General features: G+C 66.3%; 119 protein-coding genes, 1 tRNA gene and 1 riboswitch (1 of these 121 cut by a window edge). Of the genes, 93 read left to right on the top strand and 27 right to left on the bottom strand.

Annotation, left to right across the window (positions count from 1 at the left end):
* From rplB to dsbD, 27 genes are all read left to right on the top strand, one after another.
* Window positions 1–559, top strand: the 3' portion of a protein-coding gene (gene rplB, locus LIG30_RS20715; protein WP_038714995.1) for a 50S ribosomal protein L2. Its footprint begins 269 nt before the window's first position; 559 of the gene's 828 nt are visible here — the last part of the coding sequence; the start codon falls outside the window, past its left edge; it ends in the stop codon at window positions 557–559.
* A gap of 10 nt (window positions 560–569) precedes the next feature.
* Window positions 570–845 carry a 30S ribosomal protein S19 gene (gene rpsS / locus LIG30_RS20710; RefSeq protein WP_004199273.1) on the top strand — a complete coding sequence of 92 codons (276 nt, stop codon included), beginning with the start codon at window positions 570–572 and terminating at the stop codon, window positions 843–845.
* Window positions 846–857: 12 nt separating this feature from the next.
* The gene (rplV, locus tag LIG30_RS20705) at window positions 858–1,187 is read left to right on the top strand and encodes a 50S ribosomal protein L22 (protein ID WP_004199272.1); all 330 of its coding nucleotides are present in this window, start codon (window positions 858–860) and stop codon (window positions 1,185–1,187) included.
* A gap of 11 nt (window positions 1,188–1,198) precedes the next feature.
* The gene (gene rpsC / locus LIG30_RS20700; protein WP_038714993.1) at window positions 1,199–1,999 is read left to right on the top strand and encodes a 30S ribosomal protein S3; all 801 of its coding nucleotides are present in this window, start codon (window positions 1,199–1,201) and stop codon (window positions 1,997–1,999) included.
* Window positions 2,000–2,001: 2 nt separating this feature from the next.
* On the top strand, window positions 2,002–2,418 hold the full coding sequence (gene rplP, locus LIG30_RS20695; RefSeq protein WP_038714990.1) for a 50S ribosomal protein L16: 417 nt from the start codon (window positions 2,002–2,004) through the stop codon (window positions 2,416–2,418).
* A gap of 9 nt (window positions 2,419–2,427) precedes the next feature.
* Entirely contained in the window at window positions 2,428–2,622 is a 195-nt protein-coding gene (gene rpmC / locus LIG30_RS20690; RefSeq protein WP_038714989.1) for a 50S ribosomal protein L29, read from the top strand.
* Window positions 2,619–2,891, top strand: a complete 273-nt coding sequence (rpsQ, locus tag LIG30_RS20685) for a 30S ribosomal protein S17 (protein WP_038714988.1) — start codon at window positions 2,619–2,621, stop codon at window positions 2,889–2,891. Before rpmC ends, rpsQ begins: the two co-directional genes overlap by 4 nt.
* A 307-nt stretch (window positions 2,892–3,198) precedes the next feature.
* A complete protein-coding gene (rplN, locus tag LIG30_RS20680) occupies window positions 3,199–3,567 on the top strand; it encodes a 50S ribosomal protein L14 (protein ID WP_038714987.1) in 369 nt (122 codons plus the stop codon).
* A 9-nt stretch (window positions 3,568–3,576) separates the two neighbouring features.
* Window positions 3,577–3,888 (top strand): 50S ribosomal protein L24, encoded by a 312-nt coding sequence (gene rplX, locus LIG30_RS20675; protein WP_038714985.1) that lies wholly within the window; start codon window positions 3,577–3,579, stop codon window positions 3,886–3,888.
* Between the two features lie 17 nt (window positions 3,889–3,905).
* Window positions 3,906–4,445 carry a 50S ribosomal protein L5 gene (rplE, locus tag LIG30_RS20670; protein WP_038714983.1) on the top strand — a complete coding sequence of 180 codons (540 nt, stop codon included), beginning with the start codon at window positions 3,906–3,908 and terminating at the stop codon, window positions 4,443–4,445.
* Window positions 4,446–4,452: 7 nt separating this feature from the next.
* Window positions 4,453–4,758, top strand: coding sequence for a 30S ribosomal protein S14 (gene rpsN, locus LIG30_RS20665; RefSeq protein WP_038714982.1), 306 nt, complete (start codon window positions 4,453–4,455; stop codon window positions 4,756–4,758).
* 14 nt (window positions 4,759–4,772) lie between these two features.
* Complete coding sequence (gene rpsH / locus LIG30_RS20660; protein WP_011350677.1) at window positions 4,773–5,168, top strand: 30S ribosomal protein S8; 396 nt, start codon at window positions 4,773–4,775, stop codon at window positions 5,166–5,168.
* Window positions 5,169–5,186: 18 nt separating this feature from the next.
* Window positions 5,187–5,717: a 50S ribosomal protein L6 gene (gene rplF, locus LIG30_RS20655; protein WP_038714980.1), complete on the top strand. Its 531-nt coding sequence runs from the start codon at window positions 5,187–5,189 to the stop codon at window positions 5,715–5,717.
* Window positions 5,718–5,729: 12 nt separating this feature from the next.
* The gene (rplR, locus tag LIG30_RS20650; protein ID WP_038714979.1) at window positions 5,730–6,095 is read left to right on the top strand and encodes a 50S ribosomal protein L18; all 366 of its coding nucleotides are present in this window, start codon (window positions 5,730–5,732) and stop codon (window positions 6,093–6,095) included.
* A gap of 14 nt (window positions 6,096–6,109) precedes the next feature.
* A complete protein-coding gene (gene rpsE, locus LIG30_RS20645) occupies window positions 6,110–6,628 on the top strand; it encodes a 30S ribosomal protein S5 (RefSeq protein WP_008343875.1) in 519 nt (172 codons plus the stop codon).
* 15 nt (window positions 6,629–6,643) lie between these two features.
* Entirely contained in the window at window positions 6,644–6,826 is a 183-nt protein-coding gene (gene rpmD / locus LIG30_RS20640) for a 50S ribosomal protein L30 (RefSeq protein WP_010106952.1), read from the top strand.
* A gap of 28 nt (window positions 6,827–6,854) precedes the next feature.
* The gene (gene rplO, locus LIG30_RS20635) at window positions 6,855–7,289 is read left to right on the top strand and encodes a 50S ribosomal protein L15 (RefSeq protein WP_038714976.1); all 435 of its coding nucleotides are present in this window, start codon (window positions 6,855–6,857) and stop codon (window positions 7,287–7,289) included.
* Window positions 7,290–7,333: 44 nt separating this feature from the next.
* Window positions 7,334–8,680 carry a preprotein translocase subunit SecY gene (gene secY / locus LIG30_RS20630; protein WP_038714974.1) on the top strand — a complete coding sequence of 449 codons (1,347 nt, stop codon included), beginning with the start codon at window positions 7,334–7,336 and terminating at the stop codon, window positions 8,678–8,680.
* A 9-nt stretch (window positions 8,681–8,689) separates the two neighbouring features.
* Window positions 8,690–8,908 (top strand): translation initiation factor IF-1, encoded by a 219-nt coding sequence (infA, locus tag LIG30_RS20625; RefSeq protein ID WP_004521905.1) that lies wholly within the window; start codon window positions 8,690–8,692, stop codon window positions 8,906–8,908.
* A 20-nt stretch (window positions 8,909–8,928) separates the two neighbouring features.
* A complete protein-coding gene (gene rpmJ / locus LIG30_RS20620; protein WP_004199844.1) occupies window positions 8,929–9,045 on the top strand; it encodes a 50S ribosomal protein L36 in 117 nt (38 codons plus the stop codon).
* A 38-nt stretch (window positions 9,046–9,083) separates the two neighbouring features.
* Window positions 9,084–9,449, top strand: coding sequence for a 30S ribosomal protein S13 (gene rpsM, locus LIG30_RS20615; protein WP_038714973.1), 366 nt, complete (start codon window positions 9,084–9,086; stop codon window positions 9,447–9,449).
* A 28-nt stretch (window positions 9,450–9,477) separates the two neighbouring features.
* Complete coding sequence (gene rpsK, locus LIG30_RS20610) at window positions 9,478–9,879, top strand: 30S ribosomal protein S11 (RefSeq protein WP_010092939.1); 402 nt, start codon at window positions 9,478–9,480, stop codon at window positions 9,877–9,879.
* Window positions 9,880–10,032: 153 nt separating this feature from the next.
* Window positions 10,033–10,656 (top strand): 30S ribosomal protein S4, encoded by a 624-nt coding sequence (gene rpsD / locus LIG30_RS20605; RefSeq protein WP_038714972.1) that lies wholly within the window; start codon window positions 10,033–10,035, stop codon window positions 10,654–10,656.
* A 124-nt stretch (window positions 10,657–10,780) separates the two neighbouring features.
* Entirely contained in the window at window positions 10,781–11,758 is a 978-nt protein-coding gene (locus LIG30_RS20600) for a DNA-directed RNA polymerase subunit alpha (RefSeq protein ID WP_038714970.1), read from the top strand.
* A 137-nt stretch (window positions 11,759–11,895) separates the two neighbouring features.
* The gene (gene rplQ / locus LIG30_RS20595; RefSeq protein ID WP_038714969.1) at window positions 11,896–12,291 is read left to right on the top strand and encodes a 50S ribosomal protein L17; all 396 of its coding nucleotides are present in this window, start codon (window positions 11,896–11,898) and stop codon (window positions 12,289–12,291) included.
* A 158-nt stretch (window positions 12,292–12,449) separates the two neighbouring features.
* Entirely contained in the window at window positions 12,450–12,776 is a 327-nt protein-coding gene (cutA, locus tag LIG30_RS20590; protein ID WP_038714967.1) for a divalent-cation tolerance protein CutA, read from the top strand.
* Entirely contained in the window at window positions 12,769–14,604 is a 1,836-nt protein-coding gene (gene dsbD, locus LIG30_RS20585; protein ID WP_038714965.1) for a protein-disulfide reductase DsbD, read from the top strand. The genes cutA and dsbD overlap by 8 nt, the downstream gene beginning before the upstream one ends.
* A gap of 74 nt (window positions 14,605–14,678) precedes the next feature.
* Here the strand turns inward: dsbD and hemB are convergent, their stop codons facing one another.
* Together hemB and yihA are read right to left on the bottom strand one after the other, a co-directional pair.
* A complete protein-coding gene (hemB, locus tag LIG30_RS20580; protein WP_038714964.1) occupies window positions 14,679–15,677 on the bottom strand; it encodes a porphobilinogen synthase in 999 nt (332 codons plus the stop codon).
* 253 nt (window positions 15,678–15,930) lie between these two features.
* Window positions 15,931–16,590, bottom strand: a complete 660-nt coding sequence (yihA, locus tag LIG30_RS20575; protein WP_038714963.1) for a ribosome biogenesis GTP-binding protein YihA/YsxC — start codon at window positions 16,588–16,590, stop codon at window positions 15,931–15,933.
* Between the two features lie 206 nt (window positions 16,591–16,796).
* Between yihA and LIG30_RS20570 the strand changes: the two genes are divergently transcribed.
* From LIG30_RS20570 to msrQ, 5 genes are all read left to right on the top strand, one after another.
* Window positions 16,797–17,450 carry a c-type cytochrome gene (locus LIG30_RS20570; protein ID WP_038714962.1) on the top strand — a complete coding sequence of 218 codons (654 nt, stop codon included), beginning with the start codon at window positions 16,797–16,799 and terminating at the stop codon, window positions 17,448–17,450.
* 122 nt (window positions 17,451–17,572) lie between these two features.
* Window positions 17,573–19,783 carry a cytochrome c biogenesis protein ResB gene (locus LIG30_RS20565; protein ID WP_038714960.1) on the top strand — a complete coding sequence of 737 codons (2,211 nt, stop codon included), beginning with the start codon at window positions 17,573–17,575 and terminating at the stop codon, window positions 19,781–19,783.
* A 4-nt stretch (window positions 19,784–19,787) separates the two neighbouring features.
* Window positions 19,788–20,984: a c-type cytochrome biogenesis protein CcsB gene (gene ccsB, locus LIG30_RS20560; RefSeq protein WP_038714958.1), complete on the top strand. Its 1,197-nt coding sequence runs from the start codon at window positions 19,788–19,790 to the stop codon at window positions 20,982–20,984.
* 151 nt (window positions 20,985–21,135) lie between these two features.
* Window positions 21,136–22,131 (top strand): protein-methionine-sulfoxide reductase catalytic subunit MsrP, encoded by a 996-nt coding sequence (gene msrP / locus LIG30_RS20555; RefSeq protein ID WP_038714956.1) that lies wholly within the window; start codon window positions 21,136–21,138, stop codon window positions 22,129–22,131.
* 21 nt (window positions 22,132–22,152) lie between these two features.
* Window positions 22,153–22,830, top strand: a complete 678-nt coding sequence (gene msrQ / locus LIG30_RS20550) for a protein-methionine-sulfoxide reductase heme-binding subunit MsrQ (protein WP_038714955.1) — start codon at window positions 22,153–22,155, stop codon at window positions 22,828–22,830.
* A gap of 42 nt (window positions 22,831–22,872) precedes the next feature.
* Here msrQ and lptM read toward each other — a convergent pair whose 3' ends face one another.
* Window positions 22,873–23,145, bottom strand: coding sequence for an LPS translocon maturation chaperone LptM (lptM, locus tag LIG30_RS20545; protein WP_038714953.1), 273 nt, complete (start codon window positions 23,143–23,145; stop codon window positions 22,873–22,875).
* Window positions 23,146–23,181: 36 nt separating this feature from the next.
* Between lptM and cyaY the strand changes: the two genes are divergently transcribed.
* On the top strand, window positions 23,182–23,508 hold the full coding sequence (gene cyaY, locus LIG30_RS20540; protein WP_038714951.1) for an iron donor protein CyaY: 327 nt from the start codon (window positions 23,182–23,184) through the stop codon (window positions 23,506–23,508).
* A 79-nt stretch (window positions 23,509–23,587) separates the two neighbouring features.
* Here cyaY and LIG30_RS20535 read toward each other — a convergent pair whose 3' ends face one another.
* Window positions 23,588–25,996, bottom strand: coding sequence for a penicillin-binding protein 1A (locus LIG30_RS20535; protein ID WP_038714950.1), 2,409 nt, complete (start codon window positions 25,994–25,996; stop codon window positions 23,588–23,590).
* Window positions 25,997–26,224: 228 nt separating this feature from the next.
* Here LIG30_RS20535 and LIG30_RS20530 point away from each other — a divergent pair, with 228 nt between their 5' ends.
* From LIG30_RS20530 to ugpQ, 8 genes are all read left to right on the top strand, one after another.
* Entirely contained in the window at window positions 26,225–27,148 is a 924-nt protein-coding gene (locus LIG30_RS20530) for a hypothetical protein (protein WP_038714948.1), read from the top strand.
* Complete coding sequence (locus LIG30_RS20525) at window positions 27,145–27,840, top strand: fimbrial protein (RefSeq protein ID WP_442856874.1); 696 nt, start codon at window positions 27,145–27,147, stop codon at window positions 27,838–27,840. Before LIG30_RS20530 ends, LIG30_RS20525 begins: the two co-directional genes overlap by 4 nt.
* Entirely contained in the window at window positions 27,837–28,721 is an 885-nt protein-coding gene (locus tag LIG30_RS20520; protein ID WP_038714946.1) for a GspMb/PilO family protein, read from the top strand. Before LIG30_RS20525 ends, LIG30_RS20520 begins: the two co-directional genes overlap by 4 nt.
* Window positions 28,715–30,388, top strand: a complete 1,674-nt coding sequence (locus LIG30_RS20515; RefSeq protein ID WP_051995100.1) for a type IV pilus secretin PilQ — start codon at window positions 28,715–28,717, stop codon at window positions 30,386–30,388. Before LIG30_RS20520 ends, LIG30_RS20515 begins: the two co-directional genes overlap by 7 nt.
* A gap of 40 nt (window positions 30,389–30,428) precedes the next feature.
* Window positions 30,429–30,983 (top strand): shikimate kinase AroK, encoded by a 555-nt coding sequence (gene aroK, locus LIG30_RS20510; RefSeq protein ID WP_038714943.1) that lies wholly within the window; start codon window positions 30,429–30,431, stop codon window positions 30,981–30,983.
* On the top strand, window positions 30,980–32,059 hold the full coding sequence (gene aroB / locus LIG30_RS20505; protein ID WP_038714942.1) for a 3-dehydroquinate synthase: 1,080 nt from the start codon (window positions 30,980–30,982) through the stop codon (window positions 32,057–32,059). The genes aroK and aroB overlap by 4 nt, the downstream gene beginning before the upstream one ends.
* Before the next feature lie 40 nt (window positions 32,060–32,099).
* A complete protein-coding gene (locus LIG30_RS20500) occupies window positions 32,100–33,323 on the top strand; it encodes a deoxyguanosinetriphosphate triphosphohydrolase (protein WP_038715013.1) in 1,224 nt (407 codons plus the stop codon).
* A 67-nt stretch (window positions 33,324–33,390) separates the two neighbouring features.
* Window positions 33,391–34,155 (top strand): glycerophosphodiester phosphodiesterase, encoded by a 765-nt coding sequence (gene ugpQ, locus LIG30_RS20495; protein ID WP_038714940.1) that lies wholly within the window; start codon window positions 33,391–33,393, stop codon window positions 34,153–34,155.
* Between the two features lie 140 nt (window positions 34,156–34,295).
* Here the strand turns inward: ugpQ and LIG30_RS20490 are convergent, their stop codons facing one another.
* Complete coding sequence (locus LIG30_RS20490; RefSeq protein ID WP_038714939.1) at window positions 34,296–35,015, bottom strand: OmpW/AlkL family protein; 720 nt, start codon at window positions 35,013–35,015, stop codon at window positions 34,296–34,298.
* A gap of 190 nt (window positions 35,016–35,205) precedes the next feature.
* On the opposite strand from LIG30_RS20490, the gene LIG30_RS20485 reads away from it, so the two are divergent.
* The 5 genes from LIG30_RS20485 (at window position 35,206) to thpR (ending at window position 44,798) form a co-directional block, all read left to right on the top strand.
* Window positions 35,206–35,919 carry a transposase gene (locus tag LIG30_RS20485; protein ID WP_038714938.1) on the top strand — a complete coding sequence of 238 codons (714 nt, stop codon included), beginning with the start codon at window positions 35,206–35,208 and terminating at the stop codon, window positions 35,917–35,919.
* Between the two features lie 292 nt (window positions 35,920–36,211).
* The gene (locus LIG30_RS20480) at window positions 36,212–40,915 is read left to right on the top strand and encodes a glutamate synthase-related protein (RefSeq protein ID WP_038714936.1); all 4,704 of its coding nucleotides are present in this window, start codon (window positions 36,212–36,214) and stop codon (window positions 40,913–40,915) included.
* Window positions 40,916–41,000: 85 nt separating this feature from the next.
* Window positions 41,001–42,467 (top strand): glutamate synthase subunit beta, encoded by a 1,467-nt coding sequence (locus LIG30_RS20475; protein WP_038714934.1) that lies wholly within the window; start codon window positions 41,001–41,003, stop codon window positions 42,465–42,467.
* A 274-nt stretch (window positions 42,468–42,741) separates the two neighbouring features.
* Window positions 42,742–44,238, top strand: coding sequence for an alanine/glycine:cation symporter family protein (locus tag LIG30_RS20470; RefSeq protein WP_038714932.1), 1,497 nt, complete (start codon window positions 42,742–42,744; stop codon window positions 44,236–44,238).
* Window positions 44,235–44,798, top strand: coding sequence for an RNA 2',3'-cyclic phosphodiesterase (gene thpR / locus LIG30_RS20465; protein ID WP_038714930.1), 564 nt, complete (start codon window positions 44,235–44,237; stop codon window positions 44,796–44,798). Before LIG30_RS20470 ends, thpR begins: the two co-directional genes overlap by 4 nt.
* 105 nt (window positions 44,799–44,903) lie before the next feature.
* Here the strand turns inward: thpR and LIG30_RS20460 are convergent, their stop codons facing one another.
* Window positions 44,904–46,673 (bottom strand): ABC transporter ATP-binding protein/permease, encoded by a 1,770-nt coding sequence (locus LIG30_RS20460; protein WP_038714929.1) that lies wholly within the window; start codon window positions 46,671–46,673, stop codon window positions 44,904–44,906.
* A 273-nt stretch (window positions 46,674–46,946) separates the two neighbouring features.
* A riboswitch (TPP riboswitch) is annotated at window positions 46,947–47,064 on the top strand.
* A 214-nt stretch (window positions 47,065–47,278) separates the two neighbouring features.
* On the opposite strand from LIG30_RS20460, the gene LIG30_RS20455 reads away from it, so the two are divergent.
* From LIG30_RS20455 to tatC, 29 genes are all read left to right on the top strand, one after another.
* Window positions 47,279–48,415: an FAD-dependent oxidoreductase gene (locus LIG30_RS20455; protein WP_038715012.1), complete on the top strand. Its 1,137-nt coding sequence runs from the start codon at window positions 47,279–47,281 to the stop codon at window positions 48,413–48,415.
* Between the two features lie 33 nt (window positions 48,416–48,448).
* Complete coding sequence (gene thiS / locus LIG30_RS20450; protein WP_038714928.1) at window positions 48,449–48,646, top strand: sulfur carrier protein ThiS; 198 nt, start codon at window positions 48,449–48,451, stop codon at window positions 48,644–48,646.
* Between the two features lie 36 nt (window positions 48,647–48,682).
* A complete protein-coding gene (locus LIG30_RS20445) occupies window positions 48,683–49,498 on the top strand; it encodes a thiazole synthase (protein ID WP_038714927.1) in 816 nt (271 codons plus the stop codon).
* The gene (gene thiE / locus LIG30_RS25570; RefSeq protein WP_083494106.1) at window positions 49,495–50,604 is read left to right on the top strand and encodes a thiamine phosphate synthase; all 1,110 of its coding nucleotides are present in this window, start codon (window positions 49,495–49,497) and stop codon (window positions 50,602–50,604) included. Before LIG30_RS20445 ends, thiE begins: the two co-directional genes overlap by 4 nt.
* Window positions 50,605–50,701: 97 nt before the next feature.
* Complete coding sequence (locus tag LIG30_RS20435; protein ID WP_038714925.1) at window positions 50,702–51,520, top strand: ABC transporter ATP-binding protein; 819 nt, start codon at window positions 50,702–50,704, stop codon at window positions 51,518–51,520.
* Entirely contained in the window at window positions 51,517–52,284 is a 768-nt protein-coding gene (gene mlaE / locus LIG30_RS20430; protein WP_038714924.1) for a lipid asymmetry maintenance ABC transporter permease subunit MlaE, read from the top strand. The genes LIG30_RS20435 and mlaE overlap by 4 nt, the downstream gene beginning before the upstream one ends.
* Before the next feature lie 11 nt (window positions 52,285–52,295).
* The gene (mlaD, locus tag LIG30_RS20425) at window positions 52,296–52,805 is read left to right on the top strand and encodes an outer membrane lipid asymmetry maintenance protein MlaD (protein WP_038714922.1); all 510 of its coding nucleotides are present in this window, start codon (window positions 52,296–52,298) and stop codon (window positions 52,803–52,805) included.
* A gap of 32 nt (window positions 52,806–52,837) precedes the next feature.
* Complete coding sequence (locus LIG30_RS20420; protein WP_038714921.1) at window positions 52,838–53,749, top strand: MlaA family lipoprotein; 912 nt, start codon at window positions 52,838–52,840, stop codon at window positions 53,747–53,749.
* A 113-nt stretch (window positions 53,750–53,862) separates the two neighbouring features.
* Window positions 53,863–54,492 (top strand): MlaC/ttg2D family ABC transporter substrate-binding protein, encoded by a 630-nt coding sequence (locus LIG30_RS20415; RefSeq protein WP_038715010.1) that lies wholly within the window; start codon window positions 53,863–53,865, stop codon window positions 54,490–54,492.
* Entirely contained in the window at window positions 54,489–54,758 is a 270-nt protein-coding gene (locus tag LIG30_RS20410) for an STAS domain-containing protein (RefSeq protein ID WP_038714920.1), read from the top strand. The genes LIG30_RS20415 and LIG30_RS20410 overlap by 4 nt, the downstream gene beginning before the upstream one ends.
* Window positions 54,759–54,939: 181 nt before the next feature.
* Window positions 54,940–55,866 carry an ABC transporter ATP-binding protein gene (locus LIG30_RS20405; protein WP_038714919.1) on the top strand — a complete coding sequence of 309 codons (927 nt, stop codon included), beginning with the start codon at window positions 54,940–54,942 and terminating at the stop codon, window positions 55,864–55,866.
* A complete protein-coding gene (locus tag LIG30_RS20400; RefSeq protein ID WP_038714916.1) occupies window positions 55,863–56,618 on the top strand; it encodes an ABC transporter permease in 756 nt (251 codons plus the stop codon). Before LIG30_RS20405 ends, LIG30_RS20400 begins: the two co-directional genes overlap by 4 nt.
* Before the next feature lie 94 nt (window positions 56,619–56,712).
* Window positions 56,713–56,952, top strand: a complete 240-nt coding sequence (locus tag LIG30_RS20395; RefSeq protein WP_006406983.1) for a BolA family protein — start codon at window positions 56,713–56,715, stop codon at window positions 56,950–56,952.
* Between the two features lie 15 nt (window positions 56,953–56,967).
* Window positions 56,968–58,317 (top strand): UDP-N-acetylglucosamine 1-carboxyvinyltransferase, encoded by a 1,350-nt coding sequence (murA, locus tag LIG30_RS20390; RefSeq protein ID WP_038714914.1) that lies wholly within the window; start codon window positions 56,968–56,970, stop codon window positions 58,315–58,317.
* Complete coding sequence (gene hisG / locus LIG30_RS20385; protein ID WP_038714912.1) at window positions 58,314–58,967, top strand: ATP phosphoribosyltransferase; 654 nt, start codon at window positions 58,314–58,316, stop codon at window positions 58,965–58,967. Before murA ends, hisG begins: the two co-directional genes overlap by 4 nt.
* A gap of 25 nt (window positions 58,968–58,992) precedes the next feature.
* The gene (gene hisD, locus LIG30_RS20380; RefSeq protein WP_038714910.1) at window positions 58,993–60,327 is read left to right on the top strand and encodes a histidinol dehydrogenase; all 1,335 of its coding nucleotides are present in this window, start codon (window positions 58,993–58,995) and stop codon (window positions 60,325–60,327) included.
* Window positions 60,328–60,409: 82 nt separating this feature from the next.
* Window positions 60,410–61,492 carry a histidinol-phosphate transaminase gene (hisC, locus tag LIG30_RS20375; RefSeq protein WP_038715008.1) on the top strand — a complete coding sequence of 361 codons (1,083 nt, stop codon included), beginning with the start codon at window positions 60,410–60,412 and terminating at the stop codon, window positions 61,490–61,492.
* A gap of 60 nt (window positions 61,493–61,552) precedes the next feature.
* The gene (gene hisB / locus LIG30_RS20370) at window positions 61,553–62,140 is read left to right on the top strand and encodes an imidazoleglycerol-phosphate dehydratase HisB (RefSeq protein ID WP_038714908.1); all 588 of its coding nucleotides are present in this window, start codon (window positions 61,553–61,555) and stop codon (window positions 62,138–62,140) included.
* Window positions 62,141–62,195: 55 nt separating this feature from the next.
* Window positions 62,196–62,816, top strand: coding sequence for a YchE family NAAT transporter (locus LIG30_RS20365; RefSeq protein ID WP_038714907.1), 621 nt, complete (start codon window positions 62,196–62,198; stop codon window positions 62,814–62,816).
* Window positions 62,813–63,454, top strand: a complete 642-nt coding sequence (gene hisH, locus LIG30_RS20360; protein ID WP_038714905.1) for an imidazole glycerol phosphate synthase subunit HisH — start codon at window positions 62,813–62,815, stop codon at window positions 63,452–63,454. The genes LIG30_RS20365 and hisH overlap by 4 nt, the downstream gene beginning before the upstream one ends.
* A gap of 162 nt (window positions 63,455–63,616) precedes the next feature.
* The gene (gene hisA, locus LIG30_RS20355; protein WP_038714904.1) at window positions 63,617–64,372 is read left to right on the top strand and encodes a 1-(5-phosphoribosyl)-5-[(5-phosphoribosylamino)methylideneamino]imidazole-4-carboxamide isomerase; all 756 of its coding nucleotides are present in this window, start codon (window positions 63,617–63,619) and stop codon (window positions 64,370–64,372) included.
* Window positions 64,373–64,481: 109 nt separating this feature from the next.
* The gene (gene hisF / locus LIG30_RS20350; RefSeq protein ID WP_038714903.1) at window positions 64,482–65,255 is read left to right on the top strand and encodes an imidazole glycerol phosphate synthase subunit HisF; all 774 of its coding nucleotides are present in this window, start codon (window positions 64,482–64,484) and stop codon (window positions 65,253–65,255) included.
* On the top strand, window positions 65,255–65,665 hold the full coding sequence (gene hisI, locus LIG30_RS20345) for a phosphoribosyl-AMP cyclohydrolase (RefSeq protein WP_038714902.1): 411 nt from the start codon (window positions 65,255–65,257) through the stop codon (window positions 65,663–65,665). Before hisF ends, hisI begins: the two co-directional genes overlap by 1 nt.
* Window positions 65,662–66,027: a phosphoribosyl-ATP diphosphatase gene (locus LIG30_RS20340; protein ID WP_038714901.1), complete on the top strand. Its 366-nt coding sequence runs from the start codon at window positions 65,662–65,664 to the stop codon at window positions 66,025–66,027. Before hisI ends, LIG30_RS20340 begins: the two co-directional genes overlap by 4 nt.
* A gap of 70 nt (window positions 66,028–66,097) precedes the next feature.
* Entirely contained in the window at window positions 66,098–66,487 is a 390-nt protein-coding gene (locus LIG30_RS20335) for a DUF4870 family protein (protein ID WP_038714899.1), read from the top strand.
* Between the two features lie 27 nt (window positions 66,488–66,514).
* The gene (locus tag LIG30_RS20330) at window positions 66,515–66,880 is read left to right on the top strand and encodes a histidine triad nucleotide-binding protein (RefSeq protein WP_038714898.1); all 366 of its coding nucleotides are present in this window, start codon (window positions 66,515–66,517) and stop codon (window positions 66,878–66,880) included.
* A gap of 86 nt (window positions 66,881–66,966) precedes the next feature.
* The gene (gene tatA / locus LIG30_RS20325) at window positions 66,967–67,200 is read left to right on the top strand and encodes a Sec-independent protein translocase subunit TatA (RefSeq protein ID WP_038714897.1); all 234 of its coding nucleotides are present in this window, start codon (window positions 66,967–66,969) and stop codon (window positions 67,198–67,200) included.
* A 26-nt stretch (window positions 67,201–67,226) separates the two neighbouring features.
* A complete protein-coding gene (gene tatB / locus LIG30_RS20320; protein ID WP_038714896.1) occupies window positions 67,227–67,739 on the top strand; it encodes a Sec-independent protein translocase protein TatB in 513 nt (170 codons plus the stop codon).
* A 37-nt stretch (window positions 67,740–67,776) separates the two neighbouring features.
* Window positions 67,777–68,562 carry a twin-arginine translocase subunit TatC gene (tatC, locus tag LIG30_RS20315; protein WP_038714895.1) on the top strand — a complete coding sequence of 262 codons (786 nt, stop codon included), beginning with the start codon at window positions 67,777–67,779 and terminating at the stop codon, window positions 68,560–68,562.
* 201 nt (window positions 68,563–68,763) lie between these two features.
* On the opposite strand, the gene LIG30_RS20310 is transcribed toward tatC, so the two are convergent.
* Complete coding sequence (locus LIG30_RS20310; protein ID WP_038714894.1) at window positions 68,764–69,978, bottom strand: Do family serine endopeptidase; 1,215 nt, start codon at window positions 69,976–69,978, stop codon at window positions 68,764–68,766.
* Window positions 69,979–69,999: 21 nt separating this feature from the next.
* Here LIG30_RS20310 and LIG30_RS20305 point away from each other — a divergent pair, with 21 nt between their 5' ends.
* The 8 genes from LIG30_RS20305 to LIG30_RS20270 all read left to right on the top strand — a co-directional run bounded on the left by LIG30_RS20305 (window position 70,000) and on the right by LIG30_RS20270 (window position 76,648).
* Window positions 70,000–70,746, top strand: a complete 747-nt coding sequence (locus LIG30_RS20305) for a Nif3-like dinuclear metal center hexameric protein (protein WP_038714893.1) — start codon at window positions 70,000–70,002, stop codon at window positions 70,744–70,746.
* A 218-nt stretch (window positions 70,747–70,964) separates the two neighbouring features.
* The gene (gene petA / locus LIG30_RS20300; RefSeq protein ID WP_038714892.1) at window positions 70,965–71,585 is read left to right on the top strand and encodes a ubiquinol-cytochrome c reductase iron-sulfur subunit; all 621 of its coding nucleotides are present in this window, start codon (window positions 70,965–70,967) and stop codon (window positions 71,583–71,585) included.
* A complete protein-coding gene (locus LIG30_RS20295) occupies window positions 71,585–72,967 on the top strand; it encodes a cytochrome b (protein ID WP_038714891.1) in 1,383 nt (460 codons plus the stop codon). Before petA ends, LIG30_RS20295 begins: the two co-directional genes overlap by 1 nt.
* 21 nt (window positions 72,968–72,988) lie before the next feature.
* Entirely contained in the window at window positions 72,989–73,747 is a 759-nt protein-coding gene (locus LIG30_RS20290) for a cytochrome c1 (RefSeq protein ID WP_038714890.1), read from the top strand.
* Window positions 73,748–73,840: 93 nt separating this feature from the next.
* Window positions 73,841–74,452 carry a glutathione S-transferase N-terminal domain-containing protein gene (locus tag LIG30_RS20285; RefSeq protein ID WP_006400565.1) on the top strand — a complete coding sequence of 204 codons (612 nt, stop codon included), beginning with the start codon at window positions 73,841–73,843 and terminating at the stop codon, window positions 74,450–74,452.
* 59 nt (window positions 74,453–74,511) lie between these two features.
* Window positions 74,512–75,033, top strand: a complete 522-nt coding sequence (locus LIG30_RS20280; protein ID WP_038714889.1) for a ClpXP protease specificity-enhancing factor — start codon at window positions 74,512–74,514, stop codon at window positions 75,031–75,033.
* 19 nt (window positions 75,034–75,052) lie between these two features.
* A tRNA-Thr gene (locus LIG30_RS20275) sits at window positions 75,053–75,128 on the top strand.
* A 452-nt stretch (window positions 75,129–75,580) separates the two neighbouring features.
* Window positions 75,581–76,648 (top strand): diguanylate cyclase, encoded by a 1,068-nt coding sequence (locus tag LIG30_RS20270; protein ID WP_038714888.1) that lies wholly within the window; start codon window positions 75,581–75,583, stop codon window positions 76,646–76,648.
* Window positions 76,649–76,744: 96 nt separating this feature from the next.
* Here the strand turns inward: LIG30_RS20270 and LIG30_RS20265 are convergent, their stop codons facing one another.
* Together LIG30_RS20265 and LIG30_RS20260 are read right to left on the bottom strand one after the other, a co-directional pair.
* Window positions 76,745–77,545 (bottom strand): transporter substrate-binding domain-containing protein, encoded by an 801-nt coding sequence (locus LIG30_RS20265; RefSeq protein ID WP_038714887.1) that lies wholly within the window; start codon window positions 77,543–77,545, stop codon window positions 76,745–76,747.
* Between the two features lie 172 nt (window positions 77,546–77,717).
* Window positions 77,718–78,326, bottom strand: a complete 609-nt coding sequence (locus LIG30_RS20260; RefSeq protein WP_038714886.1) for a hypothetical protein — start codon at window positions 78,324–78,326, stop codon at window positions 77,718–77,720.
* Window positions 78,327–78,700: 374 nt separating this feature from the next.
* On the opposite strand from LIG30_RS20260, the gene LIG30_RS20255 reads away from it, so the two are divergent.
* From LIG30_RS20255 to LIG30_RS20245, 3 genes are all read left to right on the top strand, one after another.
* Window positions 78,701–79,195, top strand: coding sequence for an LEA type 2 family protein (locus LIG30_RS20255; protein WP_038714885.1), 495 nt, complete (start codon window positions 78,701–78,703; stop codon window positions 79,193–79,195).
* 127 nt (window positions 79,196–79,322) lie between these two features.
* Window positions 79,323–80,453, top strand: a complete 1,131-nt coding sequence (locus LIG30_RS20250; RefSeq protein ID WP_038714884.1) for a N5-glutamine methyltransferase family protein — start codon at window positions 79,323–79,325, stop codon at window positions 80,451–80,453.
* 93 nt (window positions 80,454–80,546) lie between these two features.
* Window positions 80,547–81,434 carry a class I SAM-dependent methyltransferase gene (locus tag LIG30_RS20245; protein ID WP_038715005.1) on the top strand — a complete coding sequence of 296 codons (888 nt, stop codon included), beginning with the start codon at window positions 80,547–80,549 and terminating at the stop codon, window positions 81,432–81,434.
* A gap of 76 nt (window positions 81,435–81,510) precedes the next feature.
* Here LIG30_RS20245 and LIG30_RS20240 read toward each other — a convergent pair whose 3' ends face one another.
* Together LIG30_RS20240 and LIG30_RS20235 are read right to left on the bottom strand one after the other, a co-directional pair.
* Window positions 81,511–82,083 carry a DUF1415 domain-containing protein gene (locus tag LIG30_RS20240; RefSeq protein ID WP_038714883.1) on the bottom strand — a complete coding sequence of 191 codons (573 nt, stop codon included), beginning with the start codon at window positions 82,081–82,083 and terminating at the stop codon, window positions 81,511–81,513.
* Between the two features lie 174 nt (window positions 82,084–82,257).
* Window positions 82,258–82,878 (bottom strand): TetR/AcrR family transcriptional regulator, encoded by a 621-nt coding sequence (locus LIG30_RS20235; RefSeq protein ID WP_038714881.1) that lies wholly within the window; start codon window positions 82,876–82,878, stop codon window positions 82,258–82,260.
* A gap of 178 nt (window positions 82,879–83,056) precedes the next feature.
* Between LIG30_RS20235 and LIG30_RS20230 the strand changes: the two genes are divergently transcribed.
* The 3 genes from LIG30_RS20230 (at window position 83,057) to LIG30_RS20220 (ending at window position 86,588) form a co-directional block, all read left to right on the top strand.
* Window positions 83,057–84,340, top strand: coding sequence for an MFS transporter (locus tag LIG30_RS20230; RefSeq protein ID WP_038715004.1), 1,284 nt, complete (start codon window positions 83,057–83,059; stop codon window positions 84,338–84,340).
* A gap of 151 nt (window positions 84,341–84,491) precedes the next feature.
* Window positions 84,492–85,097, top strand: coding sequence for a nitroreductase family protein (locus LIG30_RS20225; protein ID WP_038714879.1), 606 nt, complete (start codon window positions 84,492–84,494; stop codon window positions 85,095–85,097).
* Between the two features lie 240 nt (window positions 85,098–85,337).
* Complete coding sequence (locus LIG30_RS20220; protein WP_038714878.1) at window positions 85,338–86,588, top strand: Hsp70 family protein; 1,251 nt, start codon at window positions 85,338–85,340, stop codon at window positions 86,586–86,588.
* Between the two features lie 127 nt (window positions 86,589–86,715).
* On the opposite strand, the gene LIG30_RS20215 is transcribed toward LIG30_RS20220, so the two are convergent.
* Entirely contained in the window at window positions 86,716–86,919 is a 204-nt protein-coding gene (locus tag LIG30_RS20215; protein WP_038714877.1) for a cold-shock protein, read from the bottom strand.
* Window positions 86,920–87,353: 434 nt separating this feature from the next.
* Between LIG30_RS20215 and LIG30_RS20210 the strand changes: the two genes are divergently transcribed.
* Entirely contained in the window at window positions 87,354–88,958 is a 1,605-nt protein-coding gene (locus LIG30_RS20210) for an APC family permease (RefSeq protein ID WP_038714874.1), read from the top strand.
* A gap of 122 nt (window positions 88,959–89,080) precedes the next feature.
* On the opposite strand, the gene LIG30_RS20205 is transcribed toward LIG30_RS20210, so the two are convergent.
* From LIG30_RS20205 to LIG30_RS20175, 7 genes are all read right to left on the bottom strand, one after another.
* Window positions 89,081–89,872, bottom strand: a complete 792-nt coding sequence (locus LIG30_RS20205; RefSeq protein WP_038714872.1) for a DODA-type extradiol aromatic ring-opening family dioxygenase — start codon at window positions 89,870–89,872, stop codon at window positions 89,081–89,083.
* A gap of 220 nt (window positions 89,873–90,092) precedes the next feature.
* Window positions 90,093–90,689: a UbiX family flavin prenyltransferase gene (locus LIG30_RS20200; protein WP_038714870.1), complete on the bottom strand. Its 597-nt coding sequence runs from the start codon at window positions 90,687–90,689 to the stop codon at window positions 90,093–90,095.
* A gap of 14 nt (window positions 90,690–90,703) precedes the next feature.
* Window positions 90,704–91,012, bottom strand: a complete 309-nt coding sequence (grxD, locus tag LIG30_RS20195; RefSeq protein WP_038714869.1) for a Grx4 family monothiol glutaredoxin — start codon at window positions 91,010–91,012, stop codon at window positions 90,704–90,706.
* A 78-nt stretch (window positions 91,013–91,090) separates the two neighbouring features.
* On the bottom strand, window positions 91,091–91,933 hold the full coding sequence (gene prmC, locus LIG30_RS20190) for a peptide chain release factor N(5)-glutamine methyltransferase (RefSeq protein ID WP_038714867.1): 843 nt from the start codon (window positions 91,931–91,933) through the stop codon (window positions 91,091–91,093).
* An 8-nt stretch (window positions 91,934–91,941) separates the two neighbouring features.
* Entirely contained in the window at window positions 91,942–93,024 is a 1,083-nt protein-coding gene (gene prfA / locus LIG30_RS20185) for a peptide chain release factor 1 (protein WP_038714866.1), read from the bottom strand.
* Window positions 93,025–93,103: 79 nt separating this feature from the next.
* Window positions 93,104–94,402, bottom strand: coding sequence for a glutamyl-tRNA reductase (hemA, locus tag LIG30_RS20180; RefSeq protein WP_038714864.1), 1,299 nt, complete (start codon window positions 94,400–94,402; stop codon window positions 93,104–93,106).
* 26 nt (window positions 94,403–94,428) lie between these two features.
* On the bottom strand, window positions 94,429–95,187 hold the full coding sequence (locus LIG30_RS20175) for a response regulator transcription factor (RefSeq protein WP_038714863.1): 759 nt from the start codon (window positions 95,185–95,187) through the stop codon (window positions 94,429–94,431).
* Window positions 95,188–95,362: 175 nt separating this feature from the next.
* On the opposite strand from LIG30_RS20175, the gene LIG30_RS20170 reads away from it, so the two are divergent.
* Both LIG30_RS20170 and LIG30_RS20165 read left to right on the top strand, forming a co-directional pair.
* Window positions 95,363–95,617: a hypothetical protein gene (locus tag LIG30_RS20170; RefSeq protein WP_038714862.1), complete on the top strand. Its 255-nt coding sequence runs from the start codon at window positions 95,363–95,365 to the stop codon at window positions 95,615–95,617.
* Between the two features lie 18 nt (window positions 95,618–95,635).
* Entirely contained in the window at window positions 95,636–97,450 is a 1,815-nt protein-coding gene (locus LIG30_RS20165) for an aminopeptidase P family protein (RefSeq protein ID WP_038714860.1), read from the top strand.
* 169 nt (window positions 97,451–97,619) lie between these two features.
* Here LIG30_RS20165 and ettA read toward each other — a convergent pair whose 3' ends face one another.
* Window positions 97,620–99,287: an energy-dependent translational throttle protein EttA gene (gene ettA / locus LIG30_RS20160; protein ID WP_038714858.1), complete on the bottom strand. Its 1,668-nt coding sequence runs from the start codon at window positions 99,285–99,287 to the stop codon at window positions 97,620–97,622.
* Window positions 99,288–99,899: 612 nt separating this feature from the next.
* Between ettA and gabP the strand changes: the two genes are divergently transcribed.
* Entirely contained in the window at window positions 99,900–101,291 is a 1,392-nt protein-coding gene (gabP, locus tag LIG30_RS20155) for a GABA permease (RefSeq protein WP_038714857.1), read from the top strand.
* A 316-nt stretch (window positions 101,292–101,607) separates the two neighbouring features.
* Here gabP and LIG30_RS20150 read toward each other — a convergent pair whose 3' ends face one another.
* The 7 genes from LIG30_RS20150 to LIG30_RS20120 all read right to left on the bottom strand — a co-directional run bounded on the left by LIG30_RS20150 (window position 101,608) and on the right by LIG30_RS20120 (window position 109,153).
* Window positions 101,608–102,177 carry a hypothetical protein gene (locus tag LIG30_RS20150; RefSeq protein ID WP_038714855.1) on the bottom strand — a complete coding sequence of 190 codons (570 nt, stop codon included), beginning with the start codon at window positions 102,175–102,177 and terminating at the stop codon, window positions 101,608–101,610.
* A 13-nt stretch (window positions 102,178–102,190) separates the two neighbouring features.
* Window positions 102,191–104,812 (bottom strand): fimbria/pilus outer membrane usher protein, encoded by a 2,622-nt coding sequence (locus tag LIG30_RS20145; RefSeq protein WP_083494105.1) that lies wholly within the window; start codon window positions 104,810–104,812, stop codon window positions 102,191–102,193.
* Window positions 104,813–104,925: 113 nt separating this feature from the next.
* Window positions 104,926–105,777, bottom strand: a complete 852-nt coding sequence (locus LIG30_RS20140) for a fimbria/pilus chaperone family protein (protein WP_235510340.1) — start codon at window positions 105,775–105,777, stop codon at window positions 104,926–104,928.
* Between the two features lie 114 nt (window positions 105,778–105,891).
* Entirely contained in the window at window positions 105,892–106,521 is a 630-nt protein-coding gene (locus LIG30_RS20135; protein WP_160326714.1) for a DUF1120 domain-containing protein, read from the bottom strand.
* Window positions 106,522–106,962: 441 nt separating this feature from the next.
* Window positions 106,963–107,610, bottom strand: a complete 648-nt coding sequence (locus LIG30_RS20130) for a DUF1120 domain-containing protein (RefSeq protein ID WP_160326713.1) — start codon at window positions 107,608–107,610, stop codon at window positions 106,963–106,965.
* A 91-nt stretch (window positions 107,611–107,701) separates the two neighbouring features.
* Window positions 107,702–108,307 carry a hypothetical protein gene (locus LIG30_RS20125; RefSeq protein WP_152986169.1) on the bottom strand — a complete coding sequence of 202 codons (606 nt, stop codon included), beginning with the start codon at window positions 108,305–108,307 and terminating at the stop codon, window positions 107,702–107,704.
* A gap of 222 nt (window positions 108,308–108,529) precedes the next feature.
* The gene (locus tag LIG30_RS20120) at window positions 108,530–109,153 is read right to left on the bottom strand and encodes a DUF1120 domain-containing protein (RefSeq protein WP_038714847.1); all 624 of its coding nucleotides are present in this window, start codon (window positions 109,151–109,153) and stop codon (window positions 108,530–108,532) included.
* Window positions 109,154–109,468 lie beyond the last annotated feature (315 nt).

Raw genomic sequence — 109,468 nt, 5'->3', positions numbered from 1 at the left:
CATCGCGCTGGTGCTGTACGCAGACGGCGAGCGTCGCTACATCATCGCGCCGAAGGGTGTGACGGTTGGCCAGCAGCTGATGTCGGGTTCGGAAGCGCCGATCCGTGCAGGCAACACGCTGCCGATCCGCAACATCCCGGTCGGTACGACGATCCACTGCATCGAGATGCTGCCGGGCAAGGGCGCGCAAATGGCGCGTTCGGCCGGTACGTCGGCAATGCTGCTGGCGCGCGAAGGCGTCTACGCGCAGGTTCGCCTGCGTTCGGGCGAAATCCGCCGCGTGCACATCGAGTGCCGTGCAACGATCGGTGAAGTGGGCAACGAAGAGCACAGCCTGCGCCAGATCGGCAAGGCAGGCGCGAACCGCTGGCGCGGTATCCGCCCGACGGTGCGTGGCGTTGCAATGAACCCGGTCGATCACCCGCACGGTGGTGGTGAGGGCAAGACGGCTGCAGGTCGCGACCCGGTGAGCCCGTGGGGCACGCCGGCGAAGGGTTACCGCACCCGCAGCAACAAGCGCACGACGACGATGATCGTCCAGCGCCGTCACAAGCGTTAAGGAGTAGGCAATGGCACGTTCTGTAAAAAAAGGTCCGTTCTGCGACGCCCATTTGCTGAAGAAAGTTGAGGCGGCTGCAGCTTCGCGCGACAAAAAGCCGATCAAGACCTGGTCGCGTCGCTCGACGATTCTGCCGGATTTCATCGGCCTGACGATCGCTGTTCATAACGGCCGTCAACACGTTCCGGTGTACATCTCGGAAAACATGGTCGGCCACAAGCTTGGCGAGTTCGCACTGACCCGTACGTTCAAGGGTCACGCGGCCGACAAGAAGGCCAAGAAATAAGGGGCAATCAAGATGGAAGTGAAAGCAATTCATCGCGGTGCCCGCATCTCGGCGCAGAAAACGCGCCTTGTGGCTGACCAGATCCGCGGTTTGCCGGTCGACAAGGCGCTGAACGTTCTGACGTTCTCGCCGAAGAAGGCGGCTGGCATCGTGAAGAAGGTCGTGCTGTCGGCGATCGCGAATGCGGAGCACAACGAAGGCGCCGATATCGACGAGCTCAAGATCAAGAGCATCTATGTCGACAAGGCTGCATCGCTCAAGCGTTTTACCGCGCGCGCCAAGGGCCGCGGCAACCGCATTGAGAAGCAATCCTGTCACATCACTGTGACGGTCGGGAATTAAGGGGTCATACGATGGGACAGAAAATTCATCCGACTGGCTTCCGTTTGGCCGTCAGCCGCAATTGGGCGTCGCGTTGGTACGCGAACAACAACAATTTCGCGGCGATGTTGCAGGAAGACATCGGTGTTCGTGAATACCTGAAGAAGAAGCTGAAGAACGCTTCGGTGGGTCGCGTCATCATCGAGCGTCCGGCGAAGAACGCGCGCATCACGATTTTCAGCTCGCGTCCGGGTGTCGTCATCGGCAAGAAGGGTGAGGATATCGAACAGCTGAAGACGGAACTGCAACGCCGCATGGGCGTGCCGGTTCACGTCAACATCGAGGAAATCCGCAAGCCGGAAACCGATGCACAGCTGATCGCCGACTCGATCACGCAACAGCTCGAGCGCCGGATCATGTTCCGTCGCGCGATGAAGCGTGCGATGCAGAACGCGATGCGTCTGGGTGCCCAGGGCATCAAGATCATGAGCGCCGGCCGTCTGAACGGTATCGAAATCGCTCGTACCGAGTGGTATCGCGAAGGCCGCGTGCCGCTGCACACGCTGCGTGCCGACATCGACTACGCAACTTCGGAAGCGAAGACGACGTACGGGATCATCGGCGTCAAGGTGTGGGTGTACAAGGGTGACACGCTCGGCCGTAACGATGCGCCGGTGGTGGAAGAAGTAGCCGAAGACAAGCGTCCGCGTCGCAATGCGCGTCCGGGCGACCGTCGTCCGCGCCGTGACGGCGAAGGCGGCGCTCCGGGTGCTCGCCGTGGCGCACCGCGCCGTGGCGCCGGCAAGCCGGAAGACGGCAAGACTGGAGAATAACGATGCTGCAACCGAAACGCAGGAAGTATCGCAAAGAGCAGAAGGGTCGTAACACCGGCAAGGCGACGCGCGGCAACGCCGTGTCGTTCGGTGATTTCGGCCTGAAGGCGATCGGTCGCGGCCGTTTGACCGCGCGTCAAATTGAAGCGGCGCGTCGTGCAATGACGCGTCACATCAAGCGTGGCGGCCGTATCTGGATTCGCATTTTCCCGGACAAGCCGATCTCGCAAAAGCCGGCCGAAGTGCGGATGGGTAACGGTAAGGGTAACCCGGAGTACTACGTCGCCGAGATTCAGCCGGGCAAGATGCTCTATGAAATGGATGGCGTATCCGAAGAACTGGCACGCGAAGCGTTCCGTCTGGCCGCAGCGAAGCTGCCGCTGAAGACGGCGTTCATTGTGCGCCAGCTCGGCGCCTAAGGAGAAAACATGAAGGCTTCCGAACTTCTCCAGAAAGACCAGGCCGCGCTCAACCAAGAGCTGTCGGACCTGCTGAAGGCGCAATTCGGCCTGCGCATGCAACTCGCGACCCAGCAGCTCACGAACACGAGCCAGCTGAAGAAGGTTCGTCGCGACATCGCACGCGTGCGGACCGTCCTGACTCAGAAGGCGAACCAGAAATGAACGATAGCGTGAAAACCTCGCTGAAGCGGACGCTCGTCGGTAAGGTCGTCAGCAACAAGATGGACAAGACCGTCACCGTGCTGGTCGAGCACCGCGTCAAGCACCCGATCTACGGCAAGTATGTCGTGCGCTCGAAGAAGTACCACGCGCACGATGAAGCGAACACCTGCAACGAAGGTGATCTCGTCGAAATCCAGGAAACCCGTCCTGTTTCGAAGACGAAGGCCTGGGCGGTGTCGCGTCTCGTCGAGGCGGCCCGCGTGATCTAAGCGGGACAGGCAGTAACAGGCACTTCAGCAATGAAGTGCCTGAAATCGCAAAGTTTTTGCTTGCGTGACCGGGATTATTTGTTATAATTCCGGTCTTCCCTCTTTGTGGGAGCCCCGTCGCGGGCGAAGTTAATGGTGGGGGAAGCGGACGGGCGCCAGCCTGCTCCGAAAGATTCACCGAATTGCGATGGCGGGTTTCGTTTGCCGTCGCTGCTGTTCCAACCCAAGCAGCCGATAGGCTGACGGGACCAAGACTGACCGAGTGCGCCATGGTGGTGTATTCGGATTAAGTTGGGAAAGACAAACCATGATCCAGACCGAAACTCGGCTTGAAGTAGCCGACAACACGGGTGCGCGTGAAGTCATGTGCATCAAGGTGCTCGGCGGCTCGAAGCGTCGTTATGCCAGCATTGGCGACATCATCAAGGTGAGCGTCAAAGAGGCAACGCCGCGCGGGCGTGTGAAGAAAGGCGAAATCTACAATGCCGTGGTGGTTCGCACCGCCAAGGGCGTGCGTCGTCAAGACGGTTCGCTGATCAAGTTCGACGGCAACGCCGCTGTGCTTTTGAATAACAAGCTTGAGCCGATCGGCACCCGCATCTTCGGGCCGGTCACGCGTGAGCTGCGTAGCGAACGATTCATGAAGATCGTTTCGCTTGCGCCGGAAGTGCTGTAAGGAGTCGCGATGAACAAGATTCGCAAAGGTGACGAAGTCATCGTCATCGCCGGCAAGGACAAGGGCAAGCGCGGCGTCGTGCTGGCTGTTGGTGCCGACGATCGTGTGACGGTTGAAGGTATCAACCTCGTCAAGAAGCATGTGAAGCCCAACCCGATGAAGGGTACGACGGGCGGCGTGGAAGCGAAGACGATGCCCCTGCATATTTCGAACGTCGCGCTCGTCGACGCGAATGGCAAGGCGTCGCGTGTTGGCATCAAGGTCGAGGAAGGCAAGAAGGTTCGCTTCCTGAAGACGACCGGTGCCGTACTGAGCGCCTGACGCAGCGGAGTAAAAAAATGGCTCGTTTTCAAGAGTTTTACAAAGAGAAGGTTGTTCCCGGCCTGATCGAGAAGTTCGGCTACAAGTCGATCATGGAAGTGCCGCGTCTCACCAAGATCACCCTGAACATGGGCCTTGGCGAAGCCGTCGCTGACAAGAAAGTGATCGAGCACGCCGTCGGCGACCTGACGAAGATCGCAGGCCAGAAGCCTGTCGTGACGAAGGCTCGCAAGGCAATCGCAGGCTTCAAGATTCGCGAAGGCTATCCGGTCGGTGCGATGGTGACGCTGCGCGGCCAGGCGATGTACGAATTCCTGGATCGTTTCGTGACGGTTGCGCTGCCCCGCGTGCGCGACTTCCGCGGCGTGTCGGGTCGTGCATTCGACGGTCGTGGCAACTACAACATCGGTGTGAAAGAGCAGATCATTTTCCCCGAAATCGATTACGACAAGATCGACGCGCTGCGTGGGCTGAACATCAGCATCACGACGACTGCGAAGACCGACGAAGAAGCGAAGGCGCTGCTCGCCAGCTTCAAGTTCCCGTTCAGAAACTGAGGTTACCGTGGCTAAACTGGCACTGATCGAACGTGAAAAGAAGCGCGCTCGTCTCGCACAAAAGTACGCGCCGAAGCGCGTGGCACTGAAGGCGATCATCGACGACGCGAGCAAGTCCGAAGAAGAGCGTTATGCCGCTCGCCTCGAGCTGCAGCAACTGCCGCGTAACGCGAACCCGACCCGCAAGCGTAACCGCTGCGCGATCACGGGCCGTCCGCGTGGCACGTTCCGCAAGTTCGGCCTCGCGCGCAACAAGATTCGTGAAATCGCGTTCCGTGGCGAGATTCCTGGCCTGACCAAGGCGAGCTGGTAATAGGAGAAACGTAAATGAGCATGAGTGATCCTATCGCCGATATGCTGACTCGCATCCGCAACGGGCAGATGGTCGAGAAGGTATCGGTGTCGATGCCCTCGTCGAAAGTCAAGGTTGCAATCGCGCAGGTCCTGAAGGACGAAGGCTATATCGACGATTTCGCCGTGAAGGCGGAAGGCGCGAAGTCCGAACTGAATATCGCGCTGAAGTACTACGCCGGCCGCCCGGTCATCGAACGCATCGAACGCGTGTCGAAGCCTGGCCTGCGCGTGTACCGTGGCCGTAACGACATTCCGCAGGTCATGAATGGCCTCGGTGTGGCAATCGTGTCGACGCCGAAGGGCGTGATGACCGACCGCAAGGCGCGCGCTACGGGCGTCGGCGGCGAAGTCATCTGCTACGTCGCTTAACCGAAAGGAGAGAGGAACATGTCTCGAGTAGGTAAGAGCCCGATCGCGCTGCAAGGCGCGGAAGTCAAGCTGGCCGACGGTGCGATCACCGTCAAGGGCCCGCTGGGCACCATCACGCAAGCGGTCAATCCGCTCGTGAACGTGGCGAACAACGACGGCACGCTGAATCTGTCGCCGGTCGACGAAAGCCGCGAAGCAAATGCACTGTCGGGCACGATGCGCGCGATCATCGCGAATGCCGTGCACGGCGTGACCAAGGGTTTCGAGCGCAAGCTGACGCTGGTTGGCGTCGGTTATCGTGCGCAAGCGCAAGGCGACAAGCTGAACCTGTCGCTGGGTTTCTCGCACCCGGTGGTGCACCAGATGCCGGAAGGCGTCAAGGCTGAAACCCCGACGCAAACCGAAATCGTGATCAAGGGGATCAACAAGCAACAAGTCGGCCAAGTGGCAGCGGAAGTCCGCGGCTACCGTCCGCCGGAGCCCTACAAGGGCAAGGGCGTGCGCTATTCCGACGAGGTTGTGATCCTCAAAGAAACGAAGAAGAAGTAAGGGTGCGCAATCATGGATAAGACTCAATCTCGCCTGCGCCGCGCTCGCCAGACGCGTATCAAGATCGCTGAGCTGCAGGTCGCGCGTCTCGCCGTGCATCGCACGAACACGCACATCTACGCTCAAGTGTTCTCCGCATGCGGCACCAAGGTGCTGGCAAGCGCGTCGACGCTCGAAGCTGAAGTGCGCGCAGAGCTCGCCGACAAGTCGGGCAAGGGTGGCAACGTCGCCGCCGCGACGCTGATCGGCAAGCGTATCGCCGAGAAGGCAAAGGCCGCCGGCATCGAATCCGTCGCCTTCGACCGCTCGGGCTTCCGCTACCACGGCCGCGTGAAGGCGCTGGCTGAGGCAGCTCGTGAAGCTGGGCTCAAGTTCTAAGGAAGGAATTCGTCATGGCAAAGATGCAAGCGAAAGTTCAGGCTGACGAACGCGACGACGGCCTTCGTGAAAAGATGATTTCGGTCAACCGCGTGACCAAGGTCGTGAAGGGTGGCCGTATTCTCGGCTTCGCCGCACTGACCGTGGTTGGCGACGGCGATGGCCGCATCGGTATGGGCAAGGGCAAGGCGAAGGAAGTGCCGGTTGCCGTCCAGAAGGCAATGGAACAAGCGCGTCGCAACATGTTCAAGGTGCCGCTCAAGAACGGCACGCTGCAACACGAAGTGCACGGCAAGCACGGCGCATCGGCGGTCCTCCTCGCTCCGGCGAAGGACGGTACCGGCGTGATCGCCGGCGGCCCGATGCGCGCCGTGTTCGACGTGATGGGCGTTCAGAACGTCGTGGCGAAGAGCCACGGTTCGACGAACCCGTACAACCTCGTGCGTGCAACGCTGGACGGCCTGCGCAAGCAGTCGACCCCGGCCGACATCGCGGCGAAGCGCGGCAAGTCCGTCGAAGATATTTTGGGCTAAGCCCAGGTGGTCACCATGTCTGAAAAAACTGTCAAGGTTCAGCTCGTCAAGAGCCTGATTGGGACCCGCGAAACGCACCGTGCCACTGTGCGCGGTCTGGGTCTGCGTCGCCTCAATTCGGTCAGCGAGCTTCAGGATACGCCGGCGGTGCGCGGCATGATCAACAAGGTCTCGTACCTTGTTAAGGTCATCGGTTAAGCGGCCGACTACGGATCAAGGAGTTGATATGGAATTGAATAACCTGAAGCCGGCTGCAGGCGCCAAGCACGCAAAGCGTCGCGTGGGCCGCGGCATCGGTTCCGGCCTCGGTAAGACGGCCGGCCGTGGTCACAAGGGTCAGAAATCGCGTTCGGGCGGCTTCCACAAGGTTGGCTTCGAAGGCGGTCAGATGCCGCTGCAACGTCGTCTGCCGAAGCGCGGCTTCACGTCGCTGACGAAGGAATTCGTCGGTGAAGTGCGCCTGGGCGACCTCGAGAAGCTGCCGGTCGACGAAGTCGATCTGCTCGCCCTGAAGCAAGCCGGCCTGGTCGGTGAGCTGACGAAGAGCGCGAAGATCATCGCCACCGGCGAGATCAAGCGCAAGATCGTCGTGAAGGGTCTCGGCGCCACCAAGGGTGCGCGTGCTGCGATCGAAGCGGCTGGCGGTTCGTTTGCCGAGTGACACGCATCGCGCGTCGTCACTAGCATTTGCATCGGAGAAGGTACGTGGCTAACAGCCCGAGTCTTGCAAAACCCGGTCGAAGCACGGCGAAGTTCGGCGATCTGCGCCGGCGGGCAATGTTCTTGCTGCTGGCGCTGATCGTCTATCGCATCGGCGCGCACATTCCGGTGCCGGGCATCGATCCGGATCAACTGGCGAAGCTGTTCCAGAGCCAGGCGGGCGGCATCCTGGGCATGTTCAACATGTTCTCGGGTGGCGCACTTTCCCGCTTCACGATCTTCGCGCTGGGGATCATGCCGTACATCTCGGCGTCGATCATCATGCAGCTGATGGCGATCGTCTCGCCGCAGATGGAAGCGCTGAAGAAGGAAGGCCAGGCAGGCCAGCGGAAGATCACGCAGTACACGCGGTATTTCACCGTGGTGCTCGCGACCTTCCAGGCGTTCGGCATCGCTGCCGCATTGGAGAACCAGCCGGGTCTCGTCACCGATCCCGGCATGCTGTTCCGTCTGACCACGGTCGTTACGCTGGTCACGGGCACGATGTTCCTGATGTGGCTGGGTGAGCAAATCACCGAGCGGGGTCTGGGCAACGGCATCTCGATCATCATCTTCGGCGGGATCGCAGCAGGGTTCCCGAATGCCGTCGGTGGGTTGCTCGAGCTGGTGAAAACGGGTTCGATGGGGCCGTTCTCGGCGATCATCATCGTGGTTCTGATTGCCGCGGTGACTTACCTGGTCGTGTTCATCGAACGCGGTCAGCGCAAGATCCTCGTGAACTACGCGAAGCGCCAGGTCGGCAACAAGATCTACGGTGGCCAGTCGTCGCACCTGCCGCTGAAGCTGAACATGTCGGGCGTGATTCCGCCGATCTTCGCATCGTCGATCATTCTGTTCCCGGCAACGATCCTGAGCTGGTTCAGCTCGGGTGAGCGCAAGGGCTGGTTCTCCGACACGCTGCATAACGTGGCGGAAGCGCTGAAGCCGGGTCAGCCGGTCTATGTGCTGCTGTACACGCTGGCGATCGTGTTTTTCTGCTTCTTCTACACCGCACTGGTGTTCAACAGCAGGGAAACCGCGGACAACCTGAAGAAGAGCGGCGCGTTCGTGCCGGGCATCCGTCCGGGCGACCAGACCGCACGATATATCGACCGCATCCTCACGCGTCTGACGCTGGCCGGTGCGATCTACATCGTCTTCGTGTGTCTGCTGCCGGAATTCCTGGTGCTGCGCTGGAATGTGCCGTTTTATTTTGGTGGAACGTCGCTGCTGATCATTGTCGTCGTCACGATGGACTTCATGGCGCAGGTGCAGTCGTACGTTATGTCGCAACAGTATGAGTCGCTGCTCAAGAAGGCCAACTTCAAGGGCGGCAACGTCCCAATGCGTTGATAAGAGCTTATGGCCAAAGACGATGTAATCCAGATGCAGGGTGAGGTGATCGAAAACCTCCCGAATGCTACCTTCCGGGTGAAGCTGGAGAACGGCCATGTCGTATTGGGGCATATCTCCGGAAAGATGCGGATGCACTACATCCGCATCCTCCCGGGCGACAAGGTGACGGTTGAATTGACGCCTTACGATCTGTCTCGTGCGCGGATCGTGTTCCGGGCGAAGTGATTTGAAAAAAGGGTAATATCATGAAAGTGATGGCATCGGTTAAGCGCATTTGCCGCAATTGCAAGATCATCAAGCGCAAAGGCGTGGTTCGCGTGATCTGCAGCTCGGATCCGCGCCACAAGCAGCGCCAAGGCTGACCGCGCGTTTGTTTGCGCTTTTTGTTTGAGGAAAAACAATGGCTCGTATCGCAGGGGTTAACATCCCGAATCACCAGCATACCGAGATCGGCCTGACGGCAATCTTCGGTGTCGGCCGCACGCGCGCGCGCAGCATCTGCGTGGCTTCGGGTGTGGAATTCTCGAAGAAGGTCAAGGACCTGACCGACGCAGACCTCGAAAAGCTGCGTGAAGAAGTGGGCAAGTTTGTCGTCGAAGGCGATCTGCGCCGTGAAGTGACGATGAACATCAAGCGCCTGATGGACCTCGGCTGCTATCGTGGCGTGCGTCATCGTAAGGGTCTGCCCATGCGCGGTCAGCGTACGCGCACGAACGCCCGTACTCGCAAGGGTCCGCGTCGTGCAGCGCAAGCGCTGAAGAAGTAAGCGGAACTGACAGTTACAGGAAAACGTAATGGCTAAGGCTTCGAACACCGCGGCGCAACGCGTTCGCAAAAAGGTTAAGAAGAACGTCGCTGAAGGCGTGGTTCACGTCCACGCGTCGTTCAACAACACGATCATCACGATCACCGATCGCCAAGGCAACGCCCTGGCATGGGCGACGTCGGGCGGCCAGGGCTTCAAGGGCTCGCGCAAGTCGACGCCGTTCGCTGCCCAGGTTGCTGCCGAGTCGGCTGGCCGCGTGGCGATGGAATATGGCGTGAAGAATCTGGAAGTGCGGATCAAGGGTCCCGGCCCGGGTCGCGAGTCGGCAGTGCGCGCACTGCACGGCCTCGGCATCAAGATCACCGCGATTTCGGATGTGACGCCGGTTCCGCACAACGGCTGCCGTCCGCCGAAGCGTCGCCGCATCTGACGATGCGCTGGCACGTTCGTGCTGGCGCGTTGCCTGTCGCCGCATTGCGTCGACGGGCTGTGCTTTTTTGATTGACTAAGCCCACCGTTCGCCCCAAAGGGTGCGAACTAGCGCGGATTCCGATCCGCGTGACGATTGATAAAGGAATGCAAAGTGGCACGTTATATCGGCCCTAAAGCCAAGCTGTCCCGCCGTGAAGGCACTGACCTCTTCCTGAAGAGCGCGCGTCGCTCGCTCGCCGACAAGTGCAAGCTCGACAGCAAGCCGGGCCAGCATGGCCGTATCTCGGGCGCGCGTACGTCCGACTACGGCACGCAGCTGCGTGAAAAGCAGAAGGTCAAGCGTATCTACGGCGTGCTGGAGCGTCAGTTCCGCCGCTACTTCGCCGATGCCGACCGTCGCAAGGGCAACACGGGTGAAAACCTGCTGCAACTGCTCGAGTCGCGCCTCGACAACGTCGTGTACCGCATGGGCTTCGGCTCGACCCGCGCTGAAGCACGTCAGCTGGTGAGCCACAAGTCGATCACGGTGAACGGCGTCGTCTCGAACATCCCGTCGCTGCAAGTGAAGAGTGGCGACGTGGTCGCGATCCGCGAAAAGGCGAAGAAGCAAGCGCGTATCGTCGAAGCGCTGTCGCTGGCCGAGCAAGGCGGCATGCCGAGCTGGGTCGCGGTCGATGCGAAGAAGTTCGAAGGCACGTTCAAGCAAATGCCGGAGCGCGCTGACATCGCTGGCGACATCAACGAAAGCCTGATCGTCGAATTGTACTCGCGTTAATCCGATTGACGGCCGAGGCCCCCCGATTGCGTTCAGCAAGGGGGGGCCTCGGCTGTTTATTTTCAGGGTGTTACCGGTCAGCCTTATCGGTGTAACGAGCCGAGGGTATTGAAAAGGAAAACCTATGCAGACCAGTTTGTTGAAACCCAAGATCATCGCCGTGGAATCGCTGGGCGAGAACCACGCGAAGGTGGTCATGGAGCCGTTTGAACGCGGTTACGGCCACACCTTGGGCAATGCGCTCCGCCGCGTGCTGCTGTCGTCGATGGTGGGCTATGCGCCGACCGAGGTGACCATCGCGGGCGTCGTGCACGAATATTCGACGCTCGATGGTGTGCAAGAGGACGTCGTTAACCTGCTGCTGAACCTGAAGGGCGTGGTGTTCAAGCTGCACAACCGCGACGAAGTGACGGTGACCCTGCGCAAGGAAGGCGAAGGCGTCGTCACGGCCGGCGATATCGAGCTGTCCCACGATTGCGAAGTCATCAACCCGGATCACGTGATTGCGCATCTGTCGAAGGGCGGCAAGCTCGACGTGCAGATCAAGATCGAGAAGGGCCGCGGTTATGTGCCGGGCAACGTTCGCCGCTACGGTGAAGACACGGCCAAGATCATCGGCCGCATCGTGCTGGACGCGTCGTTCTCGCCGGTTCGCCGCGTGAGCTACGCCGTCGAAAGCGCGCGTGTCGAGCAGCGTACCGACCTCGACAAGCTCGTGATGAACATCGAGACGAGCGGCGTGATCACCCCGGAAGAAGCGATCCGCCAGTCGGCACGCATCCTGGTCGATCAGCTGTCCGTGTTCGCGGCGCTGGAAGGCACGGAAGCGGCTGCGGAAGCGCCGTCGCGTGCACCGCAGATCGATCCGATCCTGCTGCGTCCGGTCGACGATCTCGAGCTGACGGTTCGTTCCGCGAACTGCCTGAAGGCCGAGAACATCTATTACATCGGCGACCTGATCCAGCGCACGGAAAACGAGCTGCTGAAGACGCCGAACCTCGGTCGCAAGTCGCTCAACGAGATCAAGGAAGTGCTCGCTTCGCGCGGTCTCACGCTGGGCATGAAGCTCGAGAACTGGCCGCCGGCTGGTCTCGACAAGTAAGCCCGGTTGATGTTGTAACTGGTCAAGATGCGGATTTTCTTCTAAAATCCGCATCTTGCTTTTTTCGGTACCGGCCCGTGCACCCTGTCGGGTGCGATAGAAGAGCTGGATCAAAACTTTGAATCAAGGAAACTGAAATGCGCCATCGTCATGGTCTGCGGAAACTGAACCGCACGAGCAGCCACCGTCTGGCTATGCTCCGCAACATGTCCAACTCGCTGATCGAGCACGAAGTCATCAAGACGACGCTGCCGAAGGCGAAGGAACTCCGTAAAGTCGTCGAGCCGCTGATCACGCTCGGCAAGAAGCCGTCGCTCGCGAACCGCCGCCTGGCGTTCAACCGCCTGCGCGATCGTGACTCGGTCGCGAAGCTGTTCGACGTGCTCGGTCCGCGTTTCGCGAACCGTCCGGGCGGCTACCTGCGCATCCTGAAGTTCGGCTTCCGCGTCGGCGACAACGCACCGATGGCACTGGTCGAACTGCTGGATCGTCCGGAACTGGTCGAAGCGGAAAACGTCCAAGAAGCTGAATAAGCGTCTCGGCACGTAGCAAGAAAGGGCTAAGCGATTGCTTGGCCCTTTTTGTTTTGGTGCGCCGCGATGTGGTCGATTGTCGCAGCACGGCGCGTCGGCGCCGACATGCCGCGTGCGCTACGATACGGCGCAAGCGGCGTAACGAGCAGGAGGTGCGTATGGTGGTGGTGCTGATGTTGACGACGGTGCCGGATGCAGCGGCCGCGCAGTCGCTGGCCGACGGTGCGCTGACTGCGCGTCTCGCGGCGTGCGTGTCGGAACTCGGCGCGATCCGTTCGCGCTATCACTGGCAAGGCAAGGTCGAGACCGCCGACGAAATTCAGTTGCTGTTCAAGACCAGCCCGGTTCGCGCGCTCGAACTGGAGCGATTTATTCAGGCGCATCATCCGTACGACACGCCTGAAATCGTGTCATGGCAAGCCACCGCGTCGTCGTCATATGGCCAGTGGGTGACCGGCGAAACTCAACGTCTATTTCATGTTTAACCGTATGGATCTTCGCCTGCGTGCCGGCACGCGCTGGTTTTTCGCACTGCTGTTGCCGCTCGTGCTGATGCTGGGCGCGGTGTCGCTCGCGCGCGCAGCCGACGACTTTCTCGATCCGTCGGCCGCGTTCCGCTTCAGCGCGAGCGAAGCGCCGGGGCAGGTCGACATTCACTTCAAGGTCGCCGACGGCTATTACCTGTACCGCGAGCGCTTCGCGTTCGTGGTCAGGAGCGGGCAGGCGACGCTCGGCGAGCCGCAGCTTCCCGCCGGCCACGTGAAGTTCGACCAGACTTTCCAGAAGAACGTCGAGACGTATCGCGGCGACGTGTTGATCCACGTGCCCGTCAAGCAGGCGTCAGGGCCGTTCGAGTTGGCGGTGACGTCGCAAGGCTGCGCGGACGAGGGGATCTGCTATCCGCCCGCCGAGCACGTCGTGAAGGTGAGCGGGGACGCGCTGGGCGCGGCTGCGTCGGCGTCCCATGATGCCCCGGTCGGCAGCTGGTTCGAGCGTCTCACGAGTGCGGAATACGCGAAGTCGTTGCTCGAGGGCCAGGGCTTTTTCACGATCGTCGCGCTGTATTTCGTGGCAGGCATGGTGCTGAGCCTGCTGCCCTGCTCGTATCCGATGATCCCGATCGTATCGGCGATCATCATCGGCCAGGGCACGCGCGCAACGCATGCGCGTGGCTTCGCGTTGTCGCTGACCTACGTGATCGGCATGGCGCTCGTCTATACGGTGCTCGGCGTTGCCGCGGCGCTCGTCGGCCAGAGCCTCGGCGCATGGCTGCAGAATCCGTGGGTACTGGGCAGTTTCGGCGTGCTGCTGAGCGCGTTCGCGGTGTCGCTGATTTCCGGCAAGGACATCGCGCTGCCGCATCGCTGGCAAAACGGCGCGTCGCAAGCGACGACGGGCCGCAACGGCGGCCACTTCGCGGCGGTCGCCGCGATGGGCGCGCTGTCGGCGCTCGTCGTCGGCGCATGCATGACCGCACCGCTGTTCGCGGTGCTGGCGTTCATCGCGCATACCGGCAACGCGCTGCTGGGCGGCGCGGCGCTATTCGCGATGGGGCTCGGCCTCGGCGTGCCGCTGTTGATCGTCGGCGTCGGCGCGGGCACCCTGCTGCCGCGTGCCGGTACCTGGATGGACGGTGTGAAGGTGTTCTTCGGCATCGTGCTGCTCGCCGCCGCGCTGTGGATCGTCTGGCCGGTGCTCGGCGGTGCGTTCCAGATGATGCTCGGCGCATTGTGGCTGCTGGTCGCCGCCGCGGCGCTCGGGCTGTTTACGCCGCACTCCGGCGCGCAGTCGATCTGGCAACGGCTCGGGCGCGGGCTGGGCGCCGCGCTGGCGATCTGGGCGGCCGCGCTGCTCGTCGGCCTCGCGGCGGGTTCGACCGACCCGATCAAGCCGCTGGCGGTGCTGGCCGCACGGTCGGCCGCCGTCGCGGCCGGCGCGCCTGCCGCACCGGAAGGGCCGGCTTTCGCGCCGGTCGCGTCGATCGCGGAGCTCGACGCGCTCCTCAAGACGTCGCAGCAGCCCGTGATGCTCGATTTCTATGCCGACTGGTGCGTGAGCTGCAAGGAGATGGAGCATCTCACCTTCACCGACGCACGGGTGCAGGCGCGACTCGCGCAGCTCCACCTGGTGCGCGCCGACGTCACCGCGAACAGCGTGGACGATCAGGCGCTGCTCAAGCGATTCAGCCTGTTCGGCCCGCCCGGCATCATCTTCTTCGATCGCAGCGGCAAGGAAATCGCGCGCGTGGTCGGCTATCAGGCGGCGGAGGCTTTCCTGCGCAGTCTCGATCGCGCGGCGGCGCCGTCGGTGTAACCGGCACGCGTTCGCGGCGCGAAAAAAAGGCGAGGCGCCAATGGGCCTCGCCTTTTTGCCCGTGACGCCGGGAATCAGCGCTGCGCCTTCAGCAGACGGGCGGCGTCGAGCGCGAAGTACGTCAGCACGCCATCGGCGCCGGCACGCTTGAACGCGAGCAGCGACTCGAGCACCACCTTGTCGTGATCGAGCCAGCCGTTCATCGCCGCGGCCTTCAGCATCGCGTATTCGCCGCTCACCTGATACACGTAGGTCGGGAAGCGGAACTCGTCCTTCACGCGGCGCACGATGTCGAGGTACGGCATGCCCGGCTTGACCATCACCATGTCCGCGCCTTCCTCGATGTCGAGACGCACTTCGCGCAGCGCTTCGTCGGTGTTGGCCGGGTCCATCTGGTAGGTCATCTTGTTGCTCTTGCCCAGATTCGACGCGGAGCCGACTGCATCGCGGAACGGGCCGTAGAACGCCGACGCGAATTTCGCGGAATAAGCCATGATGCGCGTGTGGATATGGCCTTCGCTTTCGAGCATCTCGCGGATTGCGCCGATCCGGCCGTCCATCATGTCCGACGGCGCGACGATGTCGACGCCGGCCTCGGCCTGCGCGCGGCTCTGCTCGAGGAGGATTTCGACGGTTTCGTCGTTGATCACGTAGCCGGCCTCGTCGAGGACGCCGTCCTGCCCGTGGCTCGTGTACGGATCGAGCGCGACGTCGGTGAGCACGCCGAGCTCGGGGAAGCGCTTTTTCAGCTCGCGCACCGCGCGCGGGATCAGGCCGTCGGGATTGGCCGCCTCGCGGCCGTCAGGGGTCTTGAGCGACGGCTCGATCGCCGGGAACAGCGACAGGACGGGCACGCCCAGCTCGACGCACTGTTCGGCGACACCCATCAGGAGATCGACGGAAACGCGCTCGACGCCGGGCATCGACGGAACCGCCTGGCGTTCGTTCGTCCCGTCGACGACGAACACCGGATAGATCAGGTCGTCGGTCGTGAGATGGTTTTCGCGCATCAGGCGGCGCGAGAAGTCGTCGCGGCGCATCCGGCGCGGACGATGATGCGGATAGAAGCTCATGGCGATAGGGCAGAAATAAGGGCAATAAGGGAGCTTACAGAACCCTTAGGTTATTTTTCGAGGCATTGGTATATGATAGCGATCGAGCGGTGCGCGTTGCGCGACGCTCCCCGCTTCTCCTCCCTGAGCGGGTGCCTGTCGTTATTCGATAAGGCTGTTTGACCCGCCGTTTGACGGCGGGTTTTTTTATGCGCGGATCGAAGCGGCAGGCCCGTCAGGTGCGCGCCGCGGATGCCGGCGGCGCGTTGCCCGGTTATTTTGCTACAGCGTCGCCGTCTTCGCTGGCGACCGACGGACGCAGCCAGCTCTCGATCAGCGCGTGTGCATCGTCGAGGCCCGTGCGCTTGAGCGCCGAGAACAGCTGGACCGTCAGCGCGCCCCGGACGCCGGCGTCGCGGTACGCATCCAGCGCCTTTTGCGTGGTGCGCAGCGCGTTGATGCTTTCCTGTCGCGTCAATTTGTCGCATTTGGTCAGCAGCGTGTGGATCGGCTTGCCGGTCGGCGTGAACCACTCGATCATGCGGCGGTCCAGCTCGGTCAGCGGGCGGCGCGAGTCCATCATCAGGATCAGGCCGCACAACTGCGAGCGGGTCGCCAGGTAGGACGACAGGAGCGCCTCCCAGTGCGCCTTCGCGGCGCCCGGCACTTCCGCGTAGCCGTAGCCCGGCAGGTCGACCAGGTTCGCGACCGGCTCGGCCGCGGGGCCGACCGAGAAATAGTTGATGTGCTGCGTGCGGCCGGGCGTCTTCGACGCGAACGCGAGCCGCTTCTGGTTGCACAGCACGTTGATCGCCGTCGATTTGCCGGCATTCGAGCGGCCCGCGAAGGCGATTTCCGGCTGCACCGTGGGCGGCAGGTCGCGCAGGTGGTTGACGGTCGTGTAGAAGCGGGCTTGGTGGAGCAAAAAGGCCATGGGAACCGGGGGGGCGACGGGCGGCGCGAGCCGCTTGGTGGAGGCGGGGTAGCCCCGATAGGCGCAGGGGCTTTCAGCGCGATATTGTACAATACGCCCGTTTTACCGAAGGCCACGGGCGTTTGCGTCGCGCGCTTCTGCGGTAGACTGACCGCCGTCGTTTATTGCAGAACCTCAATTCCCACAAGACGAAACAGGGTGTGCGAATGAATCGACTGTGCAAGTCTCTGATGGTGCTTCAGGTTGCAGCAGGGTTCGCAGGTTTCGCAGCGACGGCAAAGGCGGCGGATGCGGCAAAGCCGGATCTGGATCGCGGCAAGGCGATCGCGGCGCAAGTGTGCGCTTCGTGCCACGGCGCGGACGGCAACAGCGCGTCGGGCGGGTTTCCGAAGCTGGCCGGCCAGCTTCCCGAATACCTGGTCAAGCAGTTGAACGATTTCAAGGCGCAGCCGGGCGCGAAGGGGGCGGCGCGCATCAACGCCGTGATGGTGGGATTCGCGAGTGCGTTGACCGAGCTGGACATGCGCAACGTGGCCGCGTATTACGCGTCGCAGGCCCCGCAGCTCGGCGCCGCGCACAACGCGGCGACCGTGCCGATCGGCCAGAAGATCTACCGTGGCGGCATCGGCGAAAAGGGCGTGCCCGCGTGCGCGAGCTGCCACGGGCCGACCGGCCAGGGCGTGCCCGCGCAGTATCCGCGTCTGTCGGGGCAATGGGCGGATTACACCGTCGCGCAGTTGAGCGCGTTCCAGCAAGGGGCCGGCGCGCGCAACAACAACGAGGCGATGCATCAGATCGCGTCGCGCCTGACGGACGGCGAGATCAAGGCCGTGGCCGATTACATCGCCGGCCTGCGCTGAGCGTCGATCGAGGATGGAGTTGACCGGGCGCCCGACGGGCGTCCGGCGTCAGAACAAGAAAAGGGTGGGGCGCCGCAGCGTTGCGGCCGCCTTGCCCTTTTTTGTTGTCAGTCGGAGTTTGAATGAGCGTTACCACGTCGGGGTTGCAGTCAAAGTCGGGCCGGAGTGCGGCAAAGCATGCGGTCGAGCTGTTGAGCTCGATGCGCTTCGCGATCGCGCTGCTCGTGGTGCTGTCGATTGCGAGCGTGATCGGCACCGTCCTGACCCAGGATGATCCGTATCCGAACTACGTGAACCAGTTTGGCCCGTTCTGGGCGGACATCTTCCGTTCGCTCGGCCTGTACAACGTGTACAGCGCGTGGTGGTTCATGCTGATCCTGATCTTCCTCGTCGTGTCGATCTCGCTGTGCGTGATCCGCAATGCGCCGAAGATGCTCGCGGACGCAAAGAGCTGGAAGGACAAGGTGCGCGAAGGCAGCCTGCGCGCGTTCCATCACAAGGCGGAATTCTCGGCCGGCGGGTCGCGCGCGGCCGTGGCCGCGACGCTCTCCGCGTTCGTCGCGAAGGCGGGCTACAAGCACGTCGTGCGCGAGACCGCCGGCGCGACGCTGATCTCCGCGAAGCGCGGCGCGATGACGAAGTTCGGCTATATCGCCGCGCACCTCGCGATCGTCGTGATCTGCATCGGCGGCTTGCTCGACAGCAACCTGCCGATCAAATTCCAGATGTGGATGTTCGGCAAGAGCGCGGTCAACACGAGCGCGACGATCAGCGACATCTCGGCGGACCATCGCCTGTCGGCGTCGAACCCGACGTTCCGCGGCTATGCGTGGGTGCCCGAGGGCCAGTTCGTGTCCACCGCGATCCTCAACCAGCCAAACGGCTCGCTGATCCAGGACCTGCCGTTCTCGATCCAGCTCAACAAGTTCATCGTCGACTATTACTCGACCGGGATGCCGAAGCTGTTCGCGAGCGACATCGTCGTGATCGACCGCGACACCGGCAAGCGGATTCCGGCACGGGTCGAAGTCAACAAGCCGTTCACGTACAAGGGCGTGTCGATTTACCAGTCGAGCTTTCAGGACGGCGGCTCGCTGATGGAGACGACCGCCTATCCGATGGCGGGTGACAGCGCGAAGGCGTTCCCGGTGCAGGGCACGATCGGCAATGCGGTGCCGCTGCAGATTCCGGGCGCCGACGGCACCACGATCGAATTCTCCGATTTCCGCGCGATCAACGTCGAGAACATGGCCGACGCGAACGGCAAGGCCGACGCGCGCGGCGTCGCGACGACGCACTCGCTCAAGGAAGCGTTCGACGAGCGGCTCGGCTCGGGCGCGAAGACGTCGAACCCGAAGCAACTGCACAACATCGGCCCGTCGGTGCAGTACAAGGTGCGCGGCAAGGACGGCCAGGCGCGCGAGTTCAACAACTACATGCTGCCCGTCGACATGGGCGGTGACCGTGTGTTCCTCGCGGGCGTGCGCGCCAGCCCGAACGATGCGTTCCGCTACATGCGGATTCCGGCCGACAGCCAGGATTCGCTCGGCGAGTGGATGCGCCTGCGGGCGGCGCTCCAGGACCCGGCCGTGCGCGCGCAGGCTGCGGTGCGCTTCGCGCAGCGTTCGCTGCCGGGCAACGACGCGTCGCTGCGCGACCGGCTGCAGGAAAGTGCGTCCAAGGTGCTGACCCTTTTCGCCGCCGGTGACGACAGCGTTGGCCGCGGCGCGGACGGGCAGCCGCTCGGCGGGTTCCAGGCGGTCGCGACGTTCATCGACCGGTCGGTGCCGAAGGCCGAGCAGGAGAAGGCGGCGAGCCTGCTGCTGCGGATGCTCGAAGGCTCGATGTGGGAAGTCTGGCAGATCGCCCGCGCGCGCGCCGGCGAGCCGCCCGCCCAGCAGGGCGCCGACACGATCCGTTTCGTGCAGACCTCGATCAACGCGATGTCGGACAGCTTCCTGTACGGCGCGCCGGTCTATTTGCAGCTCGATTCGTTCAAGCAGGTGCAGGCTTCGGTGTTCCAGCTGACGCGCGCGCCGGGCAAGAATCTGGTGTATCTTGGCAGCCTGCTGCTGGTCGCCGGCATCTTCGCGATGTTCTACGTGCGCGAGCGGCGTCTCTGGTTCTGGCTCAAGGATGGCGCCTCGGGTGTCGAGGTGGTGATGGCGATGTCATCGGCCCGCAAGACCTTCGATTTCGAGAAAGAATACGTGCAGACGCGCGACGCGGCGGGCGCCGCGCTGCACGCCGCACCCCGCGACGCCGCGCCCGCCGGTGCGGCATCGGCCACCCGCGCGCCGGCCGGCGGCGGTTCTGAGGATTCCTCCCGGTAACATCATGGATCTCACTCAAGTCTCCACTTCCCGTGCGCCGCAGTCGTCGGCTGCGGCCCCGGCGCTGGCGCCGCTGTTCGACGAGCGCCCGTTCCTGCTGCGCCTGTCGCCGCTCGACTGGCTGTTCGCGCTCGCGCTCGTGATCGGCGCCGGCTACGCGTTCGTGCACTACAACGCGCACATGAACTACTACGACAAGGCCGTGCTGATCGGCACCGTCCCGGCGCTCGTCACGCTCGGCTGGCGCTGGAAGCCGTCGCGCCTGCTGATGGCGGCCATCGCGGCGCTGTCGCTGCTGTCGATCCAGATCTACCAGGGCGATCTGGCGCGCGCGGATTCCACGTTCTTCCTCAAGTACTTCCTGTCGAGCCAGTCGGCGATCCTGTGGATGAGCGCGCTCTTCGTGCTCGCGACGCTGTTCTACTGGATCGGGCTGCTGAGCCGTTCCGCGACCGGCGGCGCGATCGGCCAGAAGCTCACCTGGGTCGCGGTGCTGATGGGCTTCACCGGGTTGATGGTGCGCTGGTACGAGTCGTACCTGATCGGCGCGGACGTCGGTCACATTCCGGTGTCGAACCTCTATGAAGTGTTCGTGCTGTTCAGCCTGATCACCGCGCTGCTCTACCTGTATTACGAAGGCCACTACGGCACGCGCGCGCTCGGCGCGTTCGTGCTGCTGGTCATCAGCGCCGCGGTCGGCTTCCTGATGTGGTACTCGATCGCGCGCGACGCGCAGCAGATCCAGCCGCTCGTGCCTGCGCTGCAAAGCTGGTGGATGAAGATCCACGTGCCGGCCAACTTCATCGGCTATGGCAGCTTCGCGCTGTCCGCGATGGTCGCGGTCGCGTACCTGATGAAGGAGCGCGGCGTGCTCGCCGATCGCCTGCCGGCGCTCGAGGTGCTCGACGACGTGATGTACAAGTCGATCGCGGTCGGTTTCGCGTTCTTCACGATCGCGACGATCCTCGGCGCGCTGTGGGCGGCCGAAGCGTGGGGCGGCTACTGGAGCTGGGACCCGAAGGAAACCTGGGCGCTGATCGTGTGGCTGAACTACGCGGCGTGGCTGCACATGCGGCTGATGAAGGGGCTGCGCGGCACGGCCGCCGCTTGGTGGGCGCTCACCGGCCTGATCGTCACGACGTTCGCGTTCCTCGGCGTCAACATGTTCCTGTCCGGGCTGCACAGCTACGGCAAACTGTAAGATCTTCGACGCGCGTTCGACTATAGACCGCCGGCGCACTGCGTGCCCGGCGGTTTTCTTTTGTAAACGGCGCGCGATCAGGGCCGAGAACGGTGCGGGACGGTTCGGGTCGAACGCTCATGGAGCACGAGGATGCAGGAGGCGCAACACCATGCTGATCAAACGGCCTTTCCGGATCGCGTTGAGCGGTGACGACATTGCCCGCAGCGAAATCACGCCGCGCGCGGTGTTCGAGAGCCGGCGGCGCGTGCTGCAGGCGGCGGGCATCGCGGCGGCCGGCGGCTTGCTGGGTGGCAGCGGCGCGGCATTCGCCGCATACGCGTCGCCCGACGCGCGCGCCGCGAAACTGGCGGCGAAGACCAACCCGAAATTCGCGGTCGTCGACAAGGTGACGCCGTTCAAGGACATCACGTCCTATAACAACTTCTACGAATTCGGCACCGACAAGGGCGATCCCGCCCGCTATGCCGGATCGCTTCGCCCGCACCCGTGGCGCGTGAGCGTCGAAGGCGAGGTGCTGCATCCGAAGGTGTTCGACATCGACGAGCTGCTCAGGCTCGCGCCTCTCGAGGAGCGGGTTTACCGCCTGCGTTGCGTCGAAGGGTGGTCGATGGTGATTCCGTGGATCGGCGTGCCGTTCGCCGAACTGATCAAGCGGGTGCAGCCGACCGGCAACGCGAAGTACGTGCAGTTCGTCACGCTCGCCGATCCATCGCAGATGCCGGGCCTGTCGACGCCGATTCTCGACTGGCCGTATTCGGAAGGATTGCGGATGGACGAGGCGATGCATCCGCTCACGCTCCTGGCGATGGGGGTCTACGGCCAGGTGCTGCCGAACCAGAACGGCGCGCCGGTGCGGATCGTCGTGCCGTGGAAATATGGCTTCAAGAGCGCGAAGTCGCTCGTCAGGATTCGCTTCGTCGAGAAGGCGCCGCCGACCAGCTGGAATACCTACGCGCCCGGCGAGTACGGCTTTTATTCGAACGTGAACCCGAATGTCGATCACCCGCGCTGGAGCCAGGCCACCGAGCGGCGCATCGGCGAGGACGGCTTCTTCACTCCGAAGCGCAAGACCCTGATGTTCAACGGCTACGGCGAGTGGGTCGCGTCGATGTACCAGGGCATGGATCTGAAAAAATACTTCTGACGCCGACCGGTGAGAGACGACATGCAACCTTCCACGCTCACGCCCGCTTCCGGCGCCGGCGCGGCCGGGCGCCGCACCGGCCTGGCCCGCCCGGGCGGCGCGCCCCGCTGGGTCGCGCCCGCCAAGGCGGCCGTATTTGCCGCCGGCCTGTATCCGCTCGCGCGACTCGTGCTGTTCGGGCTGACCGACCGGCTGGGCGCGAATCCGGTCGAATTCATCACACGCTCGACCGGCCTGTGGACGCTCGTGATGCTGTGCGTGACGCTCGCCGTCACGCCGCTGCGCCGCATGACAGGCATCAACATGCTGCTGCGGTTTCGCAGGATGCTCGGCCTGTTCGCTTTCTTCTATGCGACGCTGCACTTCACGACCTACTTCTGGTTCGACAAGTGGTTCGACCTGATGGCGATTCTGGCGGACGTCGGCAAGCGACCGTTCATTACGATGGGATTCGCCGCGTTCGTGCTGCTGATCCCGCTCGCCGCGACATCGCCGCGCGCAATGGTGCGCAAGCTCGGCCGGCATTGGGCGACGCTGCACCGCGCGATCTATGCGATCGCGCTGTTCGGGGTGCTGCACTTCTGGTGGATGAAGGCGGGCAAGCACGATCTCGCGCAGCCGAAGCTGTATGCCGTGATCGTCGCCGTGCTGCTCGGATGGCGGCTTGCCGCGTGGGGTTGGCGGCGCGTGCGCGGCTGACCGGGTGCGCCGGGCTCGAAGAACGGCCTGGGGCGACGGGCGTTACTGCTTGTGCGCCGGCGCGGAAGCTGGCGACGGTGCGCCGGTCGACAGCTCGGGCGCCAGCATGAGCGGCGTGCCCGACGTGTCGGGCGTGCTTTCCGACGATGCGGTTTCTGCGCCCGGCGTGACGTCCGACGGCGGCGGATCGACCTGCTCGAGCGGCTTGGGCGGCAACGGCGGCACGGTGGGCATGTACAACGGACCGCGCTGACCGCAGCCTGCAAGAATCGCCAAAGCCGCTACAATCGCGCTGATCCGGAAAACGCCTCGCATGATCGTCCCTGAACAATTTAATCGATAGAGTTTAGCATGTCCGATACCGAATACCTGACCCGTGCCGAGGCCGTGCTGGCGGCCGTCGAGCGTGCCGTCGACGTCGCGAACGATGGCGACGCCGACATCGATCTCGAACGCAACGGCAGCGTCCTGACGCTCACGTTCGAGAACGGCTCGAAGATCATCGTCAACCTGCAGCCGCCGATGAAGGAGGTGTGGATCGCCGCGAAGGCGGGCGGATTCCACTATCGCTACGTCGACGGTGCGTGGCGCGACACGCGTACCGGCGCCGAATTCTTCGCGGCGCTGACCGAGTATGCGACGCAGCAGGCCGGGATACCGGTCGCGTTCGGCGCCTGAGCGCGGCGCGCGTGCCGGATGACGGCGCATCAAACGAAAAAGCGGCCGGTTGGCCGCTTTTTCGTTGCCGGGCCACCAATCAGTGGCCCTGGAACAGGTTCATGATGTCCTGCTTCTCCTGCTCGTCGACGTGCGACGGAACCGGGTCCTCTTCGTTGCTCGGCGGCGCGGCCTGCGCGACGCCGACCGACGACACGAAGCCGTGTCCGGGTGTGAAATCGGTGAAGTAAAGCTCGCTGCCGAGCGTCTGGACGCCGTCCGGCATCATCGGCTTGAACTCCGGCACGTCTTTCAACGCTGCGCTCATGTAGTCGATCCACACCGGCACGGCGAGCCCGCCGCCGGTTTCGCGGTCGCCGAGGCTGCGCGGATTGTCGTAGCCGATCCACGCGATCGCGGCCAGCGTGTGCTGATAGCCGGCGAACCACGCGTCGCGCGACTCGTTCGTCGTGCCGGTCTTGCCGGCGAGGTCGCCGCGCTTGAGTACGTTGGTCTTCGCGCCGGTGCCGCGCTGCGCGACGCTTTGCAGCAGGCTGTTCATCACGAACGCATTGCGCGCGTCGATCGCGCGGGGCGCGTTTTTTTCCGCGACGAGCGGTTGCGCGCGCACGACGATGATCCCGTTCGGATCGGTCACTTCCGCGATCAGGTACGGATTGACGCGGTACCCGCCGTTCGCGAACACCGAATATGCACCGGCCATCTGCAGCGGCGTGACGAGACCCGCGCCGAGCGCCATCGGCAGATAGGCCGGGTGGCGTTCCGCGTCGAAGCCGAAGCGCGTGATGTATTGCTGCGCGTATTTCGTGCCGATGTGGTTGAGGATGCGGATCGACACCAGGTTGCGCGAGCGCTGCAGTGCGGTGCGCATCGACATCGGCCCCTCGAATCCGCCACCGTAGTTCTTCGGCTCCCACGGCTGGCCGCCGGTTTCCGCTGCGCTGAAATACAGCGGGCCGTCGTTGATGATCGTCGCCGGTCCCAGACCCTTGTCGAGCGACGCGGAATAGATGAACGGCTTGAACGACGAACCCGGCTGGCGCCACGCCTGCGTGACGTGGTTGAACTTGTTCTTGTTGTAGTCGAAGCCGCCGACCAGCGAACGGATCGCGCCGTCCTGCGGGACGATCGAGATGAACGCGCCTTCGACCTGCGGCAACTGCGTGACCGACCATTTGCCGCCGTCGTCTTTCGTGACGCGCACGATCGCCCCCGGGCGGATGCGGCGGTTCGGCTGCGCGTTGGCCGACAGTGCGCTCGCGGCGAAGCGCAGATTGTCGCCGTCGATCGTTGCGTTGCTGCCGTCGATGAACGTCACCTGAATCTGGCGCGGATTCGCGTCGGTGACGACCGCAGCGACCAGCTCGCCGTTGTCCGGGTGCTCGAGCAGCGCGTCGTCGATGGCCTGCTCGCGGTCGTCGGCGTTGACCGGCAATTCGACGAATCCCTCGGGGCCGCGATAGCCGTGGCGCCGTTCGTAATCCATGATCCCCTTGCGGAGCGCGAGATAGGAGACCGACTGATCGGCGGAATCGATCGTCGTGATGACGTTGAAGCCGCGCGTGTAGGTTTCCTCGCGGTACTGCGCGTACATCATCTGGCGCACCATTTCCGCGACGTACTCGGCATGCACACTGTATTCGCGGCCCGTCCCCTTGACGACGAGCGGCTGTGCGATCGCTTCGTCAAATTGTGCGCGCGTGATGAAGTTCAGTTCGAGCATCCGCTGCAGGATGTAGTCCTGGCGTACCTTCGCGCGCTTCGGGTTGACGACCGGGTTATAGGCGGAGGGCGCCTTCGGCAGGCCCGCGAGCATGGCCGCCTCGGCGAGCGTGATGTCTTTCAGATCCTTGCCGAAATAGACCCGCGCCGCGCTCGCGAAGCCGTATGCGCGCTGCCCGAGGTAGATCTGATTCATGTAGACCTCGAGAATCTGATCCTTCGACAGCGCGTGCTCGATCCGGTAGGCGAGCAGCATTTCGTAGATCTTGCGCGTGTAGGTCTTCTCGCTCGACAGGAAGAAGTTGCGCGCGACCTGCATCGTGATCGTGCTCGCGCCCTGGGTCGCATGCCCGTTCGTCAGCGCGACCACGCTCGCGCGGAAGATCCCGGTGAGGTCGACGCCGCCGTGGTCGTAGAAGCGTGCATCTTCGATCGCGAGGATCGCCTTCTTCATCGAGTCGGGGACGTCCCTGATGTGGACGATGTCCCGGCGCTCCTCGCCGAATTCGCCGATCAGCACGTGGTCGGCCGTGTAGATGCGCAGCGGCACCTTTGGACGATAGTCCGTCAATACGTCGAGCGACGGGATGTTCGGCGACGCCACGACGAGCACATAGCCGAGCACGAGCCCGACGCTCAAGACGGCCCCCACACACAGCACGGCGATGCCGAGCAGCACGTTCATCCACCAGGAGCGTTTCTTCGGCTCGGGGGCGGGGGGCGGCGGTGAGGACGGGGGCGTAGGCGTAGGCGACGTGGATTCCATAGGCACACCAGAAAACAGTCCCGCGATTATAGCCGCCCGGTTTGACCGGCCCGGTCGCGGGCGGGCGGCACGGTTGCGACCGCGGGCTGCCATGTGTCCAGCATAGCGCGGCGGCGGGCTGCGCTCGCCGGCGTTGGCCGTTCGGCCGACTCCCGTCCGCGGGCGCCGCTTTGCAGAATGCGAGCCATGAAACGCGGCGTGGGGCCGCGGCGAGTGCGGGAGGCGTGCATGGCCGGACGATGGGCGGCGCGATTCGGGATGGGCCGGTGCATGGCGGCGGGAATCGACGTCGGCGCGGGCGAGGTGAGGGTGGCGGTGCTGAGCCGGCACGGCAGGCGCGCGGGCGTACGGGTCGAAGGGCTCGAGACCGAGCCGGTCGCACAGCCGGACGGGATCGACGAGCTGCGCTGGGCCGCGGTCGGGCGCGCGCTCGCGGCGGCCGCGGCGCGGCTGTCGGCGCGCGGCGTGCGATGCGACGCGCGGGGTGTGATGGCGCTGCCCGACGACGGGATGCGTACGGCGATGCTCGATCTGGCGGGCCGCGACGACATCGCGGAGGCGGCGCGGCAGGCGGCGGAGCGCGTTTCGGGGCTGGCTCCCGAAAGTCTTGCGTTCGACTGGCGGCATGATGCCGGGTCAAGGCCCGGCGAAATCGCGATTGCGGTGGCGCCGCAGGCCGAACTGCAAAGGCGGGTCGATGCGGCCGCACTGGCCGGCATCGACCTGACGGCGATCGACGGCGAGTCGATTGCCGCGTTGCGTGCGCTGCGTTATGCGGCGCTGCACGAACTGGACGCACACGAGCCATATTTCGCGATCTGGTTCGGCGACGCAGGCGTACGTGGATGGTGGGTGGACGGCCAGGCGGCCGTGCAGGACTTCGCGTTTCCGGACCGAGAGCATGCCGCGCTGCCGGATGCCCTCCGCACGTTTGCGCGGCGGCCGGCGAGCTGCGCGTTCGTCGCAGGCGACGCGAGCTGCCTGGCCCGCTTCGGGGTGTCGCTGGCGGATATCGGCGACGTGCTCGGCGCGATCACGCTGCCGTTCGAATGCGCGCACTGGGCTGGCGATGCGGCGGCGGCGCGCGGCGATCTGTATTCACCGGCGTTCGCGGTGGCATTCGGGCTGGCGTTGAGAGGAGTGTGGGAATGAGCGTGCCGACGGTCACTGCCGCGACGATGCCGCATTCGCCGCATTCGCCGCATTCGCCGCATTCGCCGCAGGCCCGGCGGGCCTGGCTCGGCGGTTTCAACCTGCTGCCTTATCGCGACCGCGACACGCGTGCGGCGCGCCGGCGCCTGGCTTGCCGGTGCGGCGCCGCGATCCTGCTCGGGCTGACGGGCGCGGGCGCCTGGGTGGCAGGGGCGACGGTGATGCGCGCACGGATCGATGCCGAGCGTGCGGCACTCGAGGCGCAACTGCGCCAACGGCAGCCACAACTGGAAGCGGCGACACGTGCGGCGCGGGCTTCGGATGCCGGCCGGCAGCTCAGGAGCCAGGCGGCGCGCATCGCGGCGCCTTATCGCGAGGCGGTCGATTTGCTCGCGCTGCTGGCGCGCGTCCGCGAAGACGGCGTACGGCTCGATGCGTTGCGCGTCACGCCGGCTGGCGCGCTGGTCGACGCGCACGCCGTCAGCTATCCGGCGGCGGCGCGGTGGGTCGCGCGCATCGCGCGCGAACGGCAACGGTGGACCTTCGATGTCGATGCGTTGCAGCCGGCGTCGGGCGAGATCCGGCAGCCGGGCGCGGGGCGGATCACGCTGAGGTTTTCGGTCCGGGTGCGCTGGGGCGCGCGGCCGGACGACGCACGGAAAGGCCGGGCGGCGCAGGAGGGGCCGGCATGACTGCGGCGACGATCGCGCCGGCATGGCCCGGCGGCGTGTGGCAAAGCGGTGCGGCGCGTGCGCGATGGCTGGCCGGCGGACAAGTCGCGGGTTGCGTGCTTGCGTTCGGCGCGGTGCTCGCAGGCGGCATTCATCTGGCGGATCGTGCCGACTGGAGCGGCCTTGCGTACAGCCGGGCGGCGCTGGAAGAAGTGTCGGCGCGCGTCGTCGCAGCCGAGCGTGTGATCCAGGAAGCGGCGAGGTTGGCGCCCCCGCCGGCGGAACCGGAGTTCGCCGAAGACCATGGGCACGCGCCCGGCTGGGCGTCGCTGATGCTCCGGCTTGCCGAACTGGCGGCCGCGAGCGGGTTGCAGCTTCAGTCGCTCGAGCCGCAGGACAGTCAGGGCGAGCAAGCGGCCCCCCGGCGCACCGTGCGCATCGTCGCGCACGGTGGCTACCCGGCGTTGCTCCGGTTTGTTGGCGGGTTCGCGGCGTTGCCGGCGCTTGTCGTGCCGGCAGCGGTGCGTATCGAGAGCGGCCGACGCGGCGGTGCGGCGGCGCCGCGCGTCGAGATGTCGCTCGACGTATTGGGTGCGTTGCCGGGCGGCGATGAGACGCTCGTCGGGGGCGAGATCGTGGCGGCGGCGGAAGGCGATCCGTTCGACGGCGCGGACGGACGCGAAGCGGACCATGCTGTGCCGGCAAGGCTCGCCGGCGTGATACGGGACGCTCGTGCCGGGCTGGCGTTGTTCGATGACGGTGCGGGCGGGATTGCGACGGTGGCGGCCGGTGAGCCGGTCGGCGCGACGCGCGTCGTGCGCGTCGAACCGGACGGTGTGGCACTCGCAACGGCGGACGGCCCACGCCGGATCGGTGTGGGGGAGGGCGTCGCGCAATGGTGAAGTGTCTTTGCCATACGGCGGGCGTGTGCGTCTGGCTGGCTCTCGCTGAAGCGTACGCTGCGCTGCCGCCTCTGCCGCCCGACTTGTCGCCCGGGCTGTCGCGCGCTGCTTTTTCCGATGTCCCGCTGCCTGCCCTGCACGATGAAGGCGGCTCCGTGCCCGCTGCGCCGTTTCGGGCCGCGCCGCCGTTGGCCGTGGCTGGCGATCCCGCGGCAAGTGACCCCGTGGCAAGTGACCCCGCGGCTGGCGCTCCTCCGCTTGCGCCACCCGCGCGCGCCGCCGCGCCGCAGACGCCTTCGCTGGAAGGCCCGCCCGTGCCGCTGCCGCCGCCGGCGCGGATGAGCGATGCGGCCGCGCATCTGCCCGGCGATGCGGACGACGGGCGCAGGATCTCGCTGAATCTGCAGGACGTGAGCCTTGCCGCTGCGTTCGACGCGTTCGCGCGCTTCACGAACCTGAACATCGTCGTCAGCGACCGTGTGCGGGGCACGGTTTCGCTGCGCCTGAACGAGGTTCGATGGCGGCACGCGTTCGACACGCTGCTCGAAACGTACGGGCTCGCGATGGCGCGGCGCGACAACGTGATCCGGGTGATGCCTGCGGCCGATCTCGCCGCAAGGGAGCGGGAGCGCTTCGAGGCGCACGCGCGCGCCGCCGATCTGGAGCCGCTTGCGAGCCGCACTTTCGAGTTGCACTATCCGCGTGCGCAGGACGTACAGCGGCTCCTGACCGGCGCGGCCGGACAGCGCGTGTTGTCGAGGCGCGGCACCGCGGCCGCCGACACGCGGACGAACCTGCTGTTCGTCACCGATCTGCCGCCGCGTATCGTCCAGATCGCGGCGTTGATCGACGCGATCGACCGGCCCTCCCGGCAGGTGAGCATCGAAGCACGGATCGTCGAGGGCGAGCAGGGGTTTTCGAGGAACCTGGGCGCACGGCTCGCGTTGCGCGCGCGCGGCCGGCCGGCGGTTGACGCGGATGCGGGCGAGCGTACCGCGCTCGATCTGGCTGCGCGGCCGCTCGGCGGCTTCGAGGCCGCCACGGCAGGTTTCACGCTCTTCGCCGCGCCGGCCAGCCGCCTGCTCGACGTCGAACTGAGCGCGCTCGAGGCCCAGGGCCGGGGCCAGATCGTTTCGCGTCCGCGCGTCGTGACGGCCGACCGTATGAAGGCGATCGTCGAGCAGGGCGCCGAGCTGCCGTACCAGGCGAAAATCGGCAACGGCGTGAGCGGCGTGCAGTTCCGCCGCGCGACACTCAAGCTGGAAGTCGAGCCGCAGATCACGCCGGACGGGCGGGTGGTGCTCGACCTGGACGTCGCCAAGGACAGCATCGGCGAGCAGACGGCCGCCGGCCCGGCGATCCATACGAAACACGTGCAGACGCGCGTCGAGGTGGAGAACGGCGGCACGGTCGCCATCGGCGGTATTTACGAGCAGCTTGATCGCGATGATGTGACGCGCGTGCCGCTCTTGGGCAAAATACCAGTTCTGGGCGCGCTTTTCCGGCACCGGGCACGGCGCGAACAGCGCAGCGAGCTGGTGGTGTTCATCACCCCGACGGTCGTCGCCGCGCATTGCGGGGGCACTGCCCCGGCAGCGCCCGGCGCCGGCAATCCTGGTCCGGGCGCCGCCGGCCCAGGCTCGACAAGGCAGCCGCTTTGCCAGTAAGCTGCGCCACACACCAGCAAGATTGAAGCAGAGGAAGCCGTTGCAAGCGCGGGACTCACACGCAAACGTATTTTTCGTCGGCCTGATGGGAGCGGGTAAGACCACCGTGGGCCGTGCGGTCGCGCGCCGGCTCGACAGGCCGTTCTTCGATTCCGACCACGAGATCGAGGCGCGCACCGGCGCCCGTATCCCGGTGATCTTCGAGATGGAAGGGGAAGCCGGGTTCCGCGACCGCGAATCCCAGGTGATCGCCGAGCTGACGCAGCGCGAAAACATCGTGCTGGCGACGGGCGGCGGCGCGATCCTGCGCCCCGAGAATCGCGAGTGCCTGAAAACACACGGAATCGTCGTCTATCTGCGCGCAAATCCGCATGATCTGTGGTTGCGCACCCGCAAGGACAAGAATCGTCCGCTCCTTCAGACCGACGATCCGAAGGCCCGTCTCGAGGCGCTCTACGAAGTGCGCGACCCGCTTTATCGCGAGTGCGCGGATTTCGTCATCGAAACCGGGCGGCCGTCCGTCAACGGGCTCGTCAACATGGTGCTGATGCAGCTCGAAATGGCGGGCGTCGTCGCCAAGCCACTACAAGCATGATGACTCTCAATGTCGATCTGGGCGACCGCGCCTATCCGATCCACATCGGCGCCGGCCTGATCGGCCGCACCGAGCTGTTCGCTCCCCATATCCACGGTTCGTCGGTCACGATCGTCACGAATACGACCGTCGACCCGCTTTACGGCGACGTGCTGCGCGCCGCGCTCGCGCCGCTCGGCAAGCGCGTGTCGACCGTCGTCCTGCCGGACGGCGAGGCGCACAAGAACTGGGAAACCCTCAACCTGATCTTCGACGGCCTCCTGACGGAGCGCGCGGATCGCAAGACGACGCTCGTCGCGCTCGGCGGCGGCGTGATCGGCGACATGACGGGCTTCGCGGCGGCGTGCTACATGCGCGGCGTGCCGTTCATCCAGGTGCCGACCACGCTGCTGTCGCAGGTCGATTCGTCGGTCGGCGGCAAGACCGGGATCAACCATCCGCTCGGCAAGAACATGATCGGTGCGTTCTACCAGCCTCAGGCGGTGATCGCGGACATCGGCGCGCTGTCCACGCTGCCCGAACGCGAGCTGGCGGCCGGCATCGCCGAGATCATCAAGACGGGCGCGATCGCCGATGCCGCGTTCTTCGACTGGATCGAGGCGAGCGTCGACGCGCTGAACCGTCGCGAGCCGGAGGCGCTCGCCGAGGCAGTCAGGCGCTCGTGCGAGATCAAGGCCCGCGTGGTGGCGGCGGACGAGCGCGAAGGCGGCCTGCGCGCGATCCTGAACTTCGGCCATACGTTTGGCCACGCGATCGAGGCAGGGCTCGGCTATGGCGAGTGGCTGCACGGCGAAGCGGTCGGCTGCGGGATGGTGATGGCGGGCGACCTGTCGGTGCGTCTCGGCCTGCTCGACGAAGTGTCGCGGCAGCGCCTCGTTGCCGTGATCGCGGCCGCGCGCCTGCCGGTCAGCGGGCCGGCGCTCGGCGACGCGCGCTACATGGATCTGATGCGGGTCGACAAGAAGGCCGAGGCGGGCGCGATCAAGTTCATCCTGCTGAAGCGCTTCGGCGACACGCTGATTACCCGGGCGCCCGACGAAGCGGTATTCGCTACGCTGGCTGCGACGACCCGATAACGCGGCGCCGCTGTCCGGCGCCCCAGACATGGAGGAGACGGTGAGCGAGACATCCGGCAAGTTGACACGCCAGCCCCGCGCGCCCGCGCGCGAAACGGCGCCGGCCGTGGCGGTCACAGGGCCGCCGACGCTGGCGGCCCTGGAGGCGCATCTCGCTCCGTATGCGGCGCACGCGTCGCAATCGCGCGGCAGGCGTCACCCCGAATCGCCGCCCGCCGCGCGCACCGAATTCCAGCGCGATCGCGATCGCATCGTGCATTCGACCGCGTTCCGCCGGCTCGAATACAAGACGCAGGTGTTCGTCAATCACGAAGGCGACCTGTTCCGCACGCGCCTCACGCACAGCCTCGAAGTCGCGCAGATCGCGCGTTCCATCGCGCGCAACCTGCGTCTGAACGAAGATCTCGTCGAGGCGATCTCGCTCGCCCACGATCTCGGGCACACGCCGTTCGGCCATGCGGGGCAGGATGCGCTCAATGCGTGCATGCGCGAACACGGCGGCTTCGAGCACAACCTGCAAAGCCTGGCCGTCGTCGACGAGCTGGAAGAGCATTACGGCGCGTTCAACGGCCTCAACCTGTGCTTCGAGACGCGCGAAGGCATCCTCAAGCACTGCTCGCGCGACAACGCCCGTAAGCTCGGTGCGCTCGGCGAGCGTTTCCTGCAGGGACGGCAGCCGTCGCTCGAGGCGCAGCTCGCGAACATCGCCGACGAAATCGCGTACAACAATCACGACGTCGACGACGGCTTGCGCTCGGGGCTCATCACGATCGACCAGCTTGCCGAAGTCGCGCTCTGGCAGCATCACTACGAGGCCGCGCTTGCCGAGTTCCCCCGCCTCGAAGGCCGCCGTCTCGTGCACGAGACGGTGCGCCGCATCATCAATACGCTGGTCGTCGATCTGATCGACGCGACGACCCGCAATCTCGCGCGCGTCGCGCCGGCGTCGCTCGACGACGTGCGTGCGGCCCCACCACTTGTTTCGCACAGCGAAGTCATCGCCGAACAGGCGGCCACGCTCAAGCGCTTCCTGTTCAAGAACCTGTATCGTCATTACAAGGTGATGAGGATGGCGAACAAGGCGCAGCGTGTCGTGACGGGGCTGTTCGAGGCGTTCGCGGGCGATCCGCGGCTGCTGCCGCCGCAATATCAAGCCGCGGAACCGGCGAAGCAGCCGCGCCTCGTCGCGCACTACATCGCAGGAATGACCGATCGTTTCGCGTTGAAGGAATACCAGCGTCTGTTCGTCGTCGACGACAACTAGCGGCGCGCCCGATGGCGGCCGTGATGCAGCTGGCATGCCGGCCGACCGTGTTTCGCGAGGTCCTCATATGACGCCCCGTGCTGTCTGGCCTTATCCGCGCGTCGTCGCGCATCGCGGTGGCGGCACGCTCGCTCCCGAGAACACGCTGGCCGCGCTCGACGCGGGCGCGCGGCACGGTCATGCAATGGTCGAATTCGACGCGAAACTGTCGGCGGACGGCATCACGTTCCTGCTGCATGACGACACGCTCGACCGCACGTCGAACGGACACGGGCCGGCGGCGGGAATGCGCTATGCGGTGCTGGCGGCGCTTGATGCGGGCACGTGGTTCGATGCGCGTTTCGCGGGCGAGCGCATGCCGACGCTCGAGGCAGCGGCCGCGCGCTGCATCGCGCTCGGGCTGGCGGCGAACGTCGAAATCAAGCCGTGCCCGGGCCGCGAGTGTGAAACCGGCCGGCGCGTCGCGGCCGACGCGGCCGCGTACTGGCGTGGCGCCGCGGTGCCGCCGCTGCTGTCGTCGTTTTCGTTCGACGCGCTGCGGCAGGCGCGCGAGACGGCGCCGGACCTGCCGCGCGGGATGTTGTATGAAACGGTGCCGGACGACTGGCGCGCACAGGCGGTCGACGCACTCGGTTGCGTGTCGCTGCATGCGGATCACACGCGGCTCGACGAGGCGCGCGTGCGCGAGATCAAGGCCGCCGGGCTGCGGATGCTCGCGTACACGGTCAACGACCGGGCGCGGGCACTGCAGCTCGTGCGATGGGGTGTCGACGCGATCTGCACCGACCGGATCGACCTGATCGGTCCGCACGCGCTCGACGCAGTCGTATGAACATACGAGCCTGACGCGTAAAAAACGACGCCCCGTCAGGGTTGCTGCCGAGGCGCTTCACACTGCCGGGTCGGTTACGTCAGGAAAATTCCGCTACAAATTGCAGCGGGATTAACCATTCCCCAAATATTCGACTACGCTTAGAAGCGGTAGCCGACGTTGAGATAAGTGACGATCGGGTTGAGGTTGATCTTCGCTTTGGACGTTTCGGTCCCGGCGCGGGTTGCGGTCGTGAACGTCGCGGTGACGCTCACCGGCACGTACGAAAGCGACAGGCCGGCGAACCAGTGATTGGTGAAGTTGTACTGGAAGCCGGCGTTGAAGACGGGCGCCCACTGGTTGCTTGTCGTCGCGGTGGTCGGGCCGCCGAGTACGCCTTGCTCGAATGCCGTGTTCGTGATCTTCGCGCCGGTGAACCAGACGTACGTCGCGCCCAGGCCGAGATACGGACGGAACTTCGCGTTGGCGTCGTTGAAGAAGTACTTGAACACCAGCGCGGGGCTCCACTGGTTTGCGTGGCCGAGCACGCCGAAGCGATCGAACCGACCTTTGCCGGTGATGTCGAACCTGGGCGGCACGCCGGCAACCAGTTCGGCCGCGATGTGGTCGGTGATGAAATAGCCGCTCGCAAGCCCGAGCGTATCGGCGTCGTTGATGCCGGCGCCGGTGTTGGGAACCGATTGATTGATGGACAGATTGCCTCTGCCATAGACGAACAGCGGGTCGCTGCTGTCCTGGGGGGCAAAGTGGAACCAGCCCGTGCTGAAGTAGATGCTGCCTGCCGATTGTGCCTGGGCGGTGCCCGCCGCGAGTGCAAACGCGAGCGCGACGGCCCCCGTAATGGCCAGTTTTTGTTTCATCCTTGTCTCCTCCTGTGAAGGCGTGCTCATTATGACGACAGCGTTTAAGACCGAACAAGCGCGTAAGTTAGAGTTTTCTCCCTAGGATTCGCACGACCGTACGCTTTCCCCGCGCCGCGTCTGGGTTTGCCGCGGCGGCTCACCACCGGACCTTCGGGTATTTCCTAACGCGATCAAACGGACATTCAGCATGGCACGGTTAGCACGACTTTACGTTCCCGATCAGCCGCAGCACGTGATCCTGCGCGGCCTGGATCAGCAGCCCGCGTTCGTCGACGACCAAGACTACGAACTTTTCATCGATTGTCTGAAGGCCGCGGCGCGCGATCATCACCTCGCGATACATGCCTACGTGCTGTTGCCGCGCCAGGTGCAACTTCTCGTGACACCGAGCGACGAGGCCAGCCTGCCGAAAGCGATGCAGGCGGTCGGGCGGCGCTACGTAGCACACTTCAACCGGCGCTACTCGCGGCGCGGCACGTTGTGGGAGGGCCGCTATCGCGCGACCGTGATCGAAGGCGAGCGGTATTTCCTGCTCGCGAGCCGTGTGGTGGAACTGAGCCCGGTGCGCGCGCAACTCGCCGCGAGCGCCGACGCGTACCGCTGGTCGAGTTACCGTCACCACATCGGGCTGACGGTCGACAGCCTCATCACCGACCATCCGCTCTACTGGGCGCTCGGCAACACGCCGTTCGAGCGCCAGCGCGCATACAAGGAACAGTGCGAGCAGCCGCTCGACGAGCGGCTGGCCGACCAGTTGCAGCAGGCGACGCTGAAGGGCTGGGTGCTCGGTGGCGACACCTACCGCGAGTGGGCGGCGCGTGCCGCGAACCGGCGCGTGTCGCCGCTGCCGCGCGGCCGGCCTCGCAAGGTTCGCGAGAACACCCCGCCCGTGCAGCAGTAGGGGTCGTCTGGCGGGAAAAAGGAGCGGCGCCGCGCGCGCCGTTTCTTTTTGCACCACTATGATACGACCCCAATAAAGTTGCACCGTTTCAATGCATCGTGTTAATTGGGGTCATAGCAAGCGGTTTTTGTTGCTATTCCGTTGATTCGTCGCGTATATTCCGAATTCCGGTGGTTCCTGGCGCAGCCTGCCCAGCCCACTGTCGGCCGCGCCGAATCCTGCGGGAAGCGGGACCGGCGGCAACAAGAAACATGGATCAACGGCCGGAAGGCCTCTTTGAGACGGTGTCCCCATGACTGACCACCAGCAGCCGCACGCAGCGGTTCCCGCCGCGCAAGGTCTTTACGACCCGCAAAACGAGCACGACGCCTGCGGCGTCGGCTTCGTCGCTCACATCAAGGGCAAGAAGAGCCACGAGATCGTCGAACAGGGTCTGAAGATCCTCGAGAACCTCGACCACCGCGGTGCGGTCGGCGCCGATCCGCTGATGGGCGACGGCGCGGGCATCCTGATCCAGATCCCGGACGCGTTTTACCGCGAGGAAATGGCGAAGCAGGGCGTGACGCTGCCGCCCGCCGGCGAATACGGCGTGGGGATGATCTTCCTGCCGAAGGAGAACGCGTCGCGGATCGCGTGCGAACAGGAGCTGGAGCGCACCGTGAAGGCCGAGGGCCAGGTGGTGCTCGGCTGGCGCGACGTGCCGGTCGACCATGCGATGCCGATCTCGCCGGCCGTGAAGGCGAGCGAGCCGCTGATCCGCCAGATCTTCATCGGCCGCGGCAAGGACATCATGGTGACGGACGCGCTCGAGCGTAAGCTCTACGTGATCCGCAAGACCGCCAGCCACCGCATCCAGGCGCTCAAGCTCAAGCACGGCAAGGAATACTTCGTGCCGTCGATGTCGGCGCGCACGATCGTCTACAAGGGCCTGCTGCTCGCGGGCCAGGTCGGCGTCTACTACCGCGACCTGCAGGACGCGCGCGTCGTGTCGGCGCTCGCGCTCGTGCACCAGCGCTTCTCGACCAACACCTTCCCGGCGTGGGAACTGGCGCACCCGTACCGGATGATCGCCCACAACGGCGAAATCAACACGGTGAAGGGCAACGTCAACTGGCTGAACGCCCGCACCGGCGCGATCGCGAGCCACGTGCTCGGCGACGACCTGCCGAAGCTCTGGCCGCTGATCTACCCGGGCCAGTCGGATACGGCGTCGTTCGACAACTGTCTCGAACTGCTCGTGATGGCGGGCTACCCGCTCGTTCACGCGATGATGATGATGATCCCGGAAGCGTGGGAACAGCACACGCTGATGGACGAGAACCGCCGCGCGTTCTACGAATACCACGCCGCGATGATGGAGCCGTGGGACGGCCCCGCCGCGATCGCGTTCACCGACGGCCGCCAGATCGGCGCGACGCTCGACCGTAACGGCCTGCGTCCGGCACGCTACATCGTCACCGACGACGACCTGGTCATCATGGCGTCGGAAGCGGGCACGCTGACGATCCCCGAATCGAAGATCGTCAAGAAGTGGCGCCTGCAGCCGGGCAAGATGTTCCTGATCGACATGGAGCACGGCCGCATCATCGACGACAAGGAACTGAAGGACAACCTCGCGAACGCGAAGCCGTACAAGAGCTGGATCGACGCGGTCCGCATCAAGCTCGACGAGATCGAGCCGAAGGCGGAGGACGTCGCCGCGGGCCGCGCCGAGGGCGCGGCGCTGCTCGACCGCCAGCAGGCGTTCGGCTACACGCAGGAAGACCTGAAGTTCCTGATGGCGCCGATGGCGCAGCAGGGCGAGGAGGCGATCGGCTCGATGGGCAACGACTCGCCGCTCGCGGTGATGTCGAACAAGAACAAGACGCTCTATCACTACTTCAAGCAGTTGTTCGCGCAGGTCACGAACCCGCCGATCGACCCGATCCGCGAGAACATGGTGATGTCGCTCGTGTCGTTCATCGGCCCGAAGCCGAACCTGCTCGACACCAACAACATCAACCCGCCGATGCGTCTCGAAGTGTCGCAGCCGGTGCTCGACTTCAAGGACATCGCGAAGATCCGCGCGATCGATCAGTACACCGGCGGCAAGTTCAGCGCGTACGAGCTGAACATCTGCTACCCGGTCGCGTGGGGCAAGGAAGGCATCGAGGCGCGCCTCGCGTCGCTGTGCGCGGAAGTCGTCGACGCGGTGAAGTCCGGCTACAACATCCTGATCGTGTCGGACCGCAAGACCGACGCTGAGAACGTCGCGATTCCGGCGCTGCTCGCCACCTCGGCGATCCACACGCACCTCGTCCAGCAAGGGCTGCGCACGAGCACGGGCCTCGTCGTCGAGACGGGCTCCGCGCGCGAGACGCATCACTTCGCGCTGCTCGCCGGTTATGGCGCGGAAGCAGTCCATCCGTATCTCGCGATGGAAACGCTCGCGAAGATGGCAGAAGGCCTGCCGGGCGACCTGTCGCCCGAGAAGGCAGTGTACAACTTCACGAAGGCAGTCGGCAAGGGCCTGCAGAAGGTGATGTCGAAGATGGGCATCTCGACGTACATGTCGTACACGGGCGCGCAGATCTTCGAAGCGCTCGGCCTGTCGACGGATCTCGTCGGGAAGTACTTCAAGGGCACCGCGTCGAAGATCGGCGGCATCGGCCTGTTCGAAGTGGCCGAAGAAGCGATCCGCCTGCACCGCGACGCGTTCGGCGACAACCCGGTCCTCGCCGACATGCTCGACGCAGGCGGCGAATACGCGTATCGCGTGCGCGGCGAAGACCACATGTGGACGCCGGACACGATCGCGAAGCTGCAGCATTCGACCCGCAGCAACTCGTACCAGACGTACAAGGAATACGCGAACCTGATCAACGATCAGACCAAGCGCCACATGACGTTGCGCGGCCTGTTCGAATTCAAGGTCGCGCCGGCGAAGGCGATTTCGATCGACGACGTCGAACCGGCGAAGGAAATCGTCAAGCGCTTCGCGACGGGTGCGATGTCGCTCGGCTCGATCAGCACCGAAGCGCACGCGACGCTCGCGATCGCGATGAACCGGATCGGCGGCAAGTCGAACACCGGCGAAGGCGGCGAGGACGAGAACCGTTACCGCAACGAACTGCGCGGCATTCCGATCAAGGCGGGCGAGACGCTCAAGTCGGTGATCGGCGATGAAATCGTGCGCGACATCCCGCTGAAGGAAGGCGATTCGCTGCGCTCGAAGATCAAGCAGGTTGCATCGGGCCGCTTCGGCGTGACGGCGGAATACCTGGCGTCGGCCGACCAGATCCAGATCAAGATGGCGCAGGGCGCGAAGCCGGGCGAAGGCGGCCAGCTGCCGGGCCACAAGGTGTCCGAATACATCGGCAAGCTGCGTTACTCGGTGCCGGGCGTCGGCCTGATCTCGCCGCCGCCGCACCATGACATCTACTCGATCGAGGATCTCGCGCAGCTGATCCACGACCTGAAGAACGTCAACCCGAGCTCGAGCATCTCGGTGAAGCTTGTGTCGGAAGTGGGCGTCGGCACGGTCGCGGCTGGCGTCGCGAAGGCGAAGGCCGATCACGTCGTGATCGCGGGCCACGACGGCGGCACCGGCGCATCGCCGCTGTCGTCGGTCAAGCACGCGGGCACGCCGTGGGAACTGGGCCTCGCCGAGACGCAGCAGACCCTCGTGCTGAACCGCCTGCGCGGCCGCATCCGCGTGCAGGCCGACGGCCAGATGAAGACCGGCCGCGACGTCGTGATCGGCGCGCTGCTCGGCGCGGACGAATTCGGCTTCGCGACGGCGCCGCTCGTCGTCGAGGGCTGCATCATGATGCGCAAGTGCCACCTGAACACCTGCCCGGTCGGCGTCGCGACGCAGGACCCGACGCTGCGCGCGAAGTTCTCGGGCCAGCCGGAACACGTCGTCAACTTCTTCTTCTTCATCGCGGAAGAAGTGCGCGAGATCATGGCGCAGCTCGGCATCGCGAAGTTCGACGACCTGGTCGGTCGCGCCGACCTGCTCGACACTCGCAAGGGCATCGAGCACTGGAAGGCGAAGGGTCTCGACTTCTCGCGCGTGTTCTACCAGCCGGAAGACTGCGAGGACGTCGCCAGCCGTCACGTCGACGTGCAGGATCACGGCCTCGAGCGTGCGCTCGACCACACGCTGCTCGAGAAGGCGAAGGCTGCGATCGAGCGCGGCGAGCACGTGTCGTTCATCCAGCCGGTGCGCAACGTGAACCGCACGGTCGGCGCGATGCTGTCGGGCGTGATCGCGAAGAAGCACGGCCACGACGGCCTCGCTGACGATGCGATCCACATCCAGCTGAAGGGCACGGCGGGCCAGAGCTTCGGCGCGTTCCTCGCGAAGGGCGTGACGCTCGACCTCGTCGGCGACGGCAACGACTACGTCGGCAAGGGCCTGTCGGGCGGCCGGATCATCATCCGTCCGACCAACGACTTCCGCGGCAAGTCCGAGGAAAACATCATCTGCGGCAACACGGTGATGTACGGCGCGCTGGAAGGCGAGGCATTCTTCCGCGGCGTCGCGGGCGAGCGCTTCTGCGTGCGCAACTCGGGCGCGACGGCGGTCGTCGAGGGTACCGGCGACCACGGCTGCGAATACATGACGGGCGGCACGGTCGTCGTGCTCGGCGAGACGGGGCGCAACTTCGCGGCCGGCATGTCGGGCGGCGTGGCTTACGTGTACGACCCGGACGGCACGTTCGCGGCGAAATGCAATAAGTCGATGGTCACGCTCGATCCGGTGCTGCAGCAGGCCGAGCAGGAGCGCACGGTCGACCGCGCGCTTTGGCACTCGGGCGCGACGGACGAAGCGCTGCTCAAGGGGCTCGTCGAGCGTCACTTCCAGTTCACCGGTTCGCCGCGCGCGAAATCGCTGCTGGAAAACTGGGACGCATCGCGCCGCCAGTTCGTGAAGGTGTTCCCGCAGGAATACAAGCGCGCGCTGGGCGAACTCGGTGCGAAGAAGGCGGCGAAGGAAGTGCTCGCCGCCTGAACGACGAACGACATAGCGGCCGCGCGCGCCTGACGACAGGGCGCGCGGCTCCCCCACCCGATACACGGAATCAGAAGAGAACCTTATGGGCAAGGCAACCGGTTTTCTGGAGTTCGAACGCCGCCACGAGGCGTACGAAGCACCGCTCACGCGCGTGAAGCATTACAAGGAATTCGTCGCGGCGCTGACCGACGACGACGCGAAAGTCCAGGGCGCGCGCTGCATGGATTGCGGCATCCCGTTCTGCAACAACGGCTGCCCGGTCAACAACATCATCCCGGACTTCAACGACCTGGTGTATCGCCAGGACTGGCGTGCCGCGATCGACGTGCTGCACTCGACCAACAACTTCCCGGAGTTCACGGGCCGCATCTGCCCGGCGCCGTGCGAGGCCGCATGCACGCTCGGGATCAACGACGACCCGGTCGGCATCAAGTCGATCGAGCACGCGATCATCGACAAGGCATGGGCGGAAGGCTGGGTTGCGCCGAAGCCGGCCGCGCACAAGACGGGCAAGAAGGTCGCGGTCGTCGGCTCCGGCCCGGCGGGCCTCGCCGCCGCGCAGCAGCTTGCGCGCGCGGGCCACGACGTGACGGTGTTCGAGAAGAACGACCGGATCGGCGGCCTGCTGCGCTACGGCATCCCCGACTTCAAGCTCGAGAAGTGGCTGATCGACCGCCGCATGCGCCAGATGGAAGCGGAAGGCGTGACGTTCCGCTCCAGCGTGTTCATCGGCAAGGATCCGCTGCCGGAGTCGATCGGCAACATGGCGAAGGAAACCATCTCGCCCGATACGCTGAAGGATGAATTCGACGCGGTCGTGGTCGCGGGCGGTTCGGAAACTCCGCGCGATCTGCCGGTGCCGGGCCGCGAGCTGGCGGGCATTCATTTCGCGATGGACTTCCTGCCGCAGCAGAACAAGGTCAACGCCGGCGACAAGCTCTCCGACCAGCTGCTCGCGAAGGGCAAGCACGTCGTCGTGATCGGCGGCGGCGACACCGGTTCGGACTGCGTGGGCACGTCGAACCGTCACGGCGCGAAGCACGTGACGCAGTTCGAGCTGCTGCCGCTGCCGCCGGAAGAGGAAAACAAGTCGCTCGTGTGGCCGTACTGGCCGATCAAGCTGCGCACGTCGTCGTCGCACGAGGAAGGCTGCGATCGTGACTGGTCGGTCGCGACGAAGCGTTTCGAAGGCAAGAACGGCAAGGTCGAGAAGCTGGTCGCGGTGCGCGTCGAGTGGAAGGACGGCAAGATGCAGGAAGTGCCGGGCTCGGAGTTCGAGATCAAGGCCGATCTCGTGCTGCTCGCGATGGGCTTCACGCAGCCGGTCGCGCCGGTGCTCGAGGCGTTCGGCGTCGACAAGGATGCGCGCGGCAACGTGCGTGCGGCGACGGAAGGCGATCGCGCGTACTACACGTCGGTCGACAAGGTGTTCGCGGCAGGCGACATGCGCCGCGGCCAGTCGCTCGTCGTCTGGGCGATTCGCGAAGGCCGCCAGTGCGCGCGTTCGGTGGATGCGTTCCTGATGGGGCATTCCGAACTGCCGCGCTGAGCATTGCGTGATAACGCCATGAAAACCGGGCGTCCGAGAGGGCGCCCGGTTTTTTTATGGGCGGTTGCCGCGTAATGACGGCGGGGCTGCCGCCGTAAAAATTTCCCGATCCGCATGCGTCGCCTAATCTGAACTGAAGCAGTCCGTCGATTCTTCCCTTTGTCTTAAATTTCTTTCTATTTTGTAAGAATTGTCGTCGGCTGCCATATCATGTCCATCCTCAGGCAGCGCTGTACTGCCGAGATCGACTGACCCTGCTCGACAAGGAGATCGGATGGACGCACTCATACATGGGCTGATCGACGCCGTTAACGGCGTGTTGTGGAATTATGTGCTGATCGCGCTTCTGCTCGGCGTGGGCGTGTGGTTCACGCTGCGCTTCAGGATGATCCAGCTGAGGGCGCTGCTGCTCAGCATGAAACTCGTCGGCAGCAAGGGCGAGCCGGGCGGCATCTCGTCGTTCCAGGCGTTCGCGACCGGGCTCGCGAGCCGCGTCGGCACCGGCAATATCGCCGGCGTCGCGGTCGCGCTGACCGTCGGCGGGCCGGGCGCGATCTTCTGGATGTGGATGACCGCGCTGGTCGGCATGTCGTCGGCGTTCGTCGAAGCGACGCTCGCGCAGATCTTCAAGGTTTCGCATCATGACGGCACCTATCGCGGCGGGCCCGCGTACTACATCCAGACGGGCCTGCGTTCGCGCGGCTTCGGCGTGCTGTTCTCGCTGTCGCTGATCCTCGCGTTCGGCTTCGTGTTCAACGCGGTGCAGGCCAATGCGATCGCCGAGGCGTTCAACCAGTCGTTCGGGTGGAGCCGCGCGGCCGTCGGCGTCGGTCTCGTGTTGCTGACCGCGCCGATCATCTTCGGCGGCATCCGCCGGATCGCGAGCGTCGCGCAGGTGATCGTGCCGCTGATGGCGATCGGCTATCTTGCGCTGGCCGTCTACGCGGTGGCGACGCACATCGCGATGGTGCCGGACATGATCGTGCTGATCGTGAAAAGCGCGTTCGGTCTCGAACAGGCCGCCGGTGGCCTGACGGGCTATGCGGTGAGCCAGGCGGTCGCGATCGGCGTGAAGCGCGGGCTGTTCTCGAACGAGGCCGGCATGGGCAGCGCGCCGAATGCGGCCGCCACCGCCAGCACCCGCCATCCGGTCACGCAGGGGCTGATCCAGATGCTCGGCGTGTTCGTCGACACGATCGTGATCTGCAGCGCAACGGCGTTCGTGATCCTGCTGTCCGGTGACTATGCGATCGGCGCCGGAATGGAGGGCGCAGCGCTCACGCAGCGCGCGATTTCGAGCCACGTCGGCGACTGGGGCGGCATCTACATGGCGGTCGCGATCTTCTTCCTCGCGTTTTCGTCGGTGATCGGCAACTACGCGTATGCGGAAGGCAACGTCGAATTCATCACGAAGTGGCGCGGCGTGCTGCCGCTGTTCCGGGTCGCGGTGCTCGGCATGGTGATGTTCGGCAGCGTCGGGCAACTGCCGCTCGTCTGGGCGATGGCCGACACGAGCATGGGCCTGATGGCGATCATCAACCTGATCGCGATCCTCGCGCTCGGCAAGTACGCACACGCCGCGTGGCGCGATTACCGGCGCCAGCGCGCCGAAGGCGTTGCCGATCCGGTGTTTACGCGTCACACGATTCCCGAGCTGACGCGCGTGCTGCCGGCCGACGTGTGGGGCGAGCACGGCCCGCTGCCGCAGCGCGCGGCGGCGGCCGCCTCCGACGCCGAGGCGGCATCCGGCGTGGCGGTGCGCCGATCATGAACGGCGACCGGCTGCGTACGTTCGTCGCGCTGATGCCCGATGCGGCGTCGCGCGACGCGCTGCACGCATTGCCGGTCACGCGCGGCGCACGGCGCACGCCGGTCGAGCAGTTGCACGTGACGCTCGCGTTTCTCGGTGCGATCGAGCGCGACAAGTGTGATGCGCTCGCCGCACGGCTGCCCGCGCTGGCGGCGGCGTGCGCGCTGCCGCTGCAGCCTGTCGACCGGCTCGCGTGGTGGCCGAGCATGCCGCGCGCGCGGCTGGTTGTCGCGGAACTGGCCGTCGAGCCGGCCGTGGCGGCGTTGAACGATGCGCTTTGCGCGGCGCTGCTGGAGATCGGCCTGCCGGTCGACCGCCGGCCGTTCCGGCCGCACGTCACGCTTGCGCGGCTGCCGCGCGAGGCGGTCGGTCATCCGGCGCACGACGGCACGTTGCGCCGCCCGCCGATGCTGCGCTGGGAGGCGCTGACACTGTTCGAGAGCCTGCTGTCGCACAAGGGGGCGTTGCACCGCCCGATCGTGTCGGCGCCGATCGCGCTGCCGGACGTACCGGCGCAATAGGCTGGCTGGCGTTGCCGTCCGTGCGTGACCGGGAACGGCCAGAGGGCGGGGCGCCCCTGTCCGGGCCGGCGTGCGCGGCCAGTGCCGCGTGCGCCGGCCTTTCGCTTACGCGGCGACCTTGTCGCTGTCGCTCACGCGCCGCACGTCGATCGTGTCGCCGTGGAACGCCTCGAGTGATTCGCGGTGCGCGATGCTGACGATCGCGGCCTTCGGCAGCCGCTCGTTGAACAGGTGATAGAGGCGCGCCTCGTTGTCCGGGTCGAGCGCGCTCGTCGCTTCGTCGAGGAACAGGAAATCGGGCTTGTGCAACAGCACGCGCGCGCCCGCGAGGCGCTGCTGCTCGCCCGGCGACAGGATGCGGGTCCAGTGGCCCGTCTCGTCGAGCCGGCCGGCATAGCCTTCGAGGTGGCACGCGCGCAGCGCTTCGCGGCACGCGTCGTCGCTGAACGCGTCGGCCGCCGCCGGATAGGTGAGCGCCGCCTTCAGCGTGCCGATCGGCAGATAGCTCGTCTGCGGCACGAACATCATGTGCGCGCCGACGGGCGCGTCGATCGCGCCGTCGCCGAACGGCCAGAGGCCGGCCAGCGCGCGCATGAAGGTGCTCTTGCCGGAGCCGGACTTGCCGCGCACGAGCCAGCGCGAACCGGGCTCGATCGTCACGGTGCCGATGTCCGCGAGCGCGTCGCCGTTCGGCAGCGCGAGCTTCAGCGACGACGTCGACAGGCGCTCGGCATCGACGTAATGCAGGTTGATGCCGCCGTGCTCGGTGGCCGGCGACACGCTTTCCTTCAGGTGCGACGCGCGCATCACGCGTTTGAATTCGCGCAGACGGTTCACGGTCGCGCGCCATTCGACGAGGGTGCTGTAGCTGTTGATGAACCACGAGAACGAATCGCTGACGGTGCCGAACGCCGACGAGATCTGCATCAGCACGCCGAACGAGAACGCGCCCGCGAAGTAGCGCGGCGCGGCGACGACGAGCGGGAAGATGATTGCGATCTGGCCGTAGAAGCTCAGCACGAACGTGAGCCGCTTCGTGTACTTCATCACGCGCCACCAGTTGTCGCGGATGCGCACGAACAGGCTCTGCGCGTTGCGGTTCTCGGTGGCCTCACCGTCGTAGAACGCGATCTGCTCGGCGTTCTCGCGCACGCGGATCAGGCCGAAGCGGAAATCCGCCTCGACGCGCTGCTGCTGGTAGTTGATCGACACGAGCGGATGGCCGACCTTCTGGATCACGAGCGAGCCGCCCACCGCATACAGCGCTGCGGCCCACACCATGTAGCCGGGGATCTCGATCGGCGTGCCGCCGAGCGAAAACGCCAGCGCGCCGGCGAGCGACCAGAGGATCGTGATGAACGACACCAGCGTGACGACCGTCGACAGCAGGTCGAGCGACAGCGCGAGCGTCGTCGTCGCGAACGACTGCAGGTCGTCGGTGATCCGCTGGTCGGGGTTGTCGGCGAGCCGGTCGCGCTCGATCCGGTAGAACGCGCGGTCGCCGAGCCATTCGCCGAGGAAGCGCTCGGTGAGCCATTGCCGCCAGCGAAAGCCGAGCAGCTGGCGCAGATAGCGGCCGTACACCGCGAGGATGATGAACGCGAACGCGAGCGCGCTGAACTGCATCAGCAGGTTCGGGAAGTCGTGGACGTCCTTCGATTGCAGTGCGTTGTAGAACTCCGCGTTCCACTTGTTCAGCCGCACGTTGATCCACACGACGCACAGGTTGATCGCGATGATCGTGACGAGCAGCGCCCACGCGACTTTCCATTCGGACGAGACCCAGTAGGGCTTGATGAGGCGCCACGCGGACACCGGGCGCTCGTCCTGCGGCGCGTCGGAGTCGGAGTGGACATTGAGGATCGGTTGGGTCATGAGCTTCCTGATGAGTGGCCGGCGCGAACGCCGGGCGTTTCGGGCGCTGCGCCGCCGCGCGGCGCGCCAGAAAAGCGTGCCGCATGACGGCGTGTGTGCCTGATCGTGGCACACGCGTCTTGAACGACACTTGATGCCCGGTGCGACGGGCCGCCGGCGCGCGACGGCGCGAGCGGGCCTGCGGGCATTGTGCCAGAGCCGCAGCCGGTGCTCGGCGAATTTGCCGCAGGCGCGGCGTTTGCGGCCGTTTCCGCTTTTATGGTCTAATGGCCATCGACGAAACAGGGGTGCTTCGCATACGGCCGGCAGATGGTCCGGGCGGCGAGGCTGAGAGAGACCCTTCGCACCCGATCCGGGTAATACCGGCGCGGGAAGTTTCCGATCCCGCCGGGCCGCGCTGGCCACTTTCCCATTGCCAGCGCCGCGTCCCGCCCGGCCGGCCTTTGCTGCCGGTTTCGTCCTTTTGGGTACGCGCGCCGCGCGTTACGGAAGGATTCGATGACCGTTCATTCTTCAGTCTTTTGTCTTGTTTCGCGCGAGCTCGCGCGGCGACGCGCATGCGCGTCGGTCGCTTGCGTGCGCGCGTGTCGCGTGGAGATCTCCCGATGAGCATTCAGGATTCCCGGCCCGATTTCGCGGTGCTGGGCGGCGGCCTCGTCGGCCGCCTGATCGCGTGGCGGCTCGCGGGCGACGGCCATCGCGTCGCGTTGTACGAGCGCGGCGACGCCGACGGCTCGGGCGCGGCTGCGTGGGTCGCGGCCGCGATGCTTGCGCCGCTCGCCGAGGCGGCGAGCGCGGAACTGATGATTACCGAGCTGGGCGTCGCATCGCTCGCGCTGTGGCCGCAGTGGCTCGCCGAGCTGCCGGAGCCGGTGTTCTTCCAGCACAACGGCACGCTCGTCGTCTGGCACCACGCCGACCGCGCCGAGGCGCCGCTGTTCGAGCGTCGCGTGCGCGCGAACGCGCCCGCGCCGCTGTTCGACGGCGGCTTCGTCTCGCTGGCCGGCGCCCAGGTCGATGCCGCCGAGCCCGCGCTCGCGGGCCGCTTCGCGCGCGGCCTGCTGCTGCCGGGCGAGGGCCAGCTCGACAACCGCCAGACGCTGCGCGCGCTGGCGGCGGGCCTCGCCGAGCGCGGCGTCGACGCGCACTGGAACGTGGCGGTCGACGCGGGCAACCTGCCCGACGCGCGCTTCACGATCGATTGCAGAGGGCTCGGCGCGAAACCGGTGCTGCCGGCGCTGCGCGGCATTCGCGGCGAGGTCGCGCGCGTGCACGCGCCCGGCATCGGGCTGTCGCGGCCGGTGCGGCTGCTGCATCCGCGCTATCCGCTGTACATCGCGCCGAAGCAGGACGATCTGTACGTGATCGGCGCGACCGAGGTGGAGGGCGAGGACATGTCGCCCGTCAGCGTGCGCTCCGCGCTCGAACTGCTGAGTGCCGCGTTCTCCGTGCATCCGGCGTTCGGCGAGGCGCGCATCCTCGAGCTGAATTCGCAGTGCCGGCCGACGCTGCCCGATCACCGGCCCGCGGTCATCTGGAACGGCGCGTCGACGCTCGTCGTCAACGGCCTGTACCGGCACGGCTTCATGATCGCCCCGGAGGTCGCGCGCACGGCGGCGGCATTGGCCGGCGCGGCGCTGAGCGGCGCACTGCGCGATGCGGACGCGTTCGCCGCGTGGCGCGGCGAGACGCGCTGGCCGGATCTTCTCCATTACCGCGACGACGCGCGCCAGCCTGCCTGACGCGCTTCGCGCCCCGATTTCGACGAAGCATTCATGGACATCCAGATCAATCAACAGCCCCTGACGCTGCCCGACGGCGCGACGGTCGCGGACGCGCTCGCCGCGTACGGCGCCCGCCCGCCGTACGCGGTCGCGCTGAACGGCACCTTCGTCGCACGCGCGCAGCATGCCGCGCGCGCGCTCGCGGCAGGCGACAAGCTCGACGTGGTGCATCCCGTCGCGGGCGGCTGAGCGCCGGCCGTTCCCGTTCATTCCAGGAAACCCGAGATGACGTCCCTTACTTCCGCCGACGCGCTGACGCTGTACGGTGAAACCTTCGCGAGCCGCGTGCTGCTCGGCACGTCGCGCTATCCGTCGCTGCAGTCGCTTTCCGATTCGATCGCCGCGGCGCGCCCCGGCATGGTCACGGTCGCGCTGCGCCGCCAGATGAGCGCCGGCACCGCCGAGGCCGGCTTCTTCGATCTGCTCAAGCGCCACGCAGTGCCGCTCCTGCCGAACACGGCCGGCTGCCAGACGGTCGCCGAGGCGGTGATGACCGCGCACATGGCGCGCGAGGTGTTCGAGACCGACTGGATCAAGCTCGAACTGATCGGCGACGATTACACGCTGCAGCCCGACCCGATCGGGCTGATCGAGGCGGCCGCGCAGCTCGTCAAGGACGGCTTCAAGGTGCTGCCGTACTGCACCGAGGATCTCGTGATCGGCCGGCGCCTGCTCGACGCCGGCTGCGAGGCGCTGATGCCGTGGGGCGCGCCGATCGGCACCGGCAAGGGCGTCGTCAATCCGTACGGCCTGCGCGTGCTGCGCGAGCGCCTGCCCGACGTGCCGCTGATCGTCGATGCGGGCCTTGGCGTGCCGTCGCATGCGTGCCAGGTGATGGAGTGGGGCTTCGACGGCGTGCTGCTGAACACCGCGGTGTCGCAGGCGACCCATCCGGAGATCATGGCGCGCGCGTTCGCGCAGGGCGTCGAGGCCGGCCGCGCCGCGTACCTGGCGGGGCCGATGGACGCGCGCGAGACCGCGCACGCGAGCACGCCCGTCGTCGGCATGCCGTTCTGGCACCAGGACGGGGGCGGCGCGTGAGCGCGCCCTTTGCCGACGTGTTCTGGCCGCCCGCCGACGAGCTGGCGGAGGCCGCCGAACGGATTCGCGCGCGGCTGGGCGACTGGCCGCGCGGCGCTGCGCGGTCGCGGTTGTGCCTCGCGCACCCCGACGCACCCGCCGGCGGCGACGTACTGGTCGTCTCCGAGGGGGATCACGCGGCGCGCGCGCTGGCGTCGGCTGCGTCGATGCCGGCCGCGCCCGGCATCGACGTGATCGAATTCGGCGAGCGCCGCGTGGTGTTGCACCGCGCCGGCCAGCGGCATGCGCTGGATGCCGGCGCGCCGCTCGCGGACGACTGGATGCCCGCGCTGGCCGCGTTCCTCGACTGCGGTTTCGCGCTGCCCGATGCGCTCGTGCTCGCGCTCGCGTGGCGCGACGGCGACGAAGCGTGCGAGGGCGACGCGTGGCCGGTCGACGCCACGCGCTTTCCGCGCATCGCGGATCTGCCGCCTGCGCCGGAACCGGCGTTTCCGCCGTGCCCTGCGCGGCTTGGGCTGTATCCGGTCGTGCCGAGCGCGGAGTGGGTCGAGCGGGTGCTCGACTGCGGCGTGCGCACCGTGCAGCTCCGGATCAAGGAGGCGGCACCGGACGCGCTGCGCGCTGAAGTCGCGCGCGCGGTCGCGGCGGGTCGCCGCTACCCGGATGCGCGCGTGTTCATCAACGATCACTGGCAGATCGCCGCGGATGCCGGCGCGTACGGCGTGCATCTGGGGCAGGAAGACCTCGATACGGCCGATCTTGCTGCAATCGCGCGCGCCGGGCTGCGGCTCGGGCTGTCGAGCCATGGCTATCATGAGATGCTGCGCGCGCTGCACGTGCGGCCGAGCTATCTGGCGCTCGGGCCGGTGTTCGCGACCGCGACCAAGTCGGTCGCCGCGCCGCCGCAGGGGCTCGCGCGGATCGCCCGCTATGCGCGCTTCGCCGGGCCGCAGGTGCCGCTCGTCGCGATCGGCGGGATCGGCGCGGACACGCTGCCCGCGGTACTCGCCATCGGCGTCGGCAGCGTCGCGGTGGTCAGCGCCGTCACCGGCGCGGCGGATTTTCGTGCGGCGCTTATTGCGCTGCAGCAATCGTTCCGCGGATAATTTGACCTTCTCTGACCGGACGGCCTCCGGGGCTCGCGACATCATTTACGTGCAGGCCCTATAATTCGGCGTTCTGCGTAAAAGGATTGTCAGCTCCGTGAGCTCCCCCTCCGAGACTCTGCTAGAACTGCGCGACGTCGATTTCGGCTACGGCGAGCGCCTCGTCCTGTCGAACCTGAACATGCGTTTTTCGCGTGGGCAGGTGGTGGCGGTGATGGGCGGCTCGGGTTGCGGCAAGACCACCGTGCTGCGCCTGATCGGCGGGCTGGTGCGCGCGCGCCGTGGCCAGGTGCTGTTCGACGGCGCCGACGTCGGCGCGCAGACCCGCGACGGCCTGTACGCGCTGCGCCGCAAGATGGGCATGCTGTTCCAGTTCGGCGCGCTGTTCACCGACATGTCGGTGTTCGAGAACGTGGCCTTCGCGCTGCGCGAGCACACCGACCTGCCCGAGGACCTGATCCGCGACCTGGTGCTGATGAAGCTCAACGCGGTCGGGCTGCGCGGCGCGCGCGACCTGATGCCGTCGGAGGTGTCGGGCGGCATGGCGCGCCGCATCGCGCTCGCACGGGCGATCGCGCTCGATCCGCAGCTGATCATGTACGACGAGCCGTTCGCCGGCCTCGACCCGATCTCGCTCGGCATCACCGCGAACCTGATCCGCACGCTGAACGAGGCGCTCGGCGCGACGTCGATCCTCGTCACGCACGACGTGCCGGAATCGTTCGCGATCGCGGATTACGTCTACTTCCTGTCCAACGGCGGCGTGGTCGCGCAGGGCACCCCTGACGAGCTGCGCGCGTCGACTGATCCGAGCGTGCGGCAGTTCATCGACGGCGCACCGGACGGCCCGTTCAAATTTCACTATACGAGCCCGCCGCTCGCGGCGGATTTCGGGCTCGGCGGAGGGCGCGCATGATCAGCGGGATCGGACGTCTCGTCAACGGCGGTCTCGTGCGCGTGGGCTACGGCGCGCGCATGTTCGTGCGCCTCGTGCTGGAATTCTTCCCGCTGCTGCGCCGGCCGCGCCTCGTCACGAAACAGATCCACTTCCTCGGCAATTATTCGTTCGTGATCATTGCCGTGTCGGGCCTGTTCGTCGGCTTCGTGCTCGGCCTGCAGGGCTATTACACGCTGAACCGCTACGGCTCGGAGCAGGCGCTCGGCCTGCTCGTCGCGCTGTCGCTCGTGCGCGAGCTCGGGCCTGTCGTGACGGCGCTGCTGTTCGCCGGCCGCGCAGGCACCTCGCTCACCGCCGAGATCGGCCTGATGAAGGCGGGCGAGCAGCTCACCGCGCTCGAGATGATGGCGGTCGATCCGCTCAAGACGGTCGTCGCGCCGCGTATGTGGGCGGGGATCATCGCGATGCCGCTGCTCACGGCGATCTTCAACGCCGTCGGCGTGCTCGGCGGCTACTTCGTCGGCGTGGTGCTGATCGGCGTCGATCCGGGCGCGTTCTGGTCGCAGATGCAGGGCGGCGTGGAGGTCTGGGCCGACGTCGGCAACGGTGTGCTGAAGAGCATCGTGTTCGGCTTCGCCGTGACCTTCATTGCGCTGTTTCAAGGGTACGAGGCGAAGCCCACGCCTGAGGGCGTGTCGCGCGCGACGACCAAGACGGTCGTGTACGCGTCGCTCGCCGTGCTCGGCCTCGACTTTTTGCTGACCGCGCTGATGTTCAGCTAAGCCTTTTTGGGATGACGATGAAAAAGACTGCTCTCGACTTCTGGGTCGGCCTGTTCGTGGTGGTGGGCTTCCTCGCGGTGCTGTTCCTCGCGCTGAAGGTCGGCAACATGAGTTCCCTGTCGTTTCAGCCGACCTACGCGGTCAAGATGAAATTCGACAACATCGGCGGCCTGAAGCCGCGCGCCGCGGTGAAGAGCGCGGGCGTCGTGGTCGGCCGCGTCGGCGCGGTCGGTTTCGACACGAACACCTATCAGGCGCTCGTGACGATCGATGTCGACAAGCAATACCAGTTTCCGAAGGACACGTCCGCGAAGATCCTGACGTCCGGCCTGCTCGGCGAGCAGTACATCGGCCTCGAGCCGGGCGGCGATTCGGAGATGCTGAAGGCGGGCGATACGATCACGATGACCCAGTCGGCAATCGTGCTGGAAAACCTGATCGGCCAGTTCCTGTACAGCAAGGCGGCGGATGCGGGGGGCGCGAAGCCGGCGGCTGCGGCGTCGGGCGCGGCCGCGCACTAACCATACGAAGAAAGAAGAGGGTAGATATCATCATGCAGACGATGCGCATCGGGCAAGCAGCGCTGGCATTGGCGGCCGCGGCCGCGCTGAGCGGTTGCGCCACCGTGCAGACGCCGACCAAGGGCGATCCGCTGGAAGGCTTCAACCGGACGATGTACAAGTTCAACGACACCGTCGACATCTATGCGCTGAAGCCGGTCGCGACGGGCTATCAGAAGGTCGTGCCGCAGCCGGTGCGCGACAGCGTGACGAACTTCTTCTCGAACATCGGCGACGTCTACATCGCGGCGAACAACATCGCCCAGCTGCGGATCGCGGACGGCGTCGGCGACATCATGCGGGTCGTGATCAACACGCTGTTCGGCGTCGGCGGCCTGTTCGACGTCGCGACGATCGCGAAGCTGCCGAAGCACACCGCCGATTTCGGTCTCACGATGGGCCGCTACGGCATGCCGTCGGGCCCGTACCTGGTGCTGCCGCTGCTCGGGCCGAGCACGCTGCGCGACGCGGCGGGCCTCGGCGTCGACTACCTGGGCAATCCGCTCACGTACGTGTCGCCGGATGCGCTCAGCTGGGCGTTCTACGGCGTGAACCTCGTCAACTCGCGTGCGAACCTGCTCGGCGCGGGCGACGTGCTCAACGCGGCGGCGATCGACAAGTATTCGTTCGTTCGCAACGCGTATCTGCAACGCCGCCAGTCGCTGATCTCCGGCGCGCGCGGCGAGGCGGGCCTGCCGGATTACAGCGGCGAGGCGCTGCCGAAGTATGAAATGCCGGAAGAGGGTGCGGCCCCCGCCGTTCCCGCGTCGGCGGCCGCGCCGGAAGGCGCGAGCGCCGGCTCGGCCGCCGTGGCGAATCCCGCGAGCGGGACCAGCGTGCCGCCGGCGCAGGTGATGCCGCCCGCACCCGGCGGGCTGCGTTTCCCGAGCATCAAGCTTCATTGACGGCATTTACATTCGTTACAGCCAGAAACGATTCGGCCGGTGGCGCGCACGAACTTGGGCGTAAGCTACCGGCATCCAAGCTTCGCATCGACTTACTCATGCAGGTCAATATCATGAAGAAACTGTTCCTGATCCCGGTTTTCGCGGCGCTGTTTTCGTTTGGTGGCGCGGCGCAGGCGGAGGTCGACCAGTCGAATCCGCAGACGCTGATCAAGACGGCGACGCAGCAGGTGCTCGACGAAGTCCGCGCGCAGGCCATCAAGCAGGGCGACATCGCCCGCGTCACGTCGATCGTCAACCGCGACATCCTCCCGTACACCGATTTCCGCCGCACGACGCAGCTCGCGATGGGCCGCCACTGGCGCACGGCGTCGGCCGCGCAGCAGCAGCAGGTGATCGAGCAGTTCAAGGCGCTCCTGATCCGCACCTACTCGGGCGCGCTGGCGCAGCTCAAGCCGGATCAGCAGATCCAGTACCCGCCGTTCCGCGCCGGTCCGGACGATACCGACGTCGTCGTGCGCACGGTCGCGATGAACAACGGCCAGCCGGTGCAGATCGACTATCGCCTGTACAAGACGGCGCAGGGCTGGCGCGTGTATGACCTGAACGTGCTCGGCGCGTGGCTGATCCAGACCTACCAGCAGCAGTTCAACGAGAAGATCCAGCAAAGCGGCGTGGACGGCCTGATCCAGTTCCTGACGCAGCGCAACCAGGAGCTTGCCAACGGCAAGCAGGCATCGTGAGCGGCTTCGACGCCGGCGCCACGCTGACCCACGCGAGCGCGAAGGCCGCGCTCGCGGCGGGCCTCGCGCGCATCGAGTCGGGCGCGACAGCGGTCGACTGCGCGGCGCTGGCGCAGTTCGACTCGGCGGCGCTCGCGGTGTTGCTCGCGTGGCAGCGGGCCGCGCGCGCGCGCGGCGCCACCCTCGACATCCTCAATCTTCCCCCGAAGCTCGCCAGCCTCGCGCAGGCCTACGGCGTCGACGCGCTCATCAACGGGCGACATTGACCCTTCCCGGTCGAAGGCTGCGCGCCGTCGAGCGCCGGCCGCCGGATGGCCGTCCCGGATGGCCGTCCCCCCCGCCGGTTTGCCCTATAATCAAACGTTTTGTGGGGCGCCCAACCGGCCCCGTTTCTTCTTTCGCATCAAGCACAGAATAGGCGTCGCGGCCGATGCGCCGCGCTCAGTCATGTCAGCCATAGAAATCCGTCACGTCAAGAAGCGCTACAAGTCGCTTCAGGCGCTCAAGGGCGTCAGCCTGTCGGTCGAGGAAGGTGAGTTTTTTGGTCTGCTCGGCCCGAACGGCGCAGGCAAGACCACGCTCATCAGCATCCTCGCCGGGCTTGCCCGCGCCGACGAAGGCAGCATTTCCGTGCGCGGCCACGACGTCGTGAAGGACTTCCGCGCGGCGCGCCGCGCGCTCGGTGTCGTGCCGCAGGAGCTGGTGTTCGATCCCTTCTTCACGGTGCGCGAGACGCTGCGGATCCAGTCCGGCTATTTCGGGCTGCGCCACAACGACGACTGGATCGACGAAGTGATGGCGAACCTCGACCTGACGGAGAAGGCCGACGCGAACATGCGCGCGCTGTCGGGCGGGATGAAGCGTCGCGTGCTGGTCGCGCAGGCGCTCGTGCACCGGCCGCCCGTGATCGTGCTCGACGAGCCGACCGCCGGCGTCGACGTCGAGCTGCGCCAGACGCTTTGGAAGTTCATCTCGCGGCTGAACCGCGAGGGCCACACGATCGTCCTGACCACCCATTACCTCGAGGAAGCCGAGTCGCTGTGCGATCGCATCGCGATGCTGCGCCGAGGCGAGGTGGTCGCGCTCGATCGCACCGACGCGCTGCTGCAGCGCTTCGCCGGCCTGCAGCTCTACCTGCGCCTCGCGCATGGCGCGCTGCCGTCAGAGCTGCACGCGCTCGAGAGCGACCCGGCCGCCCGCTCGCCGGGCGAGCACCTGCTGCGGCTCGCGAACTACGACGAAGTCGAGCGGATCCTGTCGCAGTGCCGCGCCGCCGGCTGCACGTTCGACGAGATCGAGGTCAGGAAGGCCGACCTCGAGGATGTGTTCGTGCAGGTGATGAATGGCGCCGGGGTGATCGAGGGGTTGGCATGAGTGGTTTTCGCACGCTGTTCTACAAGGAAATCCTGCGCTTCTGGAAGGTGTCGTTCCAGACGGTGCTCGCGCCCGTCGTCACGGCGCTCCTGTACCTGACGATCTTCGGCCATGCGCTGACGGGGCGCGTCGAGGTGTACCCGGGCGTCGAGTACGTGAGCTTCCTGGTGCCCGGCCTCGTGATGATGAGCGTGCTGCAGAACGCGTTCGCGAACAGCTCGTCGTCGCTGATCCAGTCGAAGATCACCGGCAACCTGGTGTTCATGCTGCTGCCGCCGCTGTCGTTCAGCGACATCTACGGCGCGTACGTGCTCGCGGCCGTCGTGCGAGGGCTCGCGGTCGGCACCGGCGTGTTCGTCGTGACGATCTGGTTCATTCCGATGAGTTTCGCCGCGCCCGTCTACATCCTCGTGTTCGCGCTGTTCGGCTCGGCGATCCTCGGCACGCTCGGCCTCATCGCCGGGATCTGGGCGGAGAAGTTCGACCAGCTCGCGGCGTTCCAGAATTTCCTGATCATGCCGCTGACGTTCCTGTCCGGCGTGTTCTATTCGACGCACTCGCTGCCGCCCGTGTGGCGCGAGATCTCGCGTCTCAACCCGTTTTTCTACATGATCGACGGCTTCCGCTACGGTTTTTTCGGCGCGTCCGACATCAACCCGCTCGCGAGCCTCGCGATCGTTGCCGGTTTCTTCATGCTGCTCGCGCTGTTCGCAATGCGGCTGCTCGCGACCGGCTACAAACTGCGTCATTGATATGAAACGGCCCCCGCCCGCCGCGTTCGCCGCTCCCCGCCGGGGCGTGGCAGGCCGCGGCGGGCGGTGCGGCGCGTACTGACAGGAGCATCTCATGTTGCCGACTCCCGAACAGGTCAAGCAATACATCGCGGGCGGGCTCGCCTGCACGCATCTGGAAGTCGAAGGCGACGGCCAGCACTTCTTCGCGACGATCGTGTCGCCTGCCTTCGAGGGCAAGCGGCCGATCCAGCGCCATCAGCTCGTCTATGCGGCGCTCGGCGACCGCATGAAGCAGGAAATCCACGCGCTCAGCATGAAGACGCTGACGCCCGCCGAATGGCAGAACGCATAATCCGGAACCCAGTTAGTGCAAGTCACCGTCAATGAGCGCGACGCGGTCGAACGCGTCGCCACGGCAAACCCGGCCGGCAATCGGGATTCGCAAGGACATGGCATGGACAAGCTCGTGATCGAAGGCGGCCGGCGGCTTTCCGGCGAGATCGCCGTCTCCGGCGCGAAGAACGCGGCGCTGCCGATTCTGTGCGCGGGGCTGCTGACCGCCGAGCCGGTCCATCTCGACAACGTGCCGAACCTGCAGGACGTCCGCACCACGCTGAAGCTCCTGGAGCAGATGGGCCTGCGCAGCGAGATGGCGGGCAGCCGCGTGCAGCTCGACGCGTCGCGCGTCGACAACCCGGTTGCGCCGTACGAGCTCGTGAAGACGATGCGCGCGTCGATCCTCGTGCTCGGCCCGCTCGTCGCGCGTTTCGGCGAGGCGAAGGTGTCGCTGCCGGGCGGCTGTGCGATCGGCGCGCGGCCGGTCGACCAGCACATCAAGGGCCTGCAGGCGATGGGCGCCGAGATCAGCATCGAGCACGGCTTCATCGAGGTGCGCGCGAAGCGCCTGAAGGGCGCGCGCATCGTCACCGACATGATCACGGTCACCGGCACGGAGAACCTGCTGATGGCGGCGACGCTCGCCGACGGCGAGACGATCATCGAGAACGCCGCGCGGGAGCCCGAGGTGAGCGACCTTGCGCACCTGCTCGTCGCGATGGGCGCGAAGATCGACGGGATCGGCACCGACCGGCTCGTGATCCAGGGCGTCGAGCGGCTGCACGGCGCGAACCACACGGTGATCTCCGACCGCATCGAGGCCGGCACGTTCCTGTGCGCGGTCGCGGCGGCGGGCGGCGACGTGCGGCTGACCGGCGTGCGCAAGCACATCCTCGACGCGGTGATCGACAAGCTGCGCGAGGCTGGCGTGGCGATCGAGGAAGGCGACGACTGGCTGCGCGTGAAGATGGACCGCCGGCCGTCCGCGGTGACGTTCCGCACGTCCGAATACCCGGCGTTCCCGACCGACATGCAGGCGCAGTTCATGGCGCTCAACGCGGTGGCTGACGGCACCGCGCAGGTCGTCGAGACGATCTTCGAAAACCGCTTCATGCACGTGCAGGAGCTGAACCGGCTCGGCGCGAACATCACCATCGACGGCAACACGGCGCTCGTCACGGGCGTCGAGAAGCTGTCGGGGGCGAAGGTGATGGCGACCGACCTGCGCGCGTCCGCGAGCCTCGTGATCGCGGGCCTGCGCGCCGACGGCGAGACGCTCGTCGACCGCATCTATCATCTCGACCGGGGATACGACCGGATGGAAGCCAAACTGACCGCAGTCGGCGCGAACGTGCGCCGCATTTCCGGGAGCCAAGCATGAGCGCACCGCTGACCCTTGCCCTGTCGAAGGGCCGGATTTTCGAGGAGACGGTGCCGCTGCTGGCCGCCGCGGGCGTGCAGGTGGCCGAGGATCCGGAATCGTCGCGCAAGCTGATCCTGCCGACGACCGATCCGAACCTGCGCGTGATCATCGTGCGCGCGACCGACGTGCCGACCTACGTCGAGTACGGCGCGGCCGATTTCGGCGTCGCGGGCAAGGACGTGCTGATCGAGCACGGCGGCTCCGGCCTGTACCAGCCGATCGACCTGAACATCGCGCGCTGCCGGATGTCGGTGGCGGTGCCCGCCGGCTTCGACTACGCGAACGCGGTGCGCCAGGGCGCGCGGCTGCGCGTCGCGACCAAGTACGTCGAAACGGCGCGCGAGCACTTCGCCGCGAAGGGCGTGCACGTCGACCTGATCAAGCTGTACGGCTCGATGGAGCTCGCGCCGCTGGTCGGCCTGGCCGACGCGATCGTCGACCTGGTCAGCTCGGGCGGCACGCTGCGGGCGAACAATCTGGTCGAGGTCGAGGAGATCATGCCGATCTCGTCGCGCCTCGTCGTGAACCAGGCCGCGCTGAAGCTCAAGCGCACCGCGCTCAAGCCGTTCCTCGACGCGTTCGAACGCGCGTCGCAGGCCGGCGCGTAAGCGCATCACCGAAACGGACACCTTCATGGCCATCACCATCCGCAAACTCGACTCGACGAGCGAAGGCTTCGACGCCGCGCTGCGCGCGGTGCTCGCATTCGAGGCGAGCGAAGACGAGGCGATCGAGCGCTCGGTCGCGCAGATCCTCGCCGACGTGAAGTCGCGCGGCGACGCCGCCGTGCTCGACTACACGAATCGCTTCGACCGGCTGAACGCGGCGAGCATCGGCGCGCTCGAGCTGCGGCAGGACGCGCTGCAGGCGGCCCTCGACGGCCTCGAGCCGAAGGCCCGCGCGGCGCTGGAAGCGGCCGCGGCGCGTGTGCGCGCGTATCACGAGAAGCAGAAGATCGAGTGCGGCAGCCATAGCTGGCAGTACACCGAGGCGGACGGCACGGTGCTCGGCCAGAAGGTCACGCCGCTCGACCGCGTCGGCCTGTACGTGCCGGGCGGCAAGGCGGCGTATCCGTCGTCGGTGCTGATGAACGCGATTCCCGCGCGCGTCGCGGGCGTCGGCGAGATCGTGATGGTCGTGCCGACTCCGGACGGCGTGAAGAACGAGCTCGTGCTCGCCGCGGCGCTGCTGGGCGGCGTCGACCGCGTGTTCACGATCGGCGGCGCGCAGGCGGTGGCCGCGCTCGCGTACGGCACGGAGACCGTGCCGCCGGTGGACAAGATCTGCGGCCCCGGCAACGCGTACGTCGCGTCGGCCAAGCGCCGCGTGTTCGGCACGGTCGGCATCGACATGATCGCCGGGCCGTCCGAGATCCTCGTGCTGTGCGACGGCACCACCGATCCGCAGTGGGTCGCGATGGACCTGTTCTCGCAGGCCGAGCACGACGAGCTCGCGCAGTCGATCCTGCTGTGCCCGGATGCATCGTTCATCGAGCGCGTCGAGAAGGCGATCGACGAGCTGCTGCCGACGATGTCGCGCCAGGCAGTCATCCGCGCGTCGCTCGAAGGCCGCGGCGCGCTGGTCAAGGTGCGCGACATGGCCGAAGCATGCCGGATCGCGAACGACATCGCGCCCGAGCACCTCGAGATCTCCGCGCTGGAACCGCAGCGATGGGGCAAGCTGATCCGCCATGCGGGCGCGATCTTCCTCGGCCGCTACACGAGCGAGAGCCTCGGCGACTACTGCGCCGGCCCGAACCACGTGCTGCCGACGTCGCGCACCGCGCGCTTCTCGTCGCCGCTCGGCGTGTACGACTTCCTGAAGCGTTCGAGCGTGATCGAAGTCAGCGCCGAGGGCGCGCACACGCTTGGCGAAATCGCGTCCGAGCTGGCGTACGGCGAGGGGCTGCAGGCGCATGCGAGAAGCGCCGAATACCGGATGAAGGGAGCGGCCGACCGCCAGCGCTGAACGCCTGCGGGAAGGCCACGGGCAGGGCGGCGGCCGCCGCCTTGCCGACTTGACGCCGGCGCGAGGCGCCGGCTTGCCGATCATGACCACGCCACAAGACATCATCCGCCGCGACGTGCTCGCGATGACGAGCTATCCGGTGCCGGACGCAACCGGCTTCGTGAAGCTCGACGCGATGGAGAATCCGTTCCCGCTGCCGGCGCCGCTCGCGGCCGCGCTCGGCGAACGCCTCGCGCAGGTTGCGCTGAACCGTTATCCGGCGCCGCGTCCGGCCGCGCTGATCGACAAGCTGCGCCGCACGATGGGCGTGCCGGCCGCGTGCGACGTGCTGCTCGGCAACGGTTCGGACGAGATCATCAGCATGATGTCGGTCGCATGCGCGAAGCCGGGTGCGAAGGTGCTCGCGCCGGTGCCGGGCTTCGTGATGTACGAGATGTCGGCGAAGTTCGCGCAGCTCGAGTTCGTCGGCGTGCCGCTGAAGGCCGACCTGACGCTCGACGCCGACGCGATGCTCGCGGCGATCGCCGAGCACGCGCCCGCGCTCGTCTATCTCGCCTATCCGAACAACCCGACCGGCACGCTCTACGACGATGCCGACATCGAGCGGATCATCGCCGCCGCCAGCCGCAGCCTGGTCGTGATCGACGAGGCCTACCAGCCGTTCGCCGGGCGCAGCTGGCTGCCGCGCACGGCGGAATTCGACAACGTGGTCGTGATGCGCACCGTGTCGAAGCTCGGCCTCGCGGGCATCCGCCTCGGCTATCTCGCCGGGTTGCCGGCATGGCTGGCCGAATTCGACAAGGTGCGCCCGCCGTACAACATCAACGTGCTGACGCAGGCGACGGCCGATTTCCTGCTCGATCACCTCGACGTGCTCGACGCGCAGGCGGCCGAGCTGCGCGCGGAGCGCGCGCGGCTGGCGCAGGCGGTCGCCGCGCTGCCGGGCGCGCAGGTGTTCCCGAGCGCCGCCAATTTCCTGCTCGTGCGCGTGCCGGACGCCGCTGCGGTGTTCGATGCGCTGCTCGCCGAGCGGGTGCTGATCAAAAACGTGAGTAAAATGCACGCATTGCTTGCCGGTTGCGTGCGGCTGACCGTCGGCTCCGCCGACGAGAACGCCCGCCTCGTGGCCGCATTGAAACGCGCATTGCCCGCTGTGCAGGCTTGAGCGCGCGGCGGCGCGCTACAATCGACCCCCATTTTCACCAGACTCATTCAAGGAATCACCATGCGTGTGGCGGAAGTCGTTCGCAATACCAGCGAAACGCAGATCCGTGTGAAGCTCAACCTCGACGGCACCGGCCAGCAGAAGCTCGCGACCGGCGTGCCGTTCCTCGACCATATGCTCGACCAGATCGCACGACACGGTCTGGTCGACCTCGAGGTCGAGGCGCATGGCGACATCCATATCGACGACCACCATACGGTGGAGGACGTCGGCATCACGCTCGGCCAGGCGGTCGCAAAGGCGATCGGCGACAGGAAGGGCATCCGCCGCTACGGTCATTCGTACGTGCCGCTCGACGAGGCGCTGTCGCGCGTCGTGATCGACTTCTCCGGCCGGCCGGGGCTCGAATTCCACGTGCCGTTCACGCGCGCGCGGATCGGCACCTTCGACGTCGACCTGTCGATCGAATTTTTCCGCGGCTTCGTGAACCACGCGGGCGTGACGCTGCACATCGACAACCTGCGCGGGATCAACGCCCACCACCAGCTGGAAACGGTGTTCAAGGCATTCGGCCGGGCGCTGCGGGCTGCGGTGGAGCTGGACGAACGCGCGGCGGGGCAGATTCCGTCGACCAAGGGCAGCCTCTGACCGGCTTCGGCGCGAAGGACAACCTGACGGCTTCGGCGCGCGGCGCCGGCTTGCGATGGATCTGCTCAAATCATTCATTTCGCTGCTTGCGCTGATCAACCCGGTCGGCGCGGTGCCGTTCTTCCTGAGCCTCACGGCGCAGCAGACGGAAGACGAGCGGCGCCGCACGGTCCGGCTCGCGGCGGTGTCGGTGTTCTGCGTGATCACGGTGACGACGCTGCTCGGGCAGCAGATCATCGACTTCTTCGGCATTTCGGTCGGCTCGCTCGAAGTGGGCGGCGGCATCATCATGCTGCTGATGGCGATCAACATGCTGAACGCGCAGATCGGCAACACGCGCTCGACGCCGGAGGAGCGCCACGAGGCGGAGCTGAAGGACAACATCGCGGTGGTGCCGCTCGCGATCCCGCTGCTCACGGGCCCCGGCTCGATCAGCACGGTGATCGTCTATGCGGCGAATTCGCATCATTGGTATGAGCGGGCAGGCCTTGTCGCGATCGGCGCGATACTGGCGTTCCTGTGTTTCGTCGCGATGCGGCTCGCCGAGCCGATCGCGCACTGGATCGGCCGCACCGGCATCAACATCGCCACGCGGCTGATGGGTCTGATGCTGTCGGCGCTGGCGGTGGAATTCATCGTCAACGGACTGAGGGCGTTATTGCCTGCACTGAGATGAAAACTTCGATTGCGATTGTGGATTATGGGATGGGCAACCTGCGCTCGGTCGCGCAGGCGCTCAAGAAGGCCGAGCCGGCCGCTGACGTGGCGATCGTCGATACGCCGGCCGCGATCCGCGCGGCCGACCGCGTCGTGCTGCCCGGCCAGGGCGCGATGCCCGACTGCATGCGCTGCCTCGGCGAGTCGGGCCTGCAGGAGGCGGTGATCGAAGCGTCGCGCACGAAGCCGCTGCTCGGCGTGTGCGTCGGCGAGCAGATGCTGTTCGACTGGAGCGCGGAAGGCGACACGAACGGCCTCGGCCTGCTGCCGGGCAAGGTCGTGCGCTTCGAGCTCGAGGGCCGGCTGCAGGACGACGGCTCGCGCTTCAAGGTGCCGCAGATGGGCTGGAACCGCGTGCGCCAGTCGCAGCCGCACCCGCTGTGGGACGGCGTGCCCGACAATGCCTACTTCTATTTCGTGCATAGCTATTACGTGGTGCCGGACAACCCGGCGCACACGGTCGGCGAGACGGTCTACGGTGCGCCGTTTACGTCCGCGGTCGCGCGGGACAACCTCTTCGCGACCCAATTCCACCCGGAGAAAAGTGCGGAGGTCGGGTTGCGTCTGTACCGCAACTTCGTACACTGGAATCCGTAAGCGTGGCGCGCGAGCCACGCTCGGCAGGCGCATTGCGCCCGCCGCACGGGCCTCGCGCACCAATGTGCCGAACGAGTTGTACTACACTAGCGTGACGGCGCGACACTGGATGGGCCAGCGCGCGCCTTAACTTTTCCTTTTTTCTGACAACACCCGATTGCTATGCTGCTGATTCCGGCCATCGATCTTAAAGACGGTCAGTGTGTGCGCCTCAAACAGGGCGATATGGACCAGGCGACGATTTTTTCCGAAGATCCTGCGGCGATGGCCCGCAAGTGGGTCGATCTCGGCGCGCGGCGGCTTCATCTCGTCGATCTGAACGGCGCGTTCGCCGGCAAGCCGAAGAATCTCGATGCGATCGAAGCGATCCTCGACGAGGTCGGCGACGAAATTCCCGTGCAACTGGGCGGCGGCATCCGCAGCCTCGAGACGATCGAGAAGTATCTCGACGCGGGCCTGTCGTACGTGATCATCGGCACGGCGGCAGTGAAGGACCCGGGCTTCCTGCAGGATGCGTGCAGCGCGTTCGCGGGCCGCATCATCGTCGGTCTCGACGCAAAGGACGGCAAGGTCGCGACCGATGGCTGGAGCAAGCTGACGGGCCACGAGGTGATCGATCTCGCGAAGAAGTTCGAGGACTACGGCGTCGAGTCGATCGTCTACACGGACATCGGCCGCGACGGCATGCTGCAGGGGATCAACATCGACGCGACGGTGAAGCTCGCGCAGGCGGTCGGCATTCCGGTCATCGCGAGCGGCGGCCTGTCGAACATCGTCGACATCGAGAAGCTTTGCGAAGTGGAACGGCAAGGCGTCGAAGGGGTGATCTGCGGCCGCGCGATCTACTCCGGCGATCTCGACTTCGCGGCCGCGCAAAAGCGCGCGGACGAACTGAGCGGCGAGCTCGACAACGCCTGAACACGCCGGCGTTCCTTCGCCGGGCCGCCCGCCGGGCGGTCCGGGCCGGGCGTCCCTGATCGGGCGTCCCTGACCGGGCGTCTTCAACCGCGGCAATTGGCCCAACATCATGGCTCTAGCTAAACGCATCATTCCCTGCCTCGACGTGACCGCCGGGCGCGTCGTCAAGGGCGTCAACTTCGTCGAACTGCGCGACGCCGGCGATCCGGTCGAGATCGCCCGCCGTTACGACGATCAGGGCGCCGACGAACTCACGTTCCTCGACATCACCGCGACGTCCGACCAGCGAGACCTGATCCTGCCGATCATCGAGGCGGTCGCGTCGCAGGTCTTCATCCCGCTGACGGTCGGCGGCGGCGTGCGCGCCGTCGAGGACGTCCGGCGCCTGCTGAACGCGGGCGCGGACAAGGTCAGCATGAACTCGTCCGCGGTCGCGAACCCGCAACTCGTGCGCGACGCGTCCGACAAGTACGGCTCGCAGTGCATCGTCGTCGCGATCGACGCGAAGCGCGTGTCCGCCGACGGCGAGGCGCCGCGCTGGGAAGTGTTTACGCACGGCGGCCGCAAGGGCACCGGGCTCGACGCGATCGAGTGGGCGCGCAAGATGGCCGAGCTCGGCGCGGGCGAGATCCTGCTCACGAGCATGGACCGCGACGGCACGAAATCGGGCTTCGATCTCGCGCTCACGCGCGGCGTGTCGGATGCGGTGCCGGTGCCGGTGATCGCGTCGGGCGGCGTCGGCACGCTGCAGCATCTGGCCGACGGCATCAAGGAAGGGCACGCGGACGCGGTGCTGGCCGCAAGCATCTTCCACTACGGCGAACACACGGTCGGCGAGGCGAAGCGCTTCATGGCCGCCCAAGGCATTCCGGTGAGGTTGTGATGAATACGGCAGCACTGCCCGCGTGGCTCGACAAGGTCCGCTGGGACGACAACGGCCTCGTGCCGGTGATCGCGCAGGAGGCGTCGACGAACGACGTGCTGATGTTCGCGTGGATGAACCGCGAAGCATTGGCGAAGACGATCGAGACCGGGCGCGCGGTCTATTTCTCGCGCTCGCGCCAGCGCCTGTGGTTCAAGGGCGAGGAGTCGGGCCACGTGCAGCATGTCCATGAGGTGCGCCTCGACTGCGACGAGGACGTCGTGCTGCTGAAGGTCGAGCAGGTGTCCGGCATCGCATGCCACACCGGCCGGCATTCGTGCTTCTTCCAGAAATTCGAAGGCACCGTCGACGACGGCGAATGGGTCGCGGTCGATCCGGTGCTGAAAGATCCCGAACATATCTACAAATGACGCAAACCACCGAAGACACGCTGCTGCGGCTCGCGGCCGTGATCGACAGCCGCAAGGGCGGCGATCCCGAGCAATCGTACGTGTCGCGGCTCTTCCACAAGGGCGACGACGCGGTGCTCAAGAAGATCGGCGAGGAGGCGACCGAAGTCGTGCTGGCCGCGAAGGACGTGCGCCAGGGCGGCGCGCCGACCGCGCTCGTCGGCGAAGTGGCCGACCTGTGGTTCCACTGCCTCGTGATGCTGTCCCATTTCGACCTCAGCCCGGCCGACGTGATCGCCGAGCTGGAGCGCCGCGAGGGCCTGTCCGGCATCGAGGAAAAGGCGCTGCGCAAGCGCCGCGAGCGCGAGGAGAACGGCGGCTGACGCACTGCGCCGCTCCCCGCCGCGCACGGGCGGCACGATTGCATGAATGGTCATCTTTGGGGGTAGCATCATGACGGATACGCCAGGCCAGTTCCCGCCGCCGTATCAGGGCGCCGCCGACAGCGAGCGCCTGAACGGGCTGCGCACGCTGACGCACGTGCTGTATGCGCTCTACGCGGTGCATTGGCTGACGGGCGGCGTCACGGGCCTCATCGCGATCATCATCAACTACGTGAAGCGCGCCGATGCGTCGGGTACCCCCTACGACGCGCATTTCGAGTGGCAGATCCGCACCTTCTGGCGCGCGCTGATCGCGTACGTGATCGGGATCGCGCTGCTCGTCGTCGGCGTCGGGTTTCTGGTGCTGGGCGCGGTCTGGATCTGGACGCTGTACCGTATCATCAAAGGCTGGCTGTATTTGAACGACAACAAGACGCTCGATCCGCAGGCGTGGTTCTGACGCGGAGCGGGCGTTGCCGGGAGTAACATGAGTCACGATCCGAATTGCCTGTTCTGCAAGATCGCCGCAGGTGAGATTCCGAGCACGAAAGTGCATGAGGACGACGAGTTCGTCGCGTTCCGCGACATCCGTCCGGCGGCCGAGACGCACGTGCTCGTGATCCCCCGCAAGCACCTGCCGACGCTGTCGGCGGTCGGGGAGGAGGATGCACCGCTGCTGGGTAGAATGATGGTGCTGGTCGCACGTCTGGCCGAAGAGCTCGGCGTGTCCTACCGCGGCGGCGACACCGGTTTTCGCACGGTGATCAACACCGGGCCGGGCGGCGGGCAGGAGGTCTACCACCTGCACGCGCACATCCTTGCCGGCCCGCGTCCCTGGCACCGGATGGGTTGACCGCGCGGGGGTTGCCGCGTTCGATCGAAGCCGGCGCATCGCCGGCGATTTGTGCCGCCAACGGCGAGGTTTAGGAGAGTTTCATCATGGGTGGATTGAGTATTTGGCACTGGCTGATCGTGCTGCTGATCGTCGCGCTGGTGTTCGGCACGAAGAAGCTGCGCAACATCGGCAACGACCTCGGCAGCGCCGTGAAGGGCTTCAAGGAAGGCATGCGCGAAGGCGATGCGCCGTCCTCCGACGCGCAGCAGCTGCCGCGCTCTGGCTCGGTCGACGTCAACGCGAAGGACACGTCGCGTTCCGATTCGAACAAGGCGTGACGCCGGCACGCTGACGGACGGCTCCGATGCTGGATCTCGGTCTTTCTAAAATGGCGCTGATCGGCGTCGTCGCACTCGTGGTGCTCGGCCCCGAGCGCCTGCCGCGCGTCGCGCGCACCGCGGGCGCGCTGTTCGGCCGCGCGCAGCGGTACATCAACGACGTGAAGGCCGAGGTGTCGCGCGAGATCGAACTCGATGCGCTGCGCACGATGAAGAGCGATTTCGAGGCGGCCGCGCGCAACGTCGAGAACACCATTCACGACAACCTGCGCCAGCACGAGACCGAGCTGAACACGGCGTGGAATGCGGCGGTCGGCACCGCCGATGCCGCCGGCACGACGGATGCGCCGCTCGAGCCGGCCACCTGGCGCGGCGCCGGCTTGCCGGCGGCGAAGCGCCGCAACTGGCGCGTCAGGCAGGCGGCGATGCCCGTCTGGTACAAGCGCGCCACCACGCGCCGCACCCGCGTGCAGTCCGGCGCGGCGCGCGTCGCGCGCCATCAGCCGGCGAGCCTGCGCCGTCCGGCGCGGTTCTTCTGAGCGCAATGCGCGCTCGTCAATCCAATCGAGGGCCGGTGTGAGCGACCCCCAGCGTAATCCGGACGAAGTCCCGGAAGAAACCTTCATCTCCCATCTCGTCGAACTCCGCGACCGCATCATCCGCGCGGGGCTCTCGGTGATCGTCGTGTTCCTCGGGCTCGTCTACTGGGCGCCGGACATCTTCCGGCTGCTCGCGCGCCCGCTGATGGAGAACCTGCCGAAGGGCGGCAAGATGATCGTCACCGACGTCACCGGCTCGTTCTTCGTGCCGATGAAGGTGACGATGCTGGTTGCGCTGGTGATCGCGCTGCCGGTCGTGCTCTACCAGATCTGGGCGTTCGTCGCGCCGGGGCTGTATCAGCACGAGAAGAAGCTCGTCGCGCCGCTCGTCGGCAGCAGCTACGTGCTGTTCCTGTGCGGGATGGCGTTCGCGTACTTCCTCGTCTTTCCGACCATCTTCCGCGTGATGGCGCACTACAACGCGCCGCTCGGCGCGGAGATGTCGACCGATATCGACAATTACCTGAGCTTCGTGCTCGGGATGTTCATCGCGTTCGGGGTCACGTTCGAGGTGCCGATCGTCGTCGTGCTGCTCGTCCGGATGGGCGTGCTGACCGTGGCGAAGCTGAAGGAGATCCGGCCGTACGTAATCGTCGGCGCGTTCGTCGTCGCGGCGGTCGTCACGCCGCCCGACGTGTTCTCGCAACTGATGCTCGCGCTGCCGCTCGTGGTGCTGTACGAGGCCGGGATCATCGCGGCGCGCCTGATCGTCGGCAAGCAGCCGGCGCGGGCGGAGGGCGAGCAGGGCGGCGCGGCGAGCTGACGGGCCTCGTACAGCACTACGAGCGGGCGAATGCTGCCTGGCTTGCGGTGCGTCCGGCACGCGATGCGCCCGCCCGCGTGAGCGCGGAATGCGGTCAAGCGTGCGGCCGGGCGATGGATGCGCCACAAACAAAAAGGGCAGCCGGATGGCTGCCCTTTTTTTTTGCACCGCGCGCGGGAGCGACCCGCGCAGGGGCGTTCGTCATTGCTCGTCGCCGCCATCCTGCTGCTGCTGGTCGAGCGTCTGCTTCGGCGGCGGCGGACGCTTGCCGATCACGACGGTCAGATCGAATTCCTTGCCCTTGCGTACCAGGTGAACCTTGGTCGCCGCGCCCGGCTTGATCTGCGCGACGACGTTCAGCAGCTTCGTCGTGTCGGTGATGTCCTCGCCGTTGACCGTCACGAGGATATCGCCGGGGCGGATGCCCGCCTTGTCGGCCGGGCCGCCCTGCAGCACGCCGGCGACGATCGCGCCCGAGTTCTGCGCGAGGCCGAACGATTCGGCGATCTCGGGCGTGACGTCCTGCGGCTCGACACCGATCCAGCCGCGCGTGACCGAGCCGGTCGTGATGATGCTCTCCAGCACCGAGCGCGCGGTCGACACCGGAATCGCGAAGCCGATGCCGAGCGAGCCGCCCGAGCGCGAGTAGATCGCCGTGTTGATGCCGAGCAGATTGCCGCTGACGTCGACGAGCGCGCCGCCGGAATTGCCCGGGTTGATCGGCGCGTCGGTCTGGATGAAGTTCTCGAACGTGTTGATGCCGAGATGGTTGCGGCCGAGCGCGCTGATGATCCCCATCGTGACCGTCTGCCCGACGCCGAACGGGTTGCCGATCGCGAGCACGACGTCGCCGACGCGCGCCTGGTCGGAACGCCCGAGCGTGATGGTCGGCAGGTTGGTCATGTTGATCTTCAGCACCGCGAGATCCGTTTCCGGATCGCTGCCGATCACCTTGGCGGTCGCCGTGCGGCCGTCGGCCAGCGCGACCTCGATCTGGTCGGCGCCGTCGACGACGTGCTGGTTCGTTAGAATGTAACCTTCCGGGCTCACGATAACGCCCGAGCCCAGGTTCGCGGCCGGCTCTTCCTGCTGCTTGCGCGTGTTGCGATCCCCGAAGAAATAACGGAACAACGGATCCTTCGTGCGCGGGTCCGCCGGCAGCGAGCCGTCCTTGCTGGAGAACACGTTGACGACGGCCGGCATCGCTTTTTGCGCGGCGTCCGCATACGACGTGGCCGCAGGCCCGCCACCGATGCCCGGCGCGACTTCGCGCAGCGCGACGATCGGCGTGGCGAGCTGCTTGCCGAGCTGCCCCTGACGCTGCAGCCATTGCGGCTTGAGCGTCACGACGATGAACATCAGCGCGAGCAGCACCGTGACCGCCTGGGCGAAGAACAGCCAGAAGCGTCTAAGCATCTGAATCGACTAGAGGTTTATATGGATCGGATCGAACTTGAATTGTACTTGAACAATACCCTCGAGGCCGCGCGCTTCAAGGACTATTGCCCGAACGGCCTGCAAGTCGAGGGGCGCCGCAAGATCGAGAAGATCGCAACGGGCGTGACCGCGTCGGCCGCGCTGCTCGAAGCGGCGCTCGAATGGGGCGCGGACGCGGTGCTCGTCCATCACGGCTATTTCTGGCGCAACGAGGCGCCGCAGATCACCGGCCGCAAGTACCAGCGCCTGAAGCTGCTGCTCGCGAACGACCTGAACCTGTTCGCGTTCCACCTGCCGCTCGACGCGCATCCCGAGCTCGGCAACAACGCGCAGCTCGGCGCAAAGCTCGGCCTGCTCTGCGAATCGCGCTTCGGCGAGCAGGATCTCGGCTGGATGGCGACGCTGCCGATGCCCGTCACGCTCGAGCACTTCGTCGCGAAAGTCGAACGGACGCTCGGCCGCACGCCGCTCGTGCTCGGCGATCGGGAGCAGCAACTGCGCCGCGTCGCATGGTGCACCGGCGCCGCGCAAAGCTACTTCGACGCGGCGATCGACGCCGGCGCCGACGTGTTCCTGACGGGCGAGGTGTCGGAGCCCGTCACGCACGCGGCGGCGGAGAGCGGCGTCGCGTACGTTGCGGCGGGACATCATGCGACCGAACGCTACGGCATCCAGGCGCTCGGCGCGCATCTGTCCGAGCAATTCGATCTCGAACACCTTTTTATCGATATCCATAATCCGGTTTGAACGCCGGACTGGCGGCGGCGCATCGACTCGCATCAGTGAAGCAAACGCTTAAAAGAAGTTTCGCGTGATTGTGCGGATAGTGGGGGGAAACCCTTAACTATCAATGACTTCGAGAGGATTTTCGTATCCGGGCCTTGTAAATGGCAACTCCATTCGCGCACACTAGCGGCGGAATGGAAAGTCGTGACGGAAAATCCAACTCAGAAGTGGGGCGTGTGATGCGAGACAAGAAAGAAGAACGCGTCGACAGCGGCCGCCGTACCTGGCTGATTGCGACATCCGTAGCCAGTGGCGTGGGAGGCGTCGCCACTGTCATCCCATTCGCGGCGTCGCTGGCGCCGTCGGCCCGGGCTAGGGCGGCCGGCGCGCCGGTCGAGGTCGACATCGGCGCGCTGAAGCCCGGCGAGATGCTCACCGTCGCATGGCGCGGCAAGCCTGTCTGGGTGCTGAACCGCACCGATGCGATGCTCGCCGACGTCACCCGGGCCGACCACGAAGTCGCCGATCCGGCCACCCGATCCACCTATTCGATGCCGCTGCCCGCGTATTGCGCGAACGAGTACCGCGCGCGGGCCGATCGCAAGAACATCCTCGTCGTGATGGCCGTGTGCACGCATCTCGGCTGCACGCCGTCGCAGCGCTTCACCCCGGGCCCGCAGCCGAACCTGCCGGACGACTGGCCGGGCGGCTTCCTGTGCCCGTGCCACGGCTCGACCTACGATCTGGCCGGCCGCGTCTTCAAGAACAAGCCGGCCCCGCAGAATCTCGACATCCCGCCCTACATGTTCACGTCCGCGACGACGCTCGTGATCGGCAGGGACGAGAAAGGAGAAGCGTAATGGCGACGGAACACAACGAAGTCACGACGACCGGGCTCACTGGCTGGATCGACGCGCGGTTCCCCTGGACCGTCACGCTGAAGAAGCACGTCACCGAATACTACGCGCCGAAGAACTTCAACTTCTGGTACTTCTTCGGGTCGCTCGCGCTGCTCGTGCTCGTCAACCAGATCGTCACCGGCATCTTCCTGACGATGAACTACAAGCCCGACTCGATGCTCGCGTTCGCGTCGGTCGAGTACATCATGCGCGAGGTGCCGTGGGGCTGGCTGATCCGCTACATGCACTCGACGGGCGCGTCGATGTTCTTCGTCGTCGTGTATCTGCACATGTTCCGCGGGCTGATGTACGGCTCGTACCGCAAGCCGCGCGAGCTGGTGTGGATCTTCGGCTGCGCGATTTTTCTGTGCCTGATGGCCGAGGCGTTCTTCGGCTACCTGCTGCCGTGGGGCCAGATGTCGTTCTGGGGCGCGCAGGTGATCGTGAACCTGTTCTCGGCGATTCCGTTCATCGGCCCGGACCTGTCGCTGTGGATCCGCGGCGACTACGTCGTGTCCGACGTCACGCTGAACCGTTTCTTCGCATTCCACGTGATCGCGATTCCGCTCGTGCTGATCGGCCTCGTGATCGCCCACCTCGTCGCGCTGCACGAAGTGGGGTCGAACAATCCGGACGGCATCGAGATCAAGGCGAAGAAGGACGAGAACGGCATCCCGCTCGACGGCATTCCGTTCCATCCGTATTACTCGGTACATGATTTCTTCGGCGTGTGCGTGTTCCTGATCGTGTTCGCGCTGATCGTGTTCTTCGCGCCGGAGATGGGCGGGTATTTCCTCGAGTCGAACAACTTCGTCCCGGCCAACCCGCTGCAGACGCCGCCGGAGATCGCGCCGGTGTGGTACTTCACCGCGTTCTACGCGATGCTGCGCGCGACGACCGACCCGTTCAAGATCGTGCTGATGAGCGTGATTGCGCTGCTCGGCGTGCTCGCGCTGGCGCGCGCGCGCGGCAAGTGGAAGATCGGGCTGCCGGTGCTGGCCGTGGCGATCGTTGCATTCATGTACCTGACCGAATCGAAGTTCTGGGGCGTCGTCGTGATGGGCTCGGCGGTGGTGTCGCTGTTCTTCCTGCCGTGGCTCGACCGCAGCCCGGTGAAGTCGATCCGCTACCGGCCGCTGTTTCACAAGGTGTTCCTCGGCATCTTCGTGGTCGCATTCCTGACCCTCGCGTTCCTCGGCACGCGGCCGCCGTCGCCCACCGCGACGGTGATCGCCCAGGTCTGCGCGCTCGTGTATTTCGCGTTCTTCCTCGGCATGCCGGTGTGGACGCCGCTGGGCACATTCAAGCAGCCGCCGGAGCGGGTGCGCTTCAAGCCCCATTAACGCGAGCGAGGAGAGAACGACATGAAGAAACTGCTTTCGACGCTCGCGCTGATCGGTGCGGCCGCGTGCGCGCTGGCGATGGCGCCGGCGCGTGCCGCGGAGGGCCATTTTCCGCTCGACCGCGCACCCGATAACACGGAAAATCTCGTTTCGCTTCAGCACGGCGCGCAATTGTTTGTAAACTATTGTCTGAATTGCCACAGCGCGAACCTGATGCGCTACAACCGTCTGACGGATCTGGGCATTTCCCGGAAGGAGATCGAGCAGAATCTCCTGTTCACGACCGACAAGGTCGGCAACACGATGTCCGTCGCGATGCGGCCCGACGACGCGAAGAACTGGCTGGGCGTGACGCCGCCGGATCTGTCCGTCGAGGCGCGCGCGCGCAGCCGGGACTGGCTGTATACGTATCTGCGGAGCTTTTACCGCGACGATACGCGGCCGACCGGCTGGAACAACGCGGTGTTCGAGAATGTCGGCATGCCCCACGTGCTCTGGCAGCTGCAGGGGCAACGCACCGCGAAATTCGAAGAAAAGACGGACGAGGAGACCGGCGAGAAGGTGCGCACGCTCGTCGGCTTCCAGCAGGTGAGCCCGGGGACGTTGTCTCCGGTGGATTATGATGCTGCCGTGGCCGACCTGGTGGCGTACATGACGTGGATGGCCGAACCCGCCCAGCAGACCCGCAAGCGTCTCGGCATGTGGGTGCTGGTGTTTCTCGGCATCCTGACTTTCCTGGCCTGGCGGCTCAATGCCGCGTACTGGAAAGATATCAAGTAATCACGCCTGACCGGCGTGGGGCCGGCGCGACGAGCGACCCGACAGCGGGTTGTTCCGGGCGCCGGCCGTCGGCTTTTTTGAGGAAACGCAAATATGATGGTTCTGTATTCCGGCACAACTTGCCCGTTCTCCCAGCGTTGCCGGCTGGTGTTGTTCGAGAAGGGCATGGACTTCGAAATCCGCGACGTCGACCTGTTCAACAAGCCGGAAGACATTTCGGTGATGAACCCGTACGGCCAGGTGCCGATTCTCGTCGAGCGCGACCTGATCCTGTACGAGTCGAACATCATCAACGAGTACATCGACGAACGCTTCCCACACCCGCAGCTGATGCCGGCCGATCCGGTGCAGCGCGCGCGCGCGCGCCTGTTCCTGCTCAACTTCGAGAAGGAACTGTTCGTGCACGTGAGCACGCTCGAGAACGAGAAGGGCAAGGCGGCGGAGAAAAATCACGAGAAGGCACGCCTCGCGATCCGCGATCGCCTGACGCAGCTCGCGCCGATCTTCGTGAAGAACAAGTACATGCTCGGCGAAGAGTTCTCGATGCTCGACGTCGCGATCGCGCCGCTGCTGTGGCGTCTCGATCACTACGGCATCGAGCTGTCGAAGAATGCCGCGCCGCTGATGAAGTACGCGGAACGGATCTTCAGCCGTCCGGCGTATATCGAAGCGCTGACGCCTTCCGAAAAGGTCATGCGTCGTTAATGGCGTGACGGAGAGGGCCGCGCGGTTCGCCGTGCGCCCGCTCCCGTTCGAGGAACGTGATGCAAGAGATTTCAACCAAGCCGTATCTGCTGCGCGCGCTGTACGAGTGGTGCACGGACAACGGTTATACGCCGCACATCGCGGTGAGGGTCGACAATTCGACGCGCGTGCCGCGTCAGTTCGTCCGCAATGGCGAGATCGTGCTCAACATCAGCTTCGAGGCGACGAGCCAGCTGCAGATGGGCAACGAGTGGATCGAATTCACCGCGCGGTTCTCCGGCAAGGCGCACAAGATCGAGATTCCGGTAGCCAACGTGCTCGCGATCTATGCGCGGGAGAACGGGCAGGGGATGGCGTTCCAGGTCGAAGCCGTGGCCGGGGAGGGCACGGAGTCGAGCGAGCTCGACAGCGAGGAACTGGCGGACGAGCCGGCCGACGACGCGCGTAGCGCACCGGCCGCACTGGCGCCCGTGACCGACAGCGGGGCGAATGAGGAACCGGCCGATGAGGCAGGCGAGTCGCCGAAGTCCGACGGCGATGGCTCGAAGGGCGGCAGGCCTCGCCTCAAGATCGTGAAATGAGGTAGAATTCCACGCTTATGCCGGCTTAGCTCATCTGGTAGAGCAGTTGATTTGTAATCATCAGGTGGCGGGTTCGAGTCCTGCAGCCGGCACCAGTCAGATCGAGGGGTTACAGCGTTCAGCGTTGTAACCCCTTTCTCTTTTTCGGCATCATGTAACGGCCGCGTCCCCCGCTTGCCCGACGCGTCGCCGTTCCCGCGAACGGACAATCGGCGTTCACTGCCGCGTTGGTGATTCGTTCTTCACGCGGTCGGGCTTGGTCGCTGTCCGGTCCCATGCTCGCCCCGCACAAGTGGTGCATCCTCGAATGCTGGCGATTGCGGGCCTCGGCACCTCGTCGATGAACGGTTGCCGGGAATCGGCCACGCCAGTCGGAGCCGTTCGTGCTTTCGATGGCAACTCTCTCACCTGTCCTGTATGTCTGGCGTCCTGTGCGACGCCACTTCCCCCCAGAAGCGAATAGAAAGACCGTGTCGCAAATGGCACAATGATCCGGTGCTAAATTCCATGTCGGCCATCGGAACATCACCATTCGAATAACGACACCATGACACCAGAAAAGAAACACCTGCCCGGCAGGGGCAAGCGTTTCGTCGAACGCATCTATCGCCTCCGGGTCGTGGGGCTGGCGCTGGGTTTCTTCTGTGTCGCTTCCGTTTTCCGCGAGCAGGATCGTGGCTTTGCCCTGTGGGCGCTGCTCGTATTTCATGGTTTCCTGTGGCCGCACATCGCCCGTCGGGCCGCATACGCGTGGGACGTCCCGTATCGCGGCGAACTGGTCAATCTGATGATCGACGCGGCGTTCGGTGGATTCTGGGTCGCGGGGATGCGATTCAACGTGCTCCCGAGCGTCCTGATCGTTGTCATGCTCAGCATGGACAACATTGCCGCGGGCGGATTGCGCCTGTTTCTGCTGGGCGTCGCCTCCCATCTTGCCGGCTTGCTCGGCGGGCTGCTGCTTGTCGGATTCGCGTTCGAACCGATGTCGCACATGCCGACGATTCTGGCGTGTCTCCCGTTCCTCGTCGTCTATCCGCTCGTGCTCGGGTGGTCGACCTACCGGATATCTCAAAGGCTGGCCGAAAAAACGCGGGCGCTGGAGCATCTGAGCCGCACCGATGGCCTTACGGGGCTGCTGAACCGGCGCGCGTGGGAAAGCGTGCTGGCGGACGAATTCGAACGATGTCGCGCAATGCAGTCGACGTCGTCGCTGCTGCTGATCGACCTCGATCATTTCAAGCGGATCAACGACACGCTCGGACACCCGGTCGGCGACACGGTGCTGAAAACCCTCGCGACCATGCTGCGCGATCACTTCGAGGACGGCGACGGGATCGGCCGCTATGGCGGGGAGGAATTCGGCGTCGTGTTGCGCGATTCGACATTGACGACGGCAACGCTCACCGCCGAGCAGTTCGTGGTGGTCGTGAGGCAGAACGTCCGCGGGGCCGCTCCCGGTTCGCCGTGCACCATCAGCATCGGCGTTGCTCAATATGACGCGACGATGCCGGATCACTCGGCATGGCTGCAGCGAGCCGACGCGAGTCTGTATTCCGCCAAACTCGGCGGGCGCGATCGCGTGGGCGTGGCCGACGTGACGGCGTCGCAGGCGTGATCCCCGCGCCGTTCGATCCGGACCACGCCGTCGGCAGGAAGGGCTGCGCACCACGCCGCCGACACCCCCGGCCGGCGCGCAGCCTCCCGCTCCTCGTTACTGCGCGACCGGCTGCGTCACATCCGTGCCGAACCAGTGAACCGACAGCTTCTTCAGCGTCCCGTCCTGCCGCAGCGAATTCAGTGCGTCGTCGATCGCCTTCGCGAACTTCGGGTTGCCCTTGCGGAACGGGATGCCCATTTCCTGCTTGCCGCCGTTCAGCACGGCGCCCGGACGAAGCGGCAGGTTCGACGTCTTGATGATGTACGGCAGCATCAGCCGGTCGTCGAGCGTCGCCTCGATGCGGCCAGCCGCCAGATCGCGCAGTTTCTCGGGCGCGCCGGGGTAGGTCTGCACCTCGATGCCTGGGACGGCGCGCGCCATCTGGTCATAGTTGGTGCCGAGCGTCACGCCGAGCTTCTTCCCCTTGAACTCGTCGAGCGACTTGAATTCGCGCTTGTCGTTCGCGCGCTGGATCAACTGCGCCGCGGAGAACGTGTACGGCTGGCTGAAGTCGATCACCTGCTTGCGCTGCGGCGTGATGGTGACCTGGTTGACGATCACGTCGAACTTCCCGGCCTGCAGGCCGGCGATGATGCCGCTCCACTCGGTCGGAACGAATTGCGTTTTCACGCCGAGCTTGCCCGCGACCGCCTTCGCGACGTCCACGTCGAAGCCCTCGAGCTGGCCGTCGCTGTTTCGATAATTAAACGGCGGATAGGTGCCCTCCAGGCCGACCTTGAGCACGCCGGCCTGCTTGACCGAATCCAGCAGGTCTTCCGCGTGCGCGGCGACGGCGGTGAAGCCCAGGGCCGACGCGAACAAGACGCTTGAGAGCAGGAACTTCGAGGGTTTCATCGCAAATCTCCGTTTGTCATTGAGAGTCAGGCAGCGATTTCTGTTTCTGGTTGTCGCGGCACGCTGCCCGAATGCCGAAGCCTGATTGTGTCGATAACGGGGCCGAAGGGGAAGCCGGGGCGTTGCGTCCATCCATCCGGCTGTGCCAGTCGCCGCAGCGTGGTTGCGTGGATTACTCCGGAAACGTCGATTCGGTGAACGCGGTCCGCTTGCCGTCGATCGTGAACGCGTACTCCATCGTGTCCTTCGACTTCAGCCATTGAATCGAAAGCACGACCGTCCGCGCGCCGACCGAGAACTGCATGTCGGTCTGTTCCGCGCCGCGGAAGTCCGCGGCAATGACGGCCGCCGAGTAGGGCGAGAGGGCGGGCGGGATGCGGAGATACCCGACGAGATTCCGCATGCTGGCGTTCTGCTCGGCCGGCGCGGCCAGCTTTGCTTCGTAGATGTACTTGCCGCCCGTGATGCTCTTCAGGTGGGCGGTGTCGTCGTCGTCCCACGGGTACTTGTCCAGCAACTGCGGCAGGGTGACCGGCAACGGCGTGTCGACCCGCACGCAGCAGAAGATCTCAGCCTTCGTGCCGGCGGCGGCGAGCGCGGTAAACGTCGTGGCTTTTTCGATCCTGCGGTCCGTGACGACGATGTCGACGCGGACAGGACCGCTTTCGCCCTGGTTCGCCGTGACGGCCATCTGTTCCCACAAGCCGACCATCGGCGCGTCGTCGGCGTGGACGACGCCGCAAGTCAGCGTCACCGCGATCAATGCGAGCGTCTTCTTCATGGGGCTCCTCGATGCAGGGCATGGGGTCGCACTGCGCGCATTCTCATTCTGGTTCGGCAAGCGATCCCCTTCAGGCACGGCCAGTCAGGCACGGCCAGTCAGGCACGGCCGGTCAGGCGCGGCCGGAGCGGAGCGTGAATCCGCATGCGGTGTGAGCCTATCCCAAAGACGCTTTGGCGCGCCATTGCCGAATGCCCGGCCACTCGGGTATGGCCGCCGCCTTGCTCTGCGTGCCGTCGCCCGGCGTGTCGAACACGCCGGACACGCTTCGGAGGACCGAGGATGTGCCGCGCGCGCTTCGGCGACGAAATGCGGCGTGGCTCCCCGCGCTCAGTACAATGGGCTTTCGATCGTTTGTCCCGAGGATTCCGCTCATGCAACGTTCCGCGTCCCGGTTGGGCTGGCTGCGTGCCGCGCTGTCGCTGTGCATTCTGGCAATCGCGCTCGGCGGTTGCGCGAGCCTGTCGAGGGAACCGGTGCGCGTCACCGTCGTGGGCCTGGAGCCGCTCGCCGGGCAAGGGCTGGAGATGCGCTTCAACCTGAAGCTGCGCGTGCAGAATCCGCGCGACGCCGCCATCGAATACGAAGGCATCGCGCTCGATCTCGAACTGAACGGCTCGCCGTTCGCGAGCGGCGTGAGCAATCGCGCGGGCGTCGTGCCGGGTTTCGGCGAGGCGGTGCTCGAGGTCCCCGTCACGGTGTCGGCGTTCGCCGCCGCGCGCCAGGCGTGGCTATTTGCCGATGCCGCCTCGGCGGGGGAGCTGCCGTACGCGCTGCACGGGCGGCTTGCTGGCGGGATGCTCGGCACCGTGCGCTTCTCGGACGCCGGGGTCCTGCGCCTGCCGGCGATGCCGGGGTGGGGCGGCTGACGCTCGCCTGCCGCGGCGTGCGGTGCGAAGATGTCGCATGCGCTTTGCCGCGCCGGGCAAAGCGCGGTATGGTGTCGTCCGCGCGGCGCGACCCGCCGCATTTCCAGCCAACCGTTGCCGAGTTCGCGTGACTGATTTCCCCGTTTTCCACTGGACCGACGCCGCCGGCGCCGACCATGCCGTGCGCTGGCGCTCCGAGGCCGGCATGCCGCCGCCGAAGCGCGCGCTGCCCGCCGACGACCGCATGACCGCCGACGCGGCCTACCGGCTCGCGTGCGAGGGCACCGCGCTCGTCTGGCAGGGCGACTTCCAGAATGCCCGCCAGCTGGTGCAGGCGATGGCGCGGCGGATCGACCGCAAGCCGAAGAAGTCGAAGGCGGCGGCCGGCGCCGAGGCGTTCAACCTGCACCGCCTCGCGCAATCGCAGCGCGCCCGCACGCTCGGCATGGTGCTGATTCCGCTCGACGCGGGCTACGCGATCCCGCTGCGCCGCGCGCCCGACGTGCATGCGGCGTGCGAGGAGGCCTACGGCCCGGGCGGCGAGCCGTCCGTCGTGTCGCTGCGCGAGCTGCTCGGCCTCGTCGGCGCGCACGAGTGGCGCAAGAAGGGCGTGCCGATCCCCGCGCTCGGCGCATCGATCCATCCGCATTACGGCGTGTTCTCGCCGGTGCGTGGCGAATACGTCGAACTGGTCGCGCGCGCACCGCTGCCTGCCGACACGCTCGCGTTCGACATCGGCACCGGCACCGGCGTGCTCGCGGCGGTGCTCGCGGCGCGCGGCGTCAAGCGCATCGTCGCGACTGACCAAGACCCGCGTGCGCTCGCGTGCGCGCGCGAGAACGTCGAGCGGCTCGGCTGCGCGGCGCAAGTCGAGGTCGTGCAGGCGGATCTGTTCCCCGCGGGCCGCGCGCCGCTGGTGGTCTGCAATCCGCCGTGGGTGCCGGCGCGCCCGAGCTCGCCGATCGAGTATGCGGTCTTCGATCCGGACAGCCGGATGCTGCGCGGCTTTCTCGCGGGGCTTGCCGCGCATCTCGAACCGGGTGGCGAAGGCTGGCTGATCCTGTCCGATTTCGCCGAGCATCTGGGGCTGCGCACGCGCGACGCGCTGTTGAAGATGTTCGACGATGCGGGCCTCGTCGTGCTCGGCCGCGACGACATCCGCCCCGCGCATCCGAAGGCGAGCGACGCTGACGATCCGCTCCACGCCGCGCGCCGCGCCGAAGTCACGTCGCTGTGGCGGCTCGCCGCGCGCGATTGACCTGCGCGTTTTCGGTAAACTGACGCCATTCCTCACGATTTTCCGCTGCCGGGCCGCGCACATTGACCGTGCGCGGCCCGGCACCGCCCCATGATGTCGAACAAGACCTACGAAATCCGTCCGGAGCAGTCGATCGAGCTGCTTAAGGAACTGCACATCCTCACGCGCGACGGCAAGATGAATCAGGACAGCCGCCGCAAGCTGAAGCAGGTCTATCACCTGTTCCAGTTCATCGAGCCGCTGCTGGCCAGCGTGCAGGCGGACAACGGCAGCGTCACGCTCGTCGATCACGGCGCGGGCAAGTCGTATCTGGGCTTCATCCTGTACGACCTGTTCTTCAAGTCGCAGCCGGGCGCCGGTGCACCGGGCTGCGCATCGCACATCTACGGGATCGAGACCCGCGAGGAGCTGGTCGCGCGCTCGGAGGAACTGGCCGCGCGGCTCGGTTTCCGCGGGATGTCGTTCGTCAATCTGTCGGTGGCCGATTCGATCACGTCGCCGCGGCTGCCGCAGACGGTCGACGTCGTCACCGCGCTGCACGCGTGCGACACCGCGACCGACGACGCGATCCGCTTCGCGCTCGCGAAGCACGCGCGGTACATCGTGCTCGTGCCGTGCTGCCAGGCGGAAGTCGCGGGCGTGCTGCGGCGGAGCAAGGGCAAGTCGCTCGCCAGCGCGCTGACCGAAGTGTGGCGCCACCCGCTGCACACGCGCGAGTTCGGCAGCCAGATCACCAACGTGCTGCGCTGCCTGCAACTCGAGGCGCACGGCTATCAGGTGAGCGTGACCGAGCTGGTCGGCTGGGAACACTCGATGAAGAACGAACTGATCATCGCCCAGTACAAGAACCTGCCGCGCCGGCGGCCGAGCGAGCGCCTGAACGAAATTCTCGACATGTTCGGCCTCGCCGACCTGCGCGAGCGCTTTTTCGTGCCGGACGGCGGGCAGCCGGCCGCGGCCGAGGCGACGCCGGCCGACTGATCCGGTCGCGGCGCCAGGCCGGATACCGGCGCGGGCAGGCGCCGGGGCTTGTTCGCGTGATTCGCGGAAACAGGCGCTAGACGTCGTCGCCGGGGCGGCTCATCCATTTACGCCAGCCGTCGAGGCCGAGGCGGCGCAGGGTTTCTTGATTGCGTTCGTAGATATCCGACGCGTCGGGAAACACGGCGGCCGCGCGCGCGATGCTGTCTTCGCGCAGCAGATGCAGGATCGGATACGGCGCGCGGTTCGTGTAGTTCTCGATGTCGTCCGGCTCCGTGCCGTCGAACTGGTACTGCGGATGGAAGCTGGCGATCTGCAGCAGGCCTTCGAGCTTGAGCTGCCGCACGAGGCGGTCGGCGAAGAACAGCGCGTCGTTGAAGTCGAGGAAATCCGCGAATGCGTGCGGAAAGATCAGCAGCGTCGTGTCGATGTGCTGCGGATCGGCTGCTTCGAGCAGACGCAGTTCGGTTTCGAGACCGGCGAGCGCGTCCTCGAGCGTCGTCGCTTCGCTGATCGCGTAGCGCACCTGGTCCTTCACGTAGACGCTCTTCGCGAACGGGCACAGGTTGAGCCCGATCACCGCACGCGCGAGCCAGTGCCGGGTGGCGGCGAGGATGTCGTCGTTCGAGGCGGGGCGGGTGTCGGTCATGTCAGGTCGGATTCGGCGGTGAAGTCCGCATTGTAGCGAGCGTGGCGGCCGCTCCGCGCGTCGTGTGGCGACCGGTCGCTCGGTGTGCGGCGCGGCCTGGTCATGGGGCGGCTCGCCCCCGATGCAACGACGGATTCGTTCGCGTGCGGGTGGCGCATCGCGTCCCCGGCCCGCTTACGCGCAGGCGGCTTCGATCAGTTGCCGCACCAGCGCCGGCGCGGTGCCGATCGGCGTCGTGCCGTGCCGGTAGGTCTGGCTCGCCGCATAGATCCCCTCGATGACGAGCGCGAGCGCATCGGCGAGCGCCTGCGGCGCGCGCGCGCCGGCGCTGCCGCACAGCGCGACGAGCCGTGCCATCAGCCGTTCCTTGTTCTGCGCGACGCGCTCGCGCGCCGGATGCGACGCGTCCGGAAATTCGGCCGCGACGTTGACGAACGGACAGCCGCGATAGTCCTTCTGTGTCGCGCGTTCGGCGAGATCGACGAAATACTGGATCAACTGCGCTTTCGGGTTGCCCGGATGCTTCGCGACGCTCGCGTCGAAACGCTCGAAAAAGCACGCGTCCATGCGATCCAGATACGCGAGGATCAGTTCGTCCTTTGACGAGAACTGCCGGTACAGGCTCATCTTGTTGACGCCCGCGAGCTCGACGACCGCGTCGACGCCGACCGCGCGCACGCCTTCCCGGTAGAACAGCGCCTCGGCGGCGCGCAGCAGATGCTCGTGCGCGGTGGCGCCCGCGACCGGCCGGCGCTGACGCTGCGATGCGGGCTTGGTGGCCTCGGTGCCGGACATGCTGCCCTCGACGACGAAATTGACTGCTTGACATGTTACCGGTCAGTCACTACGATCGCAACCAGCTTGTGACCGATCGGTAACATTCGATCGCATCGACACTCTTTTTCCGAGCGTATCCGTGGCGTGGGCCTGCAGCGCAGGCGGCGACGGATGCCGCTCCCGGGAGAACATGGACATGAACTGGGCGGCAAGACGAATCGGCGGGCGATTCCATTATGGGTGGCTGGCGGCGGCGGTGGTGTTCCTGATCCTGCTGGCGGCGGCCGGCACGCGCGCGACGCCGAGCGTGCTGATGGTGCCGCTCGAGCGCGAACTGGGCTGGAGCCGCGCGACGATCTCGCTCGCGATCTCGGTGAACATCGCGCTGTACGGCCTGACGGGGCCATTCGCGGCCGCCGCGATGCAGCGCTTCGGGCTGCGGCCGACAATCCTCGTCGCGCTCGCGACGATGAGCGCAGGCGTCGCACTGTCGTCAATGATGATGGCGGCCTGGCAGATGGTGCTGATCTGGGGCCTGATGGTCGGCTGCTCGACTGGCGTGGTCGCGCTCACGTTGTCGGCGACCTTCGTCACGCGCTGGTTCCATGCGCGGCGCGGCCTGGTGATGGGCATCCTCACCGCGAGCACGGCGACCGGCCAGCTCGTGTTCCTGCCGATGCTCGCGGCGATCGCGCAGCATCACGGCTGGCGGCCGGTCGTGCTGGTCGTCGCGCTGGCGGCGGCCGTCGTGATTCCACTCGTCGCGCTGCTGCTGCCCGAGCGTCCCGCCGACGTCGCGCTGCGCCCGTACGGCGAGCCAGCCAGTGCGCCGGCCGCCGCCGACACTGGCAAGCAGAACCCGCTCGCCGTCGCGTTCGGCACGCTGCTGCGCGCGAGCCGCTCGCGCGACTTCTGGCTGCTGTTCTTCAGCTTTTTCATCTGCGGCGCGAGCACCAATGGCTACGTCGGCACCCACCTGATCGCGATGTGCAGCGACTACGGGATGACGCAAGTGCAGGGCGCCTCGCTGCTCGCCGCGATGGGCGTGTTCGACCTGTTCGGCACGACGCTGTCCGGCTGGCTGTCCGACCGCTATGACAGCCGCGTGCTGCTGTTCTGGTATTACGGCCTGCGCGGGCTGTCGTTGATCTACCTGCCGCATGCGTTCGGCATCGACTTCTTCGGCCTGCCGCTGTTCGCGGTGTTCTACGGCCTCGACTGGATCGCGACCGTGCCGCCGACCGTGCGCCTCGCGACCGACGTGTTCGGCAAGGCATCCGCGCCGATCGTGTTCGGCTGGATCGTCGCGGGCCACCAGCTCGGCGCGGCGTTCGCGGCGCTCGGCGCCGGGATGCTGCGCGCAAGTCTCGGCACCTACACGGTCGCGTCGATGATCTCGGGCGGTCTGTGCCTCGTCGGCGCGCTGATCGTGCTGCGGATCAACCGGGGGTCGGCGCGCACGGTCGCGCAGGCGCTCTGAGCGGGTCCGGGCCGGGCGCTGTCCGGCCCGGACTTTTGCACCCGACGCGATATGCATTGACCGGATGGAGGCGGCACGTGTCATCGCAAGCGGTTATGCTTGCGGTTCGCCGGGCGTTCGCGCCCCTTCACCGATGTCAGCGAGGATCTGCATGTCCGTCAAACCTGCTCCCACCACTGTTTCGATTCACGAACTGATCGCGGGCCGCTGGAGCCCGCGCGCCTATTCGAGCGAGCCCGTCAGCCCGGCACACCTGCACGCGGTGCTCGAGGCGGCGCGCTGGGCGCCGTCCGCGTACAACGCACAGCCGTGGCGCTTCATCGTATTCGACCGCGCGCAGGACGAAACGGCGTTCAAGCGCGCGTTCGCGACGCTCGTGCCGTTCAACCAGGGCTGGAACGCGCCCGCGCCGGTGCTCATCGCGGTCACCGCGCACACGCTGACGTCGAAGGGCGAGCCGAGCCATACCGCACTGTACGATGCGGGCGCCGCGGCGATGTCGCTGGTGCTGCAGGCGCACGCGCTCGGGCTTGCTGCGCACCAGATGAGCGGTTTCGATGCCAACGCGTTCCGTGATGCGTTCGAGATTCCGGCGGACGTGGCGATTCCGGCGATCATCTCGCTCGGCCACTACGGTGACGTCGACAAGCTCGACCCGGTGCTGCGCGAACGCGAGAAAGCGCCGCGCACGCGCCATCCGATCGGCGAGGTGGCGTACGCCGGCGCGTGGAAGAAGGGTTTCTCGAGCGCGGCATAACGCCTCCGAACCGCGAACCGTGCTGCCCGGCCGGCGCGCCGCGTCGGCGCTTCACGTGCGCCGATATCGGGGCTGGATAGGCGGCGCGGCCCGGCATGCCGGGCCGCGTGCGCCAACTGGCGCCGGCGTTGCGCGCAACGGCAGCGGCGGCGTGCCGCCGCCCGGTTGTGATCCCGTGGGCTTCGTGATAAAAAGCCCGTCCTTTCCCGTTTTCGCGCCTGCCATGCGGCGGCTCTTGCCATGACTTACTGCGCGATCGATTTCGGCACGTCCAATTCCGCGGTGGCGTTGCCGCACGGCAACGGCATGCGGCTTGCGCCCGTCGAGGGCGACCACCTGACCCTGCCGACCGCAATTTTCTTCAACAGCGACGAGCAGACGCTCGAATACGGCCGAGCGGCGCTCGCGTCGTATATCGACGGCTTCGACGGCCGCCTGATGCGCTCGATGAAGAGCATCCTCGGCTCGCCGCTCGCCGAGACGACGACCGATCTCGGCGACGGCTCCGCGATCGCCTACACCGAGATCATCGCGCGCTTCCTGCGGCACCTGAAGCAGAAGGCCGAGACCTGTGCGGGTGCGCCGATCGGCCGCGCGGTGCTTGGCCGGCCGGTGTTCTTCGTCGACGACGATCCGCGCGCCGACCGCCTCGCCGAGCAGCAGCTCGAGGCGGCCGCGCGGTCGGTCGGGCTCGCCGACGTGCATTTTCAGTACGAGCCGATCGCGGCGGCGTTCGATTACGAGTCGCGCCAGACGGACGAGCGGCTCGTGCTCGTCGCCGACATCGGCGGCGGCACCTCGGACTTCTCGCTGGTGCGGGTCGGCCCGGCACGGATGCAGCGGCTCGAACGCAAGGACGACGTGCTCGCGCACCACGGCGTGCACGTCGCCGGCACCGACTACGACCGGCGCGTCGAGCTGTCGGCGATCCTGCCGGCGTTCGGCTACCGGTCGCTCGATCCCGAAGGGCGCGAGCTGCCGAACCGGATCTACTTCGATCTCGCGACCTGGCACCTGATCAATACCGTCTACACGCCGAAGCGGCTCGGCGAGCTGAAGCTGATGCGGCATCTTTACCGCGACGCGCGGCATTTCGAGCGCCTCGTGCGAGTGGTCGAGCGGCGCCTCGGGCATGCGCTCGCGGCGCGCGCGGAAGAAGCGAAGATCGGTGTTGCTGCGGGCGGGGAGACGATGATCGACCTGAACGATGTCGAGGAGGATCTGCAGATCGCGTTCGACGCGAACCTGCTGATCGACGCGAGCCGCGACGACACCGCGCGGATCGTCGAGGCCGCGCGCGAGACCGTGCGGCTGGCGGGCGTCGCGCCGCGCGACGTCGGCGCGCTGTATTTCACCGGCGGCTCGACCGGACTCGCGTTCCTGTCGGGCGCGCTGGCGGCGGCGTTCGCCGACGCGCAGCCGGTGTTCGGCGACCGCCTCGCGAGCGTGGCGACCGGGCTCGGCATCCACGCGCAGCGCCTGTTTGGCTGAACGCGGCCGGCTAGGTGCGGCCGGCGAGGTGCGGCCGGCGAGGTGTGGCCGGCCGCGCGCGTCGCCAGAAAAACAAAAGCCCCGCCGAAGCGGGGCTTTTTTCGTCAGACGAAATCTCGCGCTGAACTTACAGCGGCTTGATGTTCGCTGCTTGCAGACCCTTCGGGCCGGTCTTCACTTCGAACTCGACCTTCTGGTTTTCTTGCAGCGTCTTGAAACCTTCGCTGCGGATTTCCGAGAAGTGCGCGAACAGATCGTCGCCGCCGCCTTCCGGGGTGATGAAGCCGAAGCCCTTTGCGTCGTTGAACCACTTGACGGTGCCGGTTGCCATATTACTTGTTCCTAAAAAGGTAAAACGGGGCCGAAGCCCAGGAGTGCATGAAAATCAAGGAAGGGGGTAATGGGACCAACCGGAGTACCGTTGATGGGCGAACTACGAAAGAACCTATTCACTCGCCGCTTGAAATCCTGCGTTGTTCTTTATACGGCTAAATTTTTCCCCGGTCAACCGGATTTCTGCTGTCTCAGGGTTATTTCCGAGATTCGTGGAGTTTTTTGCTTACAAAGCTTGCGAATGTCTCGAAAATTTTGTAGGGGGAGATCAACTTTGGCGCCATCTTCGAGGTGCAACCGGTAAACTACGCGCCGCGTGGATTTGGGTTGCCCCGATCGGGTGATCCGTCCCCCCAAGAAGGCATGTGTGCTGCAACCCGAGCCGATCCCGGGTTGTGTGCCGACCGTGCTTTTTGAGACACAGGAGAGGATGTGAAGAGTTCTATTCAACGGAACATTGGCCCGTTTGCATTGATGCTGACCGGGCTGGGTTCGATTATCGGTTCGGGCTGGCTGTTCGGCGCCTGGAAAGCCGCCAAGATCGCCGGCCCCGCCGCGATCTGCGCGTGGATCATCGGTGCGGTCGTGATTCTCGCGATTGCGCTGACGTACGCAGAGCTGGGCGCGATGTTCCCCGAATCCGGCGGCATGGTCCGCTACGCGCGCTACTCGCATGGCGCGCTCGTCGGCTTCATCAGCGCGTGGGCGAACTGGATCGCGATCGTATCGGTGATCCCGATCGAAGCCGAGGCGTCGATCCAGTACATGAGCACCTGGCCCTACGAATGGGCGCACAACCTGTTCATCCATGGTGAGCTGACTCCCCCCGGCCTGTTGTTGTCGGCCGCGCTGGTGATCGTCTACTTCCTGCTGAACTACTGGGGCGTGAAGGTGTTCGCGCGCGCGAACACGGCGATCACGATCTTCAAGTTCGTGATCCCGGGCCTCACGATCCTCGGCCTGATGATGTCGAGCTTCCATGCGGAGAACCTCGGCACGGCCACGAATTCGACCTTTGCGCCGTACGGCTGGTCGGCAGTGCTGACCGCGGTCGCGACGAGCGGCATCGTGTTCGCGTTCAACGGTTTCCAGAGCCCGATCAACCTCGCGGGCGAAGCGCGCAACCCGGCGCGCAGCGTGCCGTTCGCGGTGATCACGTCGATCCTGCTCGCGCTCGTGATCTACGTGCTGCTGCAGGTCGCATACATCGGCGCCGTGAACCCGGCCGACATCGCGAAGGGCTGGTCGCACTTCGACTTCAAGTCGCCGTTCGCGGAACTGGCGCTCGCGCTGAACCTGAACTGGCTCGCGATCCTGCTGTACGTCGACGCGTTCATCAGCCCGAGCGGCACCGGCACGACCTACATGGCGACGACCACCCGCATGATCTACGCGATGGAGCGCAACAACACGATGCCGAAGATGTTCGGCAACGTGCACCCGTTCTATGGCGTGCCGCGCAACGCGATGTGGTTCAACCTGCTGGTGTCGTTCGTGTTCCTGTTCTTCTTCCGCGGCTGGAGCTCGCTCGCGGCGGTTATCTCGGTCGCGACGGTGATCTCGTACCTGACCGGCCCGGTCAGCCTGATGGCGCTGCGCCGCGCGGCGACGGATCTCGACCGTCCGCTGGCGATCCCGGGCATGGGCTTCATCGCGCCGTTCGCGTTCGTCTGTGCGTCGCTGATCCTGTACTGGGCGAAGTGGCCGCTGACGGGCGAGATCATCCTGCTGATGGTCGTCGCGCTGCCGGTGTACTTCTATTTCCAGGGCAAGTCGGGCTGGGGCGGCTGGGGCCGCGACCTGAAGGCCGCATGGTGGCTCGTCGCGTACCTGCCGACAATGGCCGTGCTGTCGCTGATCGGCAGCAAGGAATTCGGCGGTCACGGCCTGCTGCCGTACGGCTGGGACATGGCGATCGTCGCGTCCATCTCGCTCGTGTTCTATTACTGGGGCGTGAACACCGGCTACCGTACCGAGTATCTCGACGAGCGTGAATCGCGCGATGAGAACGAGATTCTCGAAGGCGTCGGCGTCTAAGCCCCGTCATTCCTGCTGCCGGAGATCGGGGCGGCGGGAAACGCAAAAAACCCGTCCGGGCCTCGCCCGGACGGGTTTTTCTTTGGCGCTCGCGGCCGCCGCGTGGCGCCGCCTGCGATACGTCAGGCCGCCGCGCCGGTGAACACGTAGTTCGTCATTGCGAGCACGCGCTGATACGTGCCGAGCGACTGGATGCCGAGCTGGTAATCGTCGTCGGCCGCGCCAAGCGCCGCGAACACCGGCAGCAAGTGCTCGTCGGTCGGATGCATCAGCACCGCGTGCGGCGCCTGGCGGCGGTAGTCGAGCAGCGCGTCGATGTCGCGCTCGGCCAGCTTCGCTTCGAACCAGTCGGTGAATTCGGTGACGCTCGGATCGGCTTCTTCCGGCGTTGCGCCGAAATCGGCGGCGCGCAGGTTGTGGGTGATCTGCCCCGAGCCGATCACCATCACGCCTTCGTCGCGCAGCGGGCGCAGCGCGCGGCCGAGCCGGAAATGGTGGGCGGCGTCCGCGCGCGGCTGGATCGACAGCTGGGCGACCGGCACGTCGGCGTCCGGGAACATCAGCAGCATCGGCACCCACGCGCCGTGGTCGAGACCGTGTTCGTGCGTTGCGGTCGCGATGCCGGCCGCGTTCAGCAATGCTGCCGCGCGCTCGGCGACGTCCGGCGCGCCCGGCGCCGGATACTGGATCTCGTACAGCGCGCGCGGGAAGCCGTAGAAGTCGTGGATCGTCTCCGGCTGCTGCGCGACGCTCGCGACCGGCTGCTGCGTGCCCCAGTGCGCGGACAGCATCAGCACCGCGCGCGGGCGCGGCAGCGCGGCGCCGAGCTGCGTGAAGGCGCGCGACGGCAGCGCCGGGTCGATCGGCAGCGTCGGCGCGCCGTGGGACAGGTAGAGCGAGGGCAAGCGGGTCATGGCAGTGGCCTGGCAAGTGATGTTGCCGACGACTATAGACCTGCACCGAAAATTGATAAACGTGCGTCGGCGAATTTAATTCAATCGTATTTGTTGATAATTCGCGTGACATGAATGCCGGCGTGCGTGCGCAGGCGATTTTTCGTGCGATTGACGGAAGAAGCCGGATGAAGCGTTCGTGTTCGGCGGGAAAACGTGGAAAAGCGGTCGCGCGCGGCGCTTACTGCGCGTGGCGGATGCCTTCCCAGGGCGTCGTCAGCGGTGCGCTCAGCGCGAACATGTCGAGCACGCGCGTGACCGTCTGGTCGACCAGTTCGCCGATCGTCGCCGGCATCGCGTAAAACGCGGGCAGTGGCGGAAAGATGATGCCGCCCATCTCGGTGACGGCGGTCATGTTGCGCAGATGCGCGAGGTTGAACGGCGTTTCGCGCACCAGCAGCACCAGCCGGCGACGCTCCTTCAGCGTGACATCGGCGGCGCGGGTGATGAGGTTGTCCGACAGGCCGTGCGCGACGCTCGCGAGCGTCTTCATCGAGCAGGGTGCGATCACCATGCCGTCGGTCGCGAACGAGCCCGACGCGATCGTCGCGCCGACGTCGCGCACCGAATGCACGACGTCCGCGCGGCGTTCGACGTCGGCCTTCGACAGCCTCAACTCGTGCTGGATGTTGAGCCAGCCGGCGCTCGAAATCAGCAGGTGCGTTTCGACGCCGCCGGCGGCGCGCAGCATGTCGAGCAGCCGCACGCCGTAGATCGCGCCGGTGGCGCCGGTGATCGCGACGATCAGCCGGCGCGGCGGGGCGCTGCGGGATTCCATCGAGGGGAAGGGGCTCAGGCGGTGAGCAGTTGCTGCAGCTCGCCCGACTGGTACATCTCCATCATGATGTCCGAGCCGCCGACGAATTCGCCCTTGACGTACAGCTGCGGGATCGTCGGCCAGTTCGAGAATTCCTTGATGCCCTGACGGATTTCGTCGTCCTCGAGCACGTTGACGGTCTTGAATTGATCGACGCCGCAGGCTTTCAGCACCTGCACGGCGCGGCCGGAGAAGCCGCACATCGGGAACTGTGCGTTGCCCTTCATGAAGAGCACGACCGTGTTTTCGTCGACGATTTGCTTGATACGTTGTTGGGTGTCCATGACTGACCTTGAGATAGCAGGCGTTAGATCGAAATGATAGCGGATTTCAACTGCGCGGGCCGGGTGCCGAGCGGCGCGTCAGCCCGGCAGGCGGCCGCCCGTGGTGCGCTCGATCGCCGCGAGATCCGTCAGCGATTCGACCGCGATGAAGCCGTGCGCGCTCAACAGCGAGCGGACGGCGTCGGATTGGTCGTAGCCGTGCTCGATCCACAGCGTGCCGCCCGGCTTCAGGTGAGCGTGGGCGCCCGCGACGATCACGCGGATCGCGGCGAGGCCGTCGGCGTCGTCGGTGAGCGCGCCGCGCGGCTCGAAGCGCAGGTCGCCTTGCGACAGATGCGGATCGTGCTGCGCGATGTACGGCGGATTGCTGACGACCGCGTCGAACGCGAGCGCCGGGTCGAGCGCCGCATACCAGTCGCTTTGCAGCCAGTGCAGCGGCCCGCCGGGGCGCTTCGCGTCGAGCAGCTTGTCCGCGTTGCGCGCCGCGACGGCGAGCGCGGCCGCCGAGCGGTCGAGCGCCCACACGCGCGCGTCCGGCCGTTCCGCGGCAATCGACACCGCGATCGCGCCGCTGCCGGTGCCGAGATCGAGCACCGCAGGATGGGGGATGCCGTCGATCGCGTCGAGCGCGGTTTCGACGAGCAATTCGGTTTCGGGGCGGGGAATCAGCACGTCGGGCGTCACGTCGAACGGCCGTCCGAAGAACTCTCGCATGCCGACCAGTTGCGCGACCGGCTCGCCGGCGGCGCGGCGCGCCTCCAGCGCGAGGAAACGCGCGGCCGATTCCGCGTCGAGCGGCTCGTCGCCGCGCGTGATCAGCTGCGTGCGGGTCCAGCCGAGCGCGAACGCGAGCAGGACGCGCGCGTCGACCGGGTCGAGCGGCGACGCGCGCAGGAGTTCGAGGGCGGTCGTGGCGCTCATCGCGGGCCTCAGTCGGCGTCGCCGAGCGACGCGAGCTGCTCGGCCTGATGCTCGCTGGCGAGCGCGGCGATCATCTCGTGGAGATCGCCGTCCATGATCGCCTCGAGCTTGTACAGCGTGAGGTTGATCCGGTGATCGGTCATCCGGCCTTGCGGGAAGTTGTACGTGCGAATCCGTTCCGAGCGGTCGCCCGAGCCGATCAGGCTCTTGCGCGTCGCCGCTTCCTTCGCGTGCTGCTCGTGATACTGCTTGTCCTTGATCCGTGCGGCCAGCACCTTCAGCGCGCGGTCCTTGTTCTTGTGCTGCGAGCGGTCGTCCTGGCACTCGACGACGATGCCGGTCGGAATGTGCGTGACGCGCACCGCCGAGTCGGTCTTGTTGATGTGCTGGCCGCCGGCGCCCGACGCGCGGAACGTGTCGATCCGCAGGTCGGCCGGGTTGATCTCGACCTCGCCGATCTCGTCGGCTTCGGGCATCACCGCGACCGTGCAGGCCGACGTGTGGATGCGGCCCTGCGTCTCGGTCGCCGGCACGCGCTGCACGCGGTGGCCGCCCGACTCGAACTTGAGCCGCGAATACGCGCCCTGGCCGGCGATCCGCACGATCACTTCCTTGTAGCCGCCGAGATCGGACGCGCTTTCCGACATCATCTCGACCTGCCAGCGCTGCCGTTCCGCGTAGCGCAGGTACATGCGCAACAGGTCGCCCGCGAACAGCGCCGATTCGTCGCCGCCGGCGCCCGCGCGGATTTCGAGGAAGATGTTGCGGTCGTCGTTCGGGTCCTTCGGCAGCAGCATCGTCTGCAGCTCGGTCTCGAGGCACGCCATCCGCTCGCGTGCGCTCTTGATCTCGTCTTCGGCGAAGTCGCGCATCGCCGGGTCGCCCATGAGCTCCTGCGCGGCCACTTCGTCATTGCGGGACTGACGCCACAGCGCGTAATGCTCGACGACAGGGCCGAGCTCCGCATGTTCGCGGGTCAGCTTGCGGTACTGGTCGAGGTCGGCCGTGACGTTCTCGCGGCTCAGCAGGTCATTCAGTTCGGCCAGCCGTGTGGACAGCTGGTCGAGCTTGCTTTGCATGCTCGTTTTCATGGTGTGGAGCGGCGCTCCCGGGCAAGGAAATCGGAAAGGGGGAACCGGCCGGACGGCCGGCAAAGCGGGGATGCCGGCGCTAACGGTCCGACGAGTCGTTCGAGCGCGGCGCGTGCTGGTAGAAGCCGCGCATCAGGTCGATCAGCGAATCGCGGTCGGCGCCGTTGGCCCGGTTGAGCGCGCTCGTCGGGCCGTGGATCAGCTTGTTGGTCAGCGCCTGCGACAGCGCGTCGAGCACCGCGGCCGGATCGTCGCCGCGCGCGAGCATCTTCTGCGCCTTGTCCAGCTCGGCGCGACGCAGCGCGTCGGCCTGGGTATGCATGTGGCGGATCACCGGCACGACGCTGCGCGTGTCGAGCCACTGCATGAAGTTCTGCACCCGCGTCTCTATGATCGTTTCGGCCTGCGCGACCGCCGCCTGGCGCGACGCGTTGCCTTCGCGCACGATCGCGCCGAGATCGTCGACGGTGTACAGGAACACGTCCTTGAGCTGGCCGACTTCGGGCTCGATGTCGCGTGGCACCGCGAGATCGACCATGAAGATCGGCCGGTGGCGGCGTGCCTTCACCGCGCGCTCGACCGCGCCGAGGCCGATGATCGGCAGCGTCGACGCGGTGCACGACACGATGATGTCGAACTCGTGCATGCGCGTCGGCAGGTCGGACAGCGGCATCGCGCGGCCGTTGAAGCGCTCGGCGAGCTTCTGCCCGCGCTCGGCGGTGCGGTTCGCGACGACCAGCTCGCGGGGCGCTTGCGCGGCGAAGTGGGTCGCGCACAGCTCGATCATTTCGCCTGCGCCGATGAACAGCACGCGCTGATCCGACACGGTTTCGAAGATGCGCTGCGCGAGACGGACGGCGGCCGCGGCCATCGATACAGACTGCGCGCCGATCTCGGTCGTGCCGCGCACTTCCTTCGCAACCGCGAAGGTGCGCTGGAACAGCTGGTTCAGGTAGGTGCCGAGCGCGCCGGCCTCCGACGCGGTGCGGACCGCGTCCTTCATCTGGCCGAGGATCTGCGTTTCGCCGAGCACCATCGAGTCGAGGCCGGAGGCGACGCGGAACGCGTGCCGGACGGCTTCCGACTGCGGCAGCGCATAGACATGCGGGGCCAGTTCGTCGACCGGAATGCGGTGATACTCCGACAGCCAGTGCAGCGCCGCGTCGCGCGCCGCGCGATCATTGGTCGCGCAGTACAGCTCGGTGCGGTTGCAGGTCGACAGGATCGCCGCTTCCGGCGAGTTGGGCGCCTGGCGCCCGAGGAACACGTTCTTGAACGTGACGAGAGCCGGCTTGATCTGTTCGAGCGGAAACGCCACGCGTTCGCGCAAGGCGACAGGCGCAGTGTGGTGATTGATTCCGATCGTGAGGAGTTGCATATCAAGGGCTATCGTTTAGCCCCATATTATAGCGTTTCGGCGATTTCCTCACCCGGCGAATGCCGGGCCTTCGCGTGACGGGGCGCCCGGATTGGGGGATCGATCGGCACCTTGTCGAGCTGATAGCCGTAGCCGTACAGCGGCAGCAGGCGGTAGCCGTGCTCGGGCAGCAGCCTGAGCTTGCTGCGCAGCCGGGACGCATGCGTGTCGAGGGTGCGCGACTTCATGTCGCGCCGGCGCGCCCAGACCGTCTCGAGGATATGGACCCGCGACACCGGGCGCGACAGGTTCGCGAACAGCAGCAGCGCGAAGCGGAACTCCTTCGGCGTGAGCGACACCACTTCGTCGCCGAAGCGCACGAGGCAGTGGGTCGCGTCGAACGCGTAATCGCCGAATGTGTCGCGCGAGCGGGTCGGCCGCTGGACGCCGGCGCGCCGCATCAGCGCGTTCACGCGTGCGAGCAGCTCGGGGCCGCGCACGGGCTTGGCGACGCAGTCGTCGGCGCCCGCGTGCAGGCACGAGACGATCTCGCTTTCGCGCGGCAGCGTCATCACGGCGATCGCGGGCAGGCCGGGCAGGATCGCGCGCGCCTTGGGGATCACCTCCTCGGCCGGCAGGTCGCCCGCCCAGTTGTCGGTGATCAGCAGGTCGCAGGTCTCGGTGGCGAGCCACTCGAGGAACGGCGCACTTGCCTGAAACGTGTGGCAAAGATGGCCGCCGGCAAAAAGGAGGCGATTCAGGAGCGTTGCATGCCGCGCATCCGGATCGATCAGGGCTATTCGCATGGGAATTTCTTCAGCATGGCAGCGAGTGCGCGCTTGCCATAACGTCGGGTCGGCCCCTAAACTCAAACGTTACGCGGCGAGCACCTTGCTGATCTCGGTTGGGATGATGGGTCATGCTAGCCGCGCGAATCGTTCACGCCTATGGGACGAATCCGAAATTAATCGAGGGCGTCGAATGAACTGGCTTGGAATCATCGTCCTGGGAACGGCCGTCGGGTTGTTCGGCTCGTGGCTGCACCCGATGCGGCGCGCCGGGCGGCCGGCATGGTGGGTCGCGGTGCTGGCCGGCATCGTCGGCGCCGCCGTGGCCCGCATGGCAGGCCATCTCTCGGGGCTCTTTTACGACGGCGAAACGCTCGAATGGCCGGTCTGCACCGGCGTCGCGTTCCTTGCCGTGGCCGCGACGGTCGCGCTGGCGGCCCGTCGCTGATTGCGCTCAGGTGAAATCATGATTGCCCGACTCTCCGACGCTTCCTCTGTGCCGGCCCGCCTCGCGTTGCTGCGCGGCGCGATGGCCCGCGAGGATCTCGCCGCCTATCTGGTGCCGTCCGCCGATCCCCATTTGTCCGAATACCTGCCCGGGCGCTGGCAGGCGCGGCGCTGGCTGTCCGGCTTCACCGGCTCGGTCGGCACGCTCGTCGTCACGCAGGATTTCGCCGGCCTGTGGGTCGACAGCCGCTACTGGGTGCAGGCCGACGCCGAGCTGGCGGGCAGCGGCGTGCAGCTGATGAAGATGGCAGGCGGGCAGCAGAGCGCGCCGCATGTCGACTGGCTCGCGCAGCACGTGCCGGCGGGCGCCACGGTCGGTGCCGACGGCGCGGTGCTCGGCGTCGCCGCGGCACGCGCGCTGCGCGCCGCGCTGACGGCGCGCGGCGTCGCGTTGCGCACCGATCTCGACCTGCTCGACGCGATCTGGCCGGAGCGGCCGCCGCTGCCCGACGACGTGGTGTTCGAGCATGTTGCGCCGCAGGCCGACGCGAGCCGCGCCGACAAGCTCGCGGTGATTCGCCGCGCGATGCAGGCACAGGGCGCGCAATGGCATTTCGTGTCGACGCTCGACGATCTCGCGTGGCTGTTCAACCTGCGCGGCGCCGACGTCGACTACAACCCGGTGTTCGTCGCGCACGCGCTGATCGGCGTCGACCGCGCGACCTTGTTCGTCGCCGACGGCAAGGTGCCGCCGGCGCTCGCCGCCGCGCTCGCGCGGGACGGCGTGGACGTGCGACCGTACGACGCCGCGCGCGGCGCGCTGGGGGCGCTGCCCGACGGCGCGACGCTGCTGATCGATCCGCGCCGCGTGACCTACGGTACGCTCGAGGCGGTGCCGTCCGGCGTCGCGCTCGTCGAGGCGGTCAATCCGTCGACGTTCGCGAAGTCGCGCAAGACGTCCGCCGAGATCGGGCACGTTCGCATGACGATGGAGCACGACGGCGCGGCGCTCGCGGAATTCTTCGCGTGGTTCGAGCAGGCGCTGAACCGCGAGACGATCACCGAGCTGACGATCGACGAGAAGCTGACCGCCGCGCGGGCGCGGCGTCCCGGCTACGTGTCGCCGAGCTTCGGGACGATCGCCGGCTTCAACGCGAACGGCGCGATGCCGCATTACCGCGCGACGGCCGGATCGCACGCGACGATCGAAGGCGACGGGCTGTTGCTGATCGACTCGGGCGGCCAGTACGTGGGCGGCACGACGGACATCACGCGCGTCGTGCCGGTTGGCACGGTCGGCGACCTGCAGCGGCGCGATTTCACGATCGTGCTGAGGGCGATGATGGCGCTGTCGCGCGCGCGCTTTCCGCGCGGCATTCGCTCGCCGATGCTCGATGCGATCGCGCGGGCGCCGATGTGGGCGGCCGGGCTCGACTACGGCCACGGCACCGGCCACGGGGTCGGCTATTTCCTGAACGTCCACGAAGGCCCGCAGGTGATTTCGCATTACGCGCCGGCCGATCCGCACACGGCGATGGAAGAGGGGATGATCACGTCGATCGAGCCGGGTGTCTATCGGCCGGGCAAGTGGGGCATCCGGATCGAGAACCTGGTGCTCAACCGCGCGGCGGGGCAGACCGAGTTCGGCGATTTCCTCGCGTTCGAGACGCTGACGCTGTGCCCGATCGACACGCGCTGCGTGCTGATCGAGCTGTTGCACGAGGAAGAGCGCGCATGGCTCAACGCGTATCACGCGACGGTGCGCGAGCGCGTCGGGCGGCACGTCAGCGGCGACGCGAAGGCGTGGCTGGACGCGCGCACGCAGCCGATCTGACGCGCGGCACGCACGGGTCGCGCTGCATCGGCCGGGCATCGCGCCCGGCGAGTTCGTCTTCAAAAGAAAAAGCGGGCATTGCGCCCGCTTTTTCTCTTCATCTTCGGCCGTACGCACCGGACCACGGCGGCGATGCCGCCCGTGACCGGCGCTTCCGGCCGTGCGCCGCTTACCGGCTGATCGGCTTGTAGCGGAGGCGGTGCGGCTTCGCGGCTTCCTCGCCGAGGCGCGCGCGCTTGTCGGCTTCGAACTCCTGGTAGTTGCCGTCGAAGAACGTGACCTGCGAATCGCCTTCGAACGACAGGATGTGCGTCGCGATCCGGTCGAGGAACCAGCGGTCGTGCGAGATCACCATCACCGAGCCGGCGAACTCGAGCAGCGCGTCTTCGAGCGCGCGCAGCGTTTCGACGTCGAGGTCGTTCGACGGTTCGTCCAGCAGCAGCACGTTGCCGCCGGCGATCAGCGTCTTCGCGAGATGCAGGCGGCCGCGCTCGCCGCCGGACAGGTTGCCGACGTTCTTCTGCTGGTCGCCGCCCTTGAAGTTGAAGCGGCCGATGTACGCGCGCGACGGGGTTTCGTACTTGCCGACCGTCAGGATGTCCGCGCCGCCCGAGATCTCCTCGAACACCGTCTTCGAGCCATCGAGCGCGTCGCGGCTCTGGTCGACGTACGCGAGCTTCACGGTCGGGCCCATCACGATCTCGCCCGAATCCGGCTGCTCCTTGCCCGTCAGCATGCGGAACAGCGTCGACTTGCCGGCGCCGTTCGGGCCGATGATGCCGACGATCGCGCCCGCCGGGATCTTGAAGCTCAGGTCGTCGATCAGCATGCGGTCGCCGAACGCCTTGCTGACGTTCTTGAACTCGATCACTTCATTGCCGAGCCGGTCGCCGACCGGAATGAAGATTTCCTGCGTCTCGTTGCGCTTCTGGTATTCCTGGCTGCTCAGCTCCTCGAAGCGCGCGATACGCGCCTTCGATTTCGCCTGGCGGCCCTTCGGGTTCTGGCGCACCCACTCCAGCTCCTTCTTGATCGCCTTCTGGCGCGCCGATTCCGACGCCTCTTCCTGCTTCAGGCGCTCTTCCTTCTGGTCGAGCCAGCTGCTGTAGTTGCCCTTCCACGGAATGCCGTGGCCGCGGTCGAGCTCGAGAATCCACTCGGCCGCGTTGTCCAGGAAGTAGCGATCGTGCGTGACGGCGACGACGGTGCCGGGGAAGCGCACCAGGAACTGCTCGAGCCAGTCGACCGATTCGGCGTCGAGGTGGTTGGTCGGTTCGTCGAGCAGCAGCATGTCGGGCTTTTCGAGCAGCAGCTTGCACAGCGCGACGCGGCGCTTCTCGCCGCCCGACAGGTGTTCGATCTTCGCGTCCCACGGCGGCAGGCGCAGCGCGTCGGCGGCCACTTCGAGCTGTTGCTCGGGGCTGCCACCGTCGCTCGACGCGAGGATCGCTTCGTACTTCGCCTGCTCGGCCGCGAGCGCGTCGAAGTCGGCGTCCGGCTCGGCATACGCCGCGTAGATCTCTTCGAGCTTCTTGTTGGCCTGGAACAGGTCGCCGAGGCCTTCCTCGACGGCTTCACGCACCGTCTTGGTCGGATCGAGCTGCGGCTCCTGCGGCAGGTAGCCGATGTTCAGGTTCGGCATCGGCGTCGCTTCGCCTTCGATGTCCTTGTCGACACCCGCCATGATGCGGATCAGCGTCGATTTGCCCGAGCCGTTCAGGCCGAGCACGCCGATCTTCGCGCCGGGGAAGAACGACAGGGAGATGTCCTTCAGGATCTGGCGCTTGGGCGGCACGATCTTGCCGACCCGGTTCATCGTGAAAACGTATTGGGCCATCTGCGAGAGAAAGTCAAAAAGTTGGGGCTGCCGCGCATCGTGACGGCATGGCGGCGCCGGGGGATTCTGTCTGGAGATTGCCGCGACTCATGCGGCGGCGTTGCCGCGTGTCGGCGGCACGAGCGCCTATTGTACTTCGCCGCGGGCACGGACTGGCGTGGCGGCCGGTCGCGTCAGCCGCGCATCACGGCCACGCGGCGACGCCGCCGTGGCCTGGGCACGCGCCGTGGCGACGTTGTTCAGCGCTCCTGAAACCCGGCGCGGACGCGGCACGATCGGTGCCGTCGGCGAAGTGGTTCTACGAAAATTGACGAATTGGCTCTCAGTCCGGAACCGATTGATGCTTACACTGCGCGCTTCGAAGGTGGTCAACCATCACGCCAACGGGGAAGGACGCTACGATGCGCCGTCGCACGATCCGATCGTGTCCGGCGACGCGTCCCGCACACGCAGCCCGCAGACCTGCGTCGCGCACCTGCCCGATTGGCCGCGGGCCGGCACCATGCCGACGCGTCTCGCGCGTCATGCCGCTCCCGGTTCGACAAAAAGAAGTATGACACGCCGCCTTCACGCCACACTCGGTTGGATCGGAATCGTTTTTTGGAGAGAGACATGGAAGGTAGCAAGACAGGCCTGGGAACCGGCCTGAAGCAGCGTCACGTCACGATGCTGTCGATCGCAGGCGTGATCGGCGCGGGGTTGTTCGTCGGCTCCGGGCACGCGATCGCGGAAGCGGGGCCGGCATCGATCGTTGCCTATGCGATCGCAGGCTTGCTGGTCGTGCTGGTGATGCGCATGCTCGGCGAGATGGCCGTCGCACATCCGGACAGCGGTTCGTTCTCGACCTATGCCGATCGCGCGATCGGTCATTGGGCCGGCTTCTCGATCGGCTGGCTGTACTGGTGGTTCTGGGTGCTCGTGATTCCGATCGAGGCAACCGCCGCCGCCAACATCCTCAATGCGTGGTTCCCCGGCATCGCGACGTGGATTTTCGCGCTGGGCATCACGTCGCTGCTGACGGTGACCAACCTGTTCTCCGTCAAGCACTACGGTGAATTCGAATTCTGGTTCGCGCTGATCAAGGTGGTCGCGATCGTCGTGTTCCTGGCCATTGGCGGCGCGGCGATCTTCGGCTTTTTGCCGGGCGCGAACGTGTCGGGCCTGTCGAACCTCTACACGCATGGCGGCTTCATGCCGAAGGGTTCCGGCGCGGTGCTCGCGGCGATGCTGACGACGATGTTCTCGTTCCTCGGCACCGAGATCGTGACGATCGCGGCCGCCGAGTCGGACAACCCGGAACGCCAGATCGTGCGTGCGACCAATTCGGTGATCTGGCGTATCACGCTGTTCTACCTGGGCTCGATCCTGGTCGTCGCGGCGATCGTGCCGTGGAACGATGCGCTGCTGCCGAAGCACGGCTCGTATCAGCGCGCGATGGAACTGATCGGCGTGCCGCACGCGAAGGCGATCATCGACGTGATCGTGCTGGTGTCGGTCGCAAGCTGCCTGAACTCGGCGCTGTACACCGCGTCGCGGATGCTGTTCTCGCTGTCGAAGCGCCAGGATGCGCCCGCGTTCCTGAGCCGCACCGATTCGACCGGCACGCCGCTTGCGGCCGTGCTCGCATCGACCGCGTTCGGCTTCCTGACCGTGATCGCGAACTATCTGATGCCGGAACAGGTGTTCGGCTTCCTGCTCGCGACGTCCGGCGCGATCGCACTGCTCGTGTATCTCGTGATCGCGATCTCGCAGCTGCGGATGCGCAAGACGCTCGAGACGACCGGCGCGAACCTGACGCTGCGGATGTGGCTGTTCCCGTGGCTCACGTGGGCGGTGATTCTGTTCATCTGCGGCACGCTGACGGTGATGCTGATCAGCGAGGATCACCGGATGGAAGTCGCGGCGACGGCGGGGCTCGCGGCCATCGTGCTGGCTGCCGCATGGCTGAACAAGCGCGGCCGCGACGCGAAGGCGAGCGCCGGGCGGCAGGTGTCGGCGATGTAAAGGTGCCGTCGATGGCGGCGCGTGAGCGACCGCCATCGCACCGCATACCGGAAATTCCTCCGGAAAGAAGATGGCCCGACAGGCACATGCCTGCCGGGCCATCGCGCTTTCAGGGCGACCGGCGAGGGCGACCGGCGAGGGCGATCGGAGCCTGTCCGGGCGGCTTGCACATCAGGCGCTCCCGGCCGCGCCGGCGCCGCCGGTGTTCGTTCTTCAGGGCAATGCAGCCACGCCCGAGCCCCGTTCGTACGAAGGCGTTCCCGGCCGCACCGGCGCAGGCATTTGGGCCGCTCGCCCGGCGACTCGCGCCAGTGCGTCAGCGCTCGACCAGCTCGATGCCGGGGCCGCTGACCCAGTCGGTTTCTCTCGTTACCGAAAGGGCATTGGCGGGGACGGAGGCTTCCAGCTCGATCTGCACGGACAGCCGGCTGCCGGCACTCGCCTGCCCGTCCACCACCGCAGTGACCCCTTTGCCCGGCAGCAGCGGCGCGCGGGCGGCGATCGCCGAAGGCGCGTCTCCCGGCTGCTCCACGACTCCCAGCGAAATCGCGTTGCCATCCAGCACGGCTTGGGTGGCCGTCAGCGCGAGATGGCCTTGCGGGCCAAAGCGGAAGCCGCTCTCGCCGGCGGCGGTGCCGCGCACGAGCAAGGTCAGCCTGGTTGGGGCGGCGCACACGACATTGACCGTGATCAGGCGCTTGCCCAGCGAATGGCCGTGGGCCGTGGCCGGCTGGCCGAGGATCGCGTGCCGGGACAGCCTGCCGTAGTCCACCTGCGCCGGGGTCGTCTGGAGCCGGCAGTTGTCGCTGGCCGCCGCATCGGTGGCGGCGCATGCGCCGAGGCAGAGCAGCAGGCCGGAAAGCAGGGGGAAGCGGGAGATTCGCATGGTCTGGGCGTCGTCAGTCTTGTCGGGGCGCGCAGCTCGCGTCGACGGTTTCGAAGAGGCCGCGGCCGGAGCCGGAAGCCACGGGCAGCGTGTAGCGCAGCGCACACTGGCCGCCGTCAGGCAGTGCAACCGAAAGCGTGGTGTTCTCCGCGCCATTGTTGAGAAAGATCCGGCCGTCGCCGAGCACCGTGCTGACGAACTGCTGCTTCTCGTCGAACACATATGCGCCAGCCGGCAGTGCGTTGCCATCGGCATCGCGCGCATTCAGCATCAGGCGCCGCACGCGAGTCAGTTCGAAGTCCACATGGTTGACCGAGCCACGGCCGGCTGCCACCTGGCGGACGCCGTTGCGGATATCCACGTTGCGCGGCAGGCTGCGGGTGTTGATTTCGACCTGGCTTCTGCCGTAGGCCGATAGCTGGGGGATCACGGCGCGGCCCCAATGATCGGTCCAGACCGGCCCTTGCGGCGTGGTCACCTTGATGTCCGCGGTGCCGGTCGACACGATGCCGAAGGTGTCCTGCACCGGATAGGGCGAGGCCGTCAGGCCCTTCGCATGCAGCACCAGCCCGCCGCTCGCGCCGCCGTAGTAAGAGCGGGCGCCCTTCCCGGCGGCGGACACGCCCAGGTTGACCTGCGCGAAGCGCGGCACGGCAGACAATTGCGCGGACACGTTGTTGTTGCCCGATTGGGTGTTGCGTTCGGCGTTGACGGAATAATTGAGACTGTCTCCGACCCGTTCGCTGTACGCGGCGCCCATCCGGGTGTAGCCGCCGCTGTTGCTCGCATAGGTTCGAACGCTGCGCTTGCCGAGCGGGATGCTGAGCGACGCATAGTACGCATTGACCGGCGTGTTGCCGGCATAACCGGACCCTGCGTCGTTGCGCGAGTTGAGATCGCGCTCTACGTTGAGCGACAGCGTGCCGACTGAGAAGGTCTTCGCCCACGACATGTTCAGACGCTGCGTCTTGCGGCCGTTTTGCAGCGTCGAATGCGAATAGCCGACGGCGACATTGCCAGCCCGCGTGCCGGACCATCCCAGCGACGCAGTATGCTGGGTGCGATACCGCGCGGTGCTGGCCGCGGCGTCGACGATGTTCTGCGTGACGTCGGTCAGCGAGCGGTAGCCTTTGCTTTGCACCGCGGTGCTGAAGCTCAGCGAAAGATTGCCAGGCAGCTTGCTGGCGACGCCGGAGAATTCGATCTGCGTGCCGGTGCGGGACGCCTCCCGCGTGGCGCGCGACACGCGCTGCTGCAGCTTGAGGCCGAGCGTGCGCGACGGACGAATATCCGCGCCCCAGCTGACCGCCTGGTAGCGCGAAGCGACCAGGGCACCGGCGCCGAGATGGCCGTGCCGGCCGGCTGTCCAGTTGCCGCTCGCGCTTGCCACCCAGAGCTGGCGCGCGTTGCCGCTACCCAGGTCGCGGCTCTTGCCGAGCGCGAAAGAGTACCCCGGCCGCTGTCCCAGCGATCCGGCATTGATGGCGCTTCCCGGCACGGTGAAACGGTGCTGCGCGCCGCCGGTTTCGATCACCGTCACGTCGAGGTCGCTGCTGCCGTTCAGCAACGGCAGATCGGTCAGCGTGAACGGGCCGGCGGGCACCACGGTGGAGTAGATGAGCGCGCCTGCCTGCCGAACTTCGACCCGCGCCTGCGGAGACTGCGCGAGACCCTCCACCATCAGCACGTTGCGCGCCTGCGCCGCCAGCGCGGCATCGGGGAACACTTGAACGCCGGTCAGCGGCGCACCGGTCAGCACCGAATTGGCGATATTGATCTGCCCGGCCTGGACCGTGGCCCCTCGGTCGGCCCAGGTGCGCTGCGCGTACGCGTAGAGGTGTTGCGTCCGGAGCTGGCCGGCCTGCATCGAGGTGCTGGCGCGGCTGCGCAGAATCCAGTCGTTGACGTTCAGCCCGAGCTCGCTGCCGAGCGACAGGAAGTGCGAGGTCGTCCCGCCGCTCTCGCTGCGCATGGCCGTCAGGTCGTAGTTCAGCAACACGGCGGTGCCGCCCCGGCTGTAGCCCGAGAAATCCGATTCCGTCGGACGCAGCGCGTCGGTGGGGACGATCAGCCGGATTTCTTCCTGGTTGGGCCGCAGCGAAACGATGGTGCCGGGGTACGCTGTCCGGTAGTCGCGACAGGCTCCTGCGTCCGGGCCGCCGCGGTCGCCGCGCATCGTTTCGGGGATCTTCAGGCCCGCCGTTTCCAGCAACGCCAGATCGAAGCAGAGTTCGCCCTGGTCGTTGAAGCGAGCCTGGGTGCGGCCTCGATGGATATCGTTGACGAATACCGTGACCGTCGCGCCGCCGGGACGAAAGCGCGCCGAATCGCGAAAGTACGACGCGATCTGCGGATCGAGGCCGCGCTGGGTCAGTGTTGCCGTGTCGAATTCGACGGCGCCGCGTGTCCGGGGCGAAGTGGGGTCGCTTTCGGGCGTGCCTGCGGCCCGGGCGCCGCCGGCCGTGGTTGCGGGAGCCCCGGGTTCAGGCGTGCTGCCGTCGTCCTGTTTCCCGGCGATGCCGGCCGCAGGCTCCCCGGGATGGCCGGCGAGCGGCGCTGCGGCGGGGATCGGCGCGGCATGCGCGTGCGCAGGCGAGAACGCGCCGGAACACAGCGCCAGCACCAGCGACAGCACGCCACCTCGGCCCGTATCGGGCGCCCGCCGCCCGGCGGGCAAGGGCAGGACCCACGGCTCCAGGTGATGCGCCGCCTGCAGCGTGGCCGCGTAGCGAAGACGTGGCGGCACGCTTACCTCTTTGCGGCTGCACCGAGGGGGATGTCATAGGTCTCGGACGAATATCCGTAAGCGCTGGCGGGCGATATGCGCACGGCGGCGGGCGTGGCGCTGCCGGCGGGCGGCAGCGCCACGCTCAGTTCGCTGCCGGGCAGCAGATAGGTCGTGCCGATATCCACCTGCGTCCTGTCGGGCAGCATCTCCACGTTTTGCGCCAGACGGACCACGTAGGCGCTGTCGTTGACGACTCGCAGCTTTCGATCGTCCAGCGACAGCTTCAGCAGTTTCCACGGTTCCGCGTTCTTCGGCAGGTTGGCGGGATGGATGATCAGCGGCAGGTTCTGGCGTACCGTCATGCTGATGCGCGACGTGCCGTCCGCCGCCTTGGGCGGGATGCCCTCGAACGTGACACGCTTGAGCCGCTGCACCTTGATCGGCTCCGCGCTTTGCATCAGGAAGCGCACCAGTTGCGTTTCCTTTGCCTCCACGCGGCTGATCGGCGGCACCGCCACCACCAGCAGTTCGTTGTCTTCCGGCAGGTTCTGGATGGCCGTGTGCAGCAGAAGCGGCGAGTCTTCGGTGTTCCGCACGTTCATCGTCGTTTCGCCGTCGGATTCGTTCAGGATGACGACGGATGATTCGGGCTGCACGCCGGCGGCCAGCGCGGCGGCGGGCAGGGCCGCGCAGTTCAGCGCCAGCAGCAGTTCGCCCCACCAGCGGCGCCGGGCGGGCTCGGCCCGACGGCGTGCCGGGGAACAGGGAGGAGAGAGACGGGAGCGCATGATGAACGGTATGAGCAGGAAAAGTGATGCGTTCGGAATGAGTCGGGCAGGCGCCGTCCGCGCGTCATCGGGCGGTGGCGACATGCGACGGAAAGGTGGCTCGACGGGCAAGCCGCCTCGAGGGGCTGTCAGCCGGATCGCGGTGCCGCGGCATGCCGGCGGCACCGCTCCTGAATGGCGCGCCTTGGCGCGTTACCGTTACAGGTAATGCAGCTCCACGGTGGCGGAGCCGTCGAAGTCGAGCGCCTTGCCGGGGTCGATGTCCGTGGCGAGATTCACGTTCGCCGAAAGCGAGACGCGCCAGCGGCTGAGTGCGTCCGGCTTCGGCACGCCGCCCTGGCGCCACTGAAAGGAGTACATCGCATTCGGGATCACGGGGGCATGCTCGCCTGTCGCGCCGAGCGACCAGTTCTCCTCGCCGGGCAGCCGCCGCACCAGCGCGATTTTCTCGGTGCCGGCCCAGGCGCTGTCCTCGACGATGCCGATGCGGAAGGTTCCCGTCTTTTGGCCGTCGGGCGTGCTCAACGTGAAGTCGCCCGCGTTGTCGGGATCGTATCCCGGCGTGTCTGCGCGATTGTCGATCAGCCGAATCGCGACGCGCGCCTCCCGCGCGCACTCGAGCGAGAGCGAGGTGGTTCGGGGGGCGGCGCCCTCGTTGATCTGGCCGCTTCGGTACGTGCCGAAATCGAATGCGCCACCGTTGGCCATCGTTAACGCGCAGGCGTTGGGCGTGATGCGGCCCTTGACGTGCAAGTCGGTGCCGGCCAGCGCATGGGGAGCGTTCAGCAGGGCGCAGGCGAACAATGGCAGGGCGAATCGTGTTTTCATGGTTGCTTTCATGGGTGAAGGAGCCGTCCGCCGGGCTGGCTGGCAAGCCCGGCGGCAGGCGAGGAGAAGGCTCGCGCGCGACTTCGGTCCGGGCATGTCGGGCGCGATGAAATGGATGATCGCCGTGCGATTGCCTCATGTATATGAGACCGATTCGAAACTGCGCTCTGGTTTCCGGTGTCTGTCCGAAACGGCGGAGGACGGCCGGCCCGATGGATCGGAGTCCGCCATCGGCGGACATGAGCGCAGCCCGGGCGGAATCGATCGGGCGGGCCCGACGACGATCGCGGTGTCGAGCGCGTCAGTCAGGGCGCCGTGGGAATGCGGGCAGCCGGCGGGCGGCATCGTCAGCCGCGGCGATCGGCACGGGACGAGGGCAGCGGGGAGGAACCGCGCGCCCGGCGGGAAAAACGGGCGCGCCCGGTGCGTACCGCCCGACGCTTAGAGATAGTGCAGTTCCACGGTGGCGGAGCCGTCGAGTTCGAGATCCTTGCCGCGATCGATGTCGGGTGCGAGACCGAGCGTCGTCAAGAGCGTGAGCCGCATGCGCACAAGCGCGTCCGGGCTCGACGAGGGCGCCAGCGCCGACGTCATGCCGTACATGGCATTCGGCGTTAATGGGAAATAGCGCCCGATTGTCGCGCTCGTCCATGCCTGCCCGCCGGGCAAGCGTTTTCGCAGCCAGAGGTTCGAGCTCGACGGATCGCGGTCACGATCGATGATGGAGTCGTGGGCATTGATGATGCTGATTCGGTAATGACCCGCGCTCGTGCCATCGGGACCGCCCAGGCCGAAGTCGGTCTCGTTGCCGGAACCGGAGGCCATGTCTGCGCGATTATCGATCAGCCGAAAGGCGAACTTGGTCGGGCTCGCGCAGTCGACCGACAGCTTCGCGGTCCGGCCGGCATCCGCCCCGTTGGCTGCGCTATGCGAGGTCTTGCCGAAATCGAAAATGCCGCCGTCGAGCATCGTCAAAGCGCAGGCGCCGACCGCGATGCGGCCCTTGACGTTCAGGTCGGTGCCGGCGAGTGCGAGAGGCGCGTGCAGCAGGGCACACGCGAACAATGGGAGTGCGAATCGTGTCTTCATGGGTGCGTCCATTGGTGAAAGAGCCATGCCTCCGATGAGGCGGGCGAGGCGAAGTGCCTGCGTGCATGGAAAGGCCCCGCGGGCGCGGCGCTTACAGATAGTGCATTTCCACGGTAGCCGAGCCTTCGAAGTCGAGTTCCTTGCCGCGGTCGATGTCGGGGGCGAGCGTGGCCGTCGCGACGAGACGGAGGCGCATGAGTCTGAGCCAATCCGGCTCCGGTTTCTCCCCCGTTCCCTGTGCCCTCATCGTGTACATGGCATTCGGGATCAATGGCCGGGGCAGCGGGACGAACGCCCATTCCTGCGATCCGGGCAAGCGCAAAAGCGACTGGAGGACGCCGGTGTCGTCGAAGGCATGGGTCATCCTGATCTTGTAGGCGCCCAGCTTCGTACCGTCGGGCGTGCCGAGGCCATAGTCGTCGTTGTCGGTGTAACCGGGGAGCATGTCCGCACGGTTGTCGATCAGCCGGATGGCGAACTGGGTGGGCGCCCGGCAGTTGACCACCAGCTCGGTAGTCTGGCTGGTCAGGCTGTCCTTGCCCGCGCCATGCGAGGTCGTGCCGAAGTCGAATGCGCCTGCCGTCAAGTCGCAGGCGACAGGCTTGATGCTGCCCTTGACGCTCAAGTCGGCCGCAAAAGCGGAACCGGCATTCAGCAGCGCACAAGTGAGCAACGGGAGAGCGAGTCGTATCGTCACGAGAGCTTCCATTGATGAAAGGACCATCGTTCAACGGGAGCGAGCCGGCGCCACGGCTGGCGTGGCGCCGGCTCACCGGCGCATTCGGTCCCGGCGCTTCGGAGCGCGGCGTCGGCTCTGCGCGCGTTGACGCGGCAAGCGTGCCGACTGGCCGGTTCCCGCGCAGGTCAGGCAAGTGCGGCGCCACGGTCGACAAGCGCCGGCGTGGCGCGGCGACGAGCGTTACAGGTAGGCCAGTTCCAGCGTGGCCGAGCCATCCAGGTCGATGCCCTGGCCGATGTCGAGCTCGGAGAGCTTGTTGATGACCGGGCTCACGACGATGTCGCTCGTCACGGTCGCATAGGCGCCCGGCGTGGTCGCCGCGCCGGTGGCGAAGGACTTGCGGAACGAGCCGTCGGCCTTGAAGCCGGTGAGGTCGTTCGTCCAGGTGCCGTCGCCGCTGGTATCGGTCAGCACGGTCGCCGCGTCGCCGTCGCTCGTGGCGCTGGCGAGTTCCAGCGTGTACGAGCCGGTGTTCTTGCCGCCGAGGCCGAAATCGTAGCCGTCGCCCGCGCCGCCGGCCGCGGTGCCCGAGCGGTTGTCGGTCATCTTGAGGCTGACCTTGGACGCGGCGTTGCAGGTCACGCTCAGCGACAGCCGCCGGGGCTCCAGCTTCGTCACCAGGTCGTTCTTGAGCTTGTCGGACGAGATGACGTTGTAATCGACGTTGCCACCGTTGGAAAAGCTGGCCTGGCAGGCGTCCGGGACGATCTTCCCCGTGACCCTGATTTCGGCGGACTGGGCATTCGCCGTACCGGCGCTCAGCGCCGCGCAGGAGAGAAGAGTCAGAGCGAGTACTTTTTTCATATCGTTATCCTGATAAATTGGGAGCAATCGATGGATTCGATGCTCTGCGTGGAAGTCAGGGGTGCCGGGGACTGGGCCGCACGAGCCGTTTCCCGTATGCCTTGACGGAACGCATGATCGCGATGCGATCGCTCCGTGTATATAAGACTGATTCGAAAGTACGTTGGGACGCTTATCGTTCTCGGTTCGTTTGCACAAACTGTCACGAAGACTTGACGATTAACGCTTGAGCGACGGGCATCAACGCGAGGAACGGGGTGAGACAGGGGGGAGGGGAGGAGGGGCAACTTCTCGTCCGGTGGCGTTCGGCCGAAC

The sequence above is a fragment of the Burkholderia sp. lig30 genome (genome assembly GCF_000687455.2).
In the GTDB taxonomy this organism is placed as follows: domain Bacteria; phylum Pseudomonadota; class Gammaproteobacteria; order Burkholderiales; family Burkholderiaceae; genus Burkholderia.
Note: the sequence above shows the minus strand (reverse complement) of the source record. Positions and strands in the feature narration are given on the sequence as shown.

What these genes read in the sequence shown, in the direction of transcription:
- rpsS (WP_004199273.1), top strand. Translation starts at nt 570, where the DNA reads ATGGCACGTTCTGTAAAAAAAGGTCCGTTCTGCGACGCCCATTTGCTG.
- rplV (WP_004199272.1), top strand. Translation starts at nt 858, where the DNA reads ATGGAAGTGAAAGCAATTCATCGCGGTGCCCGCATCTCGGCGCAGAAA.
- rpsC (WP_038714993.1), top strand. Translation starts at nt 1,199, where the DNA reads ATGGGACAGAAAATTCATCCGACTGGCTTCCGTTTGGCCGTCAGCCGC.
- rplP (WP_038714990.1), top strand. Translation starts at nt 2,002, where the DNA reads ATGCTGCAACCGAAACGCAGGAAGTATCGCAAAGAGCAGAAGGGTCGT.
- rpmC (WP_038714989.1), top strand. Translation starts at nt 2,428, where the DNA reads ATGAAGGCTTCCGAACTTCTCCAGAAAGACCAGGCCGCGCTCAACCAA.
- rpsQ (WP_038714988.1), top strand. Translation starts at nt 2,619, where the DNA reads ATGAACGATAGCGTGAAAACCTCGCTGAAGCGGACGCTCGTCGGTAAG.
- rplN (WP_038714987.1), top strand. Translation starts at nt 3,199, where the DNA reads ATGATCCAGACCGAAACTCGGCTTGAAGTAGCCGACAACACGGGTGCG.
- rplX (WP_038714985.1), top strand. Translation starts at nt 3,577, where the DNA reads ATGAACAAGATTCGCAAAGGTGACGAAGTCATCGTCATCGCCGGCAAG.
- rplE (WP_038714983.1), top strand. Translation starts at nt 3,906, where the DNA reads ATGGCTCGTTTTCAAGAGTTTTACAAAGAGAAGGTTGTTCCCGGCCTG.
- rpsH (WP_011350677.1), top strand. Translation starts at nt 4,773, where the DNA reads ATGAGCATGAGTGATCCTATCGCCGATATGCTGACTCGCATCCGCAAC.
- rplF (WP_038714980.1), top strand. Translation starts at nt 5,187, where the DNA reads ATGTCTCGAGTAGGTAAGAGCCCGATCGCGCTGCAAGGCGCGGAAGTC.
- rplR (WP_038714979.1), top strand. Translation starts at nt 5,730, where the DNA reads ATGGATAAGACTCAATCTCGCCTGCGCCGCGCTCGCCAGACGCGTATC.
- rpsE (WP_008343875.1), top strand. Translation starts at nt 6,110, where the DNA reads ATGGCAAAGATGCAAGCGAAAGTTCAGGCTGACGAACGCGACGACGGC.
- rpmD (WP_010106952.1), top strand. Translation starts at nt 6,644, where the DNA reads ATGTCTGAAAAAACTGTCAAGGTTCAGCTCGTCAAGAGCCTGATTGGG.
- rplO (WP_038714976.1), top strand. Translation starts at nt 6,855, where the DNA reads ATGGAATTGAATAACCTGAAGCCGGCTGCAGGCGCCAAGCACGCAAAG.
- infA (WP_004521905.1), top strand. Translation starts at nt 8,690, where the DNA reads ATGGCCAAAGACGATGTAATCCAGATGCAGGGTGAGGTGATCGAAAAC.
- rpmJ (WP_004199844.1), top strand. Translation starts at nt 8,929, where the DNA reads ATGAAAGTGATGGCATCGGTTAAGCGCATTTGCCGCAATTGCAAGATC.
- rpsM (WP_038714973.1), top strand. Translation starts at nt 9,084, where the DNA reads ATGGCTCGTATCGCAGGGGTTAACATCCCGAATCACCAGCATACCGAG.
- rpsK (WP_010092939.1), top strand. Translation starts at nt 9,478, where the DNA reads ATGGCTAAGGCTTCGAACACCGCGGCGCAACGCGTTCGCAAAAAGGTT.
- LIG30_RS20600 (WP_038714970.1), top strand. Translation starts at nt 10,781, where the DNA reads ATGCAGACCAGTTTGTTGAAACCCAAGATCATCGCCGTGGAATCGCTG.
- rplQ (WP_038714969.1), top strand. Translation starts at nt 11,896, where the DNA reads ATGCGCCATCGTCATGGTCTGCGGAAACTGAACCGCACGAGCAGCCAC.
- cutA (WP_038714967.1), top strand. Translation starts at nt 12,450, where the DNA reads ATGGTGGTGGTGCTGATGTTGACGACGGTGCCGGATGCAGCGGCCGCG.
- dsbD (WP_038714965.1), top strand. Translation starts at nt 12,769, where the DNA reads ATGTTTAACCGTATGGATCTTCGCCTGCGTGCCGGCACGCGCTGGTTT.
- hemB (WP_038714964.1), bottom strand. Translation starts at nt 15,677, where the DNA reads ATGAGCTTCTATCCGCATCATCGTCCGCGCCGGATGCGCCGCGACGAC.
- yihA (WP_038714963.1), bottom strand. Translation starts at nt 16,590, where the DNA reads ATGGCCTTTTTGCTCCACCAAGCCCGCTTCTACACGACCGTCAACCAC.
- LIG30_RS20570 (WP_038714962.1), top strand. Translation starts at nt 16,797, where the DNA reads ATGAATCGACTGTGCAAGTCTCTGATGGTGCTTCAGGTTGCAGCAGGG.
- LIG30_RS20565 (WP_038714960.1), top strand. Translation starts at nt 17,573, where the DNA reads ATGAGCGTTACCACGTCGGGGTTGCAGTCAAAGTCGGGCCGGAGTGCG.
- ccsB (WP_038714958.1), top strand. Translation starts at nt 19,788, where the DNA reads ATGGATCTCACTCAAGTCTCCACTTCCCGTGCGCCGCAGTCGTCGGCT.
- msrP (WP_038714956.1), top strand. Translation starts at nt 21,136, where the DNA reads ATGCTGATCAAACGGCCTTTCCGGATCGCGTTGAGCGGTGACGACATT.
- msrQ (WP_038714955.1), top strand. Translation starts at nt 22,153, where the DNA reads ATGCAACCTTCCACGCTCACGCCCGCTTCCGGCGCCGGCGCGGCCGGG.
- lptM (WP_038714953.1), bottom strand. Translation starts at nt 23,145, where the DNA reads ATGCGAGGCGTTTTCCGGATCAGCGCGATTGTAGCGGCTTTGGCGATT.
- cyaY (WP_038714951.1), top strand. Translation starts at nt 23,182, where the DNA reads ATGTCCGATACCGAATACCTGACCCGTGCCGAGGCCGTGCTGGCGGCC.
- LIG30_RS20535 (WP_038714950.1), bottom strand. Translation starts at nt 25,996, where the DNA reads ATGGAATCCACGTCGCCTACGCCTACGCCCCCGTCCTCACCGCCGCCC.
- LIG30_RS20530 (WP_038714948.1), top strand. Translation starts at nt 26,225, where the DNA reads ATGGCCGGACGATGGGCGGCGCGATTCGGGATGGGCCGGTGCATGGCG.
- LIG30_RS20525 (WP_442856874.1), top strand. Translation starts at nt 27,145, where the DNA reads ATGAGCGTGCCGACGGTCACTGCCGCGACGATGCCGCATTCGCCGCAT.
- LIG30_RS20520 (WP_038714946.1), top strand. Translation starts at nt 27,837, where the DNA reads ATGACTGCGGCGACGATCGCGCCGGCATGGCCCGGCGGCGTGTGGCAA.
- LIG30_RS20515 (WP_051995100.1), top strand. Translation starts at nt 28,715, where the DNA reads ATGGTGAAGTGTCTTTGCCATACGGCGGGCGTGTGCGTCTGGCTGGCT.
- aroB (WP_038714942.1), top strand. Translation starts at nt 30,980, where the DNA reads ATGATGACTCTCAATGTCGATCTGGGCGACCGCGCCTATCCGATCCAC.
- ugpQ (WP_038714940.1), top strand. Translation starts at nt 33,391, where the DNA reads ATGACGCCCCGTGCTGTCTGGCCTTATCCGCGCGTCGTCGCGCATCGC.
- LIG30_RS20490 (WP_038714939.1), bottom strand. Translation starts at nt 35,015, where the DNA reads ATGAAACAAAAACTGGCCATTACGGGGGCCGTCGCGCTCGCGTTTGCA.
- LIG30_RS20485 (WP_038714938.1), top strand. Translation starts at nt 35,206, where the DNA reads ATGGCACGGTTAGCACGACTTTACGTTCCCGATCAGCCGCAGCACGTG.
- LIG30_RS20480 (WP_038714936.1), top strand. Translation starts at nt 36,212, where the DNA reads ATGACTGACCACCAGCAGCCGCACGCAGCGGTTCCCGCCGCGCAAGGT.
- LIG30_RS20475 (WP_038714934.1), top strand. Translation starts at nt 41,001, where the DNA reads ATGGGCAAGGCAACCGGTTTTCTGGAGTTCGAACGCCGCCACGAGGCG.
- LIG30_RS20470 (WP_038714932.1), top strand. Translation starts at nt 42,742, where the DNA reads ATGGACGCACTCATACATGGGCTGATCGACGCCGTTAACGGCGTGTTG.
- thpR (WP_038714930.1), top strand. Translation starts at nt 44,235, where the DNA reads ATGAACGGCGACCGGCTGCGTACGTTCGTCGCGCTGATGCCCGATGCG.
- LIG30_RS20460 (WP_038714929.1), bottom strand. Translation starts at nt 46,673, where the DNA reads ATGACCCAACCGATCCTCAATGTCCACTCCGACTCCGACGCGCCGCAG.
- LIG30_RS20455 (WP_038715012.1), top strand. Translation starts at nt 47,279, where the DNA reads ATGAGCATTCAGGATTCCCGGCCCGATTTCGCGGTGCTGGGCGGCGGC.
- thiS (WP_038714928.1), top strand. Translation starts at nt 48,449, where the DNA reads ATGGACATCCAGATCAATCAACAGCCCCTGACGCTGCCCGACGGCGCG.
- LIG30_RS20445 (WP_038714927.1), top strand. Translation starts at nt 48,683, where the DNA reads ATGACGTCCCTTACTTCCGCCGACGCGCTGACGCTGTACGGTGAAACC.
- mlaE (WP_038714924.1), top strand. Translation starts at nt 51,517, where the DNA reads ATGATCAGCGGGATCGGACGTCTCGTCAACGGCGGTCTCGTGCGCGTG.
- mlaD (WP_038714922.1), top strand. Translation starts at nt 52,296, where the DNA reads ATGACGATGAAAAAGACTGCTCTCGACTTCTGGGTCGGCCTGTTCGTG.
- LIG30_RS20420 (WP_038714921.1), top strand. Translation starts at nt 52,838, where the DNA reads ATGCAGACGATGCGCATCGGGCAAGCAGCGCTGGCATTGGCGGCCGCG.
- LIG30_RS20415 (WP_038715010.1), top strand. Translation starts at nt 53,863, where the DNA reads ATGAAGAAACTGTTCCTGATCCCGGTTTTCGCGGCGCTGTTTTCGTTT.
- LIG30_RS20405 (WP_038714919.1), top strand. Translation starts at nt 54,940, where the DNA reads ATGTCAGCCATAGAAATCCGTCACGTCAAGAAGCGCTACAAGTCGCTT.
- LIG30_RS20400 (WP_038714916.1), top strand. Translation starts at nt 55,863, where the DNA reads ATGAGTGGTTTTCGCACGCTGTTCTACAAGGAAATCCTGCGCTTCTGG.
- LIG30_RS20395 (WP_006406983.1), top strand. Translation starts at nt 56,713, where the DNA reads ATGTTGCCGACTCCCGAACAGGTCAAGCAATACATCGCGGGCGGGCTC.
- hisG (WP_038714912.1), top strand. Translation starts at nt 58,314, where the DNA reads ATGAGCGCACCGCTGACCCTTGCCCTGTCGAAGGGCCGGATTTTCGAG.
- hisD (WP_038714910.1), top strand. Translation starts at nt 58,993, where the DNA reads ATGGCCATCACCATCCGCAAACTCGACTCGACGAGCGAAGGCTTCGAC.
- hisC (WP_038715008.1), top strand. Translation starts at nt 60,410, where the DNA reads ATGACCACGCCACAAGACATCATCCGCCGCGACGTGCTCGCGATGACG.
- hisB (WP_038714908.1), top strand. Translation starts at nt 61,553, where the DNA reads ATGCGTGTGGCGGAAGTCGTTCGCAATACCAGCGAAACGCAGATCCGT.
- LIG30_RS20365 (WP_038714907.1), top strand. Translation starts at nt 62,196, where the DNA reads ATGGATCTGCTCAAATCATTCATTTCGCTGCTTGCGCTGATCAACCCG.
- hisH (WP_038714905.1), top strand. Translation starts at nt 62,813, where the DNA reads ATGAAAACTTCGATTGCGATTGTGGATTATGGGATGGGCAACCTGCGC.
- hisA (WP_038714904.1), top strand. Translation starts at nt 63,617, where the DNA reads ATGCTGCTGATTCCGGCCATCGATCTTAAAGACGGTCAGTGTGTGCGC.
- hisF (WP_038714903.1), top strand. Translation starts at nt 64,482, where the DNA reads ATGGCTCTAGCTAAACGCATCATTCCCTGCCTCGACGTGACCGCCGGG.
- hisI (WP_038714902.1), top strand. Translation starts at nt 65,255, where the DNA reads ATGAATACGGCAGCACTGCCCGCGTGGCTCGACAAGGTCCGCTGGGAC.
- LIG30_RS20340 (WP_038714901.1), top strand. Translation starts at nt 65,662, where the DNA reads ATGACGCAAACCACCGAAGACACGCTGCTGCGGCTCGCGGCCGTGATC.
- LIG30_RS20335 (WP_038714899.1), top strand. Translation starts at nt 66,098, where the DNA reads ATGACGGATACGCCAGGCCAGTTCCCGCCGCCGTATCAGGGCGCCGCC.
- LIG30_RS20330 (WP_038714898.1), top strand. Translation starts at nt 66,515, where the DNA reads ATGAGTCACGATCCGAATTGCCTGTTCTGCAAGATCGCCGCAGGTGAG.
- tatA (WP_038714897.1), top strand. Translation starts at nt 66,967, where the DNA reads ATGGGTGGATTGAGTATTTGGCACTGGCTGATCGTGCTGCTGATCGTC.
- tatB (WP_038714896.1), top strand. Translation starts at nt 67,227, where the DNA reads ATGCTGGATCTCGGTCTTTCTAAAATGGCGCTGATCGGCGTCGTCGCA.
- LIG30_RS20310 (WP_038714894.1), bottom strand. Translation starts at nt 69,978, where the DNA reads ATGCTTAGACGCTTCTGGCTGTTCTTCGCCCAGGCGGTCACGGTGCTG.
- LIG30_RS20305 (WP_038714893.1), top strand. Translation starts at nt 70,000, where the DNA reads ATGGATCGGATCGAACTTGAATTGTACTTGAACAATACCCTCGAGGCC.
- petA (WP_038714892.1), top strand. Translation starts at nt 70,965, where the DNA reads ATGCGAGACAAGAAAGAAGAACGCGTCGACAGCGGCCGCCGTACCTGG.
- LIG30_RS20295 (WP_038714891.1), top strand. Translation starts at nt 71,585, where the DNA reads ATGGCGACGGAACACAACGAAGTCACGACGACCGGGCTCACTGGCTGG.
- LIG30_RS20290 (WP_038714890.1), top strand. Translation starts at nt 72,989, where the DNA reads ATGAAGAAACTGCTTTCGACGCTCGCGCTGATCGGTGCGGCCGCGTGC.
- LIG30_RS20285 (WP_006400565.1), top strand. Translation starts at nt 73,841, where the DNA reads ATGATGGTTCTGTATTCCGGCACAACTTGCCCGTTCTCCCAGCGTTGC.
- LIG30_RS20280 (WP_038714889.1), top strand. Translation starts at nt 74,512, where the DNA reads ATGCAAGAGATTTCAACCAAGCCGTATCTGCTGCGCGCGCTGTACGAG.
- LIG30_RS20270 (WP_038714888.1), top strand. Translation starts at nt 75,581, where the DNA reads ATGACACCAGAAAAGAAACACCTGCCCGGCAGGGGCAAGCGTTTCGTC.
- LIG30_RS20265 (WP_038714887.1), bottom strand. Translation starts at nt 77,545, where the DNA reads ATGAAACCCTCGAAGTTCCTGCTCTCAAGCGTCTTGTTCGCGTCGGCC.
- LIG30_RS20260 (WP_038714886.1), bottom strand. Translation starts at nt 78,326, where the DNA reads ATGAAGAAGACGCTCGCATTGATCGCGGTGACGCTGACTTGCGGCGTC.
- LIG30_RS20255 (WP_038714885.1), top strand. Translation starts at nt 78,701, where the DNA reads ATGCAACGTTCCGCGTCCCGGTTGGGCTGGCTGCGTGCCGCGCTGTCG.
- LIG30_RS20245 (WP_038715005.1), top strand. Translation starts at nt 80,547, where the DNA reads ATGTCGAACAAGACCTACGAAATCCGTCCGGAGCAGTCGATCGAGCTG.
- LIG30_RS20240 (WP_038714883.1), bottom strand. Translation starts at nt 82,083, where the DNA reads ATGACCGACACCCGCCCCGCCTCGAACGACGACATCCTCGCCGCCACC.
- LIG30_RS20235 (WP_038714881.1), bottom strand. Translation starts at nt 82,878, where the DNA reads ATGTCCGGCACCGAGGCCACCAAGCCCGCATCGCAGCGTCAGCGCCGG.
- LIG30_RS20230 (WP_038715004.1), top strand. Translation starts at nt 83,057, where the DNA reads ATGAACTGGGCGGCAAGACGAATCGGCGGGCGATTCCATTATGGGTGG.
- LIG30_RS20225 (WP_038714879.1), top strand. Translation starts at nt 84,492, where the DNA reads ATGTCCGTCAAACCTGCTCCCACCACTGTTTCGATTCACGAACTGATC.
- LIG30_RS20220 (WP_038714878.1), top strand. Translation starts at nt 85,338, where the DNA reads ATGACTTACTGCGCGATCGATTTCGGCACGTCCAATTCCGCGGTGGCG.
- LIG30_RS20215 (WP_038714877.1), bottom strand. Translation starts at nt 86,919, where the DNA reads ATGGCAACCGGCACCGTCAAGTGGTTCAACGACGCAAAGGGCTTCGGC.
- LIG30_RS20205 (WP_038714872.1), bottom strand. Translation starts at nt 89,872, where the DNA reads ATGACCCGCTTGCCCTCGCTCTACCTGTCCCACGGCGCGCCGACGCTG.
- LIG30_RS20200 (WP_038714870.1), bottom strand. Translation starts at nt 90,689, where the DNA reads ATGGAATCCCGCAGCGCCCCGCCGCGCCGGCTGATCGTCGCGATCACC.
- grxD (WP_038714869.1), bottom strand. Translation starts at nt 91,012, where the DNA reads ATGGACACCCAACAACGTATCAAGCAAATCGTCGACGAAAACACGGTC.
- prmC (WP_038714867.1), bottom strand. Translation starts at nt 91,933, where the DNA reads ATGAGCGCCACGACCGCCCTCGAACTCCTGCGCGCGTCGCCGCTCGAC.
- prfA (WP_038714866.1), bottom strand. Translation starts at nt 93,024, where the DNA reads ATGAAAACGAGCATGCAAAGCAAGCTCGACCAGCTGTCCACACGGCTG.
- hemA (WP_038714864.1), bottom strand. Translation starts at nt 94,402, where the DNA reads ATGCAACTCCTCACGATCGGAATCAATCACCACACTGCGCCTGTCGCC.
- LIG30_RS20175 (WP_038714863.1), bottom strand. Translation starts at nt 95,187, where the DNA reads ATGCGAATAGCCCTGATCGATCCGGATGCGCGGCATGCAACGCTCCTG.
- LIG30_RS20170 (WP_038714862.1), top strand. Translation starts at nt 95,363, where the DNA reads ATGAACTGGCTTGGAATCATCGTCCTGGGAACGGCCGTCGGGTTGTTC.
- LIG30_RS20165 (WP_038714860.1), top strand. Translation starts at nt 95,636, where the DNA reads ATGATTGCCCGACTCTCCGACGCTTCCTCTGTGCCGGCCCGCCTCGCG.
- ettA (WP_038714858.1), bottom strand. Translation starts at nt 99,287, where the DNA reads ATGGCCCAATACGTTTTCACGATGAACCGGGTCGGCAAGATCGTGCCG.
- gabP (WP_038714857.1), top strand. Translation starts at nt 99,900, where the DNA reads ATGGAAGGTAGCAAGACAGGCCTGGGAACCGGCCTGAAGCAGCGTCAC.
- LIG30_RS20150 (WP_038714855.1), bottom strand. Translation starts at nt 102,177, where the DNA reads ATGCGAATCTCCCGCTTCCCCCTGCTTTCCGGCCTGCTGCTCTGCCTC.
- LIG30_RS20140 (WP_235510340.1), bottom strand. Translation starts at nt 105,777, where the DNA reads ATGTCGCCACCGCCCGATGACGCGCGGACGGCGCCTGCCCGACTCATT.
- LIG30_RS20135 (WP_160326714.1), bottom strand. Translation starts at nt 106,521, where the DNA reads ATGAAAACACGATTCGCCCTGCCATTGTTCGCCTGCGCCCTGCTGAAC.
- LIG30_RS20130 (WP_160326713.1), bottom strand. Translation starts at nt 107,610, where the DNA reads ATGAAGACACGATTCGCACTCCCATTGTTCGCGTGTGCCCTGCTGCAC.
- LIG30_RS20120 (WP_038714847.1), bottom strand. Translation starts at nt 109,153, where the DNA reads ATGAAAAAAGTACTCGCTCTGACTCTTCTCTCCTGCGCGGCGCTGAGC.